Annotated in this window: 88 protein-coding genes, 1 tRNA gene and 1 pseudogene (1 of these 90 cut by a window edge); 46 read left to right on the top strand and 44 right to left on the bottom strand. The window is 62.9% G+C overall.

Annotation, left to right across the window (positions count from 1 at the left end):
* Positions 1–10: 10 nt before the first annotated feature.
* A complete protein-coding gene (locus tag CAG22_RS14075) occupies positions 11–1,627 on the bottom strand; it encodes an inorganic phosphate transporter (protein WP_085705629.1) in 1,617 nt (538 codons plus the stop codon).
* Between the two features lie 127 nt (positions 1,628–1,754).
* Here CAG22_RS14075 and CAG22_RS14080 point away from each other — a divergent pair, with 127 nt between their 5' ends.
* The 7 genes from CAG22_RS14080 (at position 1,755) to CAG22_RS14110 (ending at position 6,583) form a co-directional block, all read left to right on the top strand.
* Positions 1,755–2,141, top strand: coding sequence for a DUF488 domain-containing protein (locus CAG22_RS14080; RefSeq protein WP_015271039.1), 387 nt, complete (start codon positions 1,755–1,757; stop codon positions 2,139–2,141).
* A gap of 237 nt (positions 2,142–2,378) precedes the next feature.
* Positions 2,379–2,810 (top strand): GNAT family N-acetyltransferase, encoded by a 432-nt coding sequence (locus CAG22_RS14085; RefSeq protein WP_085705630.1) that lies wholly within the window; start codon positions 2,379–2,381, stop codon positions 2,808–2,810.
* 118 nt (positions 2,811–2,928) lie between these two features.
* The gene (locus tag CAG22_RS14090) at positions 2,929–3,318 is read left to right on the top strand and encodes a helix-turn-helix domain-containing protein (RefSeq protein WP_025339909.1); all 390 of its coding nucleotides are present in this window, start codon (positions 2,929–2,931) and stop codon (positions 3,316–3,318) included.
* Between the two features lie 63 nt (positions 3,319–3,381).
* A complete protein-coding gene (uvrY, locus tag CAG22_RS14095; RefSeq protein WP_015271036.1) occupies positions 3,382–4,020 on the top strand; it encodes a UvrY/SirA/GacA family response regulator transcription factor in 639 nt (212 codons plus the stop codon).
* A gap of 6 nt (positions 4,021–4,026) precedes the next feature.
* Positions 4,027–5,850, top strand: coding sequence for an excinuclease ABC subunit UvrC (uvrC, locus tag CAG22_RS14100; protein WP_013973365.1), 1,824 nt, complete (start codon positions 4,027–4,029; stop codon positions 5,848–5,850).
* A 32-nt stretch (positions 5,851–5,882) separates the two neighbouring features.
* Positions 5,883–6,443: a CDP-diacylglycerol--glycerol-3-phosphate 3-phosphatidyltransferase gene (gene pgsA / locus CAG22_RS14105; RefSeq protein WP_025339908.1), complete on the top strand. Its 561-nt coding sequence runs from the start codon at positions 5,883–5,885 to the stop codon at positions 6,441–6,443.
* Between the two features lie 64 nt (positions 6,444–6,507).
* Positions 6,508–6,583, top strand: a tRNA-Gly gene (locus CAG22_RS14110).
* Between the two features lie 588 nt (positions 6,584–7,171).
* Here the strand turns inward: CAG22_RS14110 and CAG22_RS28495 are convergent.
* The 15 genes from CAG22_RS28495 to tssB form a co-directional block, all read right to left on the bottom strand.
* Positions 7,172–7,453: a hypothetical protein gene (locus CAG22_RS28495; RefSeq protein WP_218191945.1), complete on the bottom strand. Its 282-nt coding sequence runs from the start codon at positions 7,451–7,453 to the stop codon at positions 7,172–7,174.
* 345 nt (positions 7,454–7,798) lie between these two features.
* Positions 7,799–8,404, bottom strand: a complete 606-nt coding sequence (locus tag CAG22_RS27720; protein ID WP_139833460.1) for a hypothetical protein — start codon at positions 8,402–8,404, stop codon at positions 7,799–7,801.
* 6 nt (positions 8,405–8,410) lie between these two features.
* Positions 8,411–13,039 carry an RHS repeat-associated core domain-containing protein gene (locus CAG22_RS14120; RefSeq protein ID WP_256582425.1) on the bottom strand — a complete coding sequence of 1,543 codons (4,629 nt, stop codon included), beginning with the start codon at positions 13,037–13,039 and terminating at the stop codon, positions 8,411–8,413.
* Positions 13,040–13,091: 52 nt separating this feature from the next.
* Positions 13,092–13,523 (bottom strand): DcrB-related protein, encoded by a 432-nt coding sequence (locus CAG22_RS14125; RefSeq protein ID WP_047933403.1) that lies wholly within the window; start codon positions 13,521–13,523, stop codon positions 13,092–13,094.
* Between the two features lie 48 nt (positions 13,524–13,571).
* The gene (locus CAG22_RS14130) at positions 13,572–15,557 is read right to left on the bottom strand and encodes a type VI secretion system Vgr family protein (RefSeq protein WP_085692331.1); all 1,986 of its coding nucleotides are present in this window, start codon (positions 15,555–15,557) and stop codon (positions 13,572–13,574) included.
* A 74-nt stretch (positions 15,558–15,631) separates the two neighbouring features.
* Positions 15,632–16,156, bottom strand: coding sequence for an Hcp family type VI secretion system effector (locus tag CAG22_RS14135; protein ID WP_085692332.1), 525 nt, complete (start codon positions 16,154–16,156; stop codon positions 15,632–15,634).
* A gap of 134 nt (positions 16,157–16,290) precedes the next feature.
* Positions 16,291–17,160: a type IVB secretion system protein IcmH/DotU gene (icmH, locus tag CAG22_RS14140; RefSeq protein WP_085705631.1), complete on the bottom strand. Its 870-nt coding sequence runs from the start codon at positions 17,158–17,160 to the stop codon at positions 16,291–16,293.
* Between the two features lies 1 nt (position 17,161).
* On the bottom strand, positions 17,162–18,499 hold the full coding sequence (gene tssK / locus CAG22_RS14145; protein ID WP_085705632.1) for a type VI secretion system baseplate subunit TssK: 1,338 nt from the start codon (positions 18,497–18,499) through the stop codon (positions 17,162–17,164).
* A gap of 52 nt (positions 18,500–18,551) precedes the next feature.
* Positions 18,552–19,346, bottom strand: coding sequence for a type VI secretion system lipoprotein TssJ (gene tssJ / locus CAG22_RS14150; RefSeq protein WP_085705633.1), 795 nt, complete (start codon positions 19,344–19,346; stop codon positions 18,552–18,554).
* Complete coding sequence (locus tag CAG22_RS14155) at positions 19,343–19,900, bottom strand: FHA domain-containing protein (RefSeq protein ID WP_085705634.1); 558 nt, start codon at positions 19,898–19,900, stop codon at positions 19,343–19,345. The genes tssJ and CAG22_RS14155 overlap by 4 nt, the downstream gene beginning before the upstream one ends.
* Positions 19,897–20,913 carry a type VI secretion system baseplate subunit TssG gene (gene tssG, locus CAG22_RS14160; protein WP_085692335.1) on the bottom strand — a complete coding sequence of 339 codons (1,017 nt, stop codon included), beginning with the start codon at positions 20,911–20,913 and terminating at the stop codon, positions 19,897–19,899. Before tssG ends, CAG22_RS14155 begins: the two co-directional genes overlap by 4 nt.
* Positions 20,877–22,643 (bottom strand): type VI secretion system baseplate subunit TssF, encoded by a 1,767-nt coding sequence (gene tssF, locus CAG22_RS14165; RefSeq protein ID WP_085705635.1) that lies wholly within the window; start codon positions 22,641–22,643, stop codon positions 20,877–20,879. The genes tssG and tssF overlap by 37 nt, the downstream gene beginning before the upstream one ends.
* A 3-nt stretch (positions 22,644–22,646) precedes the next feature.
* Positions 22,647–23,057, bottom strand: a complete 411-nt coding sequence (gene tssE / locus CAG22_RS14170) for a type VI secretion system baseplate subunit TssE (protein WP_025339895.1) — start codon at positions 23,055–23,057, stop codon at positions 22,647–22,649.
* Positions 23,054–24,544, bottom strand: a complete 1,491-nt coding sequence (gene tssC, locus CAG22_RS14175) for a type VI secretion system contractile sheath large subunit (protein WP_085692337.1) — start codon at positions 24,542–24,544, stop codon at positions 23,054–23,056. The genes tssE and tssC overlap by 4 nt, the downstream gene beginning before the upstream one ends.
* A 17-nt stretch (positions 24,545–24,561) precedes the next feature.
* Positions 24,562–25,065 carry a type VI secretion system contractile sheath small subunit gene (gene tssB, locus CAG22_RS14180; RefSeq protein ID WP_085705636.1) on the bottom strand — a complete coding sequence of 168 codons (504 nt, stop codon included), beginning with the start codon at positions 25,063–25,065 and terminating at the stop codon, positions 24,562–24,564.
* Positions 25,066–25,364: 299 nt separating this feature from the next.
* Here tssB and vasI point away from each other — a divergent pair, with 299 nt between their 5' ends.
* The 3 genes from vasI to tssM are packed head-to-tail and all read left to right on the top strand — an operon-like array spanning position 25,365 to position 31,058.
* A complete protein-coding gene (gene vasI, locus CAG22_RS14185) occupies positions 25,365–25,997 on the top strand; it encodes a type VI secretion system-associated protein VasI (protein ID WP_170929303.1) in 633 nt (210 codons plus the stop codon).
* Positions 25,985–27,475, top strand: a complete 1,491-nt coding sequence (tssA, locus tag CAG22_RS14190) for a type VI secretion system protein TssA (RefSeq protein WP_085705637.1) — start codon at positions 25,985–25,987, stop codon at positions 27,473–27,475. The genes vasI and tssA overlap by 13 nt, the downstream gene beginning before the upstream one ends.
* Positions 27,450–31,058 carry a type VI secretion system membrane subunit TssM gene (gene tssM / locus CAG22_RS14195; protein WP_085705638.1) on the top strand — a complete coding sequence of 1,203 codons (3,609 nt, stop codon included), beginning with the start codon at positions 27,450–27,452 and terminating at the stop codon, positions 31,056–31,058. The genes tssA and tssM overlap by 26 nt, the downstream gene beginning before the upstream one ends.
* A gap of 30 nt (positions 31,059–31,088) precedes the next feature.
* Here the strand turns inward: tssM and CAG22_RS14200 are convergent, their stop codons facing one another.
* The 5 genes and pseudogenes from CAG22_RS14200 to CAG22_RS14215 form a co-directional block, all read right to left on the bottom strand.
* Positions 31,089–32,375, bottom strand: coding sequence for a methyl-accepting chemotaxis protein (locus tag CAG22_RS14200; protein ID WP_371916855.1), 1,287 nt, complete (start codon positions 32,373–32,375; stop codon positions 31,089–31,091).
* Positions 32,349–32,678, bottom strand: a pseudogene (locus CAG22_RS28980) (PAS domain-containing protein); the annotation flags it as partial. The pseudogene CAG22_RS28980 and the gene CAG22_RS14200, both read right to left, overlap by 27 nt.
* Positions 32,675–34,921, bottom strand: coding sequence for a bifunctional diguanylate cyclase/phosphodiesterase (locus CAG22_RS14205; RefSeq protein ID WP_085705640.1), 2,247 nt, complete (start codon positions 34,919–34,921; stop codon positions 32,675–32,677). The gene CAG22_RS14205 and the pseudogene CAG22_RS28980, both read right to left, overlap by 4 nt.
* Before the next feature lie 171 nt (positions 34,922–35,092).
* Positions 35,093–35,404, bottom strand: coding sequence for a hypothetical protein (locus CAG22_RS28985; RefSeq protein WP_085590469.1), 312 nt, complete (start codon positions 35,402–35,404; stop codon positions 35,093–35,095).
* Between the two features lie 199 nt (positions 35,405–35,603).
* Positions 35,604–37,715 carry a TonB-dependent receptor domain-containing protein gene (locus tag CAG22_RS14215; protein WP_025339887.1) on the bottom strand — a complete coding sequence of 704 codons (2,112 nt, stop codon included), beginning with the start codon at positions 37,713–37,715 and terminating at the stop codon, positions 35,604–35,606.
* A gap of 655 nt (positions 37,716–38,370) precedes the next feature.
* Between CAG22_RS14215 and CAG22_RS14220 the strand changes: the two genes are divergently transcribed.
* The 15 genes from CAG22_RS14220 (at position 38,371) to CAG22_RS14290 (ending at position 57,341) form a co-directional block, all read left to right on the top strand.
* The gene (locus tag CAG22_RS14220; RefSeq protein ID WP_139833464.1) at positions 38,371–39,954 is read left to right on the top strand and encodes an ABC transporter substrate-binding protein; all 1,584 of its coding nucleotides are present in this window, start codon (positions 38,371–38,373) and stop codon (positions 39,952–39,954) included.
* Entirely contained in the window at positions 39,951–40,883 is a 933-nt protein-coding gene (locus tag CAG22_RS14225) for an ABC transporter permease (protein ID WP_085705642.1), read from the top strand. Before CAG22_RS14220 ends, CAG22_RS14225 begins: the two co-directional genes overlap by 4 nt.
* A 21-nt stretch (positions 40,884–40,904) precedes the next feature.
* Entirely contained in the window at positions 40,905–42,149 is a 1,245-nt protein-coding gene (locus CAG22_RS14230; protein WP_085705643.1) for an acyl-CoA dehydrogenase family protein, read from the top strand.
* 14 nt (positions 42,150–42,163) lie between these two features.
* Entirely contained in the window at positions 42,164–43,486 is a 1,323-nt protein-coding gene (locus CAG22_RS14235) for an LLM class flavin-dependent oxidoreductase (RefSeq protein ID WP_038408220.1), read from the top strand.
* Between the two features lie 156 nt (positions 43,487–43,642).
* Positions 43,643–44,698 (top strand): NADP(H)-dependent aldo-keto reductase, encoded by a 1,056-nt coding sequence (locus CAG22_RS14240; protein WP_085705644.1) that lies wholly within the window; start codon positions 43,643–43,645, stop codon positions 44,696–44,698.
* Between the two features lie 140 nt (positions 44,699–44,838).
* Positions 44,839–45,687 (top strand): ABC transporter permease, encoded by an 849-nt coding sequence (locus CAG22_RS14245; RefSeq protein WP_085705645.1) that lies wholly within the window; start codon positions 44,839–44,841, stop codon positions 45,685–45,687.
* Complete coding sequence (locus CAG22_RS14250; protein WP_085705646.1) at positions 45,684–47,333, top strand: ABC transporter ATP-binding protein; 1,650 nt, start codon at positions 45,684–45,686, stop codon at positions 47,331–47,333. The genes CAG22_RS14245 and CAG22_RS14250 overlap by 4 nt, the downstream gene beginning before the upstream one ends.
* Positions 47,334–47,676: 343 nt before the next feature.
* Positions 47,677–49,311, top strand: coding sequence for an ABC transporter substrate-binding protein (locus CAG22_RS14255; protein WP_085590486.1), 1,635 nt, complete (start codon positions 47,677–47,679; stop codon positions 49,309–49,311).
* Complete coding sequence (locus CAG22_RS14260) at positions 49,308–50,294, top strand: ABC transporter permease (RefSeq protein WP_085705671.1); 987 nt, start codon at positions 49,308–49,310, stop codon at positions 50,292–50,294. The genes CAG22_RS14255 and CAG22_RS14260 overlap by 4 nt, the downstream gene beginning before the upstream one ends.
* Positions 50,291–51,154 (top strand): ABC transporter permease, encoded by an 864-nt coding sequence (locus CAG22_RS14265; protein WP_085705647.1) that lies wholly within the window; start codon positions 50,291–50,293, stop codon positions 51,152–51,154. Before CAG22_RS14260 ends, CAG22_RS14265 begins: the two co-directional genes overlap by 4 nt.
* Positions 51,151–52,863 carry an ABC transporter ATP-binding protein gene (locus CAG22_RS14270; protein WP_085705648.1) on the top strand — a complete coding sequence of 571 codons (1,713 nt, stop codon included), beginning with the start codon at positions 51,151–51,153 and terminating at the stop codon, positions 52,861–52,863. Before CAG22_RS14265 ends, CAG22_RS14270 begins: the two co-directional genes overlap by 4 nt.
* A gap of 235 nt (positions 52,864–53,098) precedes the next feature.
* Entirely contained in the window at positions 53,099–54,310 is a 1,212-nt protein-coding gene (locus CAG22_RS14275) for an acyl-CoA dehydrogenase family protein (protein ID WP_085705649.1), read from the top strand.
* Complete coding sequence (locus tag CAG22_RS14280) at positions 54,307–55,689, top strand: MFS transporter (protein WP_085590494.1); 1,383 nt, start codon at positions 54,307–54,309, stop codon at positions 55,687–55,689. The genes CAG22_RS14275 and CAG22_RS14280 overlap by 4 nt, the downstream gene beginning before the upstream one ends.
* A 159-nt stretch (positions 55,690–55,848) precedes the next feature.
* A complete protein-coding gene (locus tag CAG22_RS14285) occupies positions 55,849–56,859 on the top strand; it encodes an aldo/keto reductase (protein WP_085705650.1) in 1,011 nt (336 codons plus the stop codon).
* A gap of 71 nt (positions 56,860–56,930) precedes the next feature.
* Positions 56,931–57,341, top strand: a complete 411-nt coding sequence (locus CAG22_RS14290) for an SRPBCC family protein (RefSeq protein WP_085705651.1) — start codon at positions 56,931–56,933, stop codon at positions 57,339–57,341.
* Positions 57,342–57,527: 186 nt separating this feature from the next.
* Here CAG22_RS14290 and CAG22_RS14295 read toward each other — a convergent pair whose 3' ends face one another.
* The 4 genes from CAG22_RS14295 to CAG22_RS14310 form a co-directional block, all read right to left on the bottom strand.
* Positions 57,528–58,526 (bottom strand): transketolase family protein, encoded by a 999-nt coding sequence (locus CAG22_RS14295; protein ID WP_015271019.1) that lies wholly within the window; start codon positions 58,524–58,526, stop codon positions 57,528–57,530.
* Entirely contained in the window at positions 58,523–59,371 is an 849-nt protein-coding gene (locus CAG22_RS14300) for a transketolase (RefSeq protein WP_075045686.1), read from the bottom strand. Before CAG22_RS14300 ends, CAG22_RS14295 begins: the two co-directional genes overlap by 4 nt.
* Before the next feature lie 21 nt (positions 59,372–59,392).
* The gene (locus CAG22_RS14305) at positions 59,393–60,691 is read right to left on the bottom strand and encodes an MFS transporter (RefSeq protein ID WP_025339858.1); all 1,299 of its coding nucleotides are present in this window, start codon (positions 60,689–60,691) and stop codon (positions 59,393–59,395) included.
* Between the two features lie 75 nt (positions 60,692–60,766).
* Complete coding sequence (locus CAG22_RS14310; RefSeq protein WP_013973349.1) at positions 60,767–61,516, bottom strand: SDR family NAD(P)-dependent oxidoreductase; 750 nt, start codon at positions 61,514–61,516, stop codon at positions 60,767–60,769.
* 197 nt (positions 61,517–61,713) lie between these two features.
* Between CAG22_RS14310 and CAG22_RS14315 the strand changes: the two genes are divergently transcribed.
* Positions 61,714–62,634 (top strand): LysR substrate-binding domain-containing protein, encoded by a 921-nt coding sequence (locus CAG22_RS14315; protein ID WP_085590498.1) that lies wholly within the window; start codon positions 61,714–61,716, stop codon positions 62,632–62,634.
* A 239-nt stretch (positions 62,635–62,873) separates the two neighbouring features.
* Entirely contained in the window at positions 62,874–64,064 is a 1,191-nt protein-coding gene (locus CAG22_RS14320) for a Bcr/CflA family efflux MFS transporter (RefSeq protein WP_085692350.1), read from the top strand.
* A 53-nt stretch (positions 64,065–64,117) separates the two neighbouring features.
* On the opposite strand, the gene CAG22_RS14325 is transcribed toward CAG22_RS14320, so the two are convergent.
* Positions 64,118–64,633, bottom strand: coding sequence for a DUF4880 domain-containing protein (locus CAG22_RS14325; protein WP_085692351.1), 516 nt, complete (start codon positions 64,631–64,633; stop codon positions 64,118–64,120).
* A 437-nt stretch (positions 64,634–65,070) separates the two neighbouring features.
* Positions 65,071–65,382 carry a DUF6124 family protein gene (locus CAG22_RS14330; RefSeq protein WP_025339827.1) on the bottom strand — a complete coding sequence of 104 codons (312 nt, stop codon included), beginning with the start codon at positions 65,380–65,382 and terminating at the stop codon, positions 65,071–65,073.
* Between the two features lie 129 nt (positions 65,383–65,511).
* Between CAG22_RS14330 and CAG22_RS14335 the strand changes: the two genes are divergently transcribed.
* Positions 65,512–66,165, top strand: coding sequence for a LexA family transcriptional regulator (locus tag CAG22_RS14335; RefSeq protein ID WP_025339826.1), 654 nt, complete (start codon positions 65,512–65,514; stop codon positions 66,163–66,165).
* 107 nt (positions 66,166–66,272) lie between these two features.
* Entirely contained in the window at positions 66,273–66,938 is a 666-nt protein-coding gene (locus tag CAG22_RS14340; protein WP_170929308.1) for a LexA family transcriptional regulator, read from the top strand.
* A 132-nt stretch (positions 66,939–67,070) separates the two neighbouring features.
* Here CAG22_RS14340 and CAG22_RS14345 read toward each other — a convergent pair whose 3' ends face one another.
* The 4 genes from CAG22_RS14345 to CAG22_RS14360 are packed head-to-tail and all read right to left on the bottom strand — an operon-like array spanning position 67,071 to position 72,629.
* Complete coding sequence (locus tag CAG22_RS14345; protein WP_085705652.1) at positions 67,071–69,023, bottom strand: acetyl/propionyl/methylcrotonyl-CoA carboxylase subunit alpha; 1,953 nt, start codon at positions 69,021–69,023, stop codon at positions 67,071–67,073.
* Positions 69,020–69,835 (bottom strand): gamma-carboxygeranoyl-CoA hydratase, encoded by an 816-nt coding sequence (locus CAG22_RS14350; protein ID WP_085664647.1) that lies wholly within the window; start codon positions 69,833–69,835, stop codon positions 69,020–69,022. Before CAG22_RS14350 ends, CAG22_RS14345 begins: the two co-directional genes overlap by 4 nt.
* A 3-nt stretch (positions 69,836–69,838) precedes the next feature.
* Complete coding sequence (locus tag CAG22_RS14355) at positions 69,839–71,446, bottom strand: carboxyl transferase domain-containing protein (RefSeq protein ID WP_013973340.1); 1,608 nt, start codon at positions 71,444–71,446, stop codon at positions 69,839–69,841.
* 19 nt (positions 71,447–71,465) lie between these two features.
* Positions 71,466–72,629 (bottom strand): isovaleryl-CoA dehydrogenase, encoded by a 1,164-nt coding sequence (locus CAG22_RS14360; RefSeq protein WP_025339821.1) that lies wholly within the window; start codon positions 72,627–72,629, stop codon positions 71,466–71,468.
* A 240-nt stretch (positions 72,630–72,869) separates the two neighbouring features.
* Here CAG22_RS14360 and CAG22_RS14365 point away from each other — a divergent pair, with 240 nt between their 5' ends.
* Positions 72,870–74,552, top strand: coding sequence for an AMP-binding protein (locus CAG22_RS14365; protein WP_085705653.1), 1,683 nt, complete (start codon positions 72,870–72,872; stop codon positions 74,550–74,552).
* A 140-nt stretch (positions 74,553–74,692) separates the two neighbouring features.
* On the opposite strand, the gene CAG22_RS28505 is transcribed toward CAG22_RS14365, so the two are convergent.
* Positions 74,693–74,854: a hypothetical protein gene (locus tag CAG22_RS28505; protein ID WP_003251307.1), complete on the bottom strand. Its 162-nt coding sequence runs from the start codon at positions 74,852–74,854 to the stop codon at positions 74,693–74,695.
* Between the two features lie 140 nt (positions 74,855–74,994).
* On the opposite strand from CAG22_RS28505, the gene CAG22_RS14370 reads away from it, so the two are divergent.
* The 3 genes from CAG22_RS14370 to glgB all read left to right on the top strand — a co-directional run bounded on the left by CAG22_RS14370 (position 74,995) and on the right by glgB (position 82,754).
* Positions 74,995–77,013 (top strand): alpha-1,4-glucan--maltose-1-phosphate maltosyltransferase, encoded by a 2,019-nt coding sequence (locus CAG22_RS14370; RefSeq protein WP_085705654.1) that lies wholly within the window; start codon positions 74,995–74,997, stop codon positions 77,011–77,013.
* Positions 77,014–77,225: 212 nt separating this feature from the next.
* Complete coding sequence (gene treS / locus CAG22_RS14375; protein ID WP_085705655.1) at positions 77,226–80,543, top strand: maltose alpha-D-glucosyltransferase; 3,318 nt, start codon at positions 77,226–77,228, stop codon at positions 80,541–80,543.
* A complete protein-coding gene (glgB, locus tag CAG22_RS14380) occupies positions 80,544–82,754 on the top strand; it encodes a 1,4-alpha-glucan branching protein GlgB (RefSeq protein WP_085692356.1) in 2,211 nt (736 codons plus the stop codon). It abuts the gene before it with no gap.
* 117 nt (positions 82,755–82,871) lie between these two features.
* On the opposite strand, the gene CAG22_RS14385 is transcribed toward glgB, so the two are convergent.
* The 8 genes from CAG22_RS14385 to glgA form a co-directional block, all read right to left on the bottom strand.
* Positions 82,872–83,948 (bottom strand): autotransporter outer membrane beta-barrel domain-containing protein, encoded by a 1,077-nt coding sequence (locus CAG22_RS14385; RefSeq protein WP_085692357.1) that lies wholly within the window; start codon positions 83,946–83,948, stop codon positions 82,872–82,874.
* A 300-nt stretch (positions 83,949–84,248) separates the two neighbouring features.
* Entirely contained in the window at positions 84,249–85,058 is an 810-nt protein-coding gene (locus CAG22_RS14390) for an endonuclease/exonuclease/phosphatase family protein (RefSeq protein ID WP_085692358.1), read from the bottom strand.
* A gap of 183 nt (positions 85,059–85,241) precedes the next feature.
* A complete protein-coding gene (gene glgX, locus CAG22_RS14395) occupies positions 85,242–87,395 on the bottom strand; it encodes a glycogen debranching protein GlgX (protein WP_085692359.1) in 2,154 nt (717 codons plus the stop codon).
* A 154-nt stretch (positions 87,396–87,549) separates the two neighbouring features.
* The gene (locus CAG22_RS14400; protein WP_085614864.1) at positions 87,550–87,834 is read right to left on the bottom strand and encodes a DUF2934 domain-containing protein; all 285 of its coding nucleotides are present in this window, start codon (positions 87,832–87,834) and stop codon (positions 87,550–87,552) included.
* Positions 87,835–87,848: 14 nt separating this feature from the next.
* Positions 87,849–90,623: a malto-oligosyltrehalose synthase gene (locus CAG22_RS14405; protein WP_085692360.1), complete on the bottom strand. Its 2,775-nt coding sequence runs from the start codon at positions 90,621–90,623 to the stop codon at positions 87,849–87,851.
* On the bottom strand, positions 90,620–92,689 hold the full coding sequence (gene malQ, locus CAG22_RS14410) for a 4-alpha-glucanotransferase (protein WP_085705656.1): 2,070 nt from the start codon (positions 92,687–92,689) through the stop codon (positions 90,620–90,622). Before malQ ends, CAG22_RS14405 begins: the two co-directional genes overlap by 4 nt.
* On the bottom strand, positions 92,686–94,428 hold the full coding sequence (gene treZ, locus CAG22_RS14415; RefSeq protein WP_085590530.1) for a malto-oligosyltrehalose trehalohydrolase: 1,743 nt from the start codon (positions 94,426–94,428) through the stop codon (positions 92,686–92,688). The genes malQ and treZ overlap by 4 nt, the downstream gene beginning before the upstream one ends.
* Positions 94,429–94,442: 14 nt before the next feature.
* A complete protein-coding gene (glgA, locus tag CAG22_RS14420) occupies positions 94,443–96,002 on the bottom strand; it encodes a glycogen synthase GlgA (RefSeq protein WP_075045668.1) in 1,560 nt (519 codons plus the stop codon).
* A gap of 900 nt (positions 96,003–96,902) precedes the next feature.
* Here glgA and CAG22_RS14430 point away from each other — a divergent pair.
* From CAG22_RS14430 to CAG22_RS14460, 8 genes are all read left to right on the top strand, one after another.
* Positions 96,903–98,906, top strand: coding sequence for a type VI secretion system Vgr family protein (locus CAG22_RS14430; protein ID WP_085705658.1), 2,004 nt, complete (start codon positions 96,903–96,905; stop codon positions 98,904–98,906).
* Between the two features lie 66 nt (positions 98,907–98,972).
* Positions 98,973–99,218, top strand: a complete 246-nt coding sequence (locus tag CAG22_RS14435; RefSeq protein ID WP_085705659.1) for a hypothetical protein — start codon at positions 98,973–98,975, stop codon at positions 99,216–99,218.
* The gene (locus CAG22_RS14440; RefSeq protein WP_170929304.1) at positions 99,215–100,618 is read left to right on the top strand and encodes a hypothetical protein; all 1,404 of its coding nucleotides are present in this window, start codon (positions 99,215–99,217) and stop codon (positions 100,616–100,618) included. The genes CAG22_RS14435 and CAG22_RS14440 overlap by 4 nt, the downstream gene beginning before the upstream one ends.
* A gap of 9 nt (positions 100,619–100,627) precedes the next feature.
* The gene (locus CAG22_RS14445) at positions 100,628–101,584 is read left to right on the top strand and encodes a PoNi-like cognate immunity protein (RefSeq protein WP_085692364.1); all 957 of its coding nucleotides are present in this window, start codon (positions 100,628–100,630) and stop codon (positions 101,582–101,584) included.
* A 190-nt stretch (positions 101,585–101,774) separates the two neighbouring features.
* Complete coding sequence (locus tag CAG22_RS27740) at positions 101,775–101,945, top strand: hypothetical protein (RefSeq protein ID WP_170929305.1); 171 nt, start codon at positions 101,775–101,777, stop codon at positions 101,943–101,945.
* Between the two features lie 9 nt (positions 101,946–101,954).
* Complete coding sequence (locus tag CAG22_RS14450; protein WP_085692365.1) at positions 101,955–102,911, top strand: PoNi-like cognate immunity protein; 957 nt, start codon at positions 101,955–101,957, stop codon at positions 102,909–102,911.
* 15 nt (positions 102,912–102,926) lie between these two features.
* Positions 102,927–103,889, top strand: coding sequence for a PoNi-like cognate immunity protein (locus CAG22_RS14455; RefSeq protein WP_085692366.1), 963 nt, complete (start codon positions 102,927–102,929; stop codon positions 103,887–103,889).
* A 54-nt stretch (positions 103,890–103,943) separates the two neighbouring features.
* Positions 103,944–104,201, top strand: a complete 258-nt coding sequence (locus CAG22_RS14460) for a PAAR domain-containing protein (protein WP_025339803.1) — start codon at positions 103,944–103,946, stop codon at positions 104,199–104,201.
* Positions 104,202–104,243: 42 nt separating this feature from the next.
* Here the strand turns inward: CAG22_RS14460 and CAG22_RS28510 are convergent, their stop codons facing one another.
* Positions 104,244–104,411: a DUF6026 family protein gene (locus CAG22_RS28510; RefSeq protein WP_003258397.1), complete on the bottom strand. Its 168-nt coding sequence runs from the start codon at positions 104,409–104,411 to the stop codon at positions 104,244–104,246.
* A gap of 203 nt (positions 104,412–104,614) precedes the next feature.
* On the opposite strand from CAG22_RS28510, the gene gnd reads away from it, so the two are divergent.
* The 4 genes from gnd (at position 104,615) to CAG22_RS14485 (ending at position 109,961) form a co-directional block, all read left to right on the top strand.
* Complete coding sequence (gene gnd / locus CAG22_RS14465; RefSeq protein WP_085692367.1) at positions 104,615–105,598, top strand: phosphogluconate dehydrogenase (NAD(+)-dependent, decarboxylating); 984 nt, start codon at positions 104,615–104,617, stop codon at positions 105,596–105,598.
* The gene (zwf, locus tag CAG22_RS14470) at positions 105,595–107,100 is read left to right on the top strand and encodes a glucose-6-phosphate dehydrogenase (RefSeq protein ID WP_085692368.1); all 1,506 of its coding nucleotides are present in this window, start codon (positions 105,595–105,597) and stop codon (positions 107,098–107,100) included. The genes gnd and zwf overlap by 4 nt, the downstream gene beginning before the upstream one ends.
* Positions 107,101–107,244: 144 nt before the next feature.
* A complete protein-coding gene (locus tag CAG22_RS14480) occupies positions 107,245–109,041 on the top strand; it encodes a glycoside hydrolase family 15 protein (protein WP_085692369.1) in 1,797 nt (598 codons plus the stop codon).
* Between the two features lie 299 nt (positions 109,042–109,340).
* The gene (locus CAG22_RS14485) at positions 109,341–109,961 is read left to right on the top strand and encodes a TetR/AcrR family transcriptional regulator (protein ID WP_015270992.1); all 621 of its coding nucleotides are present in this window, start codon (positions 109,341–109,343) and stop codon (positions 109,959–109,961) included.
* 147 nt (positions 109,962–110,108) lie between these two features.
* Here the strand turns inward: CAG22_RS14485 and preA are convergent, their stop codons facing one another.
* The 3 genes from preA to hydA form a co-directional block, all read right to left on the bottom strand.
* A complete protein-coding gene (gene preA, locus CAG22_RS14495; RefSeq protein ID WP_085705660.1) occupies positions 110,109–111,383 on the bottom strand; it encodes an NAD-dependent dihydropyrimidine dehydrogenase subunit PreA in 1,275 nt (424 codons plus the stop codon).
* Positions 111,384–112,751 carry an NAD(P)-dependent oxidoreductase gene (locus CAG22_RS14500; RefSeq protein ID WP_085692370.1) on the bottom strand — a complete coding sequence of 456 codons (1,368 nt, stop codon included), beginning with the start codon at positions 112,749–112,751 and terminating at the stop codon, positions 111,384–111,386.
* A gap of 214 nt (positions 112,752–112,965) precedes the next feature.
* The gene (hydA, locus tag CAG22_RS14505; RefSeq protein WP_085692371.1) at positions 112,966–114,405 is read right to left on the bottom strand and encodes a dihydropyrimidinase; all 1,440 of its coding nucleotides are present in this window, start codon (positions 114,403–114,405) and stop codon (positions 112,966–112,968) included.
* 342 nt (positions 114,406–114,747) lie between these two features.
* Between hydA and CAG22_RS14510 the strand changes: the two genes are divergently transcribed.
* A protein-coding gene (locus CAG22_RS14510) for an NCS1 family nucleobase:cation symporter-1 (protein WP_025339793.1) crosses the window boundary here: on the top strand, positions 114,748–115,343 show its 5' portion. The gene runs 895 nt beyond the window's last position; only the first 596 of its 1,491 coding nucleotides appear in the window; its start codon is at positions 114,748–114,750; its stop codon lies off the right edge, out of view.

The raw sequence follows: 115,343 nt of genomic DNA on the forward strand, positions 1-115,343 counted from the left end.
GTTTTCAGGCTCAGAAAATGTGGTGCAGCAGCCAGTACAGGCTGCCGGCCAACAGCATCGCTGCCGGCAAGGTCAGCACCCAGGCCATCAGCAGGTTGACCAGCGTGCGCTTCTGTATCCCCGACCCGTTGGCCACCATGGTCCCGGCCACCCCGGAACTCAGCACGTGGGTGGTCGACACCGGCAACCCGAACATGTCCGCCGCACCAATGGTGCACATTGCCACCACTTCGGCCGAAGCCCCTTGGGCATAGCTGAGGTGGGTCTTGCCGATCTTCTCGCCTACCGTCACCACGATGCGCCGCCAGCCGACCATGGTGCCCAGCCCCAGTGCGATGGCCACGGCCACTTTCACCCACAGCGGGATGTAGCGGGTGGCGTCGTCCAGCTGGGTCTTGAACAGCAGCACCTGGCTGCGCGTGCCTGCATCGAACACCACCAGCTGGTTCTTCTCGATCAGGCGGATGGCTTCGCTGGTCAGGTACATGTCGTTGCGCACGTTGGCCATGGCCTCGGCCGGTACCCGCTTGAGCGAGCCATAACCTTTGACCTCTTCGCCGATCATGCCGGTCAGTGCCGCCAGCGCCGGTATCAGTTGCGGGTTGGCCCTGGGCTCGGCAATGAACGTGGTCAGCACCTGGCGTGGGTCGGCCGGTGCTGCTTGCGGGGCGCCGCGCACCAGTGCCTGGCGGGTTACCTCGGCGACCGCGGAAAACTGCAAGGCCTGTTCATTGGGCATGGTCTTGTTCAATGCGTAAGCCATCGGCAGGGTGCCAACCAGAATCAGCATGATCAGGCCCATGCCTTTCTGGCCGTCGTTGGAGCCGTGGGCAAAGGACACCCCGGTGCAGGTCAGGATCAGTACGCCGCGAATCCACCACGGTGGTGGTGTCTGGCCTTCCGGCGCCTGGTACAGCGCCTTGCGCTTGACCAGCGCGCGCAGGGCCAGCAGCAACAGGGCGGCACAGGCAAAGCCGATCAGTGGCGAAAACAGCAGGGCATAACCGACCTTGCTGGCCTGGGCCCAGTCCACGCCGCTGGTACCGTCGCGCCCGTGCATCAGCGCATTGGCCACGCCCACGCCGATGATCGAACCGATCAGGGTGTGCGAGGATGAGGCCGGCAGGCCCAGCCACCAGGTGCCGAGGTTCCAGATGATCGCTGCCAGCAGCAGGGCGAAGACCATGGCGAAGCCGGCCGAGGAGCCGACCTGCAGAATCAGCTCCACCGGCAGCAGGGCGATGATGCCGAACGCCACCGCGCCGCTGGAAAGCAGCACACCGAGGAAGTTGCACAGCCCGGACCAGACCACGGCGACGGGGGCAGGCAACGAGTGGGTGTAGATGACGGTGGCCACTGCGTTGGCGGTGTCATGGAAGCCATTGACGAACTCGAAGCCCAGGGCAATCAGCAACGCCAGGCCCAGCAGCAGGAATGGTGTGACCGTGGTGATTACCGTGCCGCTGGCCGTCACATCCTGCTTAAGGCTCCAGGCGGTGTAGGCGATACCGGCCAGCAGCAGGCCGAAGAACAACACCAGGGTGGCTCGCCCGGGCTTGTGGGCAAGTTGCGGGCGGGCATCGCGTTGGGCCAGTTGCGGCAGGCTGGCCAGTGAAGGGGTTGCCATGGTGGCTCCGGTCGGGGGGGGCAAGGGTGCCGAAGGCCTTGAGCATAGAAACAATTCGTAACCCGGCCGTGACCTCGATCAATGATTTATCTAGGCTCAAGACGGACGGTAGTGGCAGGAGAAACCCATGATTCGCTGCAAGCGTGTCTACGATGCGGTTGAGCAAGACGACGGTCAGCGTGTGCTGGTCGATCGCCTTTGGCCGCGTAACAAGCGCAAGGAAGACCTGCACGGGCAGTGGTTGCGCGAAGTTGCACCCTCGGATGAGTTGCGCAAGGCGTTTCACCAGGGTGAAGTGGATTTCGCCGGCTTCACCCAGCGTTACCAGCAAGAGCTGGCGGCCCACCCCGAGCACTGGTACCCGCTGCTGGACCTGGCTGGAAAGGGCACGCTGACATTGCTTTATGCGGGCAAGGATACCGAGCACAACAATGCCCGGGTGTTGGCTGAATGGCTGGAGGACGAACTGGATCGCCGTGGGCCCGGCAGTTCGCCCGTGTGCTACGCCCAATGATTGGTATTCGTTGTACTGGCCCTATCGCCGGCAAGCCAGCTCCCACAGGTACTGCGCTGCCTTCAAGGCTATCGCCGTACCTGTGGGAGCTGGCTTGCCGGCGATGAGGCCAAAACAGGCAACACAAGACAGTTGCTCCACAGGTACAGCGCTGCCTTCAAGGCTATCGCTGTACCTGTGGGAGCTGGCTTGCCGGCGATAGGGCCGGGCCTGGCAAACCGAAGAGTCTGAAATGTGATGTCCCTGAAACTGACCCCCGCCAACGACACCCACCGCACCTTCGCCCGCGACCTCACGCGCCGCGCCATGCTGACGTACTACCGCGAATACGACCTGTTGTGGCTAGAGGAAGCCTTCGACGAAGCCTGGGGCTGGCGCGAGCAGTGGCTGGTGACTGAAGGCGACGCCGTGCTCGGCTTCTGCAGCCTCAGCCAGGACCGCCAGGCGCTGTTCATCCGCGAGTTGCACCTGCTACCCGAGCACCGTCGGCGTGGGGTGGGCAGCTGGGTGCTGGAGCAGTTGGCACTGTGGGCCCGCCAGCGGCACCTGCCGCTGCTGCGGCTGATGGTGTTTCGCAGCAACCCGGCGCGTGTGCTCTACCAGCGCCACGGCTTCGTCGAAATGGGTGAGGACGAATGCTTTGTGCGCATGCAGCGCACGATCGACTAATAGCTCAATGATGGCTTGTCGCGACTGGTGAGCATCGGCATAGTGAACCCAGGCGTTCACGGCCGCCTGCAGGTGGGTAGGCCGTACATGAGTGTGATCAGGGATAAGGAGCCCCCCCATGAATGGAATCGGTCCGCGGCTGCGGGAAGAGCGTGAGCGTCTGGGGATGACCCAGCGCGTGTTTGGCGATATCGGCGGGGTCGAACCCAATGCCCAGGGCAAATACGAGAGTGGTGAACGCTCGCCGCGGGTCGATTACCTTGCGGCATTGGCAACCCGGGGCGTGGATGCACTCTATGTGCTCAGCGGTATCCGCACCCCGGCACCGCTCGAGGGGTTGAGCGCCGATGAGTCCGGTTTGCTGGGGGCTTTCCGGCAGTTGTCGTGCGACGATCAGGCGGCACTCTGGCACTTGTTGCGGCGTTTGACCAACAACGACAAATCCCGGCAGACAGTGAGGCCGCTTACGGTTGAACGTCAGGTGTTTCTGACAGAAGGAATGCGTTAGGTCCGCCGTGAAAAATTTTGTTAAGGTGGCGGGATCCAATCGCCCTGCTGACGAGGTGTGTGCTTGATTAGGGTCTTAGTGGTCGACGATCACGATCTGGTACGAACCGGTATTACACGCATGCTGGCCGACATCGATGGCCTGCAGGTGGTGGGTGAGGGCGATTCGGGCGAGTCGGCGCTCAGGCTGGCCCGTGAACTGAAGCCGGATGTGGTGCTGATGGATGTGAAAATGCCCGGCATCGGCGGCCTGGAGGCCACCCGCAAGCTGCTGCGCAGCCACCCGGACATCAAGGTGGTTGCCGTGACCGTGTGCGAGGAAGACCCGTTCCCCACGCGCCTGCTGCAGGCCGGCGCTGCTGGCTACCTGACCAAGGGTGCCGGCCTTGACGAAATGGTCCAGGCCATCCGCCTGGCCTTCGCCGGCCAGCGCTACATCAGCCCCCAGATTGCCCAGCAGATGGCGCTGAAGCCATTCCAGCCACAGGGCTCGCCGTTCGATGCCTTGTCGGAGCGGGAAATCCAGATTGCCCTGATGATCGTCGGCTGCCAGAAAGTGCAGATCATCTCCGACAAGTTGTGCCTCTCGCCCAAGACCGTCAATACTTACCGTTATCGGATCTTTGAAAAACTCTCGGTCACCAGCGACGTCGAACTGACCTTGCTGGCCGTTCGCCACGGTATGGTCGACGCAAGCCTGTAAAACCTCATGTCCCAAGTTTTCGATGCCAGCGCATTCCTGGCTACCTGCAGTGGTCGCCCGGGCGTCTACCGGATGTTCGACGGCGAAGCCCGGCTGCTTTACGTGGGCAAGGCCAAGAACCTCAAGAAGCGCCTGGCCAGCTATTTCCGCAAGACCGGCCTGGCGCCCAAGACCGCCGCGCTGGTGGCCCGCATCGCCCAGGTCGAAACCACCATCACCGCCAACGAAACCGAGGCGCTGCTGCTGGAGCAGAACCTGATCAAGGAGTGGCGGCCGCCGTACAACATCCTGCTGCGCGATGACAAATCCTACCCCTACGTGTTCCTTTCCGACGGCGAGTTTCCGCGGCTGGGCATTCACCGTGGGGCGAAGAAGGCCAAGGGCCGCTACTTTGGCCCGTACCCCAGCGCCGGCGCCATTCGCGAAAGCCTCAGCCTGCTGCAAAAGGCATTTTCGGTGCGCCAGTGCGAAGACAGCTACTACGCCAACCGCACCCGGCCATGCCTGCAGTACCAGATCAAACGCTGCAAAGGGCCCTGCACAGGCCTGGTGACCGCCGAGGAATATGCCGAGGACGTGCGCCACTCGGTGATGTTCCTCGAAGGGCGTAGCCAGCAACTGGGCAACGAGCTCAATGCCGAGATGGAGAAGGCCGCCATGGCCCTCAATTTCGAGAAGGCCGCCGAGTTGCGCGACCAGATCGCCTTGCTGCGCCGCGTCCAGGACCAGCAGTACATCGAAGGCGGCAGCGGCGACGTCGACGTTATCGCCGCCTTCGTCAACCCCGGCGGCGCCTGCGTGCACCTGATCAGCGTGCGCGGCGGGCGGGTGCTGGGTAGCAAGAACTTCTTCCCGCAGGTAGGCATCGAGGAGGAGGTGGCCGAAGTGATGGCCGCGTTCCTTTCCCAGTACTACCTGGGCAATGCCGAGCGTGAATTGCCGGGTGAACTGATCGTCAACGTGGTGCACGAAGACTTCGCCGCCATCAGCGAAGCCCTGCAGACCCTGCGCGGCCGTGAGCTGACCATCAGCCACCGGGTACGCGGTACCCGCGCCCGCTGGCAGCAGCTGGCGGTGACCAACGCCGAGCAGGCGCTCAATGCCCGCCTGGCCAACCGCCAGCACATGGCCGCACGTTTCGAGGCCCTGGCCGAGGTGCTGGGCCTGGACGAGGTGCCGCAGCGCCTGGAGTGCTACGACATCAGCCATTCCAGCGGCGAAGCCACCGTGGCCAGCTGCGTGGTGTTCGGCCCCGAAGGCCCGCTCAAGTCCGACTACCGCCGCTTCAACATCGAAGGCGTCACCGCTGGTGACGACTACGCCGCCATGCACCAGGCCCTGACCCGCCGCTACGGGCGCATCAAGGATGGCGAGGGCAAGCTGCCCGATGTGCTGCTGGTGGACGGCGGCAAAGGCCAGCTGAACATGGCCCGTGACGTGATGCAGGAGCTGGGCTTCAGCGACCTGACCCTGCTTGGCGTGGCCAAGGGCGTGACGCGCAAGGCCGGTTTTGAAACCCTGTACCTGAACGACGTGCACCATGAGTTCACCCTCAAGGGCGACTCACCGGCCTTGCACCTGATTCAGCAGATCCGCGACGAGGCCCACCGTTTCGCCATCACCGGCCACCGCGCCCGCCGCGGCAAGGCCCGCCGGGTGTCCAGCCTGGAGGATGTGGCCGGGGTCGGGCCCAAGCGCCGGCGCGACCTGCTGAAACATTTCGGCGGCCTGCAGGAGCTCAACCGCGCCAGTGTCGATGAAATCGCCAAAGCACCCGGCATCAGTAAAAAGCTTGCCGAGTCGATTTATGCCAGCCTGCATAGCGAGTAGAATGCGGGCTCAACTTGCGGCCAGTCGTACCGATGAATATTCCAAACCTGCTCACCGTTCTACGCGTCCTGCTCATCCCGATCTTCATCCTGCTGTTCTATGTGCCCTATCACTGGAGCTACATGGCCGCCAGCAGCGTGTTCGCCGTTGCCGCCGCCACCGACTGGCTGGACGGCTACCTGGCGCGCCGCCTGCAGCAGAGCACGCCGTTCGGTGCCTTCCTCGACCCTGTGGCCGACAAGCTGATGGTGGCGGTGGCCCTGGTGCTGCTGGTGCAGACCCACGCCAACTTCTGGCTGACCCTGCCGGCCGCGGTGATCATCGGCCGCGAGATCGTGGTTTCGGCGCTGCGCGAGTGGATGGCCGAGCTGGGCGCGCGGGCGCATGTGGCGGTGTCCAACCTCGGCAAGTGGAAAACCGCGGCGCAGATGCTCGCGCTGGTGATCCTGCTGGGCAACCCGCCAGCGGTGACCTTCTGGGTAATCCTCGGTTACGCGCTGCTGCTGGTGGCGGCGGGGCTGACCCTGTGGTCGATGGTGCACTACCTGCTGGCCGCCTGGCCGCACCTGCGCGAAGGCTCTGAGCAGAAATAAAAGTTTTTTTGAATCAAGGGGTTGACGCTGTTTTAGAAATCGCTAGAATGGCACCCATCACGACGCGGGAATAGCTCAGTTGGTAGAGCACGACCTTGCCAAGGTCGGGGTCGCGAGTTCGAGTCTCGTTTCCCGCTCCAAATATAGATTTACAGGGTTTCATGGAAGTCTGTAAATCATTGAAAAAAGACGCTTCGGCGTCTTTTTTCGTTTCAGTCAGATCCATCAGGATCCGCGGGCATTCGGGCCTTTCCAGGCTTTGTACGAAATCCCAAGAAACCCAATCACCGCCCCTCGAACGCTGAAACTTTGTAGAGTCCCCCCGCATCGACGGAAAGGCATTCTGTGATGGCTAAGCGTTGTGAATATTCGGACGAGGTGTGAGGTGTGGTCTCCGATCTTCTTCATCAAGCCCAGCAGCTACCGGCTGAAGGTGGGGGCGCCTGCAGCATCCACGAACTAGGGCAAAGCCCTGGTTTGGAGGCGATCGATGCCTGAAAATCGACTTTGCTGCGTCAAGAAGTTGCTTATTGCAGCTCGGGGAAAATTGTTAGAATTTTCCCGGTACAGCAACTTTGGTCATGAGGGCTTGGTTTCAGTGAATATTCTTTCAATTTCCCTTGCGTATTGTCTGGGGTAGGGTATTCGGATCTTTATTATGTATTCTGGTAGTTCGATTTTTCTCTTCGATATTATGTAGTATTCAATAGTGTGGCCGATTGGGAAATTTACCTTGGGGCGTGATTGATTATATTGTCTCTGCCTCCATTTGGCTCTCTGTAGGTGGCTTGTTTTTTTATGATGTAAGCAATTAAATGTTTTTGGTGGTTTGATATGGCGTGCAGCAAATCTTCGCAAGAAAGCGAGGCATGTTGCATCCATTTTTCCATTAGATTTATAATGGGTTTGTGAACTTTTGAGCTTCTATCTATTTTCTCAGGGATGTGCTTGTCTAAGTCGTCAAGGAAGGTAGTGTAGGTGTCGGACTGCATAAGTTCGGAAAGTTTCATTTAAAATCCTTTGTAATTATTAGATCTCGCAATACCTCAATTAACTCACTCCCTGGGTGTCTGCAGGGATCTTTGGCTGCATGCTTCCAAGCTGTTACTTTTTCAAGGTTGTATGGGGTGTGAATGTGTTTGCCGTCGCGTTGAGGTCAGTGGCGGTGGTATAGCTCGATCGAGACGTTTCTATTTCTTTCCTCTTGGGTTTTGAAATGAAACTCTCTGACTCGAATTCTTGGGGCAAGGCCTAGGCGCACTCTGAACATATTTACTGGTGAGTACATGCCCTAGGCGCTGCTTTGAGGTGACAACTGTTGTCGTCATGAGATGCTTTTCCTGAACTCGTTAGGGTTATTTGATATCGGGTTGCTTTTTACTTGCTACGAAATATGCAAAGGCGTTATTCGTGAGGTACTTTCCATTTTGTCCGCTGTAATAACTAGCAGCGTCTGGCCATGCAAGGAAATTATTTTCTGGTTTTTCGGAAATGTTGCCGCTTTTGCGGTCAATTGAAAAAAGTTGCATCGCTCCCTTCCTAGCTATCTTAAATACTGTTTTTACAAACAAATCGGTTGCCGGGTCTTTCTTGGGGTCGTATGAAGCAGATAGTCTTCCATTTCGAAGGCAGGTGGGATCGTAGTCTGCTATGTTGGGTCTGATGTACTGGATGAGACCAGGGCCGATCGTCGCCCCGAAGTAGGAGTTTCTATCCTCGTTGGGGAATATATAATTTTTGCTGTATATGTGCTCTGGTAGTATTAGTTTGTTCCATATGGAGTGCTGTGGGCTGTCATTGTGGCATTCATTTAACGTGGGCATTATTTTGGGTGATCGCTCCTCCCATTTTCCTGTCTCGATAAATGTTATCTCGGGAAGTTGAGATAGCAGTTCTTTGGAGAAGCTAAGTTCATCGGCTTTCGTCATAAATACTAGGAGTGTTGGTGTTTTGTTGGCCATTATTGATTACCTTATTATGATTTGCCCGACTGGCATGTTGGTGGTGTCTAAAGATCCTGGGCTGGTAATTTTCCCTTTGACGATGGTGATTACGATAGCGCTAGGGTCTTGTTTCGTGATTCGGATGGCATTATCCCATTCGCGTTGTGACATTCCGTTGATTTTCCCTTTGTCCACTGTTTGAATGTATACGGTTCGGCCCTTGGCATCAGTGAATGTCATGTCTGTATATGAACCTCCCTTCCGACCTAATCCTCCAGGTAGAGGCTTTAAGTATGTCTCTCTAAGTTCAATGCCAGTCCCTGTCTGTCGTCCCCCTTGAGTATGCGACATAGGTGAGAGTTTATTGTCACGTAAGAACTGATCTCTAATTTGATCCATGTGACGTTTCGTTAGTGTATTCCCCCGGCGGCAAAGCCCCAGAGGGTCGATCCATGCGGCGGTGTTGGGGCCGTACTGGTAGAGGTTTATTCCACCTGCCAACCCTGCAGGATCCGGTGTGGTGAACCTTCCCACATCTGGATCATAAAATCTGAACGTGTTGTAGTGTAGCCCCGTCTCTCGGTCAAGGTACTGACCTTGGTATCGCAAATTCTGCTCGCGCTCTTGCTGTGGACTGCGCCATTCATCTCGTGTGGCTCCCCAACCGTGATAATCGATGCGCCACAATGTATGACCATCTTCATCCGTTAACTGTTCGGGCAACCCGGCCAAGTTGGAGTGGAAATGCCGTATTTCTTCTTCATTCAGATTCTCGTCTATACGTGCTAGTGGCTCATAGCTGTTAGGGCTCGCATAGATATAAAGGGTGGGCAGTGAGCTCTGTACTTCTTGTAGCAAGCGTAATCCCTGCCAGTGAAACAGCGTCCGGCATAATGGCTCAGCTTCGCCTGGCTTGTAGATCGCCTTGCTGACCCGTCGCCCCAGCGGGTCGTAGGAGAATACAATGCGTTCAACCTCACCATATCTCTCCTGCTCCAGGCACACCAGCCTATGTTCGGCGTCATACTCGAAGCGCTGCAACCGATGGCTACCGATTCGCTTCTCACTTAAGCGGCCAAAGCGGTCGTAGCGGTAGCGCTTGTCCTGATAGGCGAGGACACGGTTGTGCTCCAATAGTCCGTTGAGCTTTGGCCCGTCGAACATGTTTCCTGCCTTGTCGTACTTGAAATCCTCGACCTGTGTCGCCTGCCAGTTGAGACGTGCCTGTTGGACGGTTTGAAGTTGTTGGTTGGGATCGTAGCCATACCGATTGCTGCCTGTGTAGCTCCTACCCGTATGGGGTTGGTTGTGAAAGCGACCGATGACCTGTTCGAGGTGGGCATCTTCATCACTGGCAGCGCAGGACATGCCTTTGCGCTGGGTCTGAGTCAGCACTTCGGCGACAAGGTTGTCGCTGGCGTCATAACGATAGGTTTTGTCCAGTAATGGCAAAACTTCAGCGGGGGCATCGCGGTAGTGGATTGCCTTGCCACTCAAGCGCCCGCTTTTGTCATAACGGGTGCGCGTAATCAGGTTGCCTTGGGTGCGCATGACTTCGTCATGCTCGGCATCACGCTCAAAGTCACTAATGACCCGGCCGTCCAGATTGATCTGGTGCAGGTGCCCACTGCCGTAGTAGAGGTAATTGATATTGCGTTGATCGGGGAGGGTGAGCGTCTGCAGATTGCCCAACTCGTCGTAGAGATACTGCAACAGCCCGGCGCTGCTAGTTTCGCTCAACAGTTGCCCTGCGGGGTCGTAGGTGTATTCAAGCTGCTGTTCTTCACCCTGATTATTTGTGAAAGTGATGGACAACAGGTTGTCGGCGGTGTTGTAGCTGTAGTCGGTAATGCCATCCTCGGTGCGCTTGCTCAGCAGGCGGCCGACGGCATCACGTTCGAAGTCGTGGCGAATCGGCGTTGTTCGAGTTGCTGGGGCGTTCTCGGACAAAGGCGCTTGTTCATGGAGAGAGGGCACGTGGGTGAGGCTGGTGACCCCATCCAGCACGTCGTATTCATAAATGCGACCACTGCCATCCAGGTCTTCCTGCGCGATTAGGCGGTCCAGCTTGTCCCAACCAAAGCGATACGACTCATTATTCTCGTTGGTGAGCTGTAGCAGTCGGCCGTAGGCGTCATAGCGAAATCTTACGCTGTGACCCATGGCGTCCAGCCGTTCGACCATACGCCCGCTGCGGTCGTAGCGAAATTGCAGCTTCTTTTGCGCAGGATCGATGTAGCGCGTCAGCTGGCCGGCGGTATCAACTTCGTAGCGGTCGATACGACCATCGGGTCGTTCGCTTTCTATGAGATAGCCGCGAGCGTCATAGCGGAAGTGGGTCTGCTCTCCGCGGGCATTGATGCTTTCGCTCAGGCGGCCATGCAAGTCGTAGTGGTACAGCGTCTGGTTGTTGCTGCAGTCGCGATAGCTGAGCAACTGGCCACGGGTGTTCCAACCCAGGTGCTTGGTCTTTTCGAGGGCATCGGTGACGCGGGTAACACGACCTTCCGGGTTGTATTGATACTGTGTGCTCCGGCCCAGTGGGTCCTGCTCCCACAGCAAATTGCCATGAGCATCGTAGCCGCAGCGCCGGGTACGTCCTGCTCCGTCTGTGACCTGAACGGGCAAAGCCCAGTGGCGCAGATAGCTTATGCGTTCGCTTCGCCCAAGCGGGTCACGTGTCTCGATCAGACGCCCGATATCGTCATAGCTGTATTGCCACTCGCCGCCCTGTGGATCAGTTCGTTTGACCAACTGGCCGGCGACGATCTCTGCTTGCCAGCAGTTCCCAAGTGCATCGACGTGCTTGTAAACGTCGTACAGCGGGCCCCAGAAATAGCGGTCTATACGTCCCAGTCCGTCTGTTACGAGGGTTTCGCCTTCTTCGAGGTTGTACTCGAACTTGTACTCCTCCCCATCGCTACCCCAGTGGCGAACCACCCGCCATTCGTGGTCAGGTTGCGGTTCAAGCAAAGGCGGCAGGCGATAGGGTGTTCCGTCCGCCCGTCTTGGTGTAGGACGTTTTTCAGGAATGGTGTAGCGTGCCCACTCGTACTCGCGGACGGCGCCGCTAGCCAATTGGTGGCGCTTCAGATAGCCCTCTTTGGTATAGCTGAAGCGGCGCACCACCTGACCTGTCGCATCCAGGACTTCCTGCAACTGCCCACTGTCGGTATAGCTGTAGCTGACCAGCAGCTCGTTCCGCTCGATAGCGGGCTCACCGTTATTTGACAGGAAGAGCCGCGACACCTTGCATACGCGCCTTGTATGCGCAGCATCATAGTGAAGCTGGACAACCGTCTGGCCGTACTTGTCATAGAGTGCTTGAAGGCGACCTTGTTTGTCGTAAAGCACATCTACGTAATTGAGATTGCGGTCGCTCAGCCTGATGAGTCTTGAACGACTGGGCTCGTGCGGGTCGACATCAAAAACCTTGTAGCGCCCCTCATGAATGTCCTCGACAACTGTTTGGCCATCCTCCAACTGGAAGAACGCCAAGCCGTCCACAACACTGACAAAGGCATCGCCGGCGCGCAGGCGCCCGAGTTCCAGGCGATTGCCTTCTTCATCGACGTAAATCCACAACTCGCCGCCTTCAGGATGCGGGACGCGGACCAGTTCAACTTCATAGGGAACACTCCAGCCCTTTCCGAACAGGCCGCCGGTGCGTAAGTCTCTACTGTCGTAACTACGAGCCCATTGGATTCCCAGCAAGCCAGGTAAGTTGAAATCAACATCCTCCGGACCGTCCTGGAACTTGCTACCCGTGGCGACCGCAACGGGGTTGCCCAATTTACAACCTTTGATGCGCCCAAAACGTCGTGAAATGAGTATCCCCGCAATGATCCCGGTAAACATCGCAACCTTGCTCTTGCCATTGCGAATATCCCGAACCGTCGCCGTCCCGCCGCCAATGCGTACATTTGGCGATACCTTCTCATTCACATCGATCGTGGCGTCGCAGGTGGTCTTGTCACCCGATCGCGCTGCAGGCTGGCCGTTGATGAAGACCTTGTCCGACCCTTGCGCAATATGGTTTTCGGGCAAAGGCGGGTGGCGGCTGCATGAAATCTTGTCTTGCTCTTTGGATTCCGCGCCGGGGTCCTTTGGCGTGGTGACGGGCGGATTGAAGATGTCGCGTATCGCCATGCCCAGCCCCACCACCGGGAGCAGGTAGGGCACCGCCGCCATGGCCATGGAACCCACGTTCTCCAGAATCGAAGGCTCTGCTTGCTCTGCGTCGGCCGCTCCCCCTCCTGGCGGCCCTGTGATACCGGCTGCGCGAGCGGCGGGCTTGCTGTTGACGAACACGTTGTGTGACCCGCTTTCGATCTTTCCATAGGGGTCGGGTGCATCCACGCTGTTGCCAAGGCTGTCGCAAAAGCGGGAGATGGCATCGCCGACAGTCTGGTCTTCACCGACCGAAAGGGTGCTCATCGCACCGACCGCCACCCCCGCAACGGCGGCGATGGCGATGCCAGCTGCGCCCCCCGTCGCGACAGTACCGACAACGGCCAGGCTGATAGCGGCAGCCACGGCGGCGGTGGCTGCGGCATAAATGACGGCCTCTGCAACTGCACTGACCATTTCGGCGATCAGGGACGGATGCAGTATTTCATCGCCCATGCGGGCGGCGTGAACGATCTGCGCCATGGCTTGCAAACTCCAGAAGTTCTGAATGAGGTTGACCTGGGTGGTGAAGGGGTCAGGTGAATCGGAGCTCTTGTTTGATTGCGCGCCAGTGCTCGATGTCGTCGCTGCTCAAAGGGCTTGGCTTGCTGTAGTTGATCACCAGCAGCCGGTGCTGGCCTGGAATCATGCAGGCGGCCTGGAGCTGGAAATTGGGCTTGTCCCCCACCTTGAATTCAATGGCCATTTCGCGGGCTTCGACGGAGTGTTCACCGCCCCCCAAACGCGCGATCTTCGTGGGTGTGATGGTCATTGCCCCGGACTTTTTTCGCAGCATCCGCAGTTGGTCATCGATGGCTTGGTCCAGGGTCTTGTCATTGGCGACGGGGCTGCGCGCCATTACCAACGTGGTGTCTCGGGCACGAAAGCGCAGCATGTTGAGCGTGAGGTCTTCAGGTGCTTCCTCGCCTAGATTGAGGATCAGGTCGTGAGTCAGGTATTCCGTCATTGCGGGAGTCCTTTCAGGAGGTCTTTACGTACGGGCAAGTGCAAGCAGCTACTTGAAATGCCCATCCACATCGGCTTTCAGTGCACTGCTATCGCGTCCATCCGCTGCGGCACCTGCCGCTCCGCCCTCAGGGTTGAGGTCGAGCTTCGCTGCGGGCGTGTTGATCTGTCCGGTCTGTTGGCCGGTGAGGTTGAAGGTCTCGCAGGTGATATTGAGCGTGCCGTTGGCCTGCATCTCGATCAGTGTCTTGCCGCACTTGAGGCGCAGGGTGTTGCCTGCTTCGATCTCGTAGTCGCCGGCGATGAGGTCGTTTTTGCCGCCGCCGACTTTCAGGGTGTCGTTGGCTTTCACCACGCGCAGGCGATTGCGGCCGATGGCAACGGACTCGTCCTGGCCAATGCTCTGGGTCCTATCAACACCGACGGTGAGAGACTGGTTGTTGTTGACCTGAGTGTTCTGGTCCTTCTGGGCATGGATGAACACCTCTTCCTTGCCCAGTTCGTCCTCAAAGCGCAGCTCATTGAAACCATCCCCCTTGTGGGTCTGGCTCTTGATGGTCATGCGGGTCTTGTGGTCGGGCAGGTCGTAGGGCGGGAGCTGATCACCACAGTAGGTACGCCCGGTAATCATCGGCTGGTCGGGGTCACCGTTGACGTACTGGATGATCACGTCCTGGCCAATGCGCGGGATCGCCATCGCGCCCCAGCTGCCACCGGCCCAGCCTTGCGACACACGCACCCAGCAGGAGCTGAACTCGTTGTTCTGGCTTTCACGGTCCCAGGGAAAGCTGACCTTCACCCGGCCCCACTCATCGCAATAGATCTCTTCTCCCTTCGGGCCGACCACGGTAGCCATGTGCGGGCCATCAACGCATGGTTTTGATAGTGGGGCAGGGCGCCATTCGGTCCGGCCGGGGACCAGCGCGGCGGTCTGCTCGTAGTGCGTGCTTAAATCTGCGCCGGCGGCTTCTTCCTGCAGGCTGGTGAATTGTTTGCCTTTGTGGGTAACCGTGCTCACCCGCCAATGCGCGTTGAGGTCGTCACGTGGGTGACCTGTCAGGGTGAAGCTCAGGCCCGGTTGCAGGCGAACATCGTCACCCTCAACCTCGGCAATACGCACATCGTGGCGCAGCGCAGTGATGCGGTTTTCAGTGAACGGCTTGCCGACCGCATCGCGTTTGTAACGGCCTGGGTAATCGAAGAATTCGTACTCGTTGGACTGATGCTCCAGGAAGGGCCCGGCAGCTCTGTGTTCCTGGCGGTAGGCCGGGTTGGTAAAGGTGTAGTCGCGCTGAACCTGGCGAGCGGTGCGCACCTGTTCGCTGTAGCGCAAGCGGCGAAGGCACGGCATGGCTTGATCGCCACCGCCGGTGGCTTGGTACAGCACGCTGTCAGGGTCTACAGGCTCGTCGGCATCAAAGAAGCCCTCGTCGTCATCCTCGGCCTTGATGGTCCCATGGCTGATCAGCCCGAATGATTGCAGCCGATCGGTAATGATCAGCTTGTGCAGCTTTTCACTGTGCGCAAAGCGGTAGACGAAGCCTTCTTCGGCAGCCAGGCGGGCGATGAACGCCAGGTCCGTCTCACCGGCCTGAACGCAGAACTCGCGGACCTGATGGTCCATGCTGGCGCGCAGTTCGTACTGGTTGATGCCCTGGCGCTGGAGCATCAGCTCGAGAATTTGCGGGACGGTCTTTTGCTGGAAGATGCGCCAGTTCGAGCGCAGGTCGGCCCGGGCCAGCTGGGGCTCGACCAGCGCGTGATAGTAGGTGCGGTAGAAGCCGCTTTCAGCCTGGCTGAATCGGCTGACCAGGCCATGCACGTAACGCACCGGGCGTTCGCCGTCCCAGATGGTAAAAAGTACGGGCTTGTCGAGCAGGTGGCCGAAGTCGATATCGTTTTCGAAGCTGATGAGTTTCAGCTCCAACTCGAAGGGCATGCTGATCCCCTCTCGGAGTTCGAACGACACCACTTCGAATTCAGCTTTTCCAACCAGCGGCTGGAAGCTGTAACGCAAGTCAGATTGGGCAGGCATAAGCAGTCCTTGTCGCCGGCTGACATTTAAGAAAGTCCGGGCAGGCAGGCCTGCCCGGTTGCCGTGCCGCTATATCAAACCGCAGTCTCTTTGGGTTTGCGCCAGTCGTCCCCGCCTGCCGTGCTTGCGGTGATGTGCTCCCACTCAATGCCACGGTAAGCCATCGAGACTTTGAAGAATTGAGTGAAATCCTTGTTGTCCTCGTCTTGGACGTGCGGCATTTCAAGATCGATATCGACGATTACCGCGTCGGTAAGCTTCGTCGTGAAGAATCGCTCTTGAGTGCCCTCGACCGAGGTCCGGTACCAGCTGAGCTCGACGTTTGGCAGCATTTCTCCACTGGAGAGCGCGCCGTATAGCAGCGGTACCGCTTTGTTCAACGCGCACGTGAAGATCAGCGGTCCATGCACGCGTTGTCCTGCCGGCTGACCGCTCTGCGGATCCGTGGGCACGGTGATTCGATGATTGACTTGCTGCACCAGAATTTGGTCTTCGTGGCCTTCCTGGTAAATGTTGCCGACGGAGTCAGCGGTGAAGGCACCCTTAGTGATGTTGCCTTGGGTCTTCCCTTCGATCGTGATGTAAGCGGGTGTTGGCATGGCAGTTTCTCCTGCGTCCATGTGGATATAAACACGCGCACCCAGGGTGGCGTGGCCATCGGGAACGATGGGCTTGTCAACGAAGCAAACGCTTCGCTAATTCGTTGAAATCCGTGGCGACACGCGCCGATCTCTTACTGCTGCAAGATGCCGTTCAGCGACTCCAGCACCTCGGTTGTAATGAGGTGCAGCCGGTAGCTGTAGATGCCGTAGGCCACCGCCATGGCGAGGGCGGAAATGACCAACGGACTCCACCACGGCCATTGCCGGTTCATGCGGAAGTTGCTTGGGGCGACGTTGGTGTACGGATCGCAGACGGTCTCCGGCGTAGGGCCGCGCAGCTCGCGAATGATCCCGTGCAGTTGATGTATCAGTGCGTTGAGGGATTCTTCGCCCTTCGGCGCGATGGCGTACTTGCCCTTCAAACCAAGGCACAGCGCGAAGTACATGAACTCCAGCGCGTCCTGATAACGTTTGGGCTCCTGCATGAGGCGCGACAGTACGGTGAAGACTTTCTCTCCACCCCAGGTTTCGTCGTGGAAGATGCTGAGCAGGGGTTCCTGGCTCCAGCAGCTGGTTTTACCCCAAGGCCTGTCCATGACAGCTTCATCGATGAAAAGGCAAAGACCGTATGAGTACGCCAGCAACTGAGCGGGCTCGTAGCCGTGCTGGCGCATCTCTTCCCGCACGTTTTCGATCTGGTTGCGCACCTGCTGGTGCACCTCCTTGATGTTGGGCAAGGCATCCAGTGTGCGCAGGCGTATCACCAGGCCGAACAGTGGCGCGGCTGCATCCAGCATCAGGTTGTCGTAGCCGCCACGTAGCTGGAAATCTGGGTCTGCCGGGTAGCCTTCATACACCGGCTCTGCCTTTGGCGTTCGCTCAGCGTCATCAGCCGATGTCGGTGCGGGTGAGTCGTTGGACAACGACGCCTCGAGCATCGCGTGCAGTTGCTCGCTTTCGACCTGTTCGGCATCAGTTGGGGGGCTGTTTTCTTCTTTCATTTCATTCACTCCTGATCGCCCAGAACTGCAGTTCCAGCCCCGGGAACTCCCCCGCGACATGGATACCGAAGCCACTGGATGCCTCCATGCCCGCCCAGGCCGGGGAGCGACGGTCCAGCTCGAAGTAGGTGAAGCCTGCATGGAAGGGCAGATCCCGAGGAGCCACGGGCAGCGGCACCAGTGGAATACCTGGAAGCTGCAGCGGCACTACCTCGTTCAACGACTCCAGCGAGACGACCTTTGCCTTCTGCACGAACATCCGACGCAATGTCTGAGGCGGCATTTGGGCTCGCACTGCCAGAATGAAGTCGGCCTCGTCGATCAGGCGGCGATCCTCCAGCGTGGTTGTCAGCAAGCCGTACTCCAGCGTCTCCAGCGGCAGCGAAACGGCGCGGGGTTGCAGTACCGTGCTCAGTGCCCGGCGTAGCGTGTCCTCCAGCGGCTTGAAGGAGGTGCGCAGCGCGGTATGGTGATAGGCGGGGTATTCCTGCGGCAGCCGGCTCTCGTCGGTAAACGTCACGAACTCGCCACAGGCCTGGCTCATGCACAGGTACAACTGTTCGGGGTGGGTCTGCCCTTGCCTGGCCAGATGCTGGAAGCATGGCCACCAGCGGTTCATGGCCTGCAGCAGGTTGAAGTCGCGAATGTCGGCGATGCCGGACTGCCCTGAGGCGCCAATGCGGGCGGCGAGGTTGCGCGCACGTTCGCGCAGGGAGTTGGTGATTTCTTCCAGATACCGTTGCAGCGCGGGTACGGCGCGCACTGAAACGCTGGTGGGATAGAAGCCTTCATCCAGTTGCAGGCTGCCATCGGGGCGCCGTTCCAGAATGCGCGTCACGGCCAGGCGGGTGTAGGCGCTGCTGTCGTCGGCCTTGCGTTTGAGTTGCAGGTTGGGCACCGCCAGGTCAACCTGCACCAGGTCACCGTCGGCGCTGTGCGTGTCCTTGATTTCCAGCGCCTGGGCGCTGTAACGGAAGTTGGCGGGGTTATCGGGCCAGCTCACCTCACGGCCACCTTCGGTGCGCAGCGGCAGGCACAGGTAGATCTCGCTGTCCTTCGCGCCGTCGTCTTCGATTTCCAGCGGTGGCGGTGGTGGCAGGTCTGCAGGGATATCGATCACCGTGCCGTCCGGCATGATGCCCCGTGCACGGGTGATGGCGACCTTGCCCAGGCTCAGATATTCGTCGTTCAACTGCAGCTCGCTGAAGCCATAGAAGGCTGCATTCAGGCTGCCAAGACGTTGATGCAGGGACGCTTCGGCGGCACGGGCGGCCTGCTGGAAATGCTGTGGTTTGACGAACAGGCCTTCCGGCCACAGGACAGGGTTACGTGAACTCATGAGCGCTCCATGTCAGCGTGAGTAAGCGAGAAGGGCAGGGTTACAGGCGCCATCAGTCTTCCTCCTTGAGCAGGAGCTGCGTGTCGTTGAGCAACACCGACAGGATGATCTGGTGCCCGCGGGGCGGAATGCGCAGCACCTGGCTCCAGGTGGCGTTTTCCTGGTTCCGGTAGTCGGCGATCACCGCGACGAAGCGCGTTTCGGGCTCGATGGGCGCAAAGGGGATGAACTTGAACTGGCCAGGGCGCAGCAGGTAATCGTCATCGCGTATGTAGGTGCTGCGCAGCGCCTCGGCAGGGTCCTTGTCCAGCAGTTCGTAAACGCTGTTGCGCAAGTGAGAGTCGTCGCGCAGTTGCAGGATCTTCACGGCCATGGGCGTAGCGACGGGCTCGGCGGCCACGGTGGTGGTGCGCGGCAAGGTCAGCACCACGGTCGGGTCGTCGTAGCTGCCCGGGGTACTTTCTTCCATGGGGGAGCGCGCCGGATCCTCGCCATCGTCAACTGGCGAATCGACGGGTGACATGGCCGGGAATTGTTCCTGCAGGTACTCGAACAGGGCCCCGACTTTTTCGGTCAGCACGTAGGGGTCGCCTGCACTCAGACTGACCGCGTAAGGGCTGGGCTCCACAACCGGCCCGGGCTCGGGCGCCACCTCAAGGCTGTTCGGGTTGCCATTGAGCGTTGGGCTGGCGTTGATGCTGAACGCGACCTGGGTGGGGTGTTCCCCGGGCGGTCCGACGGGCAATGAGGGGTCCATCACCACCTGGCCAATCTTGCTCAGGGACGTGCAACCCGAGAGCCCGATCAGCGCCGTCAGCAGGCCGGCCACGCATGTTGGACGCATCATGGGCGTTCTCCTGCAATCAGCCGTTCCAGTGGGCTCTGCTGCGCTGGCGCTGCCTCTGTGTCCAGTGCCGCCAAGGGGTCGTTGCCCATGCCCGGTTCGAATGCCGAGCAGATGTCCGCGACAGCCTGGGGGGCGGTTGCAGCGGCATGACAAGCCTCGGGTGGAACATTCAGCAACCAGTGATCAAGGGTTCTCTGTTCAGGGCTGAACAGGTCCTCCAGTGAGCGTGCATCGGCCTGCGCAAGCTGGGCCTGCAGCCGATAGGCGCCAATGCGCAGCTGGTCACCCTCGAGCAGCCGCCTGGCGGTAAGCGACCCCAGGCTGTGGAGGCTGTCGTTCAGGTAGGTACGCTGACAGCGATCGATGACGCAGAAGCTGCCCTCGATCCAGCGGATCTCGCAATGGATCGGTGCAACGCTCTGCTCACGATCGTTGATCTGCCAGGTGGCCTTCGCGCTGCCGATGGTGCCGCCTGTACGATCGAACTGATGTCGGGCAGCGACGTTGTGTTGCAACTGATCCAGGTTGGTGATGCTCAAGGTCAAAGTGCTCATGAGCGCCCCCGGAACCGCACCACAGGGCTGCTCTGGCCGTGACGGTCATCGACGAAGCTGGTCCAGCCCAGGTAGGCACCCAGGCTACGGTGCAGGCAGAAGGGCGGCAGTGCGTTCTGCTTCAGGCGCAGCTCCAGGTCGTAGGCGAGGCCATCACGCAGCAGGAAGTCGATCAATGCCCGTAACCGGCCGAAGTTGATGCCGCTGGGCAGCAGGTCACGCAATTGCGCTGGGTCGAGTTCGCTGATCACGATGGTGAACTTGCTGCTGCGCGTTCGCGTGCGGCTGCCCACCATGAAAGTGCTGCCCAGTTCGCCGTTGCTGCGGCCAAGGCTGACCAGTTGCCTGGCGGCAGTGGGGACCGAGCGGGTTTCGAACTCGCGGATCTGTACCTGCTTCAAGTCGAAGCAGTGGGCGATGATGCCGGCGACCGTGCCCGGCGCACGGCTGCGGCTGGCAATGACGCCGGCGAAACTGAGCAGCCGGCTCCACGGCAGTGCCGTGTCCCCGCGCAACTGTCTGTCATTCAACCCGAGCAGGGCAAAGATGTACTGGGAGAACCCATCGGTAGCTCCCGGCTGAAAGCGGATGTAGTAGCGATATTTACGCCAGATGCGATGCAGCAGGCTGAGCAGGTAGTGGTTGAAGAAATCGAAGAACGCCGGCCGCACACCGATGCCCTGTGCATGCTCGTATGCCACCTGCTCCAGGTAATAGGTGGGCAACGGCGAGTCGGTGCCATGCAAACCCATGAAGGTGGTGCACACGCGATAGCGGTCAGCTTCCCCGGGCATGCGTTCGACCTTGTATACGTCGGAAACCGGGAAACTCAGCCGCGGGTCACTGGAAAGCCGCACCCTCAACCGGGTGGCCTGATCTGGCCAGCGTGGTTCCAGGTCATCCCCGTGCAAGCCGTGCAGGCGTTCCAGCAACTGGAAGAAGTTGTACTGGTGCGCCTCGGCGAATAGCTTGTCGGCTAGATCAGCGGTTGTTTGCCGGTCTGGATTGGCCATGTGTAGTGCTCGTTGTTGGTGGTGTTGATCACTTCCAGTTGGTGGAAGGAATTGATGCTGGCGTACAGGGCGAAGAAGTGCGCGAGCACGCAACCGAACAGGTACAGGTCGCCTTCGCAGAGGAATGCGCTTTGATCCAGCTTCAGCCGCGTGCGCAAGCCACGAATGGGCTGGCCCTTGATCAGCCAGTCCAGCGGCTCTGTTTGCACATCACGGATGCCATCGAGGCGTTTGCGGGTGATGCGTGTCTGCTGGATGTCGTGCAAGGCCGCGAAGTCGTAAGCGCGGATGACCGCTTTCAGCGGCTCGGCCGAGAGCAGCGACAGGTAGTTGAGCGACATGTTGGAGATCAGGGCCCACTGCAACTGGCCATCCAGCACCGGCCGGTAGGGGCGGGTGGGGGCGCGGATGTTGGTATAGGTGGCCAGGGGCGGCGTGATCTCGGTGAGCACGTTGATGTCATCGATACCCAACGCCAGCGGCAGGTCGCGGTTGGTGCAGGTCAGGTCGATGGACGCTGTTTCCAGTTCGCCGATGTAGGCGTTGGCATCGGCGCGCACGAAAGCGATGCGGTGGGTGACGCCATCACCGCGCAGGGAGTCCTCGAGTGTGTAGCGGTAGTACAGCGCCGTGCGCCCTTGCACATGCTCGATCTCATGGGCGAACGACTCGAAGGGGCGGAAGGTTCTCAGGTGCTCACCGGTACTTCCGTCAGTCGTGGTGCGGGTGCTGATGACCCGATCGACACTGAAGATTTCATAGGCGTGCCGCTCCTTGCCTCTGGGCACAAGCTCGACCTGGGCGGGCCGGTTGGACAGGTCGATGGGCTCGGCGCTGTGGCTTAGCAGGTTCACTGCCGGGGTGCAGAACAGGCTGAAGTCTGCTTTGCCGACACGCAGCGAATCCGGTAACTGTCGGGTGAAGTGAAACTCGAGGCCGACCCGCTGAGTCGCTTGATCAGGCCAGATTTTCTCCAGGCCGGTGACGCTGACGAAGTGGAAACGCTCGGGAAATACGAAGTACTCCTGCAGGATCCGGTAACCGTCAAAGACGTTCTGTGGGTAAGGCAGCAGCGCTTCGTCCGGGCTGAAGCCTGGGAACACGATGCTGCTGGCCGGCAGCCGGCGTACCCCGCCATTGACTGTCACGCAGACATGCTTGAGGTATTGAGCGATCCACAGGTACAGCGTGCGGGCAGTTTGGGTATCACCGCTCAGGTGAAAGCCGAGGCTGGCGCAGCCCAGGGTGTTCATCGGCCGCTCGACCAAGGTTTGCAGGCCGATGCGAATCACCGAACTGTCGAGTGTCTGGGTTGCGTTCACCGACTCGATCTCGAACGGGTGAATGTCCACCGCCGTGCAGGTGCGGAATTCGCAGGGCACCCCATCCACGGGGCTGGAGAACAACCGCGAGCCTTTGGCGATGGGTTGCGACTGGCTGAGCGCTTGCTTGCGCGGCGTGAACTGGATGATCGTGGCGCTCGGCAGGGGCCGCAGGTAGTTGGGCCACAGCAACTGCAGCATGGGGTGCGTCAGCTCGGGCAGGTCGTCCTCCAGCTTGAGCCGCAGTTTGGCCGTGAGGAATGCAAAGGCTTCCATCAGGCGTTCGACATCCGGGTCGCTGCCCCCCTTGCCGAGCAGGCGGGCGAGTTGTGGGTTGTCCTGGGCGAAGTCGTTCCCCAGTTCATGGAGGTAACGCAACTCTTCGCTGAATCGGTCCTTGAGTGACATAGGTCACCTCACTCGGGTGTGGCGGTTATGGCCATTGACCAGCAGCTCCAGTTGCAGCTGCTCCGTGTGGTTGTTGACCTGCACGTGGCAGTCCAGCCTGAAATGCAGTTCCAGCGGGGCATGGCAATCGGGGACGGCCTTGAGCGCGCGCACGTGCACACGCGGCTCAAAGCGCTGAATGGTGCGGCGGATGTCCGCGCTCACCTGTTTCAGCAGGTCGCCACTGCTTGCGTCGTGCCCGTTGAAGTCACTCAGGCCCAGCTCAGGGCTGCTTTGCGAGCAACCCTGGCGAGCATTGAGCAGCGTTTCCAGGTGGCGCTTGATGGCGGCGAACTTCTGGGTAGCGTTCTCTTGCCTGGAGGGCACCCGGCTTGCGAGTTGATCCGTCACCAAACGGTCGAAGAATCCACTCATTGGGTATCAAGCCGACCGACCAGGGAGATCTCGAAATTCGCCCCCATGTACTTGAAGTGCGGGCGCACGGCGAGCGAGACCTGATACCAGCCCGGGTCGCCGGCAACGTCCGACACCTCGACCCTTGCAGCACGCAATGGGCGACGGCTGCGCACATCGGCTGACGGGTTCTCCTGGTCGGCGACGTACTGCCTGATCCATTTGTTCAGTTCGGACTCAAGGTCCTTGCGCTCTTTCCAGCTACCGATCTGCTCGCGCTGCAGCACTTTGATGTAGTGGGCCAACCGGTTGACGATGAACAGGTAGGGCAGCTGGGTGCCGAGCTTGTAGTTGGTTTGCGCTTGCAGGCCTTCCGGGGTCTTGGGGAAGTTCTTCGGCTTCTGTACCGAGTTGGCCGAGAAGAACGCGGCGTTGTCGCTGTCCTTGCGCATGGTCAGGGCGATGAAGCCCTCTTCGGCCAGCTCGAACTCCTTGCGGTCGGAGATCAGGACTTCGGTCGGAATCTTGGCCTGCAGCTGACCCAGTGACTCGTACAGGTGCACCGGCAGGTCCTCGACGGCACCACCCGACTGCGGGCCGATGATGTTCGGGCACCAGCGGTAGCGGGCAAAGCTGTCATTGATGCAGCTGGCCAGCAGGAAGGCGGAGTTGCCCCACAGATAGTTGTCGTGCCGCCCGGCGATGTCCTCGTCGTAGGTGAAGCTCTGAACCGGGTTTTCTTGCGGGTGATAGGCAGAGCGGAGCATGAATCGCGGCCCGGTCAGCCCGGTATGACGGGCATCCTCGCTTTCGCGGAATGCACGCCATTTGGCATGCCTTGGGCCGGCGAAAATGTCCTTGATCTCCTTCAGATTGGGCAGCTCTTCAAAGCTGCTCAGGTTGAAGAACTCAGGAGAGGGCGCCGCGAGAAAAGGTGCGTGTGCCATGGCACCGACCGAGGCCATGTAACTCAGCAGCTTTATATCGGGAGAAGAGGGGCCGAAGCTGTAGTTGCCAACCATCGCTGCAACGGGTTCACCACCAAATTGGCCATAACCTGCGGTGTAAACATGCTTGTAGATGCCGCTGCAAGTGATATCGGCGGCATTATCGAAGTCATCGAGCAGGTCATCTTTGCTGACATGCAAGACTTCAAGCTTGATGTTCTCGCGGAAGTCGGTTCGGTCGACCAAAAGTTTGAGGCTGCGCCACGCGGATTCAAGTTGCTGGAACTCGGGCTGATGCAGGATGGCATCCATCTGCCTGCTGAGCACCCGATCCAGTTCAGCGATCATCTGGTCGACGCGATGTTTGTTGATGAGTTGATCAGGGTCATGGCTTTTAAGGATTTCGGCGATAAAAGCAGATACACCCTGGCGAGCGACTTGATAGCCCTCTTGAGTAGGCACCAACTTGGTTTCTGCCATGATCTGGTCGAGCAGGGTGGCGTTGCTCAGTGTTTCGGTTGTTGTTTCAACCGCGACGGTCGTGCTGTTTTGCTTTGGCATGGGGACGCTCCGTTGTCTCAGTCTTCTTTTGGCGCCTCGAGCACCAGGTCAAGTTCTTCTGCCAGTTGTTTGCGTGCCTGTTCGTTGTTCAGCAGGTGCTGCAGTTGCTTGCGGAACGTGGGCACGTTGCCCAGTGGGCCTTTCAGTGCGACCAATGCCTCGCGAAGCTCCAGCAGCTTGTTCAGCGCCGGTACCTGGCGGGCGATGCTGTCTGGCCCGAAATCGTTGATGGACTTGAACTGCAGGTTGACCGCCAGCTCTGCGTCGGGGGCAGTGCTGAGCATGGATGGCACGGACATGGCGAGGCTGACATCGGCGTCGTTCAACACATTGTTGAAACTGTGTTTGTCGATTCGCATGATCGAACGGTCTTCCAGCGCGCGGGCATCATCCAGGCCGAAATCGCCTAGTACCAACATCTTGTGCGGCAGCTCTACCTCGGCTTGTTCGCCGTCGGTGGCCGGTACGTACTTGATGTTTATGCGTTCTTTGGGTGCAACGGAGCCTGAGCGTTTACTCATGAGTTTCAGCCTTCGTGAAGTTTGAATATATGTAGGAAGCGTCCTACAAAGTTATGTTTAAATTTAAACGTAATTGGCTTCTCGCCATGTGCGTGTAAAAAACCATGCACCGAAAAAATATTGTGCGTCGAGCGTGAAAGTGTAAGGAAATATTTGGTTGTGAATATTGTTTTGTCTGTACTGGCCTTTGTTTCGTTTCGATGCTCCACTATCCAGTAATTGTATTTGATGACTACTGTTGAAGCGTGACTGGCCAGTCGGGTAGCGCTGTTGCCGTATTTGATGAGTGAGTGAAACCAATGATTGTCCGCTATGCATATGGCGTTGGGCTTTCGATGTTGCTCTCCCAGGCGCCAAGTTTGGCAAGCCAGGCCAGCGACTGCCCGCAGATCGTTTCCAACGTCGAGCGTCTGGCTTGTTTCGACCAGGCCGCTGGCACCCCGGCGCATGTGACGAAACTGCAATGGTCCGCGCCAGAGCAGGATTCGCCCACGCTGCGTCGTGTGATGACCCATGAAGCGGGGCGGTCGCCGGAGGAGCTGACGTTTCGCCTCGAAAAAGGGGATGACGGGCTGATGATCTCGGCGCCCGCAATCGCTTCGGTCGCACCGTACCCCTACCTGGTGATCAGTTGTGTGCAGAACATTTCCAGGTTGCAACTGGTTACCGCACAACCCATCGATGCCGGCCGGGTGATGGTGCGATTGCAGGGGGAGCGTGGCTCCACTCTCGCTACCCCCTGGCAGGTGACGGAGAACGGCCAGGTGCTTGACGCTGGCAGGGGCTTGCCGGGCATCGAGCAGATCAAGCCACTGATCGGGGCCCATCGCATTCAGGTCGAGAGCGACAACCCAGCCGTTGATGGGCTGGTTTTCGACGCTCAGGGGCTGGACCCACTCATCGATGAGGCGCGCAAGGCATGTCGCTGGTAGCAGAGGTCACCACACAGGAAATTGCCCGGTTGCTTGCCCCCATCGACGCGCAGAACCCTGCCGGCCTGTTCGACGTGGAGAACGAAACCTACCAGGCCATCGACCAGGAAATGGTCAAGCTGGGTGGGTTGCAGGAGCCTTCCATCGACTGGGCGTATATCGAAGAAGCGTCCCGCCAGTACCTGGGCCAGGAGTGCAAGCACCTGCGCATCGTCGCCCACCTGGGTGTCGTTTGGCTGCGCAGCCAATGCTGGGAGCGCTGGGGTTTTACCCTCGCACTGCTGGCCGGCATGGTCGAAGCCTATTGGGAAAGCGCATACCCGAAACCGGGCCCCAAAGGGTTCCTCGGCAAGCGCAAGCTGGTGGGCCTGATGCTCAACCGTTTGCTCGTGGCGTTGCCGCGCCTGGACCGCTTCACGTTCAGCCCCGCGCACGCCGCGGCGGCTCAAGGCGCGCTGCAACGCCTGCAACAGCAGCGGGAAGCAGCGCAGCTCGATGAAGCGGCCGTTGGCGAACTGGAGCGCCTGCTACGCAAGCACACGGAACTTTCAAACGGCCTTGCCGAGCCCACCACGGACAAGCCCCCTGCAAAAGGCATCAAGGCTGCGCCACTGGCCGAGGTCATCGCCACACCAATGCCCCGTGTGTCGTTGGGCAACGAGCGGGAATCACGAAGGGCCATGCTGACCATGGCCGAGCTGATCAATCAACAGGACCCTTACGATCCTGCTGGCTACCAATTGCGTCGGTTCGGCTTGTGGGCGCACATCCAGACGCCGCCTCAAACCAGGCAGGGCAACCGCACGGAGCTGATGGCGGTGCCGCAGGACATTGCCGGGGACTATGAAGATGCCATTGCCGCTACTGCAATCGACGCGGCCCTGCTGCAGCGGATCGAAAAGAGCGTGACGGCTTGCCCCTACTGGATTCGCGGCAGCTTTCTGGCAGCGAGCGCTGCCACGCGGCTGGCGATGGGCGAGGTGGCTGAGGCCATTCGCGCTGCGACCGCGCGGTTCGTGCAGCGCATGCCCGCGCTGCAGCAGTTGTGCTTCAGCGACGGCAAGGTATTTGTCGATGACCAATGTCTGGCGTGGCTCAGGGGCGCACAAGGGCAATCCGATTCGGACGCGGCCTCTCAGGAATTCGCCACGTTGCGAGAGGAGCTGGCCTGCCAACTGGAAACCAGCGGCGTGGAAGCGGTGTTGCTCAGGCTGCAGGGCATGCAGGCGGACTTCCGCAGCCTGCGTGAGCGCTGCCATACCACGGTGATCGCGGCTGATCTGCTGGCTGCTCGGGGCGTGTCCTGGTTGGCCCAGGACTTGTGCGCAGGCGTTGCCCGAACGATGCAGGAAACCACCGCCAGCGCCTGGGAGCCTGAGGTGTTTCAACGCCTTCAGCAGTACGCGTGCACGGTCCATCACGGGCTGATTGGAACAAGGAACGGGAGTCAGGATGAATCAACTGTGGAAGCATCTTAAACGTTGGGGCTTGCCCCTGCTGGCCCGCATCGGCCTGGCCATGCCGCTGCTGCTCGGGCTGGGTGCCGCATTGATGCTGGTTGCAATCTGGTGGCTCGGCCCGCAATGGGTCTGGCGCGAGCAGCAGCCGCTGGCTAGCGTGGCGCATCGTGGCTTGGCCAGCCTGGCGCTTGTATTTGTTCCGCTACTCTGCTGGCTTGTGGTGCTGCGCAGGCGTTTTCGCCGTTTGCAGGCCGAACGCAAGCAGGCGGTAGACGCTGAACTGGACAACGTGTTGCCTTTCGTCCAGGCACAGGAAAAAGCCTTGGACCAAGGGCTGGCACGCTATCTGGACAATGCGGGTGGCAGGCGTGCCTTGTACCGGCTGCCGTGGTATCTGGTGGTGGGCGACCAACAGGCCGGCAAGACCAGCTTCATCGACCGTACCGAACAGAGTTTTTCCCTGACCCGCATCGACAAGGCACAAGCGCGAGGCAGGCAAGCGCAAGTGCTGGCTTATCCGATAGGCTGGTGGGTCAGCAACGATGCGGTGATCATCGACCCGCCGGGCGCTTTCGTCCGTCAGGAATCGTTGGCAGGGTCATCAGCCGAGGAGTCGGACACGTCGAAAGCACCACCCGCCACCTCGGCCAGGTTGTGGGAACACATGCTGGGCTGGCTGGTGCGTAACCGAAGCCAGAGAGCACTAAACGGCTTGCTGTTGGTCGTTGACCTGCCTGCGCTATTGCATGGCACGCCTGAGCAACGTGCCGCCTTGGCGCATGTGCTACGCACGCGGCTGTATGAAGTGAGCAGTCAGTCGGGCTCGCGCTTGCCGCTGTATGTGGTACTGGCCAAATTCGATCTGCTGGACGGTTTCGACCAGCTGTACGCTGGGCTTCCCGCCGCCATGCGGGAAAACATGCTGGGCTTCACCTTCAAGCTGGATGCGGTCGGCACGTTCGATGCCTGGCTGGATGAATATGGCGATCATTACGATCGGTTGATCAGGCAATTGTTTGAACAGGTAGTGGACCGGCTCGATGTATTGGGCGGTGCGCCATTGCGAATTCGCTTGTTCTCGTTGCATGCCCAGTTGATCGGGCTGCGTCCGATACTGTTGGCCTTCCTGAAAGAAACCCTCGCAAGTGACCGCTTCACCACGCCTGCCTTGGTACGTGGCGTGTACTGGTCTTCGGTCTTGCAGCAGGGCGACATGCTCAATGCGTTCGTGCGTGAGGCGGCACAGCCGTACAAGACCGAGTTTCCGCTGCGTGAAGGCAAGGCGCAGGGGCAGGCGCTGGTCTACTTCATTCAGCACGCCTTCCGGCGGGTCATCTACCAGGAGGCCGGCCTTGCCGGGGACAACATCAAGGTAGCGCGCAGCAAACGTCGGTTGCTTTGGGTTGGTTCTGCAGTAGGTGTGCTGGCCTTCAGTGTCGCCATCGCCAGCTGGCAACGCTACTTTGACATCAATGGCGCCAAGGCCGCCAACGTGCTCGCCAAGAGCAGAGAGTACAGTCATCACGAGGTGGACCAGCGTCTGGACCCCACCGGGCGCAACCTGCTGGAACCGCTGGACCAGATACGCGATGCCGTGTCAGTGTTTGGCAACTATCGCGCCGCGTGGCCGGGTGTTTCCGACCTTGGCTTGTATCAGGGGCGCGCCATTGGCCCTCGCGTCGACGAGGCCTACCTGAGCTTGCTCTCCAGGCGTTTTCTGCCAGCCTTGGCCAGCGGTGTGATCGATGCCATGGACGCTGCGCCGCCGGGCAGCGAACAGCAGATGGCTGCGCTTCGGGTTTATCGAATGCTGGAGGACCGCCAGAGCCGCCGCCCCGAATGGGTCGAGGACTGGATGGCCCGCCAGTGGCAACAGAAGTTCCCCGGGCAGGGGCAATTGCAACGCGACCTCATGCGGCACCTGAAGTATGCCTTGGCCTATGCCGATACCGAACTTCCGCAGTACAGCCAGCGTATGGCACAGGTGCAGCAGGTGCTGCGCAAGGTACCACTGCCAGAGCGGGTCTACGCGAGCCTGAAACAGCAGGCTGGCGAGCAGTTGAATGCCGGCCTGGACCTGCGTCATCAGGTGGGGCCAGCGTTCGATGTGGTGTATCAGTCCTCACCCGGCTTCAGGCAGGGGGAGGGTGTTTTGATAGCGCCAATGCTCACCGCCAAGGGCTTCAAAGAGTACTTCGAGCCACGTAGCCAGCGGTTTGCAGATATGGCGATGATCGACCAGTGGGCACTGGGCGAGCGCGACCAGCTCGATTACTCGGATGCCGACCGGGAGGCGCTGGGCGAACGGCTACGTAACCTGTACAGCGCCGATTTCATTGACAGTTGGCGTCGAGCCTTGAACGCCTTCTCGGTGGCCGACTTCCGCGACCTGGATCATGGTGTCGCGATCCTGCAGCAGTTGACCGGGCCAGCAGCACCCCTGCATCGGTTGCTGGACACAGTGAGGGACAACACTTCGCTTTCTTCAGCCGTTGTCGCTGAGGCAGCCGGGGAGGTCGAAGCGTTGCAGCCGACAAGTGGCAGGCCTGATCAACAACAGGCCTGGGCCATTCAGCGGGCCTTTGCCGGGCTGAGTGCCATGCTGCAGGCAACCGGTGAGAAACCCAGCTACTACGACGAGACCCTTGCTGCCATCGCGGCCGTGCACGACTATGCCAAGGCGGTGCAGGACAGCCCCGACCGAGGCAAGGCCGCGCTGCAGGCCGTGCATCAGCGATTCTCGATGGCAGGGCAAGACCCCATCGGCACCCTGCAGCGGGTGGCCACCGGCTTACCCGAACCGATCAACCACCAGGTCAGAAAAATGGCCGATCAAACAGCACAAGTGCTGAATGTCGAAGCCCTGCGCGAGTTGGAACGACGCTGGGACGCCGAGGTGTACAGCTTCTTCCAGCAGCGCCTGGCAGGGCGCTACCCCTTCGTCGTGAAAGCTCCCGACGCTTCGCTGGACGACTTTGAAGCCTTCTTCGGGCCGAAGGGGCGGCTGCAGCAGTTCCATGATCAATACCTGAAGGTCTTCCTGAGGGATAACCTCGAAGCCCTGCAGGCCGGCCAGCAGGGGCAGTCGCTGATCCGCAGTGATGTGCTCGAACAGCTGGAGCGGGCAGATCGTATCCGTGAGACCTTCTTCGATCAGCGCGGCAACCTGAGTGTGCAGTTCAGCATCGAGCCGTTGGGCCTGAGTGCCAACCAGCGTACAAGCTTGCTGGACCTGGACGGTCAATTGATTCCCTACACCCATGGCCCGAGCCAGATCACCGGTATCGTCTGGCCCAATACCTTGGGGCAGCAGGTGCGCAGTAACCTGACCTTGCTCCGGCAGAACGGGAACAGCAGCAGCCTTGAGTACCGTGGCCCCTGGTCGATGTTCCGCTTGCTCAGCCGTGGCTCGCTCAATGGGCGCACGGCGACCAGCGTGGACCTGAGCTTCAGGGCCGGCGATGGCGTGATGCGCTACAGGCTTAACGCGCAGAAAGCCTTCAACCCTATTACGCAAGAGCCTTTCAAAGGTTTCCAGTTGCCACGAGGGTTGTTGCAGAAGTCGCCCAAGCTGGGGCCGACCACGCAGGCCGGCTTGTGAGGGTTGGCTTGGGAGTACGGTGCGAACCCGTTACCCATTGCGCTGACGCCGCCAAAGCTGCGCCGACAGCAGTTGAAGGCGCTCGGCCAGTTTGGCGACATGGGCGGCAGTGGTGCGACTCTGGTTGCTGGCAAGCACGCTTTTCTGGGTGGTTTGACTGATATCCGCCAGGTTGCACTGGATGCTGTCACCCACCGCGCTCTGCTCCTCCACGGCGGCAGCGATCTGCACACTCATGCCGCTTATCTCATCGACGCGCTGGGTGATCCCGTCCAGCGCCCGGGCGGCCAGCAGTGCCTGCTCGACGCTGACGCCGGCCTTGCTGTGGCTGCGCTGCATCGCAAGTACGGCATCCCCGGTGGAGCGCCGCAAGGTATCGATGGTGCCCTGGATGTGCGCGGTAGATTGCTGGGTCCGCGAAGCCAGCCCGCGCACCTCGTCGGCGACCACTGCAAAACCGCGGCCGGCCTCGCCAGCGCGGGCAGCCTCGATGGCGGCATTGAGGGCAAGCAGGTTGGTCTGTTCGGCGATGCTTTGAATGACCTCGAGTACGCGGTCAATTTCATTGCCATGCTGTTCCAGTTGATGAATAACCATGCTGGTCTGTTGTACCTCGCTGGCGAGGCTATCAATGTGCTGGCGGGTCTGCTCGACCAATTGGTGGCCGCGGTCGGATTCCTGGTTGGCCAGGTTCGCGGCGCTGGCGGTGAGCTGAGCGTTACGCGCCACTTCCTGCACACTGCTGGCCATCTGGGTTATGGCGCTGGCTACCTGGGCAGTTTCCCCCTGCTGGCGGAGGGTCGCGCAATTGTTGTTGTCCACTGCAGACACGAGCTCTTCGGCTTCCTTGCTCAACTGGCGAGACGAATCGGCAATGCGTCCGACTATTGCCCGGGTCTCGGCTTCGAGCATTTGCAAAGTGAAATCGATCTGGCCAAATTGGTCGCGGCGGCCACTGTAGAGTATCTGGCTCAGAGGGTTGTCGGCGATATTCCTGGCTTTTCGGGCAAGGGCGTCGAGGGGGCGCAGGCTGAAGCGCAACACGCCGCCGAGCAGCAAGCTCGATAGCAGCATGGAGAGGGCGGCATGGCTCCAGGACAACGCGCCCAGCAAGCCCAAGGCCGCAAAGCACAGCAAGTTCACGCCAGTGCTGACAAGTGCCAGGCGCATGCCGACGGACAGCCGTGACATACGCAGGCAGTTGGTCTTTCTACCACTACGCAACTGTGCATAGAGATGTTCAGCAGCTTCCACCAGCGCTTTGGCCGGTAGCGTGCGAACCGATTGGTATTCCACTGTTTCGCCATTGCGCTGCATCGGCGTGACGTAGGCGCTGACCCAGTAGTGGTCACCATTCTTGCAGCGATTCTTTACCAGCCCCATCCACGAGCGCCCATCCTTGAGTGTCTGCCACATATGCGCAAAAGCTTCTGGGGGCATGTCCGGGTGGCGCACGATGTTGTGATTGACGCCGAGCAATTCGGCTTCACTGAACCCGCTGATGTTGATGAAGTCGGGATTGACGTAGGTGATGGCGCCCTTGGGGTTGGTTGTTGAAAGAATGTTCGCGTTTGCGCTGAATTCGACGGCACGACCACTGACCGGAAGACTGGTTTTCATTGTTTTTCTCCTGAACTGATGGGTACCCGCCGGGTAACTGCGCTCCCCTCGAAACGGTCTTCTGTGCTGAGCAGATGTTGTATCTGGGCGGCAGGTTGTGGCCGACTGAACCAGTAGCCTTGGGCGTAATGGCAGCCTTCACCCACCACGAATTCGAGTTGTGCCGAACTCTCGATGCCTTCGGCCACTACTTCCAGGCCGAGGCTACGGCCGAGAACGATGATCGCCTGGCTGATCGCGCTCTGTTTGTTCTCGTAAGGAACGCCGGTGATGAAGCTCTTGTCGAGCTTGAGGATGTGCAGCGGAAAGCGTGTGAGGTAGCCAAGCGAGGAGTAACCCGTGCCGAAGTCGTCCAGCGCCAGCAGAACACCAAGGCTGGTCAACTCATGCAGGCAGGCCAATGTGTCCATGTCGTCATGCATCAGTTGGCTTTCGGTGATCTCCAGGATCAGGCTGGCGGGAGGCAGCCCGCTTTCTTGCAGGATATCGATCAGCCGGAGGGTGAAGTCGGCTTGTTGCAATTGGGTGCTGGAAATGTTCACCGAACAGCGCAGGCGCTCATGCCCGGCCAGTTGCCAGGCTCGGGTCTGCTGACAGGCCTGGCGCAGTACCCATTCGCCGACGCGGATGATCGCTCCCGACTCCTCCAGCGCAGGGATGAACTCCAGTGGCGAGATCAAGCGTTCGCCATGGCGCCACCGCAGCAGCGCTTCGACCCCGGTCACCAGCGGTGTCCCTTGGTCCAGGCGATAGATCGGTTGGTAGTACAGTTCGAATTCATTCTGTTGCAGTGCCTGGCCTAGCGCGGACTCCAGTTCCAGATGCTGCTGTGCGGTGTCTTGCAATGTTTCGTCGTAGTGGGCGAAGCGCGCCTTGCCGGCAGACTTGGCTCGGTAGAGGGCAAGGTCGGCAGCCTGCAGCACATCCAGGGCTTTGCCATTGTCGTGCAATGGCGCGATACCGATGCTGGCGCTGACCACCAGGGTACGACCGTCCATGTGCAGCGGTTGATGCAGGTTGTCGAGGATGCGTTGGGATATCTGCTCGGCGTCGCGGTCGCAGGTGAGGTCGTGAAGCAGGACGATGAATTCGTCACCGCCGAAACGGAACAGTTGGTCAGTGGGGCGCAGGGACTCTTTCAAGCGCACAGCCACTTCCACCAGCACGCGATCACCGACGTTGTGGCCGAGGCTATCGTTGATCAGCTTGAAGCGGTCCAGATCGATGAACAGCAGCGCCTCGTAGTCACCGCCCTTGCGCTGCTTCCTGAAGGTCTTCTGCATCTGCTCGTCAAGCCGGATGCGGTTGGCCAGGCCGGTCAACGGGTCGTGCTGGGCGGTATGTTGGAGGCGCTGCTCGGCATCCTTGCGTGCACTGATATCGGACTGGGAACCAGCCATGCGTAGCTCGCCAGGGGTGGTCATTTCGGCGACCCCCCGCACGAGGACCCAGATGTAGTCACCGTTGTGCTTGCGGATACGGTACTCATGGTGAACGGACGATGTCTGCCCTTGTAGATGGGCATCGATGGCATGGCGAAAATCCGGCAGGTCATCCGGGTGCACGCGACCGAACCAACTGGAACTGCTCTCGCCGATGCTATCCCGGCTGAGGCCGAGCATGCTGGCCCAGCGCTCCGAGACGTAAAGCCGATCCTGGTCGACGTGCCAGTCCCACAGCCCGTCGTTGGCACCGCGTAGCGCGCGGGCAAAGCGAGCCTCGCTATCTTCCAGCGCCTTGTGCTGGGCCGCACTGTAGGTATCGATGGCCAGCGTCATGTCGAAGAACACCGCCTTCAACAGGCTCGAATAGAGCGTGGCATCCGGGCTGTTGCCAAACACGCTTTCCAGCATGTCGTCGAGGTACAGCCGATAGCTGCCGAGGTACCACTTCAACTCCAGGCCGATCTGCTGGTGGATCACGCCGATACGCAGGCGGCCGTTGACGTAGGTTTCATCGTAGGGGCCGCCCCACAGGCACTGGTAGTACTCGGCCTGGCTCTGCTTCAAACGGGCGGTGACCTCCGGCGTGCGAAGCAATGCAGACGGCGTGGAGAATTCCGCCAGGTGACGGTACAAATGGTCGACGAAAGCCTGCTGGGACGGGGCCATGTACTGAGCTGCCGCGCCTAGTCGCCTGGCGTCTTCGGCGCTCCAGTCGAGAAAGCGAAAGCGTTCGGCAATCTCTGCGTGATCGAGACGGATACGCTTGAGCAATTCCTCGAGGTCTTTTGTCACCTTCATTCGCATCCCCCGGTGTTGGTGAAGATTCCTTTCCGCTGAACCAAAAAAAAGCGCCGTGGCAACAAGTTCTGCTCAAGAACTTGTTGCCACGGCGCTTCGTCTTTCAGGCCTATTATCCTGCTCGGCAAAGCCGGTTCCCGCAGGGCGGAACCTGGTGATGGCACATTCACATCATTGGGGATCTTCCGACAATTTATCCAGCAATGCAACCAAGCGTCGCCGCAGCAGCCCCAGTTCGCGGGATTTGAAGGCGTGTCGGGTCTGTTCGAGAACCTCGGTGGCATCCAGCAAAGCGGCCTGTACCTGCCCAGCCGAGCCCAACTTTGCTTCACCGAGCCAGCGGCAAAGCGGTACGGCGCTGCAATTGCCAGGCGTACTCAGCACTTCGCAATCGGGTGCTATGGGCGCCAACAGCTGGCGCAATTGATCGGCCAGTTCAAGATTGTTGCAGATAATTCTGGTTGCCTGGTTGGACTCGCTCATCAAACTGCATTCCCATATGTTTGGTGTGCTGTTTACAACACCGCCTATGGTGTTTGATTGATTCAGGTCAATGCTGAAACCTTCCACTTGCACCGTGAAGCCCTTCGGTACGAACAGCGCTCCTGGAAACCGAGCGCCGTGGGGCGGCGCTCGATTTCGAATGCGCAATGGACGTGCCATCAAACACGTTGCTGCGTGGTCAGTACCTGAACTCGACCCCCACGTACGCGCCAATCCCATCCCCCGGCCAGAACGACGCAGTATCCTGCCCGCGCGCGTTGTACACCGGCGTCACCGCCGTCACGTACGCCTTGTTCGCCAGGTTCTTCAGGTCCAGCGACACCTTCCAGTTGCCCTTCGGCGCCTCATACCCCAGGTTCGCCCCCCAGATGGTGTACGACGGCGCATACAGGGTATTGGCATAGTCCACTGCCGTGCGCGAGGCCGACTGCACGTTGATTCCGGTGTACCAGCCGCTGTGGTCCTGGTACTGCAACTCGCCCTGATAGATGTGCTTGGGCACGCCCGGCAACTGGTTGTCGCCGAAGGTGTCGTCATGCCGGTAGTAGAAGTCGTTGTAGGTGTACACCTGGCGCCAGCGTACCAGGTCGCCCTGCGGGTTTTCCCAGAGGCGGGTGTTCAGGCCGGCCTCGACACCCTGGTGGATGGTCGGTGAGGCGTTGAAGGCGCCGGTGACCGCTGCCGACGATGACGTGGCGGGGATGATCTGCACATTCAGCAGCTCGTCGTGGATCCACGAGCGGTACAGTGCCAGGCTGCCATCGAAGATGCCGTGCGAGCCCTTGATACCGACCTCGAAGGTGTTGGCCTTCTGCTCCACCAACGGGCGGATGTAAGGCAGGGTCGGCCCGGAGCCCGAGTATTCCCAGGAAGCAGGCGGGTCGATGCTGCGGCTGAAGTTGGTGAATACCTGCAGGTTCGGGCTGAACTCGTAGCGCAGGCCGATGCGCGGGGCGACGCTCCAGTTGTCGTAGTCCACGTGCTGCGGGAAGTTGGTGGTGTTGGGGTTCACCGCGTGGTCGATGTTGATCTTGCGCCGCACGTTGATGAACGACACGCCGCTGGTAAGCCAGAGGTTGTCGACCAGGTTGATATCGTTGCCCAGGGCGATCACCCGGTCGAACGAATCCTTGTAGTTGACCTGCTTGAGCGACAGCTTGTCGTCGTTGGCCGAGTTCACCCCGCCACGCAGGTGCTGGGTGGAGGTGAAGGCGATGCTGCTGCGGCTTTCGTGGCCGAACAGGTAGTCGACCCGGTCGTAGCCCAGCAGCAGGCCGAGGTCGTGCCAGTCCCAGTAACTGGGATTGCTCGGGCTGCGCGGGCTGTTGGTATGGCGATAGTCGTGATACGACAGGCCGAAGGTCAGCCGTGCATCGTCGTCAAAGGTATAAGTGGTCTTGCTGCCCACCCAGATGCTGCCCGGGCGGCGTGCACCGGCACCGCTGCTCTCGGCGGTGGCGCTGGCGCGGCGCGGGTGGTGCAGCGCGGCGTCGAGGGTGGTGGCGCTTGGGTCGTTGTGGGTTTCGTCGCGGTAGCGCAGCAGCAGGCGGGTTTCCAGCTTGGGGCTGAAGCGGTAGCCGGCATTGGCGACGATGCCCGAGCTCTTCGACAGGCTGTAGTCGCGGAAACCCTCGTTGCGGTAGTTGTCGGCCTGCAGGTAGTAGTCCAGGTCGCCCTCGACCCCACCGTAGCTGATGCTCTGCTTCTGGTAGTGGTAGCTGCCGGCTTCGGCGCGCACGCGCAGGCCGGGGGCGCTGTAGCCGCTGTGGTTGACGAAGTTGACCGCGCCGCCGAGGGTCAGCGCGCCATATTGAAAGGCGTTGGCGCCGCGCAGGATTTCGGTGTAGTTCACGCCGCTGGCGTTGAGGAATTCGTAGGGTGTGCCGCCAGGGCCGGTCAGCGGCAGGCCGTCGAACAGGAACTTGATGCCCTCACGGAAATAGCCGGGCGAGGTATTGGCACCGGAACCGCGGATCGAGATCTTCGCCGCGTCGTTGCCGCCGGTGGACTGCACGAATACCCCGGGCTGGTAGCCGAGGGTGTCCTGCAGTGTGGCAGTGCGGCCTTTGGCGACCTCTTCGCTGTCGACCACGCTGGTGCCGCCGGGCACCTCGGCCAGGGCGCTGGCGGCCTGTTGCACTTCGGATTGCTTGGCGGCCTGCACGGTCACCGTGCCCAGGGTTTGCTCAGCGGCCAGTACCGTGACCGGGGCCAGCAGGGCCGTGGCCGCGGTGGCCAGGGCGGCGTGGCGGATGGCCAGGCGCAGTGGTTGGGGTTGAATCGCACGCATCGTTCAATTCCTTGCAAGTCATCGTAGGTCCTCGGCGTTCTATGGGAATAGTCAGGCCTGTCGAAATGTGTAAGAGCAGTTTCTGTGCCAGCTGGCGAAAGGCCGGAAGTTTGGGGGTGTGGCCAAAGTTTTAGTGTGAAGTGCTGAATAAAACAGCAAATTTTGTTGCGCCCCTGTTGTTTGCGGAACAGTGCAGGTTATATCCAAATATCCGAATGCTATGGCGCAACCTGTGGGAGCGGCTTTAGCCGCGAACACCGGCGCAGCCGGTGCCATGCACCGCGTTGGATTCTTCGCGGCTGAAGCCGCTCCCACAGGGGACGCGGATTGCTTGCAATTTCAGTTATCTACGCGACAGCGCAGCCCACAGGGTTGGATGTTGTCAGCGCAACAGGGATTAAACAGTTTGTATGGTTAATGCGTCAGGCGGTTTGAACTAACCGCAATGAATGCGCAGTGTTAGCGCTGGCACGACAACTGCAATAGCCCTTTATGTAGCCGTCTATATAAAGGGCCCGCTGTGCAGCCGAATTCCCGATTATTCAATACATGCCTGGTGGCCAGTGCGCTGTTGGTTGCCGTCTGCTCACCCGCCACGTCCGCGCAGAGCCAGGCGCTGCTCAAGGGCGAAGCGCTCAGCGAAGTGAACGGCGTGATGCGCTACCCGGCCAGCGACTTCGTCGAGCAGCAGCCCGGCAAACGCGGTGGCACCCTGCGCGTGTCGGCGGCGAGCGACGCTGGCAGCTTCGATATACACGCGCTGTCCAACGGCAACATGCAGTGGATGGGCCGCATCCTGTTCGACTGCCTGGTGTACCAGGCCGAGGACGGCACCCTCACGCCGTGGCTGGCGAAAAGCTGGGACATCAGCGCCGACGGCCTGACCTACACCTTCCACCTGCGTGACGACGTCACTTTCAGCGATGGCGAGCGCTTCAACGCCGAGGCGGTGCGGGTCAACCTCGAACACATGCGTGACCCCGTGACCAAGTCGCCACTGGCCGCCGCCTACATCGCGCCGTACCTGCAGGGGCGGGTGGTGGACGAGTACACATTCGAGGCGACCCTGCGTGCGCCCTATGCGCCGTTTCTCGATGTGCTGTCGCAGGCCTGGCTGGGGATGATCTCGCCACGGCAGATCCTCGAGGCGCCGAAGACCATCGCCAGCCAGCCCATCGGCACCGGGCCTTTCGTGCTGACCGGCTGGGTGCGCGACCAGCGTGCCAGCTTTGTCCGCCGCCCGGGGTACGACTGGGCACCGCCGGCGATCAACCACCAGGGCGAGGCCTACCTGGACGGCATCGAGCTGAGCTACGTGCCCGAAGCGATGATCCGCTACACCTCCCTGGAGGCTGGCGACAACGACATGGCCCTGGACGCACCGGCGCAGAATGCCGCGGCGATCCGCGCCAACCCGAAGCTGACCCTACGCAACCGCATTCGCAAGGGCAACCCGTCGCGCAGCATCACCTTCAATGTCGATCGTGCGCCGTTCGATGACGTGCGGGTGCGCCAGGCCGTGGCCAAGGCCATCGACCGTGATGGCCTGGCATGGATCTCCGGCTTCGGCGAGTACCTGGCCAAGGGGGACTTCCTCGCCGTGAATACCCCCGGCTATGACCCGGTGGCCCGCGATGCCCTGGCCTTTGACCCGGTCGAAGCAGGGCGCTTGCTCGACGCCGCCGGCTGGACCGGGCGTGACGGCGAAGGCTATCGCAGCCGTGATGGCCGGCGCCTCGGGGCGACCTTGCTGACCTATGACAACCCGGCGTTCCCGGCCAATGTCCCGGTGGCTGCCCAGGCAGACCTGCGCAAGGTCGGCTTCGACCTGCGCATCGAGCTGCTGCCGCTCAGCAAGGTCATGGAGCTGCGTTACCTCGGCAACTTCGACGCCATCGGCGGTGGCTACTGGCACACCAACACGGCCGATGGTCTGTACATCCTCTACCACAGCCAATCCATCCCCAGCGCACGAATGATCGGCCAGAACGTCGGCCACTTCCGTGATGCCACCCTCGACCAGTTGCTCGGTGCCGCCCGGCGCAGCACCGACCCGACGCAACGCCGCGAGCTGTATCGCCAGGCCCAGCAACGCCTGGGCGAGACCGTGCCGGCCGTGCCCTCGGTGGAAAGCCAGATGCTGCTGGCCTACCGCAACGCGGTCGGCGGTGTGCTGTTCGATGGTTCGCACAACGTTCCCCTGTTCACCAGCGTGTGGCTGGCAAAGGAGCAACCATGAAACTGCTGATCATCTTACTGCGCCGCCTGCGTGACGGTGTGATCGTGCTATGGGCGGCCGCCAGCCTGACCTTTCTGGGCATGCAACACAGTGGTGGCGACACTGCCCTGGCGATCCTCGGCGGCCCGGATGCCATGCCGAGCGAAGCGCTGCTGGCCCAGGTGCGCGCCGAGTACGGCCTCGATCAACCGCTGTGGGTGCAATACGGCCACTACCTGGCGCGCCTGGCCAAGGGCGACCTGGGCGAGTCGTACCGGTTGCGCATACCGGTCGGCCAGGCGATTGGCGAGCAGGCCGCCGCGACCTTGGCGCTGGCCAGCAGCGCGGCTGTGCTGGCGGTGCTGCTGGCGGTGGCCTCGGCGCTGCTCACCGCCAACCGCGGGCGGCGATTGCGCGCGGTGGTGTCGGGCATCGAGCTGTTGCTGTCCTCGGCACCCAACTTCGTGATCGGCACGGTGCTGCTGCTGGCCTTCGCGTTCCACTTCCATTGGCTACCGCCGTCCGGGTCCAGCGGTTGGCGCTCGCTGGTGCTCCCGAGCCTGGCCCTGGCGCTGCCGATCGCGGCGGTGCTTGCACAGGTGTTGCGCCAGTCGCTGGAGCAGGTGCTGGAACAACCCTTCATCACCCAGGCCCGTGCACGTGGCATGGGTGATATCGCTGTGCGTCTGCGCCACGCCCTGCGTCATGCCCTGGTGCCGCTGGTGACCCTGGCCGGCTACGTGTTCGCCAGCCTGCTCGGCGGCGCCGTGGTGCTGGAACTGCTGTTCGGCCGCCAAGGCATTGGCCGTTTGATGCTCGACGCTACCGCCAGCAAGGACGTGCCACTGGTGCTCGGCGTAACCCTGCTGGCGGCAGCGATCTACGTGCTGGTCCACCTGCTGGTGGACCTGGCGACCCAGGCCATCGACCCGCGCACCGCACGCGTCTGAATTCACGAGAAAGGAACCATCATGAGCCAAACCACGATTACCGATGCCGAACTGGATGCGCGTTTCGCGCCGATCTACGCGCGTATTGCCGAAGGCGCGGTGGCCCGCGAGCAGCAGCGCACCCTGGCCCATGAGCCAGTGGCCTGGTTGCGCGAGGCCCGCTTCGGCGCCCTGCGCGTGCCACGCAGCCACGGCGGCTCAGGCGCAACCTTGCCGCAGTTGCTGCGCCAGCTGGTGGGCCTGGGGCAGGCCGACTCCAACCTGCCGCAGATATTCCGCGCCCACTTCGGCTTCGTCGAAGGGCGGCTGTCGTCCGGCGACGCCGCCTCCCAGGACTACTGGTTCGCCCGCGTGGTCGCCGGTGAACTGTGGGGCGCGGCCATGGCCGAGCGCACCGACAGTACCGGCAATAGCGTGCAGTTGAGCGAAGACGAAGGCGGTTACCGCCTGGACGGCGAAAAGTACTACTGCACCGGCACGTTGTACGCCGATTGGGTGGCGGCAGTGGCCAACCATGGCGACGACTTTGTCAGCCTCGTGGTGCCGACCCGTGCGCCGGGCGTGGAGCGGGTCGACGACTGGGACGGCTTCGGCCAGCGGCTGACTGGCAGTGGCACCACCCGTTTCACCCGGGTCAGCGTGCAGCCGCAGCATTTGCTGCGCCGTTTCGCCAAGGGCGAGTTGCGTGCCGAGTCGTACCTCACCGCGTTCTACCAGGCAGTGCATCTGGCCACCCTGGCGGGTATCGGCCAGGCGGTACTGGCCGATGCCGTAGCGTTCGTCCAGGGCCGCACCCGCGCCTTCGGTGTGCCGGGGCAGTCGCAGCCGGCCACAGACCCGCGGGTGCAGGCGGTGATCGGTCGCCTGTCGAGCCTGGCCTTCGCCGCCGATGCGCAAGTCACCGCCGTGGGCCAGAGCCTGCAGGCGGTGTACGAAGCCGGCCAGCAAGGGGAGGTAGCCGAGCAGCTTTACACCGACGCCGAGATCCATGCCTTTCAGGCGCAGCAGATCGTCCTGCCGCAAGTGCTGGAAGCGAGCACCTTACTGTTCGAAGTCGGCGGCGCATCGGCCACCAGCAATGCCCGGCGCCTCGACCGCCACTGGCGCAATGCCCGCACCCTGGCTTCGCACAACCCGGCGATCTACCGCGAGCAGGCGTTGGGCAACTACTACCTCAATGGCATCAGCCCGGCCCAGGCCTGGCGTGCCCTTCATGCCAGCGCCAGCGAAGGGCAGGGCAGCGGCGACGAAGCCAGCGCAGTCTGATCAGGAGAACCGGCATGACCACGAAACAGATGAGCCTGGGCATGAATATCCTCGGCTTCGGCTCGCATTCCGGCGCCTGGCGCCAGGGTGAGGCGGCAATCGACGCCTATATCGATGTCAATTATTACCGCGATATCGCGCGTATTTCCGAGCGCGGTTGCCTGGATGCGATCTTCCTTGCCGATGGCCCGGCGTTGCCGCCGGATGTGTCCGCCCAGCCCGGCGGGCGCCTGGAGCCGACCGTGCTGCTTACCGCAGTGGCGGCCGCCACCGAGCGCATCGGCGTGATCGCGACCTGCTCCAGCACTTACAACGAACCTTTCAACCTGGCCCGGCGAATTGCCTCGCTGGACCACATCAGCGGCGGCCGCGCAGCCTGGAATGTGGTGACCAATGCCGGTGACGCGGCAGCACACAACTTCGGCCTGGCTGGCGCGCCGTTGCATGTGGACCGCTACGGGCGGGCCGAGGAGTTCGTCGACGTGACCCTGAAGCTTTGGGACAGCTGGGAGGACGACGCGATCATCGGTGACCGCGGCGCCGGCCGTTTTGCCGACCCGGGCAAGGTCCACACCCTGGATTTCAAGGGCAAGCACTTTCAGGTCAAGGGGCCGCTGAACCTGCCGCGTTCGCCGCAGGGCAGGCCGGTGCTGGTGCAGGCTGGCTCTTCCGAAGGTGGCAAGGCACTGGGTTCACGCTATGCCGATGCGATCTTCACCACCCAGACCACCCTGGCCGACGGGCAGGCGTTCTATCGGGAGATGAAGGCACGGGCCAAAGCCTGGGGCCGTGACCCGCAGCACCTGAAGATCATGCCCGGCCTGTCGACCGTGATCGGCAGCACCGAGGCCGAGGCCCATGCACGTTTCGACGAGCTCAATGCCTGGCATGGCGAGCACGGCCTGTTGCAGCAGGTGGCAGGGCGTATCGGCATCGATGCCAGCGAGCTGGACCCGGATGCGCCATTGCCCTGGGCGCGGATTGGCGCGGTGGCAGACTTCGAGCGGGGGTCGCATGGTTTTCTGGAGGCCCAGTTGAACCTGGCGCGCAGCGAGAACCTGACCATTCGCCAGCTGTCGCGGCGGATTCTGGTCGGGCACCGGTTGGCCGTCGGTACCCCGGAACAGGTCGCCGATACCCTGGCCGAGTGGTTCCTGGCGGGGGCGGGGGATGGTTTCAACATCATGCCCGACATGTTCCCGTCGGGTGCTCGGGTGTTCGTCGAAGAGGTGGTGCCGCTGCTGCAGAAACGTGGGTTGTTCCGCACCGAATACACCGGCACCACCCTGCGTGAGCACCTGGGGTTGCCCAAGGCACACAACCAGTTCGCTGCTTAGGGGGCGCTTTGCGCCCCAATCGCCGGCAAGCCAGCTCCCACAGGTGCCGGGCAAACCCAAAACCTGTGGTGATCCTGTGGGAGCTGGCTTGCCGGCGATGGGCTGCACGGCAGCCCCAGGATCTGAAACCCGACACACATTCAAAAGGATGCACCCATGCGCTACCGCCCACTCGGCCACACCAACCTGCAAGTCAGCCTGCTCAGCCTCGGCACCATGACCTGGGGGCACCAGAACAGCGAACAGGATGCTCACCAGCAACTGGACGCTGCCCTTGCTGCAGGCATCAACTTCATCGACACCGCCGAGATGTACCCCACGCCCACCCGCGCTGAAACCTGGACCACCACCGAGCGCTACATCGGCACCTGGCTGGTGGCCCGCGGCAACCGCGACAAGGTCCTGTTGGCCAGCAAGATCGCCGGCCCGGCCCGTGACCCAGGCGGCCAGGTGCACATTCGCGATGGCCTGTCGCACCACGACCGCAAGAACATCGTCGCGGCCCTTGAGGGCAGCCTGCGCCGCCTGCACACCGACTACCTGGACCTCTACCAACTGCACTGGCCCGACCGCACCAGCAACTTCTTCGGCATCCGTGAATACCCCTACGTCGACGACCATCCGCAGACGGCAGCTATCGAAGAAACCCTTGCAGTGCTGGACGAACAGGTAAAGGCCGGCAAGGTGCGCCATATCGGTGTCTCCAACGAAACACCTTGGGGTGTGGCGCAGTTTCTGCGGCACAGCGAGGACAAGGGCCTGGCGCGCATTGCCAGCATCCAGAACCCGTACAGCCTGCTCAATCGCTTGTACGAGAACGGCCTGTCGGAGTTCAGCCATCGCGAAGGGATCAGCCTGTTGGCCTATTCGCCGCTGGCGTTCGGGGCGTTGACCGGCAAGTACCTGAACGGGGCAAGGCCGGAGGGTTCGCGATTGTCGTCGGTGTATCGCACGTTCAATCGCTACGGCAGCGAGGAGGCAAACGACGCGATTGCCAGCTACGTGCGGATTGCGCGCGAGCATGGGCTGACACCGGCGCAACTGGCTCTGGCTTTCGTCATACGCCAGCCGTTCGTGGCCAGTGCCATTACCGGGCAGACCACCTTGCTGCAGCTGCAGGAAAACCTGAGTGCACTGGATGTGCAACTGAGCGATGAAGTACTGGCCGAGATCCAGGCCGTGCACCGCCGTATTCCCAACCCGGCGCCGTAGCCCACATGGCAAGGGCTTCGCCCTTGTTCGCGGCTGAAGCCGCTCCCACAGGGACCGCACGGATTCAGCCTTTGCGGTGATCCTGTGGGAGCGGGTTTACCCGCGAAGAGGCCAGTACAGGCGACACAAGAAGGACAGACATGAACGCGATCGTAACCATACCAAACACAGTGACCAGCAGCTGGCAGGTTCGCCCTGGCCTGGCGCTGGCCTGGATCACATTGGGCCTGATACTGCTGGCAGTAACCTTCCCCAACTGGCTCTCGCCAACCGACCCGTTGGCCGCCGACGCCCGCCTGGCTTACCACCCGCCAAGCCCCGCCTTCTGGCTGGGCAGCGACGAGAACGGCCGCGACGTCCTCAGCCGCCTGATCCATGGCGCCCGCCCATCGCTCTTCATCGGCCTGGCCGCCACCCTGGTCGGGCTTGGCCTGGGCACGCTGCTCGGCTTGCTCGCCGGCCTGGCTCCAGCCTGGCTGGACAACCTGCTGATGCGCGCTGTCGATGTGCTGCTGGCCTTCCCGGACCTGCTACTGGCGCTGGTCATCATCACCCTGTTCGGCCAAGGCACCAGCAACCTGATCCTTGCCGTCGGCATCGCCTCGGTGCCGCGCTATGCGCGCCTGGTACGCGCCCAGACCCTGACCATCCGGCGTGCCGGCTTCGTCGAAGCAGCCGTCACGCTGGGCCGCAGGCCCTTGGCTGTGGTGTTCTGGCATGTGCTGCCCAACGCAGTCCAACCCGTGCTGATCCTGGCCTGCATCGGCCTGGGTGGCGCCATCACCGCCGCCGCTGCGCTGAGCTTCCTCGGCTTCGGCGCACCACCTCCCGTGCCGGAGTGGGGCGCGATGATGGCAGTGGCGCGCAACTTCATGGCCAACGCGCCCTGGCTGATGGCCTGGCCTGCGCTGGCGATCACCCTGACCGTCATTTCCATCACCGTCATCGGCCGAGACTGGCTGCGCCGTAGCGAGGGCAGACGCGCATGAACATCTTCGAGAAGAACCAGGCACCGCTGGTGGACATCCGCGGCTTGCACGTGAGCTTCAATGGTGTGCCAGTGGTGCACGGCGTCGACCTGCAGTTGCGCGCAGGCCAGTGCCTGGCACTGGTGGGCGAATCGGGCTCGGGCAAGAGCGTCACGGCGCGTACCCTGGTCGGCCTGACCGGGGCCGGTGCCCATGTGCAGGCGCAGCGCCTGGCCTTTGCCGGGCAGGACCTGCGCCAGTTCGATGAGCGCGCGTGGCAGCGCTTGCGTGGCGAGCACATCGGCTTTGTCATGCAAGATGCGCTGGGTTCGCTCGACCCACTGCGACGCGTGGGTGCAGAGATCGAAGAGCCATTGCTGTTGCACATCGACCTGGCCGCGGAGCAGCGCCGTCTGCGGGTACTTGAGCTATTGCGCCAGGTCGGGGTGCCTGAACCCGAAGTCCGTGCCCGGCAATACCCATGGCAACTATCCGGAGGCCTTAGGCAGCGCGCCCTGATCGCCTCGGCCATTGCCTGTCAGCCGCGCCTGTTGATCGCTGACGAGCCCACCACCGCGCTGGACGCCACGGTGCAGGCGCAGATTCTCGACCTGCTGGAGCACCTGCGCGAGCGCGACAACAGCCTGTTGATGGTCAGCCATGACCTGGCCGTGGTCGCTCGGCTGGCCGACTGGGTGGCGGTTATGCGCCATGGGGTGGTGGTGGAGCAGGGCAGTGTCGAACAGATCCTGCAGGACCCGCAGGACCCCTACACCCAGCGCCTGCTGAGTGCGGCTCGGGCGGTACATTTCAAACGTCCGGCGGCGCCGGCCCTGGCGCTGGTGGAGGATGGCGTGGACGAACAACCCGTGGTGCTGGAGGCGCGCGGCCTGAGCAAGGCCTTTGTCGGGCCGGACGGCCGGCTGCGTCAGGTGCTGGACGATGTGTCGCTGCAGTTGCGCGCCGGGCAAACCCTTGGCGTGGTGGGCGAGTCCGGTTCCGGCAAGAGCACGCTGGGGCGCATCCTGCTGGGGCTGGAGCGGCCGGAGCAAGGCAGCCTGCAACTGGCCGGGCAGGATTGGCTTGCGTTGTCTGCCGCGCAGCAGCGCCAGGCACGGCAGGGGATCCAGGTGGTGTTCCAGGACCCGCAGGCCTCGTTCGACCCACGCTACACCGTGCTGCGGGTATTGGCCGAGGCGCTGGCGCATGCGGGTGTACCGCGTGCGTTGCAGCGCACCGAGGCGGCGGCGTTGCTGGAGCGGGTGCAGTTGCCGGTGGGGTTGCTCGACCGCCGCCCGCTGGAGTTGTCGGGCGGGCAGCGGCAGCGCATCGCGATTGCCCGGGCACTGGCCATGAAGCCCAGGGTGCTGGTGCTGGACGAACCGGTATCGGCACTGGATGTGTCGGTGCAGGCGCGAATCCTGGCATTGCTGGCCGAACTCAAGGCGGAGCTGAACCTGGCTTGTCTGTTCATCTCCCATGACCTTGGGGTGGTGGAGCAGGTCAGTGACCACGTGTTGGTGATGCAAGGGGGAAGGGTGGTGGAGCAAGGGGCGGCAGCCCAGGTGCTCGGCCAGCCGCGTCAGGCCTATACCCGCGCCTTGCTCGACGCCGTGCCTCATCTTCCGGCGGCGCGGCCAAGCTGGTTTGCGCGGATTGCCGTGTAAACCTGTGCCAGCCTTGATGCAGGCAAGGCCGCTCTTATAGAACTGCACATAACTCATTAAATGAGCAGGGACACTGTGGGAGCAACTGTCTTGCTCAAATTCTAAAAGTTGGCGCGATCTCCTGTGGGAGCGGGCTTGCCCGCGAAGTGGCAGGAGCAGCCAATCGAGAAATTTCAATGATCACAAACAAAACACAGTTCACTGTCGCCCCACCAACACCCCCCGGACACTTTGCCCTCGCAACAGCACCCCACTCTCGGCAAACCCCAACAAAATCAACCTCTTGAACCCGGCACAACTCCTGCAACAGGCCTATCGAAGCCCAGTCACCGCAGGAGCGCCCTTGAACACACCCATCCTCCCCCTGATTCCGCTCTGCACCGCACTGGCCTTGCTCGGCTGCAAGCCGAACGAGCAGCACACGGCGCAAAGTACCCAGCCGCAGCAGGGCGGCACCTTGGTCTATGCCACCGACCGCGAGCCCACCTGCCTGGACCCGCATGTGGCCGGCGACATGCCGCAGGTTTTCATTGCCCAGCAGTACCTCGATTCGCTGGTGTCGATGGACAGCAACGGCCAGATCGGCCCCTGGCTGGCGACAAGCTGGGAGGTTTCGCCAGATGGCCTGCGCTACACCTTCCACCTGCGCCGCGACGTGCAATTTACCGACGGCACACCGTTCAATGCCGAAGCGGTCAAGGCCAACCTCGACCACATGGCCAACCCCAAGACCCAATCCAGTACCGCCGGTGGCTACATCCGCCAGTACCGCGGCACCAAGGTGCTCGACACCTACACGGCCGAAGTCACTCTGGCGACGCCCTATGCGGCTTTCCTCGAAGTGTTGGCCCAGGGCTTTCTCGGCATCCAGTCGCCCACCGCATTGCAACGCAGCCGTGACCAGAACTGCGAAAGCCCGGTCGGCAGCGGGCCGTTCAAGGTGGTGCGCTGGGACCGGCAGAACCAGGTGGAGCTGGTGCGCAACCCGGCCTACAACTGGGCGCCACCTACCGCACGCCACCAAGGCCCGGCGTACCTGGAACGCATCGTCTGGAAGTTCATCCAGGAACCGTCGGTGCGCTTCGCCTCGCTGCAGGCCGGTGAGGTCGATGTGATCGAAGCATTGCCACCAGAGTCGCACGAAGCAGCACGGCGCAACCCGGACGTGGAACTGATCATCGCCCAGCGCCCGGGCAACCCCACCAATGGCACTTTCAACCTGCGCCGTGCGCCATTCGACGACATCCGTGTACGCGAGGCCTTCGTTCGCAGCGCCGATGTCGAGGGTGCACTGAAGAGTGTGTACTTCGGCGAGTTCCCCCGCGCCGGTGGCCCGCTGAGCTTGGCCACGCCGTTCTACAGCGGTGACTTCGAGCGCAGCCAGGACTATGACCCGGCCCGCGCCGCCAGGCTGCTCGACGAGGCTGGCTGGACCGGCCGCGACAGCGAAGGCTACCGCACCAGGAACGGCCAGCGGCTGCGCGCCGTCGTGCTGATCGGTGCGCGCACGCCGCCGTCGGAACTGACCCTGTGGGAGCAGGTACAGGCCACTACCCGGCAGGCTGGCCTGGAGCTGGTGCTGGACCAGATGAGCGATGCCCAGGTCACCGCCCGCCAGGCCGCCTGGGACTACGACATCCGCACCGGCTACTGGAATACCAACACCCCTGACGTGCTGCGCATCATCTTCACCACCGCGTTCGTGCAGCCAGCCGGGGTTGGCGGCTATCACCAGAACTCCTCCGGCTACGCCGACCCGGGCTACGACGCACTGCTCGACAGTGCCCTGGCCACCCAGGATGCGGACCTGCGCCGCCAGCGCTACTTCCAGGCACAGCAACAGGCCGCCGCGCAGTACCTGCAACTCACCACGTACCCACAAAGCACGCGCCTGGGTATCTACAAGACCGCCCATGGCGTGCGACTGGAACCTTCGCTGGCGGTGACCTACCTCTATGACGCATGGGTGAACAAATGACTACGACGACACTCGCGGTGACCGACCCGCGTCGCGAACGCCTTGCCGCCCTGGGCCGGCGCGCCGCCATCCGCCTGGCCGGTGGCGTGCTGGTGCTGTGGGCGGTGGCGACCCTGACCTTCTTCGCACTGCGGCTGATGCCGGGTGACCCGGTGCTGGCGATTCTCGGTGGCCCCAGTGGCAACCCGACGCCGGAAGCGATTGAAGCCGCGCGCGTGGAGTACGGCCTCGACAAGCCGTTGGCCGTGCAGTACGTGTTCTACCTCGGGCGCCTGCTGCAAGGTGACTTGGGGGTGTCCTACTCGCAGCACCTGCCGGTTACCCGTGTGCTGGCCGAGCAGGGCGGGGCGACCTTGGAACTGACCATCGCCGCCCTGCTGCTGGCCTGGGTGCTGGTGCTGCTGCTGACAGTGGTCACCGCCGGGCGAGGCAGGCTGGTCGGCGGCATCGCCTCGCTGGCGGAAACCCTCAGCGCGGCGCTGCCGCACTTCTGGCTCGGCGTGGTGCTGCTGGCGGTATTCGCCTTCGGCCTGCGCTGGTTCCCGCCGGCCGGTAGCGACAGCTTTGCCAGCCTGATACTTCCGGCGTTTTCCCTGGCGATTCCGTTGGCCGGTTTCATTGCCCAGGTCACCCGGGAGTCGCTGGAACTGACCCTCGATCAACCCTTCGTGCTCACCGCCCGCACACGTGGCCTCAGTGACCTGGCCGTGCGCTTTCGGCACGCCTTGCGCCATGCCTTGCTGCCAGGTGTGTCGCTGTCGGGCTGGGCCATCGGCGCGCTGATCAGTGGGGCGGTGGTGTGCGAGGTGATCTTTTCCCGCAAGGGGGTGGGCCGCCAGCTGTACCAGGCGGTGCAGGCCCAGGACCTGCCGCTGGTGATCGGCATCAGCCTGGTAGTGGCGGCCGGCTATGTGCTGGCGAACATTCTGGTCGACCTGCTGTACCAGTGGATCGACCCTCGGCAGCAGGAGGCTGCAGCATGACAGACCTGACCCATGGCCAAGTGCTCGCGCCATTGCGCCGGCAGCACCAAGTGAAACTGCCGCCGTTGGGCGCAAGCCTGGCGATCCTGTTCCTGTTCGCATTGCTTCTGGCCGCGTTGGCGCCGGGGCTGTTCACCCGCATCGACCCACTGGCCATCGTGCCGCGAGAGGCTTTCCAGCCACCCAGCTGGGCGCACTGGCTGGGCACCGACCAGTCGGGCCGCGACATCTTTGCGCGGATCATCCACGGCGCCCGCCAGAGCCTGCTGATCGGCCTTGCGGCTACGGCCATTTCCATGGTCATCGCCATCGCCCTCGGCCTGCTCGGTGGCCTTGGCGGCGCACGCGTGGACCGAGCGGTGGGCTGGTTGCTGGAAGTGCTGTTCGCCTTCCCCAGCCTGGTGCTGGCGCTGCTGTTCGTGGCGGTGTTCGGCAGCGGTGTCGGCCCGTTGATCGTCGCCACCGGGCTGGGCGGTGCGCCGGGGTACGCGCGCATGGTCCGTGGCCAGGTGCTGGCGGTACGCAACGCCGGCTACATCGAAGCGGCGCGGGCGCTGGGGCACCCGACTTCGCGCATCGTGCTGCGCCAATTGCTGCCCAACGCCATGCGGCCATTGGTGGTGACGCTGACCATGGGTGTTGGCCAGGCCATCGTCTGGGCCTCGGCGCTGAGCTTCCTCGGCCTGGGCGCGCGGCCGCCGGCGCCGGAGTGGGGGACCATGTTGTCCATGGGGCGTGACTTCATCGCCAATGCCTGGTGGCTCACCTTCTTCCCTGGCCTGTTCATCGTCCTCACCACCCTGGCGACCACCGTGACTGGCCGCTACATCCAACAACGCCTGGAGGGGCGCCTGCCATGAGCGAAAAGACCTTGATCGTCGAAGGGCTGAACGTGGCCTTTGATGGCGCCAGCGTGGTCCGTGATCTGTCCTTCACCTTGCCGCCTGGCCGTTGCCTGGCCTTGGTCGGTGAGTCTGGCTCGGGCAAGAGCGTCAGTGCCCGCTGCCTGGTCGGGCTGGCCGGAGGGCGAGCGCAGGTGAGTGCCCGTCGCTTGAGTTTCGGCGGCCACGACCTGCTCGACCTCAGCGAGCGCCAGTGGCGCGCCGTGCGTGGCAAGGATATCGGCTTCGTGCTGCAGGATGCGCTGGTATCGCTGGACCCACTGCGGCCGGTGGGCAAGGAAATTCTCGAAGTGTTGCAGACCCACGGATACGGTGACCGCCATACCCGTACTGCGCGCGTGCATGAGTTGCTCGAGCGGGTAGGCGTGCCGGATGTCGAACTGCGTGCTCGCCAGCGGCCCGGGCAGTTGTCCGGTGGCCTGCGCCAGCGTGCACTGATTGCCAGTGCCCTGGCCATGGACCCCGCGCTGGTGATCGCCGACGAGCCGACCACCGCGCTGGACGCCACCGTGCAGGCGCAGATTCTTGAAGTGTTCCAGCAGATCAAGGCCCGTGGCGCCTCGCTGCTGATCATCAGCCACGACCTGGCAGTGGTCGCCCAACTGGCCGATGAGGTCGTGGTGCTGCGCCATGGCGAAGTGGTGGAGCAGGGGCCGATGCAGCAGGTGCTGCGCCAGCCGCGTCACGCCTACACCCAGGCCTTGCTGGCGGCAGTACCGGCCGAGCACCCGCGCGGCAGCCGGCTGTCACCCGAGCGGGTTGGCGTGCGCAGTGAGCCGCGGGCACGCTCGCACAGCGACGTTTTGCTCGAAGGCCGTGGCCTGGGCAAGCGCTACCTCGGCCCGGACGGGCTGGTGCGGCAGGTGGTGCAGGGCGTCGACTTTACCCTGCGTGCCGGGCGCACCCTGGGCATTGTCGGCGAGTCCGGCTCGGGCAAGACCACCGTGGCACGCATCGCCCTCGGCCTGCTGCAGCCCGATGAGGGCGAAGTGCTTTATCGCGGGCAACCCTGGAACCGCCCGGCCAACGCCGTGAGCGAGGCAGTGCGCAGGCCGTTGCGGCGCGACATCAGCGTGATCTACCAGGACCCGCTGGGCTCGTTCGACCCGCGCTGGAGCGTGGCGCAGATTCTTGATGACGCCTTGCAGGTAGCCGGTATCGAGGCACCAGCCAGGCCAGCACGTATCGCTGTGCTGCTCAACCAGGTGCGTTTGCCGGCAGATCTCGGCCAGCGCAGGCCGTTGCAACTGTCGGGCGGCCAGCGCCAGCGGGTGGCAATCGCCCGGGCGATCGCCAGCGAACCCAAGGTGATCATCTGCGACGAGCCGGTGTCCGCCCTGGACGTGTCGGTGCAGGCCCAGGTGCTCGACCTGCTGGCCGACCTGCAGGACGAACTGGGCCTGGCCTACCTGTTCATCTCCCACGACCTGGGGGTGATCCGCCATGTCAGCGACGACGTGCTGGTGATGCGCCACGGTCAGGTGGTGGAGCAGGCACCGGTCGAGCAGTTGTTCGATAACCCGGCCCACGAATACACCCAGCGCTTGCTCGGCGCGGTGCCACGCCTGCCCGGCAGCGGCGCCGAACTGGTGGTGCCGCCGCTGGACCTGGAACACGAAGCCTTCGACCTGTTCGACGAAACCCGCCTGTGGAAGATCGCGATTTGAACTGAGACGCCAAGCCCTGCGCCGACCCCTGTGGGAGCCGCGCTTGCCGGCGATGGGCCGCGAAGCGGCCCCACGATTTCAAGGCTGTTGCATGAATCGCCGGGGCCGCTTCGCGGCCCATCGCCGGCAAGCGCGGCTCCCACAGGGATCGCGCCAGCTTCAAGAAATTGGCAGTACAGCCGCTCCCACGAGGCTCGGGTCGCCTAAACGAAAGATGTACTTAAAGGACTGAACCATGACCACATTTCAACGTTTCCCAACCCAGGCTCCGGCCACCAGCGTCGCGGAGCTGAAAGCCCGCATCGCAGCCCTGCTGCCTGCCATCGGCGCAGGCGCCGCGCAGCGCGAACGCGAACGCCTGTTGCCCCATGAGGCCATTGCCCAGCTTGCGGCAGCCGGGCTGTACACCGTGCGTATCCCCGGTCAGTACGGCGGCCCCGGCGGCACGGTCAGCGATGTGATCGAACTGCTGCTGCAAATCGCCTCGGTCGACTCCAACGTGGCCCAGGCCCTGCGCCCGGGTTTTGCCTTTGTCGAAGGCCTGCTGGCTTCACAGGCCGAAGGCGCCGAGCAGGAGCGCGAGCGTTGGTTCGCGCGCTATCTGCAGGGTGCGGTAATCGGCAATGCCGGCTGGGAACTGGGCGGTGCCAACGGCGCCATCGCCGCGCGCCTGGTGCGCGAGGGCGAGCATTTTCGCGCCAATGGCAGCAAGTTCTACAGCACGGGTGCGCTGTTCGCCGATTACGTCAGCGCTGTTGCCCTGGACGAGGACGAGCAGCCGGTTTCGTTCATCCTGCCGCGCGACCGCGAGGGCCTGGAGCTGGTCGATGACTTTGACGCCATGGGCCAGCGCCTGACCGCCAGCGGCACCACCCACTTGCGCAATGTGCGCGTCGAGGCCAGCGATATCCGCACGCGTACCGTGGAGGAGGGCAAGCGCACCATCGTCACGCCGTTCCTGCAGCTGTTCCTTGCCACCGTGCTGGCCGGTATCGCCCGCAATGCGCTGGACGACGCCACCCGCTTCGCCCGCGAGCATGCCCGCCCGATCAAGCACAGCACGGCCAGCCGCTCGGTGGACGACCCCTATGTAGAGCTGTCGGTAGGTGATATCGCCGCCCGTGCCTATGGCGCTGAGGCCATGGTCCTCAAGGCCGCTGCAACCATCGACAAGGCCTGGGCCACGCAACTGGGTGAAGCCGCCGTAGAGCAGGCTGCGATCGAGGTGGCGCAGACCCAGTACCTGGTCGCCGAGCTGGCGCTCAAGGCTGCGCAAACGCTGTTCGACGTTGGCGGTGCCTCCACCACCGGCCGCCAGCACAACCTCGACCGCCACTGGCGCAACGCTCGCACCGTGGCCAATCATAACCCGCGCCAATGGAAGGCGGCGGTGGTCGGTGCCTGGCAGCTCAAGGGCACTCGCCCACCTGTCTCGGGGCTGTTTTGACTGCGCAGCCGGCCTTGCTGGCCGGCCATGTGCAAAGCCCCAAGGTGCCGGTGATCATCGGTGCCGCCTTGTTCATGGAGCTGCTCGACAGCACAGCGGTGATGACCGCCCTGCCGCAGATGGCCGCCGATTTCGGCGAGCCGGGGCTGCGCATGAATCTGGTGGTGTCGCTGTACATGCTTGCCCTGGCCCTGTGCGTGCCGGTTAGCGGTTGGGCCGCCGAGCGCTTTCGCCCGCGCCAGGTCATGTTGTCGGCGATGGGCTTGTTTACCTGCGCTTCGCTGGCCTGCGCCCTGGCCGATACGCTCTGGCAACTGTGCCTGGGGCGCATGCTGCAGGGGGCGGCCGGGGCATTGATGACACCGGTGGGGCAGGTGATCATCCTGCGTTGGTCGAGCCGCGAGCAGCTGCTGCAGGCCATGTCGTGGCTGGCCCTGCCGGCGCTGGTGGGGCCGCTGGTGGGGCCGTTGCTCGGCGGCTTGCTGGTGACGGTGCTGTCGTGGCACTGGATCTTCCTGATCAATCTGCCAATCTGCCTGCTCGGTTGCTGGCTGATCCTGCGCCATGTGCCGGACTATCCGGCACGGCCGGTGCCACCGTTGGACGTGCGTGGCTTGCTGCTCAGCGGCGGGGCCCTGGCCATGCTGGTGTTCGGCCTTGAAGCGCTGGGGCTGGGGCAGTTGCCGCAGGCCTGGGCCATGGTGCTGGTGGCCGGTGGAGCAGCCTGTGCGTTGGGGTATCTGCTGCACGCGCGGCGACACCCCAGTCCGCTGGTGGACCTGTCGCTGCTGCGCCTGCGCAGCTTTGGCGTGGCCCAGGCGGGTGGCGGGCTGTTCCGCCTGGGTTCGGCAGCCCAGCCGTTCCTGATCGTGCTGCTGCTGCAGAACTGCCTGGGCTTGAGCCCGTTGGCGGCGGGGGGGCTGGTGGTCAGTGGTGGCGTCGGCGCACTGCTGATGAAGCTGCTGGCAGTGCCATTGGTACGGCGCTACGGCTATCGACGGGTGCTCAGTTGCAATGCCGTGCTCAGTGGTGTGGGGATTGCCCTGTGCGCCAGTTTCGATCGTGATACCGCTGTGTGGCTGATGGCTGCGGTGCTGTTCGCCGCAGGCCTGGTGCGTTCACTGCAGTTCTCGACGTTGGGGGCTGCCAGTTATCAGGACGTGCCCGGTGAGCGTTCGGCGGCGGCCAGTTCGTTGTCGGCGATGTCCGTGCAGTTGACCATGGCCATGTCGGTGAGCCTGGCAGGGGGGCTGTTGGGGATGCTGGCCGAGATGGATGGGCGTAGCGAAACCTCGGTGGCAGATATCGCCACGGTGATGTTGCTGTGCGCTGTCATGTGTGGAATTTCCGGTTTGGTGTTCCGGCGTTTGGCGGACTAGTCATTGGGCGGGGCATGCATCAGTCCATTCCGGGGGTTGTTGGGTGTTGCATAAAAGGTCTCAAGTCGTTCGAAATATGACTTGGACGGTCTTGGTGGGTGGGGCATAGGATTGCAGCCACTGGAGTTCACAACCGACTCCCCCATCAGGAAAACGCACATGAACCTCAAATCCCTTATCGCCAATCCACTGGGCCACGGTGCCGCACCGCTGGGCAACATGTTCCGCAATGTTCCCGAGGCCGAAGTCCAGGCCACCATCGACGCCGCCTGGGCCAACGGCGTGCGCTACTACGATACCGCCCCGTTCTACGGCGCCGGCCTGTCCGAATCTCGCTTGGGCAATGCCCTGGTCGGCCGCCCGCGTGACGAGTACGTGCTCAGCACCAAGGTCGGCCGCATCATCCTCGACGAACTGGAAGACCCGGCAGCCCGTGAACTGGGCGAAAAAAGCGGCCTGTTCGAACACGGCAACCGCAACCGCATCGTCAACGACTACAGCGCCGATGCCACCCTGCGTTCCATCGAGGATAGCCTGCGTCGTCTGAAGACCGATCGCCTGGACATCGTCTGGATCCACGACATCGCCCAGGACTTCTACGGTGACGAATGGCTCAGCCAGTTCGAAACCGCCCGTACCGGTGCCTTCCGCGTACTGACCCGTCTGCGTGAAGAGGGCGTGATCAAGGCCTGGGGCCTGGGTGTGAACCGCGTCGAGCCGATCGAGCTGACCCTCGACCTGGACGAAGCCCGTCCGGATGGCTTCCTGCTCGCCGGCCGCTACTCGCTGCTGGACCATGACCGCGCACTGCAACGCGTCATGCCGCAAGCGGTGGAGCAGGGTGTAGGCATCGTCGTGGGTGGCCCGTACAGCTCGGGTGTCACCGCCGGCGGCGAGCACTTCGAATACCAGAAGGCCAACGCGACCGTGCTGGCCAAGCTCGAGCGCATCCGCGCCGTGGCCCGTGCCCATGGTGTGGATGTGAAGGCGGCTGCCCTGCAGTTCGCCCTGGCCCACCCGGCCGTGGTCTCGGTGATCCCGGGCTCCACCCGTCCGGCACACGCCAACGAAGACCTCGCCGCCCTGAGCAAGGTGATCCCGATGGCCTTCTGGAACGACCTGCGCCAGCAAGGGCTGATCAACGCCCAGGCCCCGGTACCTGCTGTTTAAACCGATCTTTAAGGGCCGCTGCGCGGCCCTGCCTACCCGAATCAATGGGGCCACGCCCCGGGAGAATCATCATGGCAACTGCACAAGCTTCCATCACCCTGGCAACTGATGCCAACCGCGTTTGGCAACTGATTGGCGGTTTCGACGCGCTGCCCGACTGGCTGCCGTTCATTCCCGAAAGCGCCCTGAGCGAAGGCGGCCGCGTCCGCACCCTGAAGAGCGTGGCTGGCGACACCATCATCGAGCGCCTGCTGGACTTCAACGAAGCAGGTCGCAGCTACAGCTACACCATCCTCACGAGCCCGGCGCCGGTGCGTGACTACCAGTCGACCCTGCGCGTGGTGGCTGAAGGTAGCGGGTCTCGTGTGGAATGGTCCGGTTCGTTCGTGCCGGTGGGTGTCAGCGATGCTGAGGCAACTGCGCTGTTCGCTGGCATCTATGAAGATGGCCTGGCGGCGCTGAAGAAAGGGCTGGAAGGCTAATACCTGTCAGCTAAGTAATTGGGGGCCGCTTTGCGGCCCATCGCCGGCAAGCCAGCTCCCACAGAGATCGCGCAACTCCTGAGTTCTGCGCAGTACCTGTGGGAGCTGGCTTGCCGGCGACGGGCTGCGTAGCAGCCCCGTTAACGCTATCTTCGTTGCTTCAGAAAATGCTACCCATAACTGCGGTTAAAGCCACGCCTTGATTTGCCTGGACACAGCGTCAGTGGAGATCCCGTAACGGTCATGCAAGGTCGGAAGTGCACCCGCATCGAGAAATGCATCCGGTAGCGCGATCTGGCGGAAGGTTGGAGTGACCCCATTGCGCAACAGCACGCCCGCAACTGCCTCTCCCAGGCCCCCTATGATCGAGTGGTTTTCCGCAGTGACCACCAGGCGACCAGGCTTGCGTGCCTCGGCGAGGATGGTCTGCTCATCGAGCGGTTTGATGGTGGGTACATGCAGCACCGATACATCCACACCGTCCTTTTGCAACTGCTCGGCAGCCTCCAGCGCACGCATGGTCATGAGGCCGCTGGCAATCAACAACACATCCCGGCCACCGCGCAGCACCTGTGCCTTGCCCAGCTGGAACTGGTAATCGTAGCGATCGAGCACCAAGGGTACGTTGCCGCGCAGCAGCCTCATGTAGACCGGCCCTTGATGGGCAGCGATCGCTGGCACAGCCTGTTCGATCTCAAGCGCATCGCAGGGGTCGACGATCATCAGGTTGGGCATCGCCCGGAAGATGGCCAGGTCATCCGTGGCCTGGTGGCTAGGACCATAACCGGTGGTCAGGCCAGGCAGCCCGCAGACGATCTTGACGTTGAGGTTCTCTTCTGCGATTGCCATGCAGATGAAGTCATAGGCCCGACGGGAAGCGAATACCGCATAGGTGGTGGCAAAGGGTGTCATGCCTTCCCGTGCCATGCCAGCAGCGGCGCTCATCAGCAATTGTTCGGCCATGCCCATTTGATAGAAGCGCTCGGGGTGGGCTTTGGCGAAGATGTGCAGGTCGGTGTACTTGGACAGGTCGGCACTTAGCCCAACTATATCCTGACGTTGCTCGGCAAGGCTTGCCAAGGCATGGCCAAACGGGGCAGGGCGGGTCGGCTGGCCGTCGGCGGCAATCGAAGCGATCATGGCCGAGGTGGTCAGGCGTTTCTTGGGTGAGTTCACAGTGCTCATGCTTGGCTCCCGGCGTCCAGCGCCTTGAGGGCGAGGTCCCATTCGTTTTCATCGACGCGAATGAAGTGCGTCTTGTCGCGGTTTTCCAGGAAAGGCACGCCTTTGCCCATGCGGGTATCGCAGATGATCACGCGCGGTTGCGCCCCGGTGTGGGCGCGGGCCTGGTCGAAGGCGCCGACCAGCGCATCCAGGTCATTGCCGTCCACGCGTTGAACGAACCAGCCAAAGGCTTGCCAACGGTCGACGATTGGCTCGAAGGCCAGTACCTCGCTGGAATGGCCATCCGCCTGCTGGTTGTTCACATCGATGATGGCGATCAGGTTGTCCAGGCGCCAATGGCTGGCCGACATGGCGGCCTCCCAGGTCGAGCCCTCGTTGAGCTCGCCATCGGACAGCAGGTTGTAGACCCAGCTGTCCGAACCCTTGCGTTTGAGCCCGAGGCAAGCGCCGACGGCGATGCCCAAGCCGTGGCCGAGCGAGCCACCGGTGATCTCCATGCCTGGGGTATAGGCAGCCATACCAGACATGGGCAAGCGGCTATCGTCGCTACCGTAGGTTTCAAGCTCATCCTCTGGGATTACGCTGGCCTCGATCAGTGCGGCATAGAGGGCAATCGCGTAGTGCCCGATGGACAGGTAGAAACGGTCGCGCTGCTCCCATTCGGGGTTGCCGGGGTCGAGGCGCAGCGCATGGAAATACGCGACCGCCAGCAGGTCGGCGGCGCCCAGCGCCTGGCCGACGTAGCCCTGGCCCTGGACTTGCCCCATGCGCAATGCATGGCGGCGGATATTGCGAGCGCGCACAGCCAGCGGCAGCGCCTCGGTGTAGGTAGGCACAGCAGTCATTGAAGTGACTCCTTTATCGAATCAACGATTGACCAGATGAGCCGGTACTCGTGACACCAGGAAGGCGCCAAACATGAGTACGGCCGTGATGAGATACATGCCGATGGCATTGCTGCCCAAGGTGGTAGTGACCCAGCCGATCAGGTACGGCGAGCAGAAGCCGGCAAGGTTGGCGAAACTGTTCACCGCAGCGATGCCTGCCGCCGCCGATACACCTCCCAGCAGCGTGGTGGGCAGCATCCAGAACAGTGAAGAGGCGGATAGCACTCCAGCCGCTGCGAGGCACAGGCTGAGGATCGAAAGCGTCAGGCTGCTGCCCAGTGCTGCGGCGAGGCTCAGGCCCAGTGCGCCGATCAGCATGGGGATCGCCAGATGCCAGCGGCGTTCACGGTGACGGTCGCCGCTGCGCCCGGCCCACAGCATCGCGACGATGGCACACAGGTACGGCAGGCTGGTCAGCAGGCCGATGTGCAAAGGTTCGCTGACGCCGGCATTACGTACCAGTGTGGGTAGCCAGAACGTGATTGCGTACTGGCCCATCACTACGCAGAAGTAGATGCCCGCCAGCAACCAGAGCCGACGGTCGCGGATGAAGTCGGCCACCGAGCCGTGGTTTACCTTGTGTTGCTCGTCTTCAGCCAGTTCCTTGCGCACCAAGGCTTTTTCTTCGTCGCTCAACCAGTGAGCCTGATCGACGCCATCCTTCAGGTAGCTCAGCACCAGAACGCCCACCAGTACCGTTGGGATGGCTTCGAGCAGGAACATCCACTGCCAGCCCGCCCAGCCGTGAACGCCGGCAAAGCGCTCCATGATCCAACCCGACAAGGGGCCACCGACCATGCCCGAGAGCGGAATCGCGATGAACCACAGCGCGGTCATCTTTGCCCGGCGGTAAGACGGGAACCAATAGGTCAGGTACAGCAGAAGCCCTGGTGCCAGGCCTGCTTCGGCGATCCCCAGCAAAAACCGCAGGGTATAGAATTGCCAGGCTGTCTCCACCAGGGCGAACATCGCCGAGATGATGCCCCAGGTGATCATGATGCGAGCGATCCAGCGTCGAGCGCCCACTTTGTGCAGAATGATGTTGCTGGGCACCTCGCAGAGAAAATAGCCAATGAAGAACATGCCGGCGCCCAGTCCGTAGACCGCTTCGGAAAGGGCCAGGTCGTCCATCATCTGCAGCTTCGCAAAGCCGACATTGACCCTGTCCAGATAGGCGCACAGGTAGCAGAGCATGAGAAAAGGCATCAGTCGCCAGGCCGTTTTACGGTAGGCACTGCTGCGCGCGGCGGATACCGCATCGAGCGCTAATGTGGTCATTCGTTCTGATCTCTTGTTGTTATCGAACGCGTGGCCTGCGCCGGGCTCGGGTGCAGGTCACGATGCACCGGGTGCTCAGTGGATCAGCATCCCGCCGTTGACATCCAGGGTAATGCCCGTCAGGTAGCTGGACAGGTCACTGGCCAGGAACAAAGCCGCATTGGCGACATCGCGCGCCTCACCCAGGCGGCCCAGCGGGATGCCTTCGATGATGGCGTGGCGGCGCTCATCCTGCATGAGACCACCGGTGATGTCAGTGTGAATCAGGCCTGGTGTGATCGAGTTGACGCGAATATTGTCCGGTCCCAGTTCACGGGCCATCGCCTTGCCCAATCCAAGCACGCCAGCCTTCGCCGCGCTGTAGTGAGGGCCACCGAAGATGCCGCCACCACGCTGGGCAGACACAGAAGACATGCAGATGATGCTGCCAGCGCGTTGCGCCCGCATGGTTGGGATCACCGCCTGGGACATCAGCAAGGTGCCACGAAGGTTCACGTTGAGAATCCGGTCATAGTCAGCCCCTGTGATTTCCAGGGTTTTCACCGGTTGAGTGATGCCGGCGTTGTTTACCAGCACGTCGATCCGGCCGAATTGCGCGAGCACTTGAGCGATGGCATCACGCACTTGTGCTTCATCGGCAACGTTGGCAGCCACGCCGAGGTGGCCTTCGCCGAGTGAAGCGGCAGCCTCGGTTGCGGCAGAGGCGTCCAGGTCCAGGATCGCGACTTTGGCGCCCTGAGCGGCAAACGCCTGGGCTGTTGCGCGGCCGATACCGCGGGCAGAGGCCGCGCCAGTGATCACGGCAAATTTTCCTGTTAACAGCATCGAAGGTGCTCCAGATGGTTGTTGTTGTGAGCGGCGGTTCCGGCAGAACCGATAGGCACAGCTTCGTCCGGGACAGCACCCCGAGCAACGCTGCCTCCTTCACCCGGTGCTGAAAAAAATTCAGCCCTCGACTTGTGCCTTGGGCTTACAGGAAGGTAAAAGCCTTGGCATCGCTTCGAATCTTTCAGGAAATGGTCATGAGCCTGGACATCCTCAGAAAATCGCCTCAGATCCCTTCCCTGAAAGCAATTCAGGCCTTTGAGCAAGTCGCTCGCTTCGCCAACGTTGCACGGGCCGCAGAGCAGTTGAACCTCACGCCCTCTGCGGTGAGCCACCAGATCGCTAATCTGGAAGCCTTGATCGGTCGTCCATTGTTCATTCGCGAAGCGCGCGGTGTTGCATTGACCCCGGCCGGAGAGCAGTACCTGCGCGAGGTGTCAGGCATATTGCAAAGCTTGGCTACGGCCACCGAGCGCGCCGGCAACTCGGTGGGCTTCGATTGCTTGCGGCTTCATTCCGCGCCCAGCTTCGGCCTGCTTTGGTTGCTGCCGCGCCTGGACCATTTTCGTAACAGTCATCCGCAGATCCAGATCAACCTGTCGTGCTCCTACGAGTCGCTGCACTTCGGCCGCCATCAGATCGATCTGGATATCCGTCATGGCTACCCCAACTGGCCCAGCCTGGAAGTGCGCACCATCCGGCATGAACGTGCAACTGTGCTGGCCTCGCCACAGCTTCTGGAGCGTACGCCTATCAAGCAGCCGGGTGATCTGCTGGGGCAGAACCTGATCCTGTCGGAAGCCGCATTGGTGCAATGGCCCCAATGGTTCGCCCAGCAAGGCGTGGCGTTGCCACAAACCCCCTACGCCCTGAGCTTCGATCGCTCCTACATGAGCCTGGAGGCCGCCAGCCATGGGTATGGGTTGGCCTTGGAGAGTTCCCTGCTGGCGCAGGACTATATCGCCCGGGGCGAGTTGGTACCGGTATTTGCGGAAGACTTGGCGACGCCCGTCAGTGCCCACCACCTGGTATTTCCGCGAGGCCATGCTGAAACCCCCAGGGTTCGACAATTCCTTGAATGGGTGCAGGGCCAGCTCGGTCATGACTTCAACTACTGAGAGCAGTTTGCACAACAGATGAACTGCGGTAGGGGCCGGCTATCAAGTCAGCAGAAGGCTGGATAGCACCAGAACTCAACGGTGATAAGTGGCAAGGGAAAAGCCCTACAACTCTATCGGAAGTTTCGCTGCCCGGTTCGGGTTGTACATCTTCAGGGGCTCGCTACCATCAGGGCTCGGCGCTTCCATGGAGATTCCAGTGACTACTTCCGGCAATACAAGAAGGCGGGGTTGGTAGCGTGAATCAGCCCTTGGGTTCGTTCACTAGCTTTCTGCGCTCGGCCTTGCTGATTCTATTGTGTCTATTGGGCGTATTCCCTCTGGATGTGATCCTGCCGTCATTCCCGGCGCTCGCAGGCGAGTTTCACGTCGAGCCAAAGCAGATAGCCTACTCGGTGAGCTTCTTTGCGTTTGGTGTCGCCCTGGCGCAAATCGTGATCGGGCCATTGTCGGATGGCATGGGGCGCAAGCGGTTGTTGCTCGCTGGGTTGGGAGTGTCCATTGCAGGGGCAGTGGGTTGTGTACTTTCAACCCGCTATGAGACGTTCATGGCGTTCCGTTTGTTGCAGGCCCTGGGTTGCGGGAGTTTCGTGCTGGGCCAGGCGCTCGTGCAGGATCTGTACAGTGGAAAACAGCGCAATGCCATGCGTATCCTGCTGACCAGCGCAAGTGGGCTGTTCATCTCGTTGTCACCGGTCGCAGGCGCTTTTCTCCAACAATCCTTTGGCTGGAAGGGCAGCTTTACGGTATTCGCTTTCATCGCCGTGATCGTTTCATGCCTGTCATATGCATTGCTGCAGGACACGCCTGCATCGCGAGGCCGTACTTCGGGCATGCGCAGCTATTGGGTCATGCTGCGTGATACGACCTATCTTGCGCACTCCCTGCTGGCCAGCCTCGCGTTTGCCTGCCATTTTTCCTTCATCGTTGTCGCGCCATTGGCGTTGATGGACAGCCTGGGGCTGACGCCATATCAATTCTCGGTGGTATTTATCGCCTATGGGCTTGCGTATATCGCTGGCGGAGCAGCTGCGACCTACTTGAACAATCGTGTAAGCCCGCAGGTTCAGATCAAGACAGGATTCCTGCTCATAGCTGCCGGGGGCATCACACTGTTGATCTGGGAGCAGGTGGCAGGGTTGACGGTGGCGGGTCTTCTGCTGCCGATGATCATCTGCACGACCGGGACAACGTTGGTGCGTCCTGCTGCAACGACCCAAGCCTTGGCGCGTTACCCGCAGCAAGCCGGTGCGGCAGCGTCGCTGAATACGACATTGATGTTCGCAGGTGGTGGTTTGGCTGGCAGTCTGGTTGCTGGCGTCGAAAGCGAGCTGCCGATGAGCCTGGGGCTTCTGTTCCTGGGTGTCAGTTTGTGCGGATGGCTACTGCTTGCATGCCTGACGGAAACGCTGACCAGCACTCGAACTTGATAACAAACGAGCCATCCGCGGTGAAAACGATAACGGTGTAGCGCAGGTGTTGATCAGGCCCAGAAACCAAACAGCACCAACGCCGCCACGCCAAGCCCGACCGCAACCGAACAGCCGCCCAACGACAGTGCCGCCCGACCTTGCCGGTACCAACCCTCCTGGCCCAGCTGCCGTGCCGGTGCCAACAAGCTGCGCCAGTGCAGTTCCGTGTCATGAAACGCCTGCAAGTTCGCCATGTCCGCATCCAGCCAACGGCGAAAATCGATCCGCTCGCACGCCGTCACCTGTGGGCTCTGCAAGCGCACATACCATTGCCCGGCAACACTCGCCAGCACATCCCGGCGCGAGCGACCGGCCTGCAGTGCCTGGTCCATGTGCCGCTCGATGCTCGCCAATGGCAGGTCGAGGCGGGCGGCGATGCTGGCGAAGTCCAGTTGGTCGAGGCGGTTGAGCAGGAATACTTGTTGCACACGCCGTGGCAGGCGTTTCAGGGCGTGCAGCAGGGCGTCGTCGGCATGATGTTCGGCAGCAGGGGTTGGGTGCTCAAGGGGCAGCAGCAGACGGGTCATGGACAGCTCCTTGCTCTATGGAGGGGGAGGGATGGGGGCATCTTCCGTGATGCGTGATCAGCGTAGGTGAAACGAGATTGATTCTCAAGTGCTGATTCCGCAAAGTTTTGTAATGAGCGTTCACGCCCTGAAACACCTTTGCTATCATGCGCGCCATCACGATCTTCATTAGCCTGAAGAGCCAAAAAAAAGACCCAGCAAAAAGCTGGGTCAAAAACCGTGATTAGCCTGATGAGGAGATAATCTGAGAGCGACCTAAGCTCCAGGTTATCCAGCAGATCTCGCGATCAGCTGAGTGCAATAATAATCGTTATCATTTGCAAGTCAAATGAATTTTCGCTAATCCGGTAAAAAAGTTTTACCGGTGCGCTTCCTTGTCCCGGCAATCGGGGCCTTCGCCGTTACCCGGCCATCACGTTCTCTCCCTTCTTTCCTGCTTACAAACCCGATTCCACGGTGCGTTTGTGCTCGAGCAGTGCGCGCGCCATGTCCATCATGTGCATCAGGGCAAAGGTCAGTTCGCGCTGGCTGCCGTGCTGGTGGGTGGCGGTTTCCTGCGCGGTGGCGGCGGCGCAGCGCAGCAGGGCGATGGCGTGTTCCTGGGCCTGGTCGCCGGTTACCCCCTCGTGCAGGGTCCAGATCCTGTTGTCCAGGGTGGGGCGCGGCGGGTTGGGGTTGAGGTAGTAGTCGAGGGCGCGGCGGGCGGCTTCGCTGTCGAGATCTGTTTCGTCGTTTTTCGGTGGTTTCATCGCGATACCTTCTGATTTCCTTCAAACACACAGGAATCAGAGGATAGGTCAGTCTGTATTATCTATCTCAAAATAAATAATTCAGATTGTGTATTGCTGCGATTAATACAGTCCGTATTGTTGCCGCTCATGGAAAACTGGAACGCATTTCTCAAGCGCTACAAGCGCGAACACAATCTCAGCCAGCTCAAGCTGGCCGAGCGCCTGGGCATGACTCAGGGGGGCGTGGGGCATTGGCTGCGTGGCACGCGGCGGCCGACGCTGGAAACCATCAACGAAAAGCTCGAAAAACTTGGGTTGGTGTTTCTGGAAGCCCAAGTCATGGTGGTGGAGCGCGATATCGTGCGCGAATCGCCTGGTCACTATGCGGCCGAGCAGCCGGTTTCGGCAGAAGCATTGCTTTACGCGAGCTTTCGCTTCCCGGTGCTGAGTTGGGCTGACTTGCAGGGGGCCTTGCCAGAAACAAGCAAGGCCCACGAACAGACTGACTACATGCCCGCTGGCAATGCGTTCTGGTTGGTGGTGGAAAACGACTCGATGAATGCCGCCAGTGGCAGGAGCATACCTGAGGGTATGCGTGTGCTGGTGGATACTGGCCTGCCGGCAGAGCCAGGCCGGTTGGTGATTGCGCGGCAGCCCGGGCGGCCGGCAGTGTTGCGGCAGTTGGTCGAGGAGGGCGGAGACAGGATGCTCAAACCGCTGAATACCCGCTATCCGACAGTCCTGTGTGAAGACGGCTGCGAATTTCTGGGTGTGGTCGTGCGGGGGCATGGGGTCTTCTAGCTTGCCGGGGGCTGCTGGGCAGCCCTGTCGCGACACAAGGCTGCTCCTACAGCGGCCGCAGCGGGTTCGATCGAGATGCGCGCCTTTGCAGGAGGCTGATGGCAGCGATGAATATGGATAGATGGATTGCCCTGGTCCGTGACCGGATGGAGGAGCTAGGGCTCACTCAAGAACAGCTTGCCGAGCGCGTTGGTGTGTCTCAAGGCAGCGTGGGGCATTGGGTGAACAAGCGGCGGCAGCCGAAGATCGAGTCGATGAACCGCACCCTCATCGAAATTGGCATGCCGCACTATATCGTCAGCTTGCAGCTGCGCATTCAGGGGCAGGTTGACGGGAAGCGGAGCGTTTACGAGGTCGATGACACCGATGACGACCTGGACCTCATGCAATACATCGTGTGCTTCCGCTACCCGGTGCTGGGCTGGGATGAGCTAGGTATCGCAGAGGGAGTGGAGCCAGGTGTGTTCGAGCAGACGGACTACCTGGCCCAGGGCAAGGCGTTCTGGCTGACTGTCGAGAATGATGCGATGAGTGCCGCCAGTGGCCGCAGTGTGCCGCAGGGCATGCGGATGTTGGTGGACCCTGGGATAGATGCCGAGCCAGGACGTCTGGTTATCGCTCGTCAGCCGGGCAAACCGGCGATTTTCCGTGAGTTGGCGGAGGAAGGTGGGCAACGGTACCTGAAGGCACTCAACAGCAACTACCCGGCGCTGTTGTGTGAGGAAGGCTGCGAGTTTCTGGGTGTGGTCGTGCGAGTGCATGGCTCCTTCTAGATTGCCGGGGCTGCTGCGCAGCCCATCGCCGGCAAGCCAGCTCCCACAGGTACGGTGCCCGGCGGGAAATTCCATGCGGTCGGGGTGGGAGCTGGCTTGCCGGCGATGGGGCGCAAGGCGCCCCCGCTGGCACTACTCCGCCAACTCGACCAGCACCGTCCCTTCGCTGACCATATCCCCTTCCTGGCAGAACAACGCCTTCACCGTGCCGCCATGCGGCGCGCGAATGCTGTGCTCCATCTTCATGGCCTCCAACACTACCAGCGCCGTACCTGCTTCCACCACCTGCCCAGGCTCCACCAGAACCCGCACGATGCTGCCGTTCATGGGCGCGCCCAGGCCGCCCTGGTGGCTGTGGCTGGCCTCGGCCTCGGCAATCGGGTCGAAGGCTTCGATGGCATGCATCTCGCCGTCCCAGTGCAAGTACAACGTGCCACCGCGGCGGATCGCCAGATGCTGGCGTCGCACGCCAGCCTGGTCATGTACCAACTGCTCGCCCAGCAACTGCCAGGTAGACGCAGCGCTGCGTTCCAGGGCAACCGCCTGGTCCTGCCCGCCACTCGCCAGGTGCAGGCTGCTGCGCGCCGGCAGGCCCAGGCGCAGGCCGTTGCGCTCGGCCCACGGTGAACTGCGGTCGTCCTCCCGCTGGTGTGCGGCCTGGCCCTGCAACCAAGCCTCGGCCGCGGCTTCCCAGAAGCCTGCCGGCAGCGCTTGCGGCGCGGGCAGCAAAGCCTCCTGGTGACGCGGAATGAAGCCAGTATCCAGTTCCGCTGCAGCAAACGCCGGGTGGGCGAGAATGCGCCGCAGGAAGGCGATGTTGGTCTTCAACCCGCCAATGGCAAACTCGTCGAGCATGGCCAGCAAGCGCAGGCGCGCCTGCTCGCGGTCTTCGCCCCAGGCGATCAGCTTGCCCAGCATCGGGTCGTAGAACGGCGACACCACATCACCTTCGCTGACCCCGCTGTCCACCCGTCGCCCTTCGCCGGCTACCGACTCGCGGTACAGCGCCAGCTTGCCGGTCGCGGGCAGGAATTCGTTGGCCGGGTCCTCGGCATACAGGCGCACTTCGATGGCATGGCCGATCAGCGGCACCTGTTCCTGGGTGATCGGCAGGGCCTCGCCGCAGGCCACGCGAATCTGCCAGGCCACCAGGTCGAGCCCGGTAATGGCCTCGGTGACCGGGTGCTCCACCTGCAGGCGGGTGTTCATCTCCATGAAGAAGAACTCGCCACGGGCATCGAGCAGGAACTCCACGGTGCCGGCGCCCACGTAGCCGATGGCCTGGGCCGCGCGTACTGCCGCTTCACCCATGGCCCGGCGCAATTCGGCTGACAGGCCTGGCGCAGGGGCTTCTTCCACCACCTTCTGGTGGCGGCGCTGGATCGAACAGTCACGCTCGTTGAGGTACAGGCAGTTGCCGTGCTGGTCGGCGAATACCTGGATTTCCACATGGCGCGGCTTGAGCACGTACTTTTCCACCAGCATGCGCGCATCGCCGAACGACGACTGCGCCTCACGCTGGGCCGAGGCCAGGGCATCGGCCAGCTGGCTTTCTTCCTCGACCACTTTCATGCCCTTGCCACCGCCACCGGCGCTGGCCTTGAGCAGCACCGGGTAGCCGATGCGTTCGGCGGCGGCGCGGAAGGTGTCCAGGTCCTGGGCTTCGCCGTGGTAGCCCGGCACCAGTGGCACACCAGCGGCTTCCATCAGTGCCTTGGCCGCCGACTTGCTGCCCATGGCGTCGATGGCGCTGGCCGGTGGGCCGAGGAAGATCAACCCGGCCTCTTCGATGGCGCGGGCGAAGCCTGCGTTCTCGGACAGGAAGCCATAGCCCGGGTGGATGGCCTGGGCGCCGCTGGCCTTGGCTGCGGCCAGCAGCTTGTCGACCAGCAGGTAGCTTTCGGCAGCCTTGGTGCCGCCGAGGTCGACGCGGATATCGGCTTCGCGGCTGTGCCGGGCATCACGGTCGGTGGCGCTGTGCACGGCCACGGTGGTCAGGCCCATGGCCTTGGCGGTGCGCATCACCCGGCAGGCGATTTCGCCGCGGTTGGCGACCAGCAGGGTGGTCAAAGCGGGGCGGCTCATGGGCGCGGCTCCTTCTTGTCGTCGGTTTGCCAGGCGGGGCGGCGTTTTTCCAGGAAGGCGCGCAGGCCCTCCTGGCCTTCGGCGCTGACGCGAATGCGGGCGATGGTGTTTTCGCAGTAGCGGCGCAGGGCCGGGCTGAGTTCACCGTCGTCCACTTCACGCAGCAGGTCCTTGGTGGCGCGCAGCGCTTGCGGGCTGTTTTGCAGCAGGTTGCTCACCCAGGCTTCGACCTGGGCGTCCAGTTCGCTGGCCGGGTAGACCTCGGCCAGCAGGCCCAGCTCGCGGGCTCGCACGCCGCTGAAACGCTCGGCGGTGAGGGCATAGCGGCGCGCGGCACGCTCGCCGATGGCCTTGACCACGAACGGGCTGATCACTGCCGGGGCCAGGCCGATGCGTACTTCCGACAGGCACAGCTGGGCGTCTTCGGCGCCGATGGCCATGTCGCAGCAGCTGATCAGGCCCAGCGCGCCGCCAAAGGCCGCGCCTTGCACCACGGCCAGGGTCGGCGCCTTGAGGCGGTGCAGGGCGTACATCAGCTCGCCCAGCTCGCGGGCATCATCCAGATTGGTGTTGAAATCCAGCTGCGCCGACTGCTGCATCCAGGCCAGGTCGGCGCCGGCGCTGAAGTGCCGGCCGCGGCCGCGCAGCAGCACGAAGCGCAGGCTGGCGTCCTCGGCCAACTGGTCGAGGGCGATGATCAGTTCGCGGATCATCAAGGCGTTGAACGCGTTGTTCTTGTCCTCGCGGCTCAGCCACAGGGTGGCGAAGCCGCGCGGGTCGCGGATCACTTCGAGGGTGCTGAAATCGCTCATGGGTCACATCCGGAAAATGCCGAAGCGGCTCTGTTCGATCGGTGCGTTCAGCGCGGCGGACAACGCCAGGCCGAGCACGTCGCGGGTCTGTGCCGGGTCGATGACGCCGTCGTCCCACAGGCGGGCGCTGGAGTAGTAGGGGTGGCCCTGGTGCTCGTACTGGTCAAGGATCGGCTGCTTGAGCCTGGCTTCGTCTTCGGCGCTGAACGGGTGGCCACTGCGCTCGCTCTGTTCGCGCTTGACCTGGGCCAGCACGCCGGCGGCCTGTTCGGCCCCCATCACGCCAATCCGCGCGTTGGGCCACATCCACAGGAAGCGCGGGTCGTAGGCACGGCCGCACATGCCGTAGTTGCCGGCGCCAAAGCTGCCGCCGATGATCACCGTGAACTTTGGCACCTGGGCGCAGGCCACGGCGGTGACCAGCTTGGCGCCGTGCTTGGCGATGCCGCCTTCTTCGTACTTCTTGCCGACCATGAAGCCGGTGATGTTCTGCAGGAACAGCAGCGGGATGCCGCGCTGGCAGGCCAGTTCGATGAAGTGCGCGCCTTTTTGCGCGGCCTCGGCGAACAGGATGCCGTTGTTGGCGAGGATCGCCACCGGGTAGCCGTGCAGGTGGGCGAAGCCGCACACCAGGGTGGTACCGAACAGCGCCTTGAACTCGTCGAACACCGAGCCGTCGACCAGGCGCGCGATCACCTCGCGTACGTCGAACGGTTGCTTGGCGTCGGCCGGCACCACGCCATACAGCTCATCGGCAGCATACAGCGGTGCCACCGGGGCCAGGCGCTGCAGCTTGCCCAGCTTGTGCCAGTTGAGGTTGGCCACGCTGCGTCGGGCCAGGGCCAGGGCGTGTTCGTCGTTGTCGGCATAGTGGTCGGCCACGCCGCTGGTGCGGCAGTGCACATCGGCGCCGCCGAGGTCTTCGGCGCTCACAACCTCACCGGTGGCGGCCTTTACCAGTGGAGGTCCGGCGAGGAAGATGGTCGCTTGCTGGCGCACCATGATCGCCTCGTCGGCCATCGCGGGCACGTAGGCACCGCCGGCGGTGCACGAGCCCATCACCACGGCAATCTGCGGAATGCCCAGTGCGCTCATGTTGGCCTGGTTGAAGAAGATCCGCCCGAAGTGCTCGCGGTCGGGGAACACTTCGTCCTGGCGTGGCAGGTTGGCGCCGCCGGAGTCCACCAGGTAGATGCACGGCAGGCGGTTCTGCAGGGCGATGGTCTGCGCACGCAGGTGCTTCTTCACCGTCAGCGGGTAGTAAGACCCGCCTTTGACCGTGGCGTCGTTGGCCACGATCATGCATTCCACGCCTTCGACGCGGCCGATGCCGGCGATCACGCCCGCAGCGGGTACGTCTTCGCCATATACCTCATGGGCAGCCAGTTGGCCGATTTCGAGGAACGGCGAGCCCGGGTCCAGCAGGCGGTCGATACGCTCGCGCGGCAGCAGCTTGCCACGCGAAGTGTGCCGCTCCTGGGCCTTGGGCCCACCGCCCTGGGCCACTTGGGCGAGCAGGCCGCGCAGGGCCTGGACCTGTTCGAGCATGGCCGCGCTGTTGCCGGCGAACTCCGCCGAACGCGGGTTGATCTGGGTATGCAAGGTAGCCATATGCGCCCGTCCCTTGTGCTCAGCGGGTTTCGTTGAACAGTTCGCGACCGATCAGCATCCGGCGGATTTCGCTGGTGCCGGCACCGATCTCGTACAGCTTGGCGTCGCGCAGCAGGCGGCCTGCCGGGAATTCGTTGATATAGCCATTGCCACCCAGAATCTGGATCGCCTCCAGGGCCATTTGCGTGGCGCGCTCGGCGGTGTACAGGATCACCCCGGCGGCGTCCTTGCGGGTGGTCTCGCCACGGTCGCAGGCCTGGGCCACGGCATACAGGTAGGCACGGCTGGCGTTGAGCTGGGTGTACATGTCGGCGATCTTGCCCTGAATCAGCTGGAACTCGCCGATGCTCTGGCCGAACTGCTTGCGGTCGTGAATGTAGGGCACCACCAGGTCCATGCAGCTTTGCATGATGCCGGTCGGGCCGCCGGACAGCACCACGCGCTCGTAGTCCAGGCCGCTCATCAGCACGCGCACGCCACCGTTGAGCTGGCCGAGGATGTTTTCTTCCGGCACTTCGACGCCGTCGAAGAACAGCTCGCAGGTGTTGGAGCCACGCATGCCCAGCTTGTCGAACTTGTTGCTGCGGCTGAAGCCTTTCCAGTCACGCTCGACGATGAACGCGGTGATGCCGTGCGCGCCCTTGTCCAGGTCGGTCTTGGCGTAGATCACGTAGGTGTTGGCGTCCGGGCCGTTGGTGATCCAGGTCTTGCTGCCGTTGAGCACGTAGTGGTCGCCGCGCTTTTCCGCGCGCAGCTTCATCGACACCACGTCGGAACCGGCGTTGGGCTCGCTCATGGCCAGGGCGCCGATGTGCTCGCCGCTGATCAGCTTGGGCAGGTACTTGAGCTTCTGCTCGTGGCTGCCGTTGCGGTTGATCTGGTTGACGCAGAGGTTGGAGTGGGCACCGTAGGACAGGGCCACCGAGGCCGAGCCACGGCTGATTTCTTCCATCGACACCACGTGGGCCAGGTAGCCCAGGCCGGCACCGCCGTATTCTTCCGGCACGGTGATGCCCAGCAGGCCCATGTCGCCGAACTTGCGCCACATGTCGGCCGGGAACAGGTTGTCGTGGTCGATTTGCGCGGCGCGCGGGGCCAGTTCGGCGGCGACGAAGGTGCGCACCTGGTCGCGGAGCATGTCGATGGTTTCGCCCAGGGCGAAGTTCAGGGTGGGGTAATGCATGCTGGGGCACCTTCTTGTTCTTGAAATATGGGAAACACCCTGGCTCAAGGATCTGGCGCCGGACCCTGTGGGAGCGGGCGTCATGCCTGAGGGGCGGTGTCGTTCATCACCTTTACGTTAACGTAAACCTGCATACGCTCACTGTCAATCTACTCATCACCTTTACGTAAACGTAAATCTGCGCCAGAGTATTCCCGCTTGCTTCAGTCGTGCCCAGAACAACCACAAGAAGGGACACCCATGAGTCAACCAAGCTATACCCGCGGTCGCCAGGACCAAGCCTTGCTGACCCAGACCATCGGCCAGGCCTTCGACGCCACCGTGGCCCGTTGTGCCGACGGCGAGGCCCTGGTGTCGCGCCATCAGGGCCTGCGCTACAGCTGGCGGCAGTTGGCCGAGCAGGTCGAGGTGCATGCTCGTGCCCTGATGGCCCTGGGCGTGAACACCGGCGATCGGGTCGGCATCTGGTCGCCCAACTGCGCCCAGTGGTGCATCCTGCAGCTGGCCAGCGCCAAGGTCGGTGCGATTCTGGTCAACATCAACCCGGCCTACCGCGTGGGCGAGCTGGAATACGTGCTGCGCCAGTCCGGTTGCCGCTGGCTGGTGTGTGCCGATGCCTTCAAGACGTCCGATTACCACGCCATGGTCCAGGAACTGGCGCCGGAGCTGGCCAGTGCCACCCCGGGTGAAATGGCCAGTGAACGCCTGCCCGACCTGCGCGGTGTGGTCAGCCTGGCCGCCAACCCGCCGGCAGGCTTCCTGCCTTGGCAAGCGCTGGCCGAGCGGGCAGGGCAGACCTCCGTCGAGGCTTACGCGAAGCGCCAGCAAAGCCTGCAGTTCGACCAGCCGGTGAACATCCAGTACACCTCCGGCACCACCGGCGCACCGAAGGGCGCCACGCTCAGCCACTACAACATCCTCAACAACGGCTTGATGGTCGGCGAAAGCCTGGGCCTGACTGCGCGCGACCGCATGGTGATCCCGGTGCCGCTGTACCACTGCTTCGGCATGGTCATGGCCAACCTCGGCTGCATCACCCACGGCAGCACCATGATCTACCCCAACGACGCCTTCGACGCCGAGCTCACCCTGCGCGCCGTGGCCGAAGAGCGCGCGAGCATTCTCTATGGCGTGCCAACCATGTTCATCGCCATGCTCGACCACCCCGCGCGCGCGCAAATGGACCTGTCGACCCTGCGCAGCGGCATCATGGCCGGCGCCACTTGCCCGATCGAGGTGATGCGCCGGGTCATCGACCAGATGCACATGGCCGAAGTGCAGATCGCCTACGGCATGACCGAAACCAGCCCGGTGTCGTTGCAGACCGGCCCGGACGACGACCTGGAGCTGCGCGTGACCACCGTCGGCCGCACCCAGCCGCAGCTGGAGAACAAGCTGGTGGACGCCGACGGCTGCATCGTCCCGCGCGGCGAGATCGGCGAGCTGTGCACCCGCGGCTACAGCGTGATGCTCGGCTACTGGGACAACCCCCAGGCCACGGCAGATGCCATCGACCCGGCCGGCTGGATGCATTCGGGCGACCTGGCGGTGATGGACGAGCACGGCTACGTGCGCATTGTCGGGCGCAACAAGGACATGATCATTCGCGGCGGCGAGAACATCTACCCGCGTGAACTGGAAGAGTTCTTCTACACCCACCCGGCGGTGGCTGATGCGCAGGTGATCGGCATCCCGTGCAGCCGTTATGGCGAGGAGATCGTCGCCTGGATCAAGCTGCACCCAGGGCACAGTGCCACGGTCGAAGAGTTGCAGGGCTGGTGCAAGGCGCGCATTGCCCACTTCAAGGTGCCGCGGCATATCCGCTTTGTCGACGAGTACCCGATGACGGTGACCGGCAAGGTGCAGAAGTTCCGCATGCGGGAGATCAGTGTGGCGGAGATCTCGGCGGTTACTGCTGGTTGATGCATTGGCTGTTCCGGCCCTTTCGCGGGCACGCCCGCTCCCACAGGTACTTCACTGCCGTCGGGCTCTGTGAAATACCTGTGGGAGCGGGCGTGCCCGCGAAGAGGCCGGCCCTGCCAGCATGAGATCCTGGTCTACCCTTAAGCCTTCACCGGTGGTTCCTGGCTCGGCGGGTCGCCCACCGTCGGCGGTACGGTCGGCTTGATCGGCAGCTCGTCCGGGTCTTCCTCCGGCACGGGCGGCGGCAGGCTCGGGTCGTCGATGTTGGGATCGGGAGTCTCCGGTGGAATGGGAATGTTCATGGCCTGACCTCGCTTGGGTAATTGAAGAGGTGCTGCAGGCTTCGACCCCTGGCAGCTGCCGTTCGCTCAATTTTTTTGAACCCCACGCCTGTGCCCGGCTCTGAACCCTTACCGCTACCAGCCTGAGGGAGCAAGGTCCGATGTCACGAAACGAGCCCTTCGAAAGCGTGCCCATGGCCAACGATCACCCGGACCAGGCCATCAGCCTGTCCCAGGCGCTGCTGGCGCCGCGCATCGTGATCGAAGACACCCAACCCGTGCTCGAAGCCGGCACCTTCGCCGCCAAGGCCATCAGCGGCCAACCGGTGGCAGTCAGCAGCAAGGTCTACAGCGACGGCCACGACCGCCTGGCGGTGATGCTCAACTGGCGCCAGGCCCACAGCCGGCGCTGGCATTGCATACCCATGCACTCGCCGGGCAACGACCTGTGGCTGGCCGAGTTCACCCCCACCGAACTGGGCCCGCACCTGTTCAGCATCGAGGCCTGGATCGACCCGTTCGCTACCTATTGCCACGACCTGGAGAAGAAGTACCACGCCGGTGTCGAGGTTCGGCTGGAGCTGGAGGAAGGCCGATTGATGCTGGGCAAGGGCATCGAGCTGTGCAACGGTGCCCTGCGCGAGGAGCTCCAGGCCTTGCAGCAGCGCCTGCCCACGCTGAATGCCGACGACCAGGTAGCGCTTTTTCTCGACCCCGCCACCGCCCGCCTGATGAGCGATGCCGAACACCGCAGCTACCTGGCCCGCAGCCGTGAATTCCCCGTCGATGTCGACCGCCCGGCCGCGCAGTTCGCCAGCTGGTACGAGCTGTTCCCGCGCTCGATCACCGACAGCCCCGAGCGCCACGGCACGTTCAACGATGTGCACGAGCGCCTGCCGATGATCCGCGACATGGGCTTCGACGTACTGTACTTCCCGCCCATCCACCCCATCGGCATGCAGCACCGCAAGGGCCGCAACAACGCCCTCACCGCTGAGCCCGGCGACCCGGGCAGCCCGTATGCCATCGGCAGCGCGGAAGGTGGTCACGAGGCGATTCACCCGCAGCTGGGCAGCCGCGACGACTTCCGCCGCCTGGTGGCCGCAGCGGCCGAGCATGGTCTGGAAATCGCCCTCGACTTCGCCATCCAGTGCTCCCAGGACCACCCCTGGCTCAAGCAGCACCCCGGCTGGTTCAGCTGGCGACCGGACGGCACCATCCGCTATGCCGAGAACCCACCGAAGAAGTACCAGGACATCGTCAACGTCGATTTCTATGCACCCGAGGCCGTGCCGTCGCTGTGGCTGGCCCTGCGCGACGTGGTGGTCGGCTGGGTCGAGGAGGGGGTGAAAACCTTCCGCGTCGACAACCCGCACACCAAGCCACTGCCGTTCTGGCAATGGCTGATCGCCAATGTGCGCAGCCGGCACCCCGAGGTCATCTTCCTCGCCGAAGCCTTCACCAAGCCGGCGATGATGGCCCGCCTGGGCAAGGTTGGGTACGCGCAGAGCTATACCTACTTCACCTGGCGCAACCACAAACAGGAACTGCGCGAGTACTTCGAACAGCTCAACCAGCCGCCATGGAGCCAGTGCTACCGGCCCAACTTCTTCGTCAACACCCCCGACATCAACCCGTACTTCCTGCACACCTCCGGCCGTGCCGGCTTCCTCATCCGCGCGGCGCTGGCCACCATGGGTTCGGGGCTGTGGGGCATGTACTCGGGCTTCGAACTGTGCGAAGGCACACCGCTGCCGGGCAAGGAGGAGTACCTGGATTCGGAGAAGTACGAAATTCGCCCACGCGACTTCAGCCAGCCCGGCAACATCATTGCCGAGATCGCCCAGCTCAACCGTATCCGCCGGCAGAACCGCGCCTTGCAGACCCACCTGGGCGTGGCGTTCTTCAACTGCTGGAACGACAACATCCTGTACTTCGCCAAGCGCACGCCCGAGCGCGACAACTACATCCTGGTGGCAATCAGCCTCGACCCACACAACGCCCAGGAGGCGCATTTCGAGCTGCCGCTGTGGGAGCTGGGGCTGGATGACAACGCCGAAACCCTGGGTGAAGACCTGATGAACGGCCATCGCTGGACCTGGCAAGGCAAGACCCAGTTCATGCGCATCGAGCCTTGGCACCAGCCATTCGGTATCTGGCGTATCGAAAGAGCCCGATAGGGCATTGAATCATGGGGCCGCTTTGCGGCCCATCGCCGGCAAGCCAGCTCCCACAGGGGCTGGCGTCTGTTGTGAGTTTTGCATACCAATTACAGGCCTGGTGCTGCCTGTGATACCTGCATGAAACCTGTGGGAGCTGGCTTGCCGGCGATGGGCTGCACTGCAGCCCAAAACCAGGCGACACGGTTCCCCAGCAATGAAAGGAGTCGCACATGGCCAAGCGTTCCCGCCCGGCAGCCTTCATCGACGACCCGCTGTGGTACAAGGACGCCGTCATCTACCAGCTGCACATCAAGTCGTTCTTCGATTCGAACAACGACGGCATCGGCGATTTCGCCGGCCTGATCAGCAAGCTCGACTACATTGCCGAGCTGGGCGTCAACACCCTGTGGCTGCTGCCGTTCTATCCCTCGCCACGCCGCGACGACGGCTACGACATCGCCGAATACAAGGCCGTGCACCCCGACTACGGCAACCTGGCCGATGCCCGCCGCTTCATCGCCGAGGCGCACAAACGCGGCCTGCGGGTGATCACCGAGCTGGTCATCAACCACACCAGCGACCAGCACCCCTGGTTCCAGCGCGCCCGCCATGCCAAGCGCGGCAGCAAGGCACGGGACTTCTACGTGTGGTCGGATGACGACCAGAAGTACGACGGCACGCGCATCATCTTCCTCGACACCGAGAAGTCCAACTGGACCTGGGACCCGGTCGCCGGCCAGTACTTCTGGCACCGCTTCTACTCGCACCAGCCCGACCTCAACTTCGACAACCCGCAAGTGCTCAAGGCAGTGATCGGGGTGATGCGCTTCTGGCTGGACCTGGGTGTCGATGGCCTGCGCCTGGACGCCATCCCCTACCTGATCGAGCGCGACGGCACCAACAACGAGAACCTTGCCGAAACCCACGACGTGCTCAAGGCGATCCGCGCCGAAATCGACGCCAACTACCCCGACCGCATGCTGCTGGCCGAGGCCAACCAATGGCCCGAGGACACCCGCCCGTACTTTGGCGAAGGCGAGGGCGACGAATGCCACATGGCCTTCCACTTCCCGTTGATGCCGCGCATGTACATGGCCCTGGCCATGGAAGACCGCTTCCCGATCACCGACATCCTGCGCCAGACCCCGGAAATCCCCGCCAACTGCCAATGGGCGATCTTCCTGCGCAACCACGATGAGCTGACCCTGGAAATGGTCACCGACCGCGAGCGCGACTACCTGTGGAACTACTACGCCGAAGACCGCCGCGCCCGTATCAACCTGGGCATCCGCCGCCGCCTGGCGCCGTTGCTGCAGCGTGACCGGCGGCGCATCGAACTGCTTACCAGCCTGCTGCTGTCGATGCCCGGCACGCCCACCCTGTATTACGGCGACGAACTGGGCATGGGCGACAACATCTACCTGGGTGACCGCGACGGTGTGCGCACGCCCATGCAATGGTCGCCGGACCGCAACGGCGGTTTCTCCCGCGCCGACCCGCAGCGCCTGGTACTGCCGCCGATCATGGACCCGCTGTACGGTTACCAGACCGTCAACGTCGAAGCCCAGGCCAACGACCCGCACTCGCTGCTGAACTGGACCCGGCGCATGCTGGCGGTGCGCAAGCAGCAAAAGGCCTTCGGCCGCGGCAGCCTGCGTACCCTCACGCCGAACAACCGGCGCATCCTCGCCTACTTGCGCGAGTACACCGACGCCGATGGCAATACCGAAGTCATCCTGTGCGTGGCCAACGTTTCCCGCGCCGCCCAGGCGGCTGAACTGGAATTGTCACAGTACGCCGACAAAGTACCGGTGGAGATGCTCGGCGGCAGCGCCTTCCCGCCAATCGGGCAACTGCCGTTCCTGCTGACCTTGCCACCCTACGCCTTCTACTGGTTCCTGCTGGCCAGCCACGACCGCATGCCCAGCTGGCACATCCAGGCCACCGAGGGGTTACCCGAATTGACCACACTGGTATTGCGCAAACGCCTGGAAGAACTGCTGGAGGCCCCCTCCAGCGATACCCTGCAAAGCGCCATCCTGCCGCAGTACCTGCCCAAGCGGCGCTGGTTCGCCGGCAAGGAAGGGCCGATCGACCAGGTGCGCCTGTGCTACGGCGTGCGTTTCGGCACCGCCACCACGCCGGTGCTGCTTAGTGAAATCGAAGTGCTCAGCGACGGTGTGGCCAACCGCTACCAACTGCCGTTCGGCCTGCTGCCCGAAGAGCAGATCAACAGCGCGCTGCCACAACAGCTGGCCCTGTCACGGGTGCGTCGTGCCCATCAGGTTGGCCTGATCACCGATGCCTTCGTCCTCGAGCCATTCATCCGCGCGGTGCTGCGTGCCTGTGAGGGCGGCATGCATCTGCCTTGTGGCAACGGCGAGGGCGAGCTGCGCTTCGAAAGCACGCAGCAGTTGGCGGGCCTGGCGTTGAACGACGAAAGCAGCGTGCGCTACCTCAGCGCCGAGCAGTCCAACAGCTCGGTGGTGATCGGCGACCAGGTGGTGCTCAAGCTGATTCGCCGGGTCAACCCGGGTGTGCACCCAGAGCTGGAAATGAGTGCCTACCTGACCGCCGCAGGCTTTCCCAACATTTCGCCGCTGCTGGCCTGGGTCAGCCGGCTGGATGAGCAGGGGGCGCCACACTTGCTGATGATCGCTCAGGGCTACCTGAGCAACCAGGGCGACGCCTGGGCCTGGACCCAGAACACCCTGGAGCGGGCCATCCGCGACCAGATGGAGCCTTCCAGCCTCGACGCCGATGCGCACACCGATGCACTGGCCGAACTCACCGGCTTTGCCGCTTTGCTCGGCCAGCGCCTGGGCGAGATGCACCTGCTGCTGGCTGCACCGACCAATGACGAGGCCTTCCAGCCGCGCCCGAGCGATGCCGACGACAGCGAACGCTGGAGTGCGCAGATCAGCGCCGAACTCACCCATGCCCTCGACCTGCTGGCCCAGCACCGCGACAGCCTCGACAGCGAAAGCCAGGCGCTGGTCGACGACTTGCAGCAACAGCGCGACGGCCTGGCCCAGCACATCGCCAACCTGACCCGCCAGGCCCAGGGCGGCCTGCTGATGCGCGTGCACGGCGACCTGCACCTGGGCCAGGTGCTGGTGGTGCAGGGCGACGCCTACCTCATCGATTTCGAAGGTGAACCAGCCCGGCCGCTGCAAGAGCGTCGGGCAAAACACAGCCCGTACAAGGATGTCAGCGGCGTGCTGCGATCCTTCGACTATGCTGCTGCCATGATCTTGCGCAGCGCGTCTGCGGTCGACCTTTCCGACCCGGCGCGCCTAGCCCGGCAACGGGTTGCCAGGCAGTACCTGCACCAATCGCGGCATGCCTTTGTCGAAGCCTATGGCCTGGCCACCGCGGCCATGCCTCACGCCTGGCAACAGGCCGAGGGCGAGCGCGCCGCACTGGAGCTGTTCTGCCTGGAAAAAGCTGCCTACGAAATCACATACGAAGCCGAGAACCGTCCGAGCTGGCTGGCCGTGCCTTTGCATGGCCTGCATGGACTGATCAGTACCTGGGGAGAGTCATAGATGAATGCAACCACGCGTGAAAACGGCGGCCTTCGGCAACGGGACCTCGACGCCCTGGCCCGCGCCGAGCACGCCGATCCATTTGCGGTACTCGGCCCCCATGGCGATGGCGCGGGCGGGCAGGTGGTCCGCGCCTTCCTGCCCACTGCCCTGAATGTGCGCATCCTGGCCCGGCATGACGGGCGCATCCTCGCCGAAATGGAGCAGGGCAGCCTACCGGGGCTGTTCACCGCGCACCTCGATGAGGCACACCCGTACCTGCTGCAGATCGGCTGGGCCGGTGGCGAGCAGATTACCGAAGACCCCTACAGCTTCGGCCCACAACTGGGCGACATGGACTTGTACCTGTTCGCCGAAGGCAACCACCGCGACCTGTCCGGGCGCTTCGGCGCCCAGCCTATCCAGGTCGATGGGGTCGACGGCGTGTGTTTCTCGGTGTGGGCGCCGAACGCGCGGCGGGTGTCGGTGGTGGGTGACTTCAACAACTGGGATGGCCGCCGCCACCCCATGCGCCTGCGCCACAGCGCCGGGGTGTGGGAGCTGTTCGTGCCGCGCCTGGGCGTGGGCGAAACCTACAAGTTCGAGGTGCTGGGCAAGGACGGCATACTGCCTCTGAAGGCCGACCCGTTGGCGCGTGCCACCGAACTGCCGCCGAGCACCGCCTCCAAGGTAGCGGGGGCGCTCAGCCACGACTGGCAGGACCACGACTGGATGGTGCAACGCGCGCAGCACCATGCCTACAGCGCGCCGCTGTCGATCTACGAGCTGCACCCGGGGTCGTGGCGCTGCGAGCTGGACGAGGCGGGCGAGGTGGGGCGCTATTACAACTGGCGCGAGCTGGCCGAGCGCCTGGTACCGTACGTTCAGGAGCTGGGCTTCACCCATATCGAACTGCTGCCGATCATGGAGCACCCGTTCGGCGGCTCCTGGGGCTACCAGCCACTGTCGCTGTTCGCGCCCACCTCGCGCTACGGCAGCGCCGAGGACTTCGCCGCCTTCGTTGACGCCTGCCACCAGGGCGGCATTGGCGTGCTGCTCGACTGGGTGCCGGCGCATTTTCCCACCGACGAACACGGCCTGGCGCGTTTCGACGGCACCGCCCTATACGAATACGACAACCCCCTGGAGGGCTACCACCAGGACTGGAACACGCTGATCTACAACCTTGGCCGCAACGAAGTGCGCGGCTTCATGATGGCCTCGGCGCTGCACTGGCTGAAGCACTTCCACATCGATGGCCTGCGTGTCGATGCAGTGGCCTCGATGCTGTACCGCGACTATTCGCGCAAGGCCGGCGAATGGGTGCCCAACCGCCACGGCGGGCGCGAGAACCTGGAAGCCATCGACTTCATCCGCCACCTCAACGGCGTGGCGGCCCACGAGGCCCCGGGCGCGCTGATCATCGCCGAGGAGTCCACCGCCTGGCCCGGCGTCAGCCAGCCGACCCAGCAGGGCGGCCTGGGCTTTGCCTACAAGTGGAACATGGGCTGGATGCACGACACCTTGCATTACATCCAGAACGACCCGGTGCACCGCACTTACCATCACAACGAGATGAGCTTCGGGCTGATCTATGCCTATTCCGAGCACTTCATACTGCCCATCTCCCACGACGAAGTGGTGCACGGCAAGCATTCGCTGATCGACAAGATGCCCGGCGACCGCTGGCAGAAGTTCGCCAACCTGCGTGCCTACCTCACCTTCATGTGGGCGCATCCGGGCAAGAAGCTGTTGTTCATGGGCTGCGAGTTCGGCCAGTGGCGCGAGTGGGACCACGATGGCGAGCTGGACTGGTACCTGCTGCAGTACCCTGAGCACCAGGGCGTACAGCGCCTGGTCGGCGACCTAAACCGCCTGTACCGCGAGGTGCCGGCGTTGCATGAGCAGGATTGCCAGCCACAGGGCTTCCAGTGGCTGATTGGTGACGATGCGCAGAACAGCGTGTATGCCTGGCTGCGCTGGAGCAGCAGTGGCGAGCCGGTGCTGGTGGTGGCCAACTTCACCCCGGTGCCGCGCGAGGGGTATCGCATTGGCGTGCCGTTTGGCGAGCGCTGGCAGGAGCTGTTGAACAGTGACGCAGAGCTGTATGCGGGGTCCAATGTCGGCAACCTGGGGGTGGTGGAGAGTGACCAGATAGCCAGCCATGGGCAGCCGCAGTCACTGGCCCTGAACCTGCCGCCGCTGGGTGTGCTGGTGTTGAAACCGGTCTGATCTTCTGCCTGTACTGGCCTCTTCGCGGGCATGCCCGCTCCCACAGGTACGGCGCCAGCCTCTGGCCCTGTGCTATCCCTGTGGGAGCGGGCGTGCCCGCGAAAGGGCCGAACCTGCCTACCACCGCATCCGCACCCCTAGGCTTCCAATCAACCCATTCAGATCATTGTCGTCCACGTCACTGCTGTAATCGGCACTGACAAACAGCGCTACCGAGGGCGTCACCCGAGCCACCAGCCCCAACCCCAGTTCCACCGTGGTCGAGTAGCGCGAGCTGGAGATCTTGTCGACCTGGTCCAGTTTCACCTCATCGGCATTGCTGAAGTCATACCACACGTTGGTCCGCACATAGGGTTCGATCGGCATGCCGCGTACTTCATAACGCCCGGACAGCCTGGCGCCGACCCGGCCGCTCCAGCTCGGCTGGCTGTCGAAGGCCTGCAAAGTCTCTTCCTGCGCCCGGCTGCCAGGGAAGAACTGCTGGTTGATCAACTGCGCCTGCGGCTCGATCACCCAGCCGCCACCCAGGCCGATGGGGATGCCGCCTTCCAGCGAGAAGGTCATCGCGTGGCCGCTGTCATCCAGTCGCTGGCCGTTCTCGCCACGGCCATTGACGTCGATGCGCGAACCCATGGCCACGGCATCCAGGTGCCAGCCCTGTTCATGGGTCATGCTCCAGTAAACCCCCAGGCTTTCACCGCTGAGGTTCACGGCGTTGCGTTGCTTGTCGCCCAACAGCCGGCGCATGCCGTTGAAGCTGGTCTGCAGGTTGTTTTGCCCCACGAAGATCCCCGCGCGGTGCACATTGCCCGCTGCAGTTTCACGCACGAACAGGTCCGGGCCGATCGTCAGTTGCTGGCTGGGTGCCTCCAGCTGGTCCGGGGGCTGCGCGCCACCGCGCGTGGTGGTGGGGAAGAACTGCGCCCACTGGCTGGCGACCAGGTCCGGTGCAGCCTGCCCATGGCGCTCGCTCATCTTTTGCGAGAACGCATTCAAGGTACCGATACTCAAGCCACTGGCGCTGACCGGGTCGAGCGACAGCTGTGGTACTGCCGGTTGCTGCAGGAAACCGGGCGAGGCCGGGTCGTCCTGCAGTTCATACGCGATAGTTTCCACCGGGGTTGCCAGAAGCAGCGACGTGGAAACCGCGTAGAAAATGCTGTCGAAGCGCAAGAGGTTCGAGGTGCTTTTCATGGCGGATCTCCTTTGTTTTTGTGTTACAGCCCTAGGACCTGGCCTGTTGTCACGAGCTGTACGGCAAAAACAGTGGGCGACCCAAACCAGCACGCCAGGCTTTCGCCAGCGCGCACGAAGGCGCGAGCTAGAGGCCCGGCGCGAGATCTTTACTGCTTGATATGTTCAGCTAAGGAGAGGCCGCCGCTTGCGTCAAGAAAGTGTGAAGGAAGTGTTCAGGATCCGTGGTTTTGTTCAACGTGTTGAATCTTTTGATAAATCTGCGAGGTATAGCGGGGTTCGCTATTTGTCGTGGCGTGGCTATGAAGAATGATTGCTAAGCCTGACTTCGACCGACAACGGCAGGTGGTCCGACAGGTGCGACCAAGGTTTGTGCCCCAGAATCCGCGGCCCATGGCTTTCGGCGTTGCGCAGGTAGACGCGGTCCAGACGCAACAGCGGCAGCCGCGCAGGATAGGTGCGGGCCAGATGCCCATGGTGGCGCTCGAAGGCCTCGTGCAGGTCACGCTGCAGGCCCAGGGTACGGTTGCCGTGGGATTTCCAGTCGTTGAAATCGCCGGCGATGATCACCGGGGCATCGGCGGGCAAGGACTCGAGCAGCTTGCGCAGCAATTGCAGTTGTTTCTGGCGATGGCTTTCCAGTAACGACAGGTGCACGCAGATGGCATGCACCTGGTGCTGGCCGGGCACGTCGAGGATGCAGTGCAGCAGGCCACGTCGTTCGGGGCCGGTGATCGACACGTCGAGGTTGCGATGTTCGATGATCGGGTATTTGGACAGCAGCGCGTTGCCGTGGTGGCCGTCGGGGTAGACCGCGTTGCGGCCGTAGGCGAAGTCGCTCCACATGCTGTCGGCGAGGAACTCGTACTGAGAAGTCTGCGGCCAGCCGGGGTAGCGCGCGGCGTGGCGGTCGTGGCTGCCGAGCACTTCCTGAAGGAAGACGATGTCGGCCTGGGTGCTGCGCACCGCCTCGCGCAGTTCCGGCAGGATGAAGCGCCGGTTGAAGGCGGTGAAGCCCTTGTGGGTATTCACCGTCAGCACCTGCAGCCGCTTCACGGCCGGGGCCTGGTTGACACTGGCGAAACCTTTACTGCCGGCTTCGGGGTTCACGGTTACTCCTCAATGGCGGGTGCATGGGTGTTGTATGTCCCGGCCCTATCGCCGGCAAGCCGGCTCCCACACTTAACGCACAGGCCCGTCGGCCAGCGGATTACCTGTGGGAGCTGGCTTGCCGGCGATGAGGCCAGTACAGGCAACCGATACACAATGGGACCGACGATGGTCCCCCGGGGTTCACTCCTCATCACGCTGCAACACCATCAGCAGCAACGATCGCCCCTTCACCTCAAAGGTGCTGTCGAACTGCAGATGCTGCCCCTTGCGCAGCTCTGGCCGGTCGGTATCGACCAGGCAGCTCCAGTAATCCCCTTCGGGCACGGTCGGCAACTCGAACGGTACGATGTCGTGGTGGGCATTGACGATCAGCAATACGGTGGCCTCGGCGCCTGGCCTGGCAATGCCGCTGACCTGGGCACGGCCATCGATCAGCATGCCCAGGCAACGCCCGTGCGGGTCTTCCCATTGCTCCACGCTCATCTCGTTGCCATCCGGTGCCAGCCAGGTCACGTCCTTGACGCCGATCGCCTCATTGTAGTCGCCAACCAGGAAGCGCGAGCGGCGCAGTACCGGGTAGGCCAGGCGCAGGCGGGTCAGGCGCTTGACGAAAGCCAGCAGCTCTTTGCCCTCCTGGTCCAGGTCCCAGTTCACCCAGCCGATCTCGCTGTCCTGGCAATAGGCATTGTTGTTGCCGTGCTGGGTGCGGCTGAACTCGTCCCCAGCGACGATCATCGGCGTGCCCTGGGCCAGCAGCAGGGTTGCGAAATAGTTGCGCATCTGGCGCATGCGCAGGGCATTCACGGCCGGGTCGTCGGTTGGCCCCTCGACACCGCAGTTCCACGACAGGTTGTTATCGGTGCCGTCCTGGTTGTTCTCGTCGTTGTCTTCGTTGTGCTTGTGGTTGTACGACACCAGGTCGCGCAAGGTGAAACCGTCGTGGGCGGTGACGAAGTTGACCGAGGCATAGGGGCGCCGGCCACGGTTGTTGAACATGTCTCCCGAGGCGGTCATGCGCGAGGCAAAGTCGGCCAGTTGGCCTTCGTCGCCTTTCCAGAAGGCGCGCACGGTGTCGCGGAAGCGGTCGTTCCACTCTGCCCAGCCCGGGGCGAAGTTGCCCACCTGGTAGCCGCCCGGGCCGCAGTCCCAGGGCTCGGCAATCAGCTTCACCTGGCTCAGCATCGGGTCCTGGCGGCAGGCGACGAGGAAACCGTGGCGTTCGCTGTAGCCGTCGTGGTAGCGGCCAAGGATGGTCGCCAGGTCGAAGCGGAAGCCGTCCACGTGCATTTCGCCGGCCCAGTAGCGCAGCGAGTCGGTGACCAGCTGCAGCACGCAGGGGTGGCTCAGGTCCAGGGTGTTGCCGGTGCCGGAATCGTTGATGTAGTAACGCTTGTCGTCCGGCATCAGGCGGTAGTAGGAGGCGTTGTCGATACCGCGCATCGACAGCGTCGGGCCGCGCTCGTTGCCTTCGGCGGTGTGGTTGTAGACCACGTCGAGGATCACCTCCAGCCCGGCGTCGTGCAGGTGCGCGACCATTTCCTTGAATTCGGCGATCTTGCCGCTGGCCAGGTAGCGCGGGTGGGGGGCGAAGAAGGCGATGCTGTTGTAGCCCCAGTAGTTGTTCAGGCCCTTGTCCAGCAGGTGCTGGTCATTGACGAAGGCGTGAATCGGCAGCAGCTCGATGCTGGAAACGCCCAGCTCCTTGATGTGCTTGAGCAACTCGTCATTGGCCAGGCCGGCGAAGGTGCCGCGCAGTTCTTCCGGTACCGCCGGGTGGCGCATGCTGATGCCACGGGTGTGGGCCTCGTAGATGATCGTGCGCTCCCAGGGGATCAGCACGCGCTGGTCGCGGCCCCAGGTGAAGGCAGGGTCGATCACCTTGCACTTGGGCACGAACGGCGCGCTGTCGCGCTCGTCGAACGACAGGTCGCCATCGGGGTGGCCGATGGTGTAGCCGAACAGTGCTTCGGACCATTGCAGGCTGCCGACCAGTTGTTTGGCATACGGGTCGATCAGCAGTTTGTTGGGGTTGAAGCGGTGGCCGTTCACCGGCTCGTACGGGCCGTGCACGCGGTAGCCGTAGACCAGCCCTGGATGCGCGTCGGGCAAATAGCCGTGGTAGATCTCGTCGGTGTACTCGGGTAGCTCGATGCGTTCGATTTCGTGCTCGCCGGTGGAGTCGAACAGGCACAGCTCGACCTTGGTGGCGTTGGCCGAGAACAGGGCAAAGTTGACCCCAAGGCCATCCCAGGTGGCGCCGAGGGGGAAGGGCAGGCCCTCGCGGATACGCGACGGGGCGACCGAGCGGGTTTTCTTCGGGGTGCGGGGGCTCATGGCGGTCCTCTAGTGGCCGTGGTGAAGGGGAGGGTTGTGTAGTCCTGTCCTGGCTCTATCGCCGGCAAGCCAGCTCCCACAAGGTCTCCACAGGTCTCAAAACCGGCGCTGTACTTGTGGGAGCTGGCTTGCCGGCGATAGGGCCAGGACAGGCTTAACCGGCAGAAGGCTTTTTCACCGCCCGGGTCTTTTTCGCCACAGCCGGTTTAACCCCCGGCAGGGCGGCCACTTTGGGCTCGGCAGGCGCCTTCGGTTCAGCCGCTACCTTGGGCTTGGCCGGCGCCCGCTTGCGCGGCGCCGCCTTGGGTGCCAGCGCCTCGGCCTCGGCCAGCTTGCGCGCCATGTCCCAATGGCGGTCCTCCTGGCCGGCGGGCTTACCCTCGGACTCCCAGATCTGGTAGGCAAATTCGCGGATACGTTTTTCATCAACACTCATCATGACGCTCCCGATGCTCAAGATTGTTGTATCAGCAGGTTGACCGGAAACTCCGCCAGCACGGCGCTCAACATCAGCTCCTTGGAAGAGCTGACCGCAGCACTGGGGAAAAGTCCCGTCGAGTTGGCAGGCGACAAGGCAAACGGCAGGCTTACCCGGGTGTCGTCCCAGTTCTGTGCCGGGATCAGGGGTATCGATGCACCTGCCAGCAGGGTACTGGCCAGGCGTGGCGCGATGATGACGGCCCGTTCGCCTTCGCCAAGGCGTGCGAACGCCACCACCTTGTCGGCATGCCGGCCGTGCACGGTCAGCGGCAGGTAGGCGCCACGGCGGAACAGCTCTGCGTGGGCCTGGCGGCAGTCCAGCACCCGGGCGATCAGCGCCTGCTTGAGGCGGCCGTCGCGCCAGTGTTCCAGCAGCTCGGCTACCGGCGTTGCATCGTCCAGGGTACGACGCCGGCAGGCGTAGTCCACGGCGCGGCGGTTATCCGGGTCGACCAGGCTGAAATCCCAGTATTCGTTGCCCTGGTACAGGTCCGGTACGCCCGGCGTGGTCATGCGCAGCAGGGCCTGGACCAGGCCGTTGAGGGCACCGGGGCATGCCAGCAGGTGGGCGGCATCGGCCAGCGATTTGCGCAGCTGCTGGTTCTCGCCGTCCAGCAGCAGGCCGTCGATGTAGCCGGCACAGGCGTTTTCATATGCTTCGTTCGGCGCGCTCCAGCTGCTGCGCAGCTTGGCCTCGCGCAGGGCCTTCTGCTGCCACTGGCGGATGCGTTCGGCGTACTGGCCAAGGGCGTTGTCATCGTGCAGGTCGAGGTCCAGCGGCCAGCTGCCCAGCAAGGTCTGCAACAGCATCAGCTCGTCGCCGGGGCTGGGCGCCGGGCCGTCATCCAGTTGCGTGCGCAACGGCGTGGCCAGTTCGCGCCAGTGTTCCATGCGGCTGGCCAGCCACGGGCCGCGCTCGCTGAGCACGGCCAGGCGCGCACGGGTATCTTCGCCGCGCTTGTGGTCATGGGTGGCGCTGGCCAGCAGGTTGTCGGGGAAGTCGCGCAGGCGCCGCTGGGCCTCGTTGTGGAAGTGCTTGAGCGGGGCGCTGAAACGCTCGGCGTCGAAGCCCACATCGTTGCGCGACAGCAGCCGCGCGCTGCGGTAGAACGCGGTGTCTTCCACGGCCTTGGCGGCACTGGGCGCGGTCAGTTGCTGGAAGCGCACGCAGGCGTGGCGCAGCTGCTTGCGTGCCCGGCCTGCTGGCAGGCGGCGCCAGGCTTGCCCGCCCAGCCATTGTTGCAGGTGCTCGAGCAGCGGCCAGTCGGCTTCGCCCAGGTCCTGCCGGGCATTGGCCAGGGCCTGCTGGAAAAACCCTTCGTCTTCTGCCGGGCGCCCGCAGGCATTGAAGTAGGTGCGGTACACCGGGTAATGCGCCACCAGCGCCTGCAAGGCACGGCGGATCGCGCCCAGGGTCAGGTCGCGGGTCATCAGGTCGTTGCGCGCCACCTGCAACAGCGCCTGGGCCACCGACTCGCAGTCGCCGGCCAGGCTGGCATTGAGCACAAGGTGGCGGGCCTGACGCACTTCTTCGGGGAAGTCGGGGCGTTCGCTCACATTGGCCCACAGCTCGGTCAGCGCTGCTTCGCCCGCCGGGTCGTGCTGCAGCAGCGAAACCTGGTTCATGAATTCATAGCCGGTAGTGCCGTCGGTAAGCCAGTCGCGGTGCAGGTGCTCGTTGGCGCCGAGGATCTTCTCCACGTAGATCGGGAAATGCTCCAGGGCGGCGTTCAACGGCCGCCGTGCCAGCAGGCCATCGACCCGCCGGCGCAGCTTGCGGCAGTAGCCGCGCGGGTCTGCCAGGCCGTCGATATGGTCGATGCGCAGGCCGTCCACCAGGCCGCGCTCGATCAGTTCGAACAGCTTGGCGTGGGTGGCCTCGAACACCACCGCGCGTTCCACCCGCAGGCCGCCCAGCTCGTTGATGTCGAAGAAGCGCCGCCAGTTGATGTCGTCGGCGGCGGTACGCCAGCTGGCCAGGCGGTAGGTCTGGCGCTCCAGCAGCAGGTGCAGGCGCTTGAAGCCATTCTCGCTACGGCTGTCGAAAGCCACCAGGGCCGATTCGAGGTCGGCGCCTTCGCCTGCCAGGCGCGCCAGTTCGGCTTGCAGGGGCAGGGCGTCGGCCAGCGGCGTGGCCGATGCGTTCAACGCGGTGAAGCGTTCGGCCAGGGCCTTGAGCGCCGGCTCCGGGCTGAGGGCAAGAATCCAGCCATAGTCGACCGGGCAGATCGGGAAGCGGTGTTGGTAATGGGCGACCTGCAGCAGCCCATGGTGCTTGTCGAACTCAAGCGGTATCTCACCATTTTTCAGCGCCACGCCATAGTCGCTGGCGAGGAACGGCAGCAGCAGCTGACCGGCCAGCAGCGGGTCGCTGGAGTGCCACTGGATGTCGAAGAATTCTGCATAGGGGCTGCGCCGACCCCAGGCCAGCAGGCTCTGCCACCAGGGGTTGTCGGCACCGCCCACGGCCATGTGGTTGGACACCGTGTCGAGGATCAGCCCCATGCCGTGCTGGCGCAGGGCGGCAACCAGCCGTTGCAGCGCCGCTTCGCCACCCAGCTCGGGGTTGACGCAGGTCGGGTCGACCACGTCGTAGCCGTGGCGCGAGCCGGCGCGGGCCTTGAGGATGGGCGAGGCATACAGGTGGCTGATACCCAACTGGGCGAAGTACGGCACCAGCGGCACGGCGTGATCGAGGGTGAAATCACTGTGAAACTGCAGGCGCAGGGTCGCGGTCAGCGCTTTCATCGGTCACGCTCCCAGGCTTGTTCGCGGGCCTGGGCCAGCAGTTCCAGGCGCCGTGCGGCGTCTTCGTCGTCGAGCAGTTCACGTACCGGCCGGGTGAAGCGTCGGCGCCAGTTGGGGTGGCCGGCGGTGGTGCCCGGCAGATTGGGTTGCTCGTCGCAACCCAGCAGGTCTTCCAGCGGCACCAGCACCAGCGGTGCGCGGGTGTGGCCAACGTAGCGGATGGCGGCGTCGATCAGCGCGTCGTTGTCCGGCAGCGTGCCGTAATTGGCCTCCAGGGTGCGGCGCAGGCCGTCGTGCTCCTTCTGCCGCTCGTGGCGCCAGTGCAGTTCGGTGGCAGCATCGATCAGTTGCAGGCGGTGGCTCCAGTCGATGTCGCGGTTTTCCAGCCAGCCGGCCAGCGGCGCCAGGTCGTGGGTGCCGGTGGTGGCCAGGGCGTTGTCCGGCCAGTCGAGAATCGGCTTGAAATGGCCGGGCTGGGTCTGCTCGAAGGGCAGCACACGCATGCCCAGCACGGCCTTTGCCGCCAGTTGCTCGCGCAGGCCGTCCGGCACGGTGCCCAGGTCTTCGCCGAGGATGATTGCCTGGTGGCGCACCGACTCCAGCGCCAGCAGGCGCAGCAGGTCGTCCAGCGGGTAGTTGAGGTAGGCGCCTTCGCTGGGCTTGGCTCCCTGCGGGATCAGCCACAGCCGGCGCAGGCCCATGACATGGTCGATGCGCAGGCCGCCGGCGTGGGCGAGGTTGGCCCGCAGCATTTCGATGAAAGCGCGGTAGCCGTTGCGCTTGAGGCCTTCGGGCGAGAAGGCGCAGATGCCCCAGTCCTGGCCAGCACGGCTGAGGATGTCGGGCGGTGCGCCTACCTTCAGGCCTGCCAGCAGCTCGTCCTGGCGGCTCCAGGCCTGGCTGCCGGCACCGTCGGCGCCCACCGCCAGGTCAGCGATCAGCCCGACCGCCATGCCGTTGCCGCGCGCTGCTTCCTGGGCGCGTTGCAGGCCTCGTTCGGTCAGCCATTGGCAAAAGGCATGGAACTCGACCTTGGCCGGGTAGGCGTTGGCGAACGCCTCCACTTCCGGGTGGTACGGGTCGTGCCAGGCCTTGGGCCAGTGGCGCCAGTCGGCGCCCAGGCCATGCTCCACGGCCTGGGCCTGCAGCACCTCGAAGCGGCAATGGTGCTCCAGGGCCTGGCCACCGGCTTCGCGGAAGCTGTCGAAATCCTTGCGCAGCGGGTGGTCGCCCTGGCTGAAGCCCTGGTACAGGGCTTCGAGCAGGCGCAGGCGGGCGCTGGCGGCACGCGGCCAGTCAACCAGCGGGCCTTGCTCCAGGTCTTCCAGCTGTTGCTCCAGGCCACAGGCTTCGATGGCCACGCGCACCTCCCGCTCGCCCAGCAGCGCGGCAGGGCTGGCGTAAAGGGTGTTGAGCAACAGGCGGCTGGAGGGCGAGTAGGGGCTGTAGTGCGTCTGGTCGATGGCCGACAAGGCGTGGATCGGGCTGATGGCCAAGGCATCGGCACCGCGCTCGGCGGCCGCGCGGGCCAGTTGTTCCAGGGCCAGGCAGTCGCCGTAGCCGCCATCGCCGGGGCGGCGCAAGCTGTACAGCTGCACCGCCAGGCCCCAGCAGCGCGGTGGCGGCTGCTGCACGCGGTCTTCAAGGCTGTGGCAGCGTGGCGGGGCCACAGCCACGGTGAAGCGGCGGCTGTCGATTTCCACCTGGTGGTAGCCGATGGGCAGCGCTCCGGGCAGGCGGGCCTGGTCGTCAAGGCTGAGGGTGAGGGCGCTGTGGTCCTCCAAGGTGCAGTGCGCGACGCTGGCGGCGCTGAAGTAGCGCGCCAGTGCCAGTGGCTGGCCGAGGTCGGCGGTCAGCAGCGGCGGCAGGTGCTCACTGTCTTCGGCAGCGTCCACGGCGCGCAGGCTGGCGGCAATGGCGGCGTCATCGCTGGCCGGGTGGCCAAGGCCTTCAAGGATGTTGCGCAGTACCTCGTCGCTGACACGCTGGGGCCGGGCATTGGCGTCGATCCAGTCGCGGCTCAGCCCGACGCGGGTCGCCAGGCGGTGCAGGGCGGTTTCGCTCATGGGCGCTCCAGGGCAGGGGGAAGCAGGCTGACCACGCAGCTGTAGGCGGCCAGGTGGGTATCGGGGTGCCGGGTGTCGCTGCTGTCGAACAGGCGGTTGGCCGGCGCGGGCAACTCGACCCCCTGTGGGGTGGCGGCCAGGTTCAGGTCGATGCGCAGGGTGGTGCCATTGCCCAGGCACCAGCGTGCGGTCAGGGCCTTGTCGCCGTGTACTTCGGCGCCCAGCGCGCGGCTGCCGGGCAGGTGCGGGATCACATGGCGGCGGCGCAGTTCGAGCAGGTGCTGGTACAGGCCGTGCCAGCCGGCGATCACTTCCTTGCCTTGCGGGCGGGAGGCCTCGAAGGTCTGTTCGGCGTTGGGGTCGGGGATGCTTTGGCGTTGCTCGGGGTCGGCGAAGGCGGCGAAATGGGCGAACTCGCCGCGCCGGCCTTCGCGCACGGCGTCGGCCAGTTGGTCATGGAAGTCGGTGAAGAACAGGAACGGCCGGCAGCTGCCATCGTCATCGCCCATGAACAGCAGAGGGATCATCGGTGCCAGCAGCAACAGCCCGGTGGCCGCCCGCAGCGCCTGCGGTGGGCACAGGCGGGTCAGGCGCTCGCCCAGGGCACGGTTGCCGACCTGGTCATGGTTCTGCAGAAACAGCACGAAGGCGCTGGGTGGCAAGTGCGCGCTGGGCTCGCCGCGGGGCGTGCCATGGCGGTTGGCCTGGCCCTGGAACACGAAACCTTCGGCAAGGCAGCGGGCCAGCTGGTCGATGGGGCGCTGCTGGTAGTCGGCGTAGTAGCCTTCAGTTTCGCCGGTGAGCAGCACATGCAGGGCATTGTGGCCGTCGTCGTTCCACTGGGCGTCGAAGCCTTGCTCCAGCAGGAAGGCCTGGTTGTGCTCGTTCTCCAGTACCAGCCATACGTGGCGGCCGGGTTCCACCGCCGCACGTACCCTTTGCGCCAGCTCGACCAGGAAGTCGGGCTGGTCGATGGCGTGCACGGCATCCAGGCGCAGGCCGTCACAGCGGTAGTCGCACAACCACATCAGGGCGTTCTGGATGAAGTACTCGCGCACCTGCGGGCGACGGAAGTCGATGGCTGCGCCCCAGGGGGTCTGCCGGTCTTCGCGGAAGAACGGGCTGGCGTACTGGTGCAGGTAATTGCCGTCGGGGCCGAAGTGGTTGTACACCACATCGACCAGCACCATCAGCCCGTGGCCATGTGCCTGGTCGACCAGCGCACACAGCTGCTCGGGGCTGCCATAGGTGTTTTGCGGCGCATAGGGCAGCACGCCGTCGTAACCCCAGTTGCGCTCGCCAGGGAACTGCCCCAGCGGCATCAGCTCGACGGCGCTGATGCCCAGCTCGGCCAGGCGCGGCAGTTGCCGGGCGACCCCGGCGTAGCCGTCGAGCAGGCCGACATGCAGCTCCTGGATGACCGCTTCGTGCCAGGGCCGGCCTTGCCAGGGGTGTTGCCAGGCATAGCTGGCCACATCCACTACCTGGCTCGGCCCCTGCACGCCATCGGGCTGGTAGCGCGAGGCCGGGTCGGCCACCTGCAGTGCACCATCGATACGGTAGTGGTAACGGTCACCGGCCTGGCACGGGGCCACGCCGGTGAACCAGCCATCATCGTCGGGCAACAGCTCGATGGCCGGCTGTTGCTCCAGTTCCACGCTCACGCTGCGCGCATCCGGGGCCCAGAGGGCGAAGCGCGCCGACGTGGCGTCCAGCAGGTGTGCGCCATGTCTGTGCATCTTCGATTCCCCGTTCAATAGTGGCTGTGCTGTGCCTGCTTGACCAGGTCTTCGTACAGGCGTGCGTAGGGTTCCACGGCCTGGCACCAGTTGAACGGTTGGGTCATCGACAGGCAGCGCATGGCGTTCAGCAGGTCCTTCTTGCCATATACATAGAAGGCGCGGCTGAGTGCCTGGCGATAGCTCTCGACGGTGGACTCGTTGAACAGGAAGCCGGTGACGCCGCACTCGATGGTGTCGGCCAGGCCGCCAGTGTTGCGCGCCACCGGCAGCGAGCCGAAACGCTGCGCGTACATCTGGCTGAGGCCGCATGGCTCGTAGCGTGACGGCATCAGCAGGAAGTCGCTGCCGGCGAACATGCGCCGGGCATCGGTCTCGTTGAAGCCAATGCGTACGCCGATACGGCCCGGGTGGCGTAGCGCCAGTTCGCGCATGGCCTGCTCTTCTTCCGGCTCGCCACGGCCGATGATCGCGATCTGCCCGCCTTGCTCGACGATGTAGTCGGCCACACCCAGGGTCAGGTCCAGGCCTTTCTGGTAGACCAGGCGCGAAACCACGGCGAACAGCGGGCCTTCGGAGGGCTGCAGTTTGAACAGCTCGCGCACTTCCTGGGCATTGCGCGCCTTGCCTTCCCAGTCGTTGATGCTGAAGTTGTGCTGCAGGTGCTTGTCGGTGGCCGAGTCCCAGCTTTCGTCAATGCCGTTGGGAATGCCCCCGAGCAGGCCTTGCTGGGCCTTGCTGGCGAGGAAGCCGTCCAGGCCGCAGCCGAATTCCGGGGTGGTGATTTCCCGGGCATAGGTGGCGCTGACCGTGGTGATGTGGCTGGCGTAGGCCAGGCCGGCCTTGAGGAACGACAGCTTGCCGTAGAACTCCATGCCTTCCTGCTGCATGGCATGTTCGGGGATTGCCAGCTCCGGGCTGCAGCCGCGGCTGTACACGCCCTGGTAGGCCAGGTTGTGGATGGTGAACAGGGTTGGCGTACTCAGCCCGCGCCAGTGCATGTAGGCCGGAGCCAGGCCGGCGGGCCAGTCGTGGGCGTGCACCACTTCGGGCTTCCAGTGGATCCTGCCTTCGCCGGCGGCGATTTCGGCGGCGGCCAGGCCCAGGCGGGCGAAGCGGATGTGGTTGTCGGGCCAGTCGCGGCCGTTGTTGGCGCCATAGGGGGTGCCGTCGCGCTGGTACAGTTCGGGGCAGATCAGCACATAGATGACAAGGCCGTCGGCCATGTCCATGCGCCCGATCTTGCAAGGTGGCAGGGCGGCGTGGCCACCCAGTTCACCGACGATGTGGATGGGGTTGTCGCTTTCCATCACCTGGCGGTAGCCGGGGATCAGCACCCGCACATCGTGCAGGTGCGCCAGGGCCCGGGGCAGGGCTGCAGACACGTCACCCAGGCCACCGGTTTTCACCAGGTCGGCGATTTCCGAGGTCACGAACAAAATCTTGCGCTTGTTGCGGTTGTGCTGGCGCTGGGCGCCGGGTGCCTTGCCTGTCGTGGCGAAGTCCGGGGTGAGCGGTTCGCGGTTGTCCGGGTTGAATGAATCTACGTGAGGCTCGACAGCGGCACTGATCATACTTCTCTCCGTCCCTATGCTTGGTCGGGTGCTGGCACCCGTGGCGATGTTTCGTGTTGGTTCTCTCTGATTCTGGATTCTGCGTAGTGCGTTCCATGCCCCAGGGGCGTGCGCGCAGGCACGGCGCGATCGGCATTCCGGCCGAAGGCGATTGGGCTGGTTGGGGTGTGTGGGCCGATGCTGGGAAGTCCCTTTGCGTTTGGCCTACTTAGTTCCTGACCTGCCCGCGTTCCGGAAAGTTCGACTTTTTTTCGTCACTCTTCCGTTGAGCAAATGGCGGGCCGAAACCCGAGTGTAGGAGAGAAAGAGATAAAAAGGTGACCCGCTGGTCACTATTGTCACGCCGCGGAGTAGACGCAAACGTTGGCGGTTGTGACCGGATGTGACGATAGGGCTGGCGCGGTGGATGAGGGGCAGACGGCATGCCCCAATTCCTGCCAGTCATGCACCTTTTTGGTGCGCTTGAGGGGTGCCAAGGTCATCGCCCTCCAACAGAATGGTGCATTTCGGAATCCAAGTGATTTCAGGATGAATGAAAGGGGCTGTTTCGCGAACTTTTCAGTAACTGTCTTTATTGTTTTCCTGGCTTGAATTTTTGGTGTTTCAGTGAGCGGACTCGCGCGCGCAAAAGTTTGTAAGTTGATGCTTTAGGAAATTTCCTACGAAATCGTCAATACATGAAACCCATCGTTCCTGTCATGCCGGGGCGGTACGGTTTAAGTTGCTCTTCAGTCACTGCCTCATCCTCACTGTCGTCATCGGTCAAGTCCGCCAATGCCACGGATCTAGCCGGCTTGAACGTTGGCGACGGGCAATTTTCATTCGACGTACTCATCTTGAAGAAAGCCAGGATGTGGTTGTTTTTTTCGCCGGTAAACATGATGGCGGGTAGAGCAACTCATGAAACAGTCGGACTTTCGTTTCGGATTTCAGGCGCTCGCCGGGCGCACGGAGTTCGAAGTGGTTTCATTCAAGCTGGAAGAGGCTATCAGCCAGCCATTTGTGCTGAGCCTTGAACTTGTCAGCTACGACAGTGATGTCGACTTCGGCCAGGTGCTCGACAAGCCTGCGCTATTCACCCTTTATTGCGCAGACCAGCCACTGCGTCATGTGCATGGCTTGGTCAGTGCCTTCAGCCAAGGTGAAACCGGCTTCTGTCGCACGCGCTACCACGCTGTGGTCGAGCCGCAACTGGCCCGCGCCCGCTTGCGTTCGAACTGGCGCATCTTCCAGCAGAAAACCGTGCCGCAGATTCTTGAACTGATGTTCAAGCGTCAGGGCATTGCCCGGTTTGAGCTCAATAGCAGCGCCGAGCACCAGGTGCGTGAGTTTTGTGTCCAGGCGGGGGAAACCGACCTCGACTTCATCCATCGCCTTGCCGCTGAAGAGGGCTTCGTCTACCGCTTTGCGCACTGCGCCAGGCACCACACGCTGATCGTTACCGATCGCCTGCTATCGCTTGGGTTGCTCAGCCGGGGCACGCTAAAGCCCGTAGATGATGAGGCGCTTTGGCTGGATGAAGATGATCTCGGCCCCGACAAGGTGCTGTACCACGCCAGTAGCGGTGGCGACCAGGCCCGTGCTTGCCTGCGGCGTTTGCGCTACTGCGAGCAGGTGCGTACTGCGCAGCAGGTGCAGCGCGACTACACCTTCACCAATCCGGCCTATCGCCAGGAGCACAAGGCTCAGGCCAGCGGAATCACGCACCAGTCGCTGGACTACGAGTTTTTTGATTACCCGGGCCGCTACAAGCGCGATGCGGTCGGCAAGCCCTTCACTGAAACGCGGCTGACGGCCCTGCGCCATGACGCCCGCCTGGCCGAAGTACAGGGCGATGACGTGCGCCTGCAGCCAGGCCTGAGCTTCACCCTCGTCGGCCACCCGCGCGAAGACCTAAATGTGCACTGGCGCGTGATCAGCCTGTGCCACGAAGGTACGCAGTTCACCAGCCTGCAGGAAGAAGCCGCCGGCGCCGAACAAGGTACCTGCTATGTGAACGATGCGCTGCTGGTGCAAGGCATGGCCGAATGGCGCCCGGCACCCTTGGCCAAGCCTCGCATCGATGGCCCGCACATGGCCACCGTGGTCGGCCCGCCGGGCGAAGAGATTTTTTGCGACCAGTGGGGGCGGGTCAAGGTCAGCTTCCCCTGGGACCGTGAAAGCAGCAACAACGAATTCAGTTCCTGCTGGGTGCGGGTGTCGCAAGGCTGGGCCGGTGGCAGCTGGGGTTCGATGGCCATTCCGCGTGTTGGCCAGGATGTGATTGTCCAGTACGTCAATGGCGACCCTGACCAGCCGATGATCACCGGGCGCACCTACTGCGGTGACCAGCTGCCGCCTTACGACCTGCCCGAACACAAGACCCGCATGACCATCAAGAGCCAGACTCATAAAGGCGATGGCTTCAACGAGTTGCGCTTCGAGGACGAACTGGGGCGGCAGGAAGTATTCATTCATGCCGAGCGCGACCAGAACAACGTCGTGAAACACAACGAAACCACGCTCATCGGCAATGATCGAAGCGAGCGCGTCGAGCATGACGAAGTGGTGCACATAGGTGGCAACCGCAGTGTCAAGGTCGGCGCCAGCAAGAGCGAAACGGTCGCCCTTGGCAAAGTCGAAAGCATAGGCCTGGGCAAGTCGTTGGCCGTTGGCGGGGCGTTGAGCGTGATGGTTGGCCTCGAGGCCAGCGAGCAGGTCACGCAGGACAAGCGTGTGCAGGTCGGCGGGCAACTGCGGGTCGATGCCAATGACGATGTGTCGATCACCAGCCATCACGGCCATGTGCACATCGATAGCCGAACGTCGCTGACCCTGAGTTGCGGCGGGGCCTTCATCAAGCTGGGTGATGGCCGCATCGAAATCGGTTGCCCCGAGCCTCTGCTGTTGCATGCCATCGCCTAGGTAAAGGCGCCTGCACGTTACGGTGAGCCGCCTGCACCGTCGCAGGAGGAAATCGAGTTTCGCCTGGTGCATGCCGACGGTACGCCGATTGCGGGCACGGCCTACGTGGCGACGTTGTCCGATGGCACCCAGCGCCAGGGTATGGTCGACCAGAACGGCTATGCCCGCCTGGCTGGCGTTACCCCCGGTTGCAGCGCCCAGGTGCGCTACGAGGTTGGCCAAGGCTCGCTGCAGCTGACGACCGCAATCGAGCCGGATGCTGCCTTGCAGGCATTGCTTGCCGGCTGCACCTCGGCAGGTGGCCAGTCATGAACTCCGCTGCTGACTGGCTGGATGAAGCGGTGGAAAGGGTGGCAGGCGGCTTTGGCTGGCTGCGTGACCTGGTGCTGGGCGAGTTTGCCGAGGAACGGCCACTGAGCGTGGTCATTGCCGACATGCTGCTGTCGTTGGTGCCTGGGGTGGTGATCGTGCTCAGCGCCCGTGACCTGGCCGCAGTGTGCCTGCGCTTGGGCAAGCGCTACACGGCGGATGACAGCCAGGCAACGGCGCAGCCGCCACAGTGGCAGGAGTGGGTGCTACTGGTTGCCTGCCTGATTACCTTGATCGCGCCGATCATCGGTGCCGTGGTGGGGGCGGTGGGTACCCCCGTGGGCTCGGTGGCAGGTGCATTGGTCGGCCAGGAAGCGGCAGCGTTTCTGCGAGGTTTGTGCCTGCTGCTTATCCGTGAAAGCCAGATCATCTTGCGGACCGTGGTTGCGTTTCTTGGCAAGTTCACCCGCGGCAGCGTGGAGTTCTGGCTGCGCCAGGTCAGGTTCACGAGCTATGAAAAGGATTTGCTGGCCTATCTGAACCAGTTCTTGACCAAGGTCATCGCGGCAACGGCAAAGCTTCGCAGCTACCTGGGCAACTGGCCCTTCAACCAGGCGGCCGCGCACCTGTTGGTGCGGCTGCAGGCCATGGAAGCCCAGTTCTACGCGGTGCAGGTGCATGCAGTGCGGGAAATCCCACGGGCGCTGATGCAACTCGACGCCAGGCTGGCCAAGGTGCTGGAACAGGCCAGCGATCTGCCCGCGCAGGTTGCGCAGGCCGGGGTGCATGCGCCTAAGCCGGTGCCCATGGCGATGAGTGGTGGGCGGGTGACTTCTGGCATTGGCATGCGTCCGCGTTACCTCGAGCGCCCCGAAGGTGCGCTCGGCCCGCCAGTGCCCACCTCTGCAGCAGCTGCCACGCATGGCGCCAATGTGCACGTGTTCGATCATTCCACGGCGACCCGGGCGCAGAAGGGCATTTATGGGGAGGTGGTCAGTGATCAGTACATGCTCGGCAAAGGCCATGAGAACCTGCTGTCGGCCGCTCGTGGGCCTCGCAACCTGCAAATGAAACCCACCGGGCGCGGGCTGGATGGCGTCTATCGTAATGCCCATCCACCGCCGCCGTTCATCATTACCGAGACCAAGTATCGAACGGGGGGCGCGTTTTCGCCGGGTAGTTTGCCGGTTACAAAGGGGAGTAAGGGGTTTCCGAGCGCCAGGCAGATGAGTGATGCGTGGATTCGTCCAAGGCTTTCCGAAAGTTTGGGGAAAGAACAGGCAATGAGTATTCGCTCGGCTGGATATGAGCGTTGGTTGATAACCGTAGATGAGAAGGGTGCTGTAACCCAGATAGTCAGGGTTGATGGGCATGCGAGATCTATAGGTGATGTAATTCAGTAGGGTCTGAAAATGAAGAAATTTGATGAGATCAAACGTGAGCCTTTGCTGCAAGAGACAGCCTATCTGGACTCTGTTGATTTTTGGAGGAAATACTATGTGGAGCTAAAGGCTGAAGAGTTTCTAGCGTTGGAACGCCCAGATTACGTAAATGTTGAAGGGTTGAGTTGGGATTGGTGCTTTGAATCTCTGGAGTTGCTGGTAGCACTTTATTCGGGGGGAGAGCCCGTTGAGGCGCTTGAGTTTTATGTGGATCACATGTTTTCCCAGTTTCAACGTCACAAGCAAGCTTATCCGGCTTTCAGCTTGAAACTGTGGGAGCCGGATGCCTATCAGTACACACTCTGGCTTCTATCGTTTGCAGTGCTGTTCAACAAGCCCGGGCGCATCAGGCAAATCGCAGGTTTTTTGAGTGAAGCCCCAGATGACGGTGAGGACATCCTGTTGCGGCAACTGTTTTCCCGTGTGGGGGTGACGATCCCTGGGAGTACGTTGATTCATGAGCGCCCCTACCATGAATTGCTCAATGCCGTAACTACTGAGAAGGATGAGCAGCAACAGGCAGTGCGTAGTTACCTGAAGCAGTGGTATCGCGGCATGCGCAACTGTTATTGGCATGACCGGCACAAGGCACGAAGCGATGCGGGTTTCTTTGGCTATTGGGCCTTTGAGGCAGGATTGGTCACTGTGTTGTGGGGCGTCGACGATACGCCCTATAGAGATCTTCCTTTCTACCCGAAGGATTTGGTAGACGATGCTCGCAAGCGTCAAGTTATCAAAAGCTTCCCTGAACAACTGCAAAGCGCGCCGTATTCGGATGCGCTTGCCAGGTCGGGCGAAATTTGCCCGCGCACGGGGGTGTGGGTATGCGATGAATGGGCGGTGGGGCCTCAGACATTCATGCAAGGTGTAGAGATGCCGAGCGAAAATGGGCGCTCTCTGGTTTGGCGCTTGGTGAAAGGCTTATAGCGTGTGGGGGGCAATGGGGCCAATTCGACAGCATCAAGCGCGACCCGTGGATGGACGAGCAGCGTTACCTGGCCTCGATCTGTGAAAAAGAGCGGGAGTTCGCCAACCCTGAACGGGGGCGCGTTTTCGCCGGGTAGTTTGCCGGTTACAAAGGGGAGTAAGGGGTTTCCGAGCGCCAGGCAGATGAGTGATGCGTGGATTGAGCCGAGACTTGACTTGGAGCTTGGGGAAAAAACAGGCGGAAAAAGTTGCATTCGCCGGATATGAACGTTGGTTAATGATCGTAGATGAAAGTGGTGCGGTAACGAAAATAGTCAAGCTCGACGAAAATGCTAAATTTATCGGTGAAGTGATCCAATAGGGGTGTGTAATGACTGGATTTGATCGGGTCAAGCGTGAGCCTTTTTTGCAAGAGGCAGCCTATCTCGATAGTGTTTCTTTTTGGAAGGAGAATTATGTAGAGCGCCAAGCTGAATCTTTTCTCAAGATTGAGCGTCCCGAGTATGTAAATGTCAAGATGTTGAGCTGGAGGTGGTGCTTTCAGTCTATGGAGTTACTCATTGCTCTTTATTCGGGGGGCGAGCCCGTTGAATCGCTTGAGTTTTACGCGGATCACATGTTTTCCCAGTTTCAACGTCACAAGCAAGCTTATCCGGCTTTCAGCTTGAAGCTGTGGGAGCCTGATGCATATCAATACACACTCTGGCTTCTATCGTTTGCAGTGCTGTTCAACAAGCCCGGGCGCATCAGGCAAATCGCAGGTTTTTTGAGTGAAGCCCCAGATGACGGTGAGGACATCCTGTTGCGGCAACTGTTTTCCCGTGTGGGGGTGACGATCCCCGGGAGTACGTTGATTCATGAACGCCCCTACCATGAATTGCTCAATGCCGTAACTACTGAGAAGGATGAGCAGCAACAGGCAGTGCGTAGTTACCTGAAGCAGTGGTATCGCGGCATGCGCAACTGTTATTGGCATGACCGGCACAAGGCACGAAGCGATGCGGGTTTCTTTGGCTATTGGGCCTTTGAGGCAGGATTGGTCACTGTGTTGTGGGGCGTCGACGATACGCCTTATAGAGATCTTCCTTTCTACCCGAAGGATTTGGTAGACGATGCTCGCAAGCGTCAAGTTATCAAAAGCTTCCCTGAACAACTGCAAAGCGCGCCGTATTCGGATGCGCTTGCCAGGTCGGGCGAAATTTGCCCGCGCACCGGCGTGTGGGTATGTGATGAATGGGCGGTGGGACCCCAGACATTCATGCAAGGCGTAGAGATGCCGAGCGAAAATGGGCGCTCTCTGGTTTGGCGCTTGGTGAAAGGCTTATAGCGTGCAGGAGGGCCAATGGGCCAGTTCGACAGCATCAAGCGCGACCCGTGGATGGTCGAGCAGCATTACCTGGCTTCGACGCGTGAAAAAGAGCAGGAATTCGCCGACCCTGACGCCCAGGCATTGCTGATCGGGACAGCCGAGCACAGGCATCACTACCGTGGCCTTAGCCGCGACTGGGCACACATGGCACTGGAGCTGGCAGTGCAGCGGTATTCCGGTGGCGAGCCGATGGAGCTGGTGGAGGCCTATGCAGACTATGCGTTTGCCCAGTTCGCCCGGCATTTTTCGGCGTACCCGGCAACCAGCGAGCAGTTGCGCCCCTGGGTGTCGGATGAATACCGGCTTGCCTTGTGGCTGCTGTCGCTGGCGGTGCTGTGCGGTTACCCCGAGCGTGTCGACCAGGTACTGGGCTGGCTGAACCAGGACGACGAGCGCAGCCCCGACCTGCTGCTGCATCGCCTGTTCCAGCGGCTGGGCAAGGCCTACCCAGGCACCTCATTGCTTCACCCCGAACCTTACGGCGCCTTGTTGGAGAGCCTCGACCTGAAAGGCCCCGCGCAGCATGACGCGCTCATGCACTATCTCGGGCAGTGGTACGCCAATGCGCACGGTTGCTACTGGCACGAGCGCCACACCCGGGCACGGAGTGACCACTTGGGTTATTGGGCCTTCGAGGCGGCACTGGTGGCGTTTTTATGGTCTGTGCAGGGTGATGCCCTGGAAAGCGCTCCCCACTTTTACCCGCAGGCGCTCGTCGAAAGGGCGCATTACCGACGCCTGGGCAAGCAGTTCCGCGACCCGGAAACCGCCAGGCGCGAGGATGCCCCAGGCTGGCCTTCCGGCACGCCTTGCCCATGGCCCGGGTACTACGTCTGCGTCGAGCGCATGGTGGGCGAGCAGGTGTTCATGCACCAGGTACCATTCCCTGAGATCGATGGCCAGGTCGTGCACTGGCGGCTGTCGAGAACCTTCTGATTGGCGCTGCCGGCATGCGTGCCTGGCGCCTCACATGATTCGGGAGTGGCAACAATGCCTGCCATCGTTCTGCTGGGTCACCCTCACCACTGCCCATTGTGCGGCCCGACCAACATCAGCAGCGGCTCCAGTCTGTTCTTCGTCAACGGCAGGGCAGCCGCCAGGGTTGGCGACAGGCTCGGGTGTGGGGCGGTGATTACCAGCGGCTCGGCACTGATGATGGATGATGGGCAGCCGCTTGCCAGGGTCGGCGATGCCACCAGTCATGGCGGTACTTTGGAAAATGGCGATAATAGCTGGCTGCTCGATTAAGCGATGTGGGAGCAGTTCGGCTCCCACAGGGAAGGGGCAAACTCAGAGGGTAACGGCTTTGCCGTCTGTGCGCGCCTGCGCCAGCAGCAGGTTCAGTTGAGCGACCTGCTGGCGCAGCTGGTCACGTTCGTCCTTCAGTTTACGCAGCTCATCACGGCGCACGGAGACATAGAGGGTCTGGGTTGGGGTTGCAGGCATCAAGGTACCCATGAGCACACCTCGCGGTTTTGGCTAGTGACAAGTCAAAGCGTAGACGCTTCACGCGGGCGCATTTTGAATTCTTTCGCAGGTCTTGGGAACTTTTTTGTTTATCGTGGTCTCGCCGTTCGTCGCTGAACCCTCGAGCGGTTCGCTGGACTAAGCTGAAAAGCTAATTTGTGTTGTCATTTATTTCGAAAGGGGAGCATCGGCTCATGCAACTGGGAATCATCGGGCTGGGCCGCATGGGCGGCAATATCGCAAGGCGCCTGATGCGCGCCGGCCACCGCACCGTGGTACACGATCGCAACCGTGAGGCCATCACCGGCTTGGAGGGCGAGGGCGCCCAGGGTGCGCACGACCTCGGTGCGCTGGTACAGAAGCTGAAAGCACCGCGCGCGGTGTGGGTCATGCTGCCCGCTGGCGAGCCCACCGAGCAGACCATCGCCCAACTGGCCGAACTGCTGGAGCCGGGCGATGCGATCATCGACGGCGGCAATACCTTCTACAAGGACGACGTGCGCCGCGCCGCCGAGCTGGCCAAGCGCGGGCTGCATTACCTGGATGTCGGCACCTCGGGCGGTGTGTGGGGCCTGGACCGTGGCTACTGCATGATGATCGGTGGCGAAAAGGACGCGTTCGAGCGCCTGGAGCCTCTGTTCAAGGCGCTGGCCCCGGGCGTGGGTGACATCCCGCGTACCCATGGCCGCAGCGGCGAGCACCAGCGTGCCGAACACGGCTACATCCACGCCGGCCCACCCGGTGCCGGGCACTACGTGAAAATGGTGCACAACGGCATCGAATACGGCCTGATGCAGGCCTATGCCGAAGGTTTCGACCTGCTGCGCAGCAAGGGCGGCAACGAACTGCCGGAAGACCAGCGTTTCGACCTGAACGTGGCCGAAATCGCCGAAGTGTGGCGGCGTGGCAGCGTGGTCACCTCGTGGCTGCTCGACCTTACCGCCGATGCGCTGGTGGCCGACCCGCAGCTGTCGCAGTTCAGTGGCTCGGTGTCCGACAGTGGTGAAGGCCGCTGGACCATCGACGCCGCCGTCGAGCAGGCGGTGCCGGTACCGGTGCTGTCCAGCGCGCTGTTCGCCCGCTTCCGCTCGCGCCAGCAGCAAGGCACCTATGGTGACAAGATTCTCTCGGCCATGCGCCTGGGCTTCGGTGGCCACGTCGAGAAAAAAGCCGAATGACCAAACAGAGCATTCCGGCTGCTCCGCCATGCACTCTGTTCCTGTTCGGTGCCAATGGCGACCTGGTCAAGCGCCTGCTGATGCCGGCGCTTTACAACCTCAGCCGTGACGGTCTGCTGGACCGCAACCTGCGCATCGTCGGTGTCGACCACAACCCGGCCACTGCCGAGGAATTTGCCGGGCGCCTGCATGCGTTCATGGTCGAGCGTGACAAAGGTGGCGAGGGCACGGCCAAGTGCCTGGATGAGAAGCTGTGGGCACGCCTGGCCAAGCGCCTGGATTACCAGACCGGCGATTTCCTCGACCCGGCCACCTACCAGGCCCTCGCCAAGCGCATCGACACAACCCGCCACGGCAACGCCATCTTCTACCTGGCGACCTCGCCGCGCTTCTTCCCCGAAGTGGCGCAGCGCCTGGGGCAGGCCGGGCTGCTCGACGAATCGGCCGGCGGCTTTCGCCGGGTCGTGGTGGAAAAGCCCTTTGGCACCGACCTGGCCAGCGCCGAGGCGCTCAACGCCTGCTTGCTGAAGGTGATGGGCGAGCGGCAGATCTACCGCATCGACCATTACCTGGGCAAAGAGACGGTGCAGAACATTCTGGTCAGCCGGTTCTCCAACGGCTTGTTCGAATCGTTCTGGAACAACCACTACATCGACCATGTGCAGATCACCGCCGCGGAAACCGTCGGCGTCGAGACCCGTGGTGCGTTCTACGACAGCACCGGGGCGTTGCGCGACATGGTGCCCAACCACCTGTTCCAGTTGCTGGCGATGGTGGCCATGGAACCCCCGGCCGCGTTCGCCGCCGATGCCGTGCGCAGCGAAAAGGCCAAGGTGGTCGGCGCCATCCGCCCATGGTCGGTGAAGATGGCCCTGAAAAACTCCGTGCGTGGCCAGTACAGTGCCGGCAAGCAGGGGCGCAAGCAGTTGCCCGGCTACCGCCACGAGGCCAACGTCGCGGCGGATAGCCAGACCGAGACCTATGTGGCGCTGAAGGTGATGATCGACAACTGGCGCTGGGCTGGCGTGCCGTTCTACCTGCGCACTGGCAAGCGCATGAGCGTGCGTGATACCGAAATCGCCATCTGCTTCAAGCCGGCGCCTTATGCGCAGTTCCGCGAGTCGGAGCTGGAGCGGCCCAAGCCCAATTACCTGAAGATCCAGATCCAGCCCAATGAAGGCATGTGGTTCGACCTGCAGGCCAAGCGCCCCGGGCCGGAGCTGGTGATGGAGAACGTCGAGCTGGGCTTTGCCTACAAGGACTTCTTCAAGATGACCCCGGCGACCGGCTACGAGACGCTGATCTACGACTGCCTGACCGGTGACCAGACCCTGTTCCAGCGGGCTGACAACATCGAGAACGGCTGGCGCGCGGTGCAGCCGTTCCTCGATGCCTGGGCCCAGGGTGGCGAGGTGCATGAGTACCCGGCCGGTGAGGACGGGCCCGATGCCGGCAATGAATTGCTGGCGCGGGACAAGCGCGAGTGGCATCGGTTGGGGTGAGTTTTTTGTAAAGCCTGTGCCGGCCCTTTCGCGGGCACGCCCGCTCCCACAGGTATTGCACCGCCTTCACGGGCTGTGGTGCACCTGTGGGAGCGGGCATGCCCGCGAAGAGGCCGTCACAGGCAACCACACAAAGGAGCCTCAATGCCTGCCCACATCGAAGACTATGCCCTGCTGGGCAACTGCCGCAGCGCCGCCCTGGTCAGCCGCGATGGCTCGCTCGACTGGCTGTGCCTGCCACGCTTCGACGCCCCCGCGGTATTCGCCGCACTGTTGGGCAACGAGGAAAACGGCCGCTGGCGCCTGGCCCCCTGCGACCCGGTCGAACACAGCAGCCGCCAATACCTGGACGACACCCTGGTGCTGGAAACCACCTGGGTCACCGCCACCGGCCGCGCCCGCGTGCTCGACTTCATGCCGCTGGGCGAGGCCAACGCGCTGGTGCGCATCGTCGAGGGCCTCGCTGGCGAAACCAACTTCGAAATGGACCTGGTCATGCGCTTCGACTACGGCCGCAGCGTGCCCTGGGTAGAACGGCTCGACCCGCTGACCCTCAGCGCCGTCGCCGGTCCCGACCGGCTGATCCTGTGCAGCACCGTCCCCCCGCATGCCCGTGACCAGCACACCGTCGCCCGCTTTCGCGTTGGCGCGGGCGAACGCCAGGTGTTCAGCCTGCGCCACCAGCCCTCGCACCTGCCGGTGCAGCCCGGCTGTGATAGCGATGAAGCGCTGGCGCAGACCATCGACCAATGGCAGGCCTTCGCCGCCCGCTGCCCACAGGTGGGCCCATACTCCGCCTTGGTGCGCCGCTCGCTGCTGACCCTCAAGGCCATGACCTACGCGCCCACCGGCGGCATCGTTGCCGCCGTCACCACCTCACTGCCCGAGCGCATCGGCCACGAGCGCAACTGGGACTACCGCTTCTGTTGGCTGCGCGACGCGACCATGACCCTGCTGGCCTTCATGAACCTCGGCTACTTCGACGAAGCCCAGGCCTGGCGCGAGTGGCTGTTGCGCTCGGTGGCCGGCAACCCCGAGCAGATGCAGATCATGTATGGCCTGGCCGGTGAGCGCGACCTGCAGGAATACACCTTGCCGTGGCTGGCCGGTTACGAGCACTCGCAACCGGTACGGGTGGGCAATGCAGCGTCAGCGCAGATGCAGCTGGACATCTACGGCGAACTCGCCGATGCCATGACCCAGGCAATCAAGGGCGGCTTGCCCCGCCACCCGCGCAGCGCCGCCATCGCCCGCTCGATCCTGCCTTACGTCGAGCGCATCTGGCGCCAGCCGGACGAGGGCATCTGGGAAGTGCGCGGCGGCCGGCAGCAGTTCGTGCACTCCAAGGTCATGGCCTGGGTGGCCTTCGACCGTGCCGCGGGGCTGGCCGACACCACTGAGGAAGGTCGCGAGCGCGGGCGGCATTACCGCCAGGTGGCTGACGAGATTCGTCGTGAAGTGTGCGCGCAGGGCCTGGACCCCAGCGGCCGCTTTTTCGTCCAGGCCTATGGCTCGACCGAGATGGATGCCAGTTTGTTGCACATCGCCCTGACCGGCTTCCTGCCGGCGGATGACCCACGCTTCTTGCGCACGCTCGAACAGGTCGAGCAGCGCCTGCTGAAAAACGGCCTGCTGCTGCGCTATGACAGTGACCGCTGCAGCGATGGCCTGACACCCGGGGAGGGCACCTTCCTGGTGTGTTCGTTCTGGCTGGCCGACGTGTATGTATTGCTGGGCCGCCAGGCACAAGCGCAGGCACTGTACGAACGCCTGACCGGCCTTTGCAACGACCTTGGCCTGCTGGCCGAACAGTACGACCCGGCGGGCCAGCGCATGCTCGGCAACTTCCCCCAGGCGTTCAGCCATATCGGCATCATCAACACCGCACTGAACCTGCACCGCGCACAGTGCCCGGTGCGTGATCGGGCGAGTTGTAGCTAAGTCAGGTGGCGGTCTCCCCCTGTAGGAGCGGCCTTGTGTCTCGATCGGGCTGCAAAGCAGCCCCGGCAGTTCATGCAGCGAGGCTGAAATCCCGGGGGCGCTACGCACCCCTTTCGCGACACAAGGCCGCTCCTACAGGGATTGCGCTGGCTTGGAGTAAGCGGAGTAGACTAGGGCAAACCCCTTCGGCACGGAGCACACATGGGCATTCGCGGTACTGATCGGCAGATCGACAACATCGAATTCAATTTCATCTACCCAGACGGTTATGAGCTGGCGGTGTGGACGGCCCAAGCCTGATGGCCAACCACAAGATCGAAATCCGCCGGCGCAATATCGAGAAGATCCTGCAGGCGGCGGAAAAGGTGTTCGCCGAGAAGGGCTACGGCGCCACCTCGATGGGTGATATCGCCGAGCAGGCCGAGTTGCCGCGTTCCAACCTGCATTATTACTTCAGCACCAAGGACGACCTGTTCCGCGCGGTGCTGCAGGACCTGCTGGATGTGTGGAAGCAGGACGCGCTGTGCTTCGAGAACTTCGACGACCCGCGCGTGGTGCTGACCAGTTACATCCGGGCGAAGATGGGCCACTCGCGCTCGCGGCCGCTGGGCTCGAAGATCTGGGCCGAAGAGATGCTGCATGGGGCGCCGGTGCTGGGGGTGAACCTGGATGAAAGCCTGGTGCCCTGGGCCAAGTTGAAGGAAGCCAAGATCCGCCGCTGGGTGGAGGAGGGGCGCATCCTGCCGGTGGAGCCGTCGGCGCTTTTGTACATGATCTGGGCCTCGACCCAACACTATGCCGACTTTGGTTACCAGGTGACGTTGCTCAATGGCGGGGAGGCGTTGTCGGACATGGCCTTTGAAAATGCCGTGCAGACGGTGACCAGCGTGATCTTGCGGGGGATCGGGCTGGAGCCTTGAGGTCGGTGTACGCTGAGCGATTGGGGCCGCTTTGCGGCCCTTCGCGGGCACGCCCGCTCCCACAGGTGTTTCGCTGTCCTCCCAAGCAGCGCGATCCCTGTGGGAGCGGGCGTGCCCGCGAAGGGCTGCAAGGCAGCCCCAATTGCCTCAACTGGCCTCGCGGTAGGGATTACGCGAGTCCTGCGTCCAGTTCAGGTACGGCTTGCCGGTATCCTGAGCCACCATCTCGATGCAGTTCTCCACCGGGCAGGTGATCTGGCACAGGTTGCAGCCCACGCATTCCTCCTCGATCACGCTGTAGGCATGCGTGCCATCTGCCTTCAGCGTACTGGCAATCGCCTGGTGCGAAGTATCCTCGCAGGCAATGTGGCAGCGCCCGCAGCCAATGCATGCTTGCTGGTCGATGTGCGCCACCGACTTGTAGTTCATGTCCAGGTACTTCCAGTCGGTGGTATGCCCCACCGCCTGGCCGCGGAACGCCTCGATGTTGCGGTGCCCGTGCTGGTCCATCCAGCGCGCCAGGCCGTCCTTCATGTCCTCGACGATGCGGAAGCCGTGCAGCATCGCTGCCGTGCACACTTGCACGGCGCCACTGCCCAGGGCCATGAACTCGGCTGCGTCACGCCAGCTGCCGATGCCGCCAATGCCGCAGATCGGCAAGCCGCGCGTTTGCGGGTCGCGGGCGATTTCCGCCACCATGTTCAGGGCAATCGGCTTTACCGCCGAACCGCAGTAGCCGCCATGGGTGCTCTGGTCGCCGACGATGGGGTGGGCGACCATGCGGTCGAGGTCGACGCTGGTGATCGAGTTGATGGTATTGATCAGCGACACTGCATCGGCCCCACCACGGTGCGCGGCGCGGGCTGACTGGCGGATGTCGGTGATGTTCGGCGTGAGTTTGACGATCGCCGGCAGCGAGCAGTACGTCTTGCACCAGCGGGTGACCATTTCAACGTACTCCGGCACCTGGCCGACCGCAGCACCCATGCCGCGCTCCGGCATGCCGTGCGGGCAGCCGAAGTTCAGTTCGATGCCATCGGCCCCGGTGGCTTCCACCAGCGGCAGGATGAACTTCCACGAGTCTTCCACGCACGGCACCATCAGCGACACGATCAGCGCGCGGTCGGGCCAGTCCTTCTTCACCTGGGTAATTTCGCGCAGGTTGATGTCCAGCGAGCGGTCGGTGATCAGCTCGATGTTGTTGATGCCCTGCACCTGGCGGTTGGGGCCGTAATGCGCCGAGTAGCGCGACGACACATTGACTGCCGCCGGGTCTTCGCCCAGGGTTTTCCACACTACGCCACCCCAGCCGGCCTCGAAGGCGCGGACCACGTTGTAGGCCTTGTCGGTTGGCGGTGCGGAGGCCAGCCAGAAGGGGTTGGGTGCCTTGATGCCGGCAAATTCGATGGACAGGTCGGCCATTTACGCAGCCTCCACGTTGAGCATGAGTTGGGCATGGATGGCTTCGGCGGCCAGCTTGCCGTGTTGCACCGCCTGGACGGTAAGGTCCTGGCCCAGGGCGGTGCAGTCGCCGCCGGCGTATACGCCCGGCAGGCTGGTTTGCATCCTTTCGTCGACGCGGATGCGCTCGCCGTCGCGAGCCAGTTGCGCGGCTACCGGGTCGCCGAGGCTGGCGTCGTCGAAGCGTTGGCCGATGGCCTTGAAGATGGCGTCGGCGGCCAGCTCGAAGGTTTCGCCGGTGTCGCGCAGGCGGCCGTCTGCCAGCTCGGTGCGGGCAAAGCGCATGCCGCGCACCTTGCCGCTGTCGTCCAGCAGCACGGCATCGGGGCGGGCCCAGGTGTGCAGGCGTACCTGGTTGGCCTTGGCGATGTCCTGCTCGTGGCCGGTGGCACCCATGTCGACATGGCCACGGCGGTACACCAAGTTGACGTCACGGGCACCCAGGCGGCTCATCTGCACGGCCATGTCGATGGCGGTGTTGCCGGCGCCGATCACCAGGCAGCGGTCGGCCAGGGGCAGCTGGCTCAGGTCGTCGGCCTGGCGTAGTTCGCGGATGTATGCGGTGGCGGCGAGCAGGCCGGGGGCCTCTTCATCCGGCAGGCCGAGCTGGCGCACGGCATTCAGGCCGAGGCCGAGGAACACTGCGTCGTACTGATCGCGCAGTTCGCCCAGGCCGAGGTTGCTGCCCAGGCGCTGGCCATGGCGGATCTCGATGCCGCCGATGCCGAGCAGGAATTCCACTTCACGCTGGGCGTAGTCGTCCACCAGCTTGTAGCGGGCGATGCCGTACTCGTTGAGGCCACCGGCCTTGTCACTGGCCTCGAACACCACCACATCATGCCCGTGCATGGCCAGGCGGTGGGCGCACGACAGCCCGGCGGGGCCGGCACCCACTACGGCGATGCGCTTGCCAGTGGCCGGCGAGCGCTGGAACGGGTGCTCGGTGAACTGGGCGTTGTCCAGGGCATAGCGCTGCAGCTGGCCGATCAGCACCGGTGCGCATTCCTGCGCGTTGTTGCGTACGCAGGCTTGCTGGCAAAGGATTTCGGTGGGGCAGACGCGGGCGCAACTGCCGCCGAGGATGTTGGCCGAGAGGATGCGCTCGGCGGCGCCTTGCAGGTTTTCGTCGCTGATGCGATGGATGAACGACGGGATGTCGATGTCGCTGGGGCAAGCGTTGACGCAGGGGGCGTCATAGCAATACAGGCAGCGTGCGCTTTCGACGGCGGCCTGGCGGGCGGTGAGGGGTGGGGCCAGGTCGCTGAAGCGCTCGGCCAGCTGGTCGGCGCCGGCCCGTGGGCGCGGCAAGTGGTTCAGGGCGTCGATCACGGTTGTAGCCTCTCTTTTTATATGGGGCTTGGAATGGGGGCGCGGTGCGCCCCAATCGCCGGCAAGCCAGCTCCCACAGGTACAGTGTTGTCCTTGAGAGCATTGCCATCCCTGTAAGAGCTGGTTCCATCAGGAGAGCCATGCCCTTGAGAGCAGCACTATTCCTGTGGGAGCTGGCTTGCCGGCGATGGGCTGCGCAGCAGCCCCAATGGCCTTAACGCTGCACGGGCGTCGGCCGCTGCACTTCGGCCCTGCGCCCCAGCACCTCGTACACCGACGGATACGCCGGCCGTTCCACATACCGGCCCGTGCCTTTTTCCGCACGCAGGTCGCCATCGGCCCAGAGCACCTTGCCCTGGCTGATGGTATGGCTGGGGATGCCGCGCACGGTACGGCCTTCGAAGATGTTGAAGTCCACCTGCTGGTGGTGGGTCCTGGCCGAGATGGTGCGCGTGCCTTGCGGGTCCCACAGCACCAGGTCGGCGTCGGCACCAACACGAATGGCACCTTTGCGCGGGAACAGGTTGAAGATTTTCGCGGTGTTGGTGGAGGTCAGCGCGACGAACTCATGCATCGACAGGCGCCCGCTGTTCACCCCGGCATCCCACAGCACCGCCATGCGGTCCTCGATGCCGGCAGTGCCGTTGGGGATACGGCTGAAGTCGTCGCGGCCCATGGCTTTCTGCTCGGCGCAGAAGCAGCAATGGTCGGTGGCGGTAGTGTGCAGGTTGCCCGACTGCAGCCCGCGCCACAGCGCCTCCTGGTGTTCGCGCGGGCGGAACGGTGGGCTCATCACGTAGCCTGCGGCGGTGGCCCAGTCCGGGTCACGGTAGACGCTGTCATCCAGCAGCAGATGGCCTGGCAGCACTTCGCCGTACACCGGCTGGCCCTTGCCCCTGGCATAGGCGATTTCGTCCAGCGCTTCGCGGCTGGAAACATGCACCAGGTACAGTGGCGTGCCCAGGGTCTCGGCAATGCGGATGGCGCGGCTGGCCGCCTCGCCCTCGACCTGGGAGGGGCGTGACAGCGGGTGGGCTTCCGGCCCGGTCAGGCCCTGGGCCAGCAGTTTTTTCTGCAGGTGGTACACCAGTTCGCCGTTCTCGGCATGCACGGTGGGCACCGCACCCAGTTGCAGGCAGCGCTCGAAGCTGGCCACCAGGGTGTCGTCGGCGGCCATGATCGCATTCTTGTAGGCCATGAAGTGCTTGAAGCTGTTTACCCCATGTTTGGCCACCAGTTCGCCCATCTCTTCGGCTACCTGCTCGCTCCACCAGGTGATGGCGACATGGAAACCGTAGTCGCTGGCGCTTTTCTGCGCCCAGCCGCGCCAGGTGTGGAAGGCCTCCAGCAACGACTGCTGCGGGTTTGGGATGACGAAGTCGATGATCGAGGTGGTGCCACCGGCCAGGCCCGCAGCGGTGCCGCTGAAGAAGTCCTCGCTGGCCACGGTGCCCATGAACGGCAGCTGCATGTGGGTATGCGGGTCGATGCCGCCGGGCATCAGGTACTGGCCGCTGCCGTCGAGGATTTCGCAGTCGGTGGGCGGTTCGAGGTTTTGCCCGATGGCGCGGATCAGGCCATCGGCACACAGGACATCGGCGGGGTAACTCTCTTCGTGGGTGACCACGGTGGCGCCACGGATCAACAGGGACATGCCGTTTTCCTCGCAGGCTGACCGGTCTGGGCCGGTTCTTGGAATTGTCTGGGTGCAGGGCGTACAGGGCGGTTAATCCTGTCAGACCTGACAAGATTGGAGGCTAGATGCAGATACGGCATTCAGCAAGAAAATTTTCCCATTAATTTTGTGGTTTTTAACTCATTGAAATTAAGGAAATTATTTGTTTTTCGGTGCTGACTACGGGGCTTTTTGAAACTTTGACTGACTTGACAAGATGAAAATCTGGTCGAGATTTTCAAGCACATAAAGCGTGTGTACTCCGGCCATCGCATCAACCCGATGGGCAAACAACTACAAGAACATCTGGAGAAGGCCCCCATGCAGCAGAGCAGATCGGAAGTGGTCGAGCAGGATGGCCTGTTCGAGCTGTCCGAGGGCAGCGATGTCCTCGACAGCCCGCGCTACAACCACGACATCGCCCCGACCAAGGTGCACCAGCGCACCTGGAACAAATGGCATATCACCGCCCTGTGGGTGGGCATGTCCATCTGCGTGCCCACCTACACCCTCGGCGGCGTGCTCACCGCCTACTTCGGCCTCAGCGTGGGCGAGGCCCTGCTGGCGATTTTGCTGGCCAACCTGATCGTGCTGATCCCGCTCACCCTCAACGCCTTCCCTGGCACCAAGTACGGCATTCCGTTCCCGGTGCTGCTGCGTTCGTCGTTCGGCATCCTTGGCTCCAACGTGCCATGCCTGATCCGGGCAGTGGTCGCCTGTGGCTGGTTCGGCATCCAGACCATGTTCGGCGGCCTGGCCATCCACCTGTTCCTCGGCTCGGTGTTCGACGGCTGGAAGGCCCTGGGCGGCACCGGCGAGGTGATCGGCTTCATGATCTTCTGGTGCCTGAACCTGTGGGTGGTGCTGCGCGGCGCCGAGTCGATCAAGTGGCTCGAAACGCTGTCGGCACCGCTGCT

Origin of the sequence: Pseudomonas sp. B8(2017), from assembly GCF_002113575.1 — a bacterium.
In the GTDB taxonomy this organism is placed as follows: domain Bacteria; phylum Pseudomonadota; class Gammaproteobacteria; order Pseudomonadales; family Pseudomonadaceae; genus Aquipseudomonas; species Aquipseudomonas putida_Z.

Bases quoted from the DNA above. Each gene is read 5' to 3' on its own strand.
- CAG22_RS14365 (WP_085705653.1), top strand. From the start codon at position 72,870: ATGAGTCAACCAAGCTATACCCGCGGTCGCCAGGACCAAGCCTTGCTG.
- CAG22_RS14445 (WP_085692364.1), top strand. From the start codon at position 100,628: ATGAAGAAATTTGATGAGATCAAACGTGAGCCTTTGCTGCAAGAGACA.
- CAG22_RS14120 (WP_256582425.1), bottom strand. From the start codon at position 13,039: ATGGCGCAGATCGTTCACGCCGCCCGCATGGGCGATGAAATACTGCAT.
- CAG22_RS14310 (WP_013973349.1), bottom strand. From the start codon at position 61,516: ATGCTGTTAACAGGAAAATTTGCCGTGATCACTGGCGCGGCCTCTGCC.
- tssG (WP_085692335.1), bottom strand. From the start codon at position 20,913: ATGGCCAATCCAGACCGGCAAACAACCGCTGATCTAGCCGACAAGCTA.
- CAG22_RS14460 (WP_025339803.1), top strand. From the start codon at position 103,944: ATGCCTGCCATCGTTCTGCTGGGTCACCCTCACCACTGCCCATTGTGC.
- glgA (WP_075045668.1), bottom strand. From the start codon at position 96,002: ATGATCAGTGCCGCTGTCGAGCCTCACGTAGATTCATTCAACCCGGAC.
- preA (WP_085705660.1), bottom strand. From the start codon at position 111,383: ATGGCCGACCTGTCCATCGAATTTGCCGGCATCAAGGCACCCAACCCC.
- CAG22_RS14370 (WP_085705654.1), top strand. From the start codon at position 74,995: ATGTCACGAAACGAGCCCTTCGAAAGCGTGCCCATGGCCAACGATCAC.
- treZ (WP_085590530.1), bottom strand. From the start codon at position 94,428: ATGCACAGACATGGCGCACACCTGCTGGACGCCACGTCGGCGCGCTTC.
- CAG22_RS14220 (WP_139833464.1), top strand. From the start codon at position 38,371: ATGCGCTACCCGGCCAGCGACTTCGTCGAGCAGCAGCCCGGCAAACGC.
- tssB (WP_085705636.1), bottom strand. From the start codon at position 25,065: ATGAGTAAACGCTCAGGCTCCGTTGCACCCAAAGAACGCATAAACATC.
- CAG22_RS14480 (WP_085692369.1), top strand. From the start codon at position 107,245: ATGCCTGCCCACATCGAAGACTATGCCCTGCTGGGCAACTGCCGCAGC.
- CAG22_RS14340 (WP_170929308.1), top strand. From the start codon at position 66,273: ATGAATATGGATAGATGGATTGCCCTGGTCCGTGACCGGATGGAGGAG.
- zwf (WP_085692368.1), top strand. From the start codon at position 105,595: ATGACCAAACAGAGCATTCCGGCTGCTCCGCCATGCACTCTGTTCCTG.
- CAG22_RS14205 (WP_085705640.1), bottom strand. From the start codon at position 34,921: ATGAAGGTGACAAAAGACCTCGAGGAATTGCTCAAGCGTATCCGTCTC.
- CAG22_RS14125 (WP_047933403.1), bottom strand. From the start codon at position 13,523: ATGACGGAATACCTGACTCACGACCTGATCCTCAATCTAGGCGAGGAA.
- CAG22_RS14200 (WP_371916855.1), bottom strand. From the start codon at position 32,375: ATGCAGCGCAATGGCGAAACAGTGGAATACCAATCGGTTCGCACGCTA.
- tssE (WP_025339895.1), bottom strand. From the start codon at position 23,057: ATGAGTGGATTCTTCGACCGTTTGGTGACGGATCAACTCGCAAGCCGG.
- pgsA (WP_025339908.1), top strand. From the start codon at position 5,883: ATGAATATTCCAAACCTGCTCACCGTTCTACGCGTCCTGCTCATCCCG.
- vasI (WP_170929303.1), top strand. From the start codon at position 25,365: ATGATTGTCCGCTATGCATATGGCGTTGGGCTTTCGATGTTGCTCTCC.
- CAG22_RS28495 (WP_218191945.1), bottom strand. From the start codon at position 7,453: ATGAAACTTTCCGAACTTATGCAGTCCGACACCTACACTACCTTCCTT.
- CAG22_RS14135 (WP_085692332.1), bottom strand. From the start codon at position 16,156: ATGCCAACACCCGCTTACATCACGATCGAAGGGAAGACCCAAGGCAAC.
- glgX (WP_085692359.1), bottom strand. From the start codon at position 87,395: ATGAGCCCCCGCACCCCGAAGAAAACCCGCTCGGTCGCCCCGTCGCGT.
- treS (WP_085705655.1), top strand. From the start codon at position 77,226: ATGGCCAAGCGTTCCCGCCCGGCAGCCTTCATCGACGACCCGCTGTGG.
- CAG22_RS27740 (WP_170929305.1), top strand. From the start codon at position 101,775: ATGCGTGGATTGAGCCGAGACTTGACTTGGAGCTTGGGGAAAAAACAG.
- tssA (WP_085705637.1), top strand. From the start codon at position 25,985: ATGTCGCTGGTAGCAGAGGTCACCACACAGGAAATTGCCCGGTTGCTT.
- CAG22_RS14240 (WP_085705644.1), top strand. From the start codon at position 43,643: ATGCGCTACCGCCCACTCGGCCACACCAACCTGCAAGTCAGCCTGCTC.
- CAG22_RS14285 (WP_085705650.1), top strand. From the start codon at position 55,849: ATGAACCTCAAATCCCTTATCGCCAATCCACTGGGCCACGGTGCCGCA.
- CAG22_RS14355 (WP_013973340.1), bottom strand. From the start codon at position 71,446: ATGGCTACCTTGCATACCCAGATCAACCCGCGTTCGGCGGAGTTCGCC.
- CAG22_RS14155 (WP_085705634.1), bottom strand. From the start codon at position 19,900: ATGAGCACTTTGACCTTGAGCATCACCAACCTGGATCAGTTGCAACAC.
- CAG22_RS27720 (WP_139833460.1), bottom strand. From the start codon at position 8,404: ATGGCCAACAAAACACCAACACTCCTAGTATTTATGACGAAAGCCGAT.
- CAG22_RS14330 (WP_025339827.1), bottom strand. From the start codon at position 65,382: ATGAAACCACCGAAAAACGACGAAACAGATCTCGACAGCGAAGCCGCC.
- CAG22_RS14265 (WP_085705647.1), top strand. From the start codon at position 50,291: ATGACAGACCTGACCCATGGCCAAGTGCTCGCGCCATTGCGCCGGCAG.
- hydA (WP_085692371.1), bottom strand. From the start codon at position 114,405: ATGTCCCTGTTGATCCGTGGCGCCACCGTGGTCACCCACGAAGAGAGT.
- CAG22_RS14250 (WP_085705646.1), top strand. From the start codon at position 45,684: ATGAACATCTTCGAGAAGAACCAGGCACCGCTGGTGGACATCCGCGGC.
- CAG22_RS14085 (WP_085705630.1), top strand. From the start codon at position 2,379: ATGTCCCTGAAACTGACCCCCGCCAACGACACCCACCGCACCTTCGCC.
- CAG22_RS14440 (WP_170929304.1), top strand. From the start codon at position 99,215: ATGAACTCCGCTGCTGACTGGCTGGATGAAGCGGTGGAAAGGGTGGCA.
- tssF (WP_085705635.1), bottom strand. From the start codon at position 22,643: ATGTCACTCAAGGACCGATTCAGCGAAGAGTTGCGTTACCTCCATGAA.
- CAG22_RS14315 (WP_085590498.1), top strand. From the start codon at position 61,714: ATGAGCCTGGACATCCTCAGAAAATCGCCTCAGATCCCTTCCCTGAAA.
- CAG22_RS14090 (WP_025339909.1), top strand. From the start codon at position 2,929: ATGAATGGAATCGGTCCGCGGCTGCGGGAAGAGCGTGAGCGTCTGGGG.
- CAG22_RS14325 (WP_085692351.1), bottom strand. From the start codon at position 64,633: ATGACCCGTCTGCTGCTGCCCCTTGAGCACCCAACCCCTGCTGCCGAA.
- CAG22_RS28505 (WP_003251307.1), bottom strand. From the start codon at position 74,854: ATGAACATTCCCATTCCACCGGAGACTCCCGATCCCAACATCGACGAC.
- CAG22_RS14260 (WP_085705671.1), top strand. From the start codon at position 49,308: ATGACTACGACGACACTCGCGGTGACCGACCCGCGTCGCGAACGCCTT.
- CAG22_RS14235 (WP_038408220.1), top strand. From the start codon at position 42,164: ATGACCACGAAACAGATGAGCCTGGGCATGAATATCCTCGGCTTCGGC.
- tssC (WP_085692337.1), bottom strand. From the start codon at position 24,544: ATGCCAAAGCAAAACAGCACGACCGTCGCGGTTGAAACAACAACCGAA.
- CAG22_RS14225 (WP_085705642.1), top strand. From the start codon at position 39,951: ATGAAACTGCTGATCATCTTACTGCGCCGCCTGCGTGACGGTGTGATC.
- CAG22_RS14245 (WP_085705645.1), top strand. From the start codon at position 44,839: ATGAACGCGATCGTAACCATACCAAACACAGTGACCAGCAGCTGGCAG.
- CAG22_RS14130 (WP_085692331.1), bottom strand. From the start codon at position 15,557: ATGCCTGCCCAATCTGACTTGCGTTACAGCTTCCAGCCGCTGGTTGGA.
- CAG22_RS14270 (WP_085705648.1), top strand. From the start codon at position 51,151: ATGAGCGAAAAGACCTTGATCGTCGAAGGGCTGAACGTGGCCTTTGAT.
- CAG22_RS14360 (WP_025339821.1), bottom strand. From the start codon at position 72,629: ATGCATTACCCCACCCTGAACTTCGCCCTGGGCGAAACCATCGACATG.
- CAG22_RS14290 (WP_085705651.1), top strand. From the start codon at position 56,931: ATGGCAACTGCACAAGCTTCCATCACCCTGGCAACTGATGCCAACCGC.
- CAG22_RS14295 (WP_015271019.1), bottom strand. From the start codon at position 58,526: ATGAGCACTGTGAACTCACCCAAGAAACGCCTGACCACCTCGGCCATG.
- CAG22_RS14080 (WP_015271039.1), top strand. From the start codon at position 1,755: ATGATTCGCTGCAAGCGTGTCTACGATGCGGTTGAGCAAGACGACGGT.
- glgB (WP_085692356.1), top strand. From the start codon at position 80,544: ATGAATGCAACCACGCGTGAAAACGGCGGCCTTCGGCAACGGGACCTC.
- CAG22_RS14455 (WP_085692366.1), top strand. From the start codon at position 102,927: ATGGGCCAGTTCGACAGCATCAAGCGCGACCCGTGGATGGTCGAGCAG.
- malQ (WP_085705656.1), bottom strand. From the start codon at position 92,689: ATGAGCGAAACCGCCCTGCACCGCCTGGCGACCCGCGTCGGGCTGAGC.
- CAG22_RS14350 (WP_085664647.1), bottom strand. From the start codon at position 69,835: ATGAGCGATTTCAGCACCCTCGAAGTGATCCGCGACCCGCGCGGCTTC.
- CAG22_RS14335 (WP_025339826.1), top strand. From the start codon at position 65,512: ATGGAAAACTGGAACGCATTTCTCAAGCGCTACAAGCGCGAACACAAT.
- CAG22_RS14400 (WP_085614864.1), bottom strand. From the start codon at position 87,834: ATGATGAGTGTTGATGAAAAACGTATCCGCGAATTTGCCTACCAGATC.
- CAG22_RS14385 (WP_085692357.1), bottom strand. From the start codon at position 83,948: ATGAAAAGCACCTCGAACCTCTTGCGCTTCGACAGCATTTTCTACGCG.
- tssM (WP_085705638.1), top strand. From the start codon at position 27,450: ATGAATCAACTGTGGAAGCATCTTAAACGTTGGGGCTTGCCCCTGCTG.
- CAG22_RS14305 (WP_025339858.1), bottom strand. From the start codon at position 60,691: ATGACCACATTAGCGCTCGATGCGGTATCCGCCGCGCGCAGCAGTGCC.
- CAG22_RS14300 (WP_075045686.1), bottom strand. From the start codon at position 59,371: ATGACTGCTGTGCCTACCTACACCGAGGCGCTGCCGCTGGCTGTGCGC.
- CAG22_RS14230 (WP_085705643.1), top strand. From the start codon at position 40,905: ATGAGCCAAACCACGATTACCGATGCCGAACTGGATGCGCGTTTCGCG.
- CAG22_RS14275 (WP_085705649.1), top strand. From the start codon at position 53,099: ATGACCACATTTCAACGTTTCCCAACCCAGGCTCCGGCCACCAGCGTC.
- tssJ (WP_085705633.1), bottom strand. From the start codon at position 19,346: ATGATGCGTCCAACATGCGTGGCCGGCCTGCTGACGGCGCTGATCGGG.
- tssK (WP_085705632.1), bottom strand. From the start codon at position 18,499: ATGAGTTCACGTAACCCTGTCCTGTGGCCGGAAGGCCTGTTCGTCAAA.
- CAG22_RS14485 (WP_015270992.1), top strand. From the start codon at position 109,341: ATGGCCAACCACAAGATCGAAATCCGCCGGCGCAATATCGAGAAGATC.
- CAG22_RS28510 (WP_003258397.1), bottom strand. From the start codon at position 104,411: ATGGGTACCTTGATGCCTGCAACCCCAACCCAGACCCTCTATGTCTCC.
- CAG22_RS14405 (WP_085692360.1), bottom strand. From the start codon at position 90,623: ATGAAAGCGCTGACCGCGACCCTGCGCCTGCAGTTTCACAGTGATTTC.
- CAG22_RS14430 (WP_085705658.1), top strand. From the start codon at position 96,903: ATGAAACAGTCGGACTTTCGTTTCGGATTTCAGGCGCTCGCCGGGCGC.
- CAG22_RS14075 (WP_085705629.1), bottom strand. From the start codon at position 1,627: ATGGCAACCCCTTCACTGGCCAGCCTGCCGCAACTGGCCCAACGCGAT.
- CAG22_RS14215 (WP_025339887.1), bottom strand. From the start codon at position 37,715: ATGCGTGCGATTCAACCCCAACCACTGCGCCTGGCCATCCGCCACGCC.
- CAG22_RS14345 (WP_085705652.1), bottom strand. From the start codon at position 69,023: ATGAGCCGCCCCGCTTTGACCACCCTGCTGGTCGCCAACCGCGGCGAA.
- icmH (WP_085705631.1), bottom strand. From the start codon at position 17,160: ATGAAAGAAGAAAACAGCCCCCCAACTGATGCCGAACAGGTCGAAAGC.
- gnd (WP_085692367.1), top strand. From the start codon at position 104,615: ATGCAACTGGGAATCATCGGGCTGGGCCGCATGGGCGGCAATATCGCA.
- CAG22_RS28985 (WP_085590469.1), bottom strand. From the start codon at position 35,404: ATGAGCGAGTCCAACCAGGCAACCAGAATTATCTGCAACAATCTTGAA.
- CAG22_RS14450 (WP_085692365.1), top strand. From the start codon at position 101,955: ATGACTGGATTTGATCGGGTCAAGCGTGAGCCTTTTTTGCAAGAGGCA.
- uvrC (WP_013973365.1), top strand. From the start codon at position 4,027: ATGTCCCAAGTTTTCGATGCCAGCGCATTCCTGGCTACCTGCAGTGGT.